109 protein-coding genes, 8 tRNA genes, 1 pseudogene and 1 riboswitch (2 of these 119 cut by a window edge) are annotated in these 109,031 nt (G+C 66.9%); of the genes and pseudogenes, 73 read left to right on the forward strand and 45 right to left on the reverse strand.

Annotated elements, in window-relative coordinates; translation table 11 throughout:
- Both AC5P99_RS06770 and AC5P99_RS06775 read left to right on the forward strand, forming a co-directional pair.
- A protein-coding gene (locus tag AC5P99_RS06770; RefSeq protein WP_024957875.1) for a CoA pyrophosphatase crosses the window boundary here: on the forward strand, positions 1-637 show its 3' portion. Its footprint begins 167 nt before the window's first position; 637 of the gene's 804 nt are visible here — the last part of the coding sequence; its start codon lies beyond the left edge, outside the window; it ends in the stop codon at positions 635-637.
- Positions 634-1,536, forward strand: coding sequence for a sulfurtransferase (locus AC5P99_RS06775; protein WP_049449715.1), 903 nt, complete (start codon positions 634-636; stop codon positions 1,534-1,536). The genes AC5P99_RS06770 and AC5P99_RS06775 overlap by 4 nt, the downstream gene beginning before the upstream one ends.
- 264 nt (positions 1,537-1,800) lie before the next feature.
- Here the strand turns inward: AC5P99_RS06775 and AC5P99_RS06780 are convergent, their stop codons facing one another.
- On the reverse strand, positions 1,801-2,367 hold the full coding sequence (locus AC5P99_RS06780; protein ID WP_108270476.1) for an N-acetylmuramoyl-L-alanine amidase: 567 nt from the start codon (positions 2,365-2,367) through the stop codon (positions 1,801-1,803).
- Between the two features lie 72 nt (positions 2,368-2,439).
- On the opposite strand from AC5P99_RS06780, the gene AC5P99_RS06785 reads away from it, so the two are divergent.
- Positions 2,440-2,967 carry an alpha/beta hydrolase gene (locus AC5P99_RS06785; RefSeq protein WP_024958728.1) on the forward strand — a complete coding sequence of 176 codons (528 nt, stop codon included), beginning with the start codon at positions 2,440-2,442 and terminating at the stop codon, positions 2,965-2,967.
- 145 nt (positions 2,968-3,112) lie between these two features.
- Positions 3,113-5,251 carry a bifunctional 23S rRNA (guanine(2069)-N(7))-methyltransferase RlmK/23S rRNA (guanine(2445)-N(2))-methyltransferase RlmL gene (gene rlmKL / locus AC5P99_RS06790; protein ID WP_187757060.1) on the forward strand — a complete coding sequence of 713 codons (2,139 nt, stop codon included), beginning with the start codon at positions 3,113-3,115 and terminating at the stop codon, positions 5,249-5,251.
- Between the two features lie 61 nt (positions 5,252-5,312).
- Here the strand turns inward: rlmKL and AC5P99_RS06795 are convergent, their stop codons facing one another.
- From AC5P99_RS06795 to aptA, 6 genes are all read right to left on the reverse strand, one after another.
- Complete coding sequence (locus tag AC5P99_RS06795; RefSeq protein WP_108270474.1) at positions 5,313-5,642, reverse strand: DUF3325 domain-containing protein; 330 nt, start codon at positions 5,640-5,642, stop codon at positions 5,313-5,315.
- Entirely contained in the window at positions 5,639-7,273 is a 1,635-nt protein-coding gene (locus tag AC5P99_RS06800; RefSeq protein ID WP_262091505.1) for a PepSY-associated TM helix domain-containing protein, read from the reverse strand. Before AC5P99_RS06800 ends, AC5P99_RS06795 begins: the two co-directional genes overlap by 4 nt.
- Complete coding sequence (locus AC5P99_RS06805; RefSeq protein WP_033834719.1) at positions 7,270-7,584, reverse strand: DUF3649 domain-containing protein; 315 nt, start codon at positions 7,582-7,584, stop codon at positions 7,270-7,272. Before AC5P99_RS06805 ends, AC5P99_RS06800 begins: the two co-directional genes overlap by 4 nt.
- Before the next feature lie 247 nt (positions 7,585-7,831).
- A complete protein-coding gene (locus tag AC5P99_RS06810; protein ID WP_024958724.1) occupies positions 7,832-9,118 on the reverse strand; it encodes a DUF445 domain-containing protein in 1,287 nt (428 codons plus the stop codon).
- Positions 9,119-9,236: 118 nt separating this feature from the next.
- Positions 9,237-10,115 (reverse strand): hypothetical protein, encoded by an 879-nt coding sequence (locus AC5P99_RS06815; RefSeq protein ID WP_049451320.1) that lies wholly within the window; start codon positions 10,113-10,115, stop codon positions 9,237-9,239.
- Positions 10,116-10,178: 63 nt separating this feature from the next.
- Positions 10,179-11,531, reverse strand: coding sequence for an omega-aminotransferase AptA (aptA, locus tag AC5P99_RS06820; RefSeq protein ID WP_049451321.1), 1,353 nt, complete (start codon positions 11,529-11,531; stop codon positions 10,179-10,181).
- Between the two features lie 103 nt (positions 11,532-11,634).
- Between aptA and AC5P99_RS06825 the strand changes: the two genes are divergently transcribed.
- On the forward strand, positions 11,635-13,131 hold the full coding sequence (locus AC5P99_RS06825; protein WP_495213004.1) for an aldehyde dehydrogenase: 1,497 nt from the start codon (positions 11,635-11,637) through the stop codon (positions 13,129-13,131).
- A gap of 115 nt (positions 13,132-13,246) precedes the next feature.
- Here the strand turns inward: AC5P99_RS06825 and AC5P99_RS06830 are convergent, their stop codons facing one another.
- Positions 13,247-13,888: a hypothetical protein gene (locus AC5P99_RS06830; RefSeq protein ID WP_049451323.1), complete on the reverse strand. Its 642-nt coding sequence runs from the start codon at positions 13,886-13,888 to the stop codon at positions 13,247-13,249.
- Positions 13,889-14,044: 156 nt separating this feature from the next.
- Here AC5P99_RS06830 and AC5P99_RS06835 point away from each other — a divergent pair, with 156 nt between their 5' ends.
- Positions 14,045-15,337: an MFS transporter gene (locus AC5P99_RS06835; RefSeq protein WP_174842179.1), complete on the forward strand. Its 1,293-nt coding sequence runs from the start codon at positions 14,045-14,047 to the stop codon at positions 15,335-15,337.
- Here AC5P99_RS06835 and AC5P99_RS06840 read toward each other — a convergent pair.
- From AC5P99_RS06840 to AC5P99_RS06860, 5 genes are all read right to left on the reverse strand, one after another.
- Positions 15,318-15,779 (reverse strand): bacteriohemerythrin, encoded by a 462-nt coding sequence (locus tag AC5P99_RS06840; protein WP_004151683.1) that lies wholly within the window; start codon positions 15,777-15,779, stop codon positions 15,318-15,320. The two genes, AC5P99_RS06835 and AC5P99_RS06840, sit on opposite strands and share 20 nt — an antisense overlap.
- 85 nt (positions 15,780-15,864) lie before the next feature.
- Positions 15,865-17,208 carry a diguanylate cyclase gene (locus AC5P99_RS06845; RefSeq protein WP_088436324.1) on the reverse strand — a complete coding sequence of 448 codons (1,344 nt, stop codon included), beginning with the start codon at positions 17,206-17,208 and terminating at the stop codon, positions 15,865-15,867.
- A 96-nt stretch (positions 17,209-17,304) separates the two neighbouring features.
- The gene (locus tag AC5P99_RS06850; RefSeq protein WP_495213030.1) at positions 17,305-18,858 is read right to left on the reverse strand and encodes an MASE1 domain-containing protein; all 1,554 of its coding nucleotides are present in this window, start codon (positions 18,856-18,858) and stop codon (positions 17,305-17,307) included.
- 197 nt (positions 18,859-19,055) lie between these two features.
- On the reverse strand, positions 19,056-20,660 hold the full coding sequence (locus AC5P99_RS06855) for an MASE1 domain-containing protein (RefSeq protein ID WP_495213005.1): 1,605 nt from the start codon (positions 20,658-20,660) through the stop codon (positions 19,056-19,058).
- A gap of 50 nt (positions 20,661-20,710) precedes the next feature.
- The gene (locus AC5P99_RS06860; protein WP_187757063.1) at positions 20,711-21,988 is read right to left on the reverse strand and encodes an NAD(P)/FAD-dependent oxidoreductase; all 1,278 of its coding nucleotides are present in this window, start codon (positions 21,986-21,988) and stop codon (positions 20,711-20,713) included.
- 161 nt (positions 21,989-22,149) lie between these two features.
- Between AC5P99_RS06860 and AC5P99_RS06865 the strand changes: the two genes are divergently transcribed.
- From AC5P99_RS06865 to AC5P99_RS06875, 3 genes are all read left to right on the forward strand, one after another.
- A complete protein-coding gene (locus tag AC5P99_RS06865; protein ID WP_033834726.1) occupies positions 22,150-22,911 on the forward strand; it encodes a gamma-glutamyl-gamma-aminobutyrate hydrolase family protein in 762 nt (253 codons plus the stop codon).
- Positions 22,908-24,305 carry a glutamine synthetase family protein gene (locus tag AC5P99_RS06870; protein WP_049402723.1) on the forward strand — a complete coding sequence of 466 codons (1,398 nt, stop codon included), beginning with the start codon at positions 22,908-22,910 and terminating at the stop codon, positions 24,303-24,305. The genes AC5P99_RS06865 and AC5P99_RS06870 overlap by 4 nt, the downstream gene beginning before the upstream one ends.
- A gap of 91 nt (positions 24,306-24,396) precedes the next feature.
- Entirely contained in the window at positions 24,397-25,506 is a 1,110-nt protein-coding gene (locus AC5P99_RS06875; protein ID WP_005408819.1) for a polyamine ABC transporter substrate-binding protein, read from the forward strand.
- 38 nt (positions 25,507-25,544) lie between these two features.
- Here AC5P99_RS06875 and AC5P99_RS06880 read toward each other — a convergent pair whose 3' ends face one another.
- Positions 25,545-26,945, reverse strand: a complete 1,401-nt coding sequence (locus AC5P99_RS06880; protein ID WP_149500896.1) for a flavin-containing monooxygenase — start codon at positions 26,943-26,945, stop codon at positions 25,545-25,547.
- 273 nt (positions 26,946-27,218) lie between these two features.
- Between AC5P99_RS06880 and AC5P99_RS06885 the strand changes: the two genes are divergently transcribed.
- The 4 genes from AC5P99_RS06885 to AC5P99_RS06900 all read left to right on the forward strand — a co-directional run bounded on the left by AC5P99_RS06885 (position 27,219) and on the right by AC5P99_RS06900 (position 31,571).
- Positions 27,219-28,355 (forward strand): ABC transporter ATP-binding protein, encoded by a 1,137-nt coding sequence (locus AC5P99_RS06885; protein ID WP_005408821.1) that lies wholly within the window; start codon positions 27,219-27,221, stop codon positions 28,353-28,355.
- Positions 28,352-29,284, forward strand: coding sequence for an ABC transporter permease subunit (locus tag AC5P99_RS06890; RefSeq protein WP_005408822.1), 933 nt, complete (start codon positions 28,352-28,354; stop codon positions 29,282-29,284). Before AC5P99_RS06885 ends, AC5P99_RS06890 begins: the two co-directional genes overlap by 4 nt.
- The gene (locus AC5P99_RS06895) at positions 29,281-30,123 is read left to right on the forward strand and encodes an ABC transporter permease subunit (protein ID WP_005408823.1); all 843 of its coding nucleotides are present in this window, start codon (positions 29,281-29,283) and stop codon (positions 30,121-30,123) included. The genes AC5P99_RS06890 and AC5P99_RS06895 overlap by 4 nt, the downstream gene beginning before the upstream one ends.
- An 83-nt stretch (positions 30,124-30,206) precedes the next feature.
- Complete coding sequence (locus tag AC5P99_RS06900; RefSeq protein ID WP_495213006.1) at positions 30,207-31,571, forward strand: NAD-dependent succinate-semialdehyde dehydrogenase; 1,365 nt, start codon at positions 30,207-30,209, stop codon at positions 31,569-31,571.
- 205 nt (positions 31,572-31,776) lie between these two features.
- Here the strand turns inward: AC5P99_RS06900 and AC5P99_RS06905 are convergent, their stop codons facing one another.
- From AC5P99_RS06905 to AC5P99_RS06940, 8 genes are all read right to left on the reverse strand, one after another.
- A complete protein-coding gene (locus AC5P99_RS06905) occupies positions 31,777-32,799 on the reverse strand; it encodes a magnesium and cobalt transport protein CorA (protein WP_049451328.1) in 1,023 nt (340 codons plus the stop codon).
- 6 nt (positions 32,800-32,805) lie between these two features.
- Positions 32,806-34,056: a lipoprotein N-acyltransferase Lnb domain-containing protein gene (locus tag AC5P99_RS06910; protein ID WP_164222300.1), complete on the reverse strand. Its 1,251-nt coding sequence runs from the start codon at positions 34,054-34,056 to the stop codon at positions 32,806-32,808.
- The gene (locus AC5P99_RS06915) at positions 34,053-34,934 is read right to left on the reverse strand and encodes a CorC family transporter (protein ID WP_005408827.1); all 882 of its coding nucleotides are present in this window, start codon (positions 34,932-34,934) and stop codon (positions 34,053-34,055) included. The genes AC5P99_RS06910 and AC5P99_RS06915 overlap by 4 nt, the downstream gene beginning before the upstream one ends.
- Before the next feature lie 64 nt (positions 34,935-34,998).
- Positions 34,999-35,586, reverse strand: coding sequence for a hypothetical protein (locus AC5P99_RS06920; protein WP_169448767.1), 588 nt, complete (start codon positions 35,584-35,586; stop codon positions 34,999-35,001).
- Complete coding sequence (locus AC5P99_RS06925; RefSeq protein ID WP_329753070.1) at positions 35,586-36,194, reverse strand: hypothetical protein; 609 nt, start codon at positions 36,192-36,194, stop codon at positions 35,586-35,588. The genes AC5P99_RS06920 and AC5P99_RS06925 overlap by 1 nt, the downstream gene beginning before the upstream one ends.
- Positions 36,195-36,268: 74 nt before the next feature.
- Positions 36,269-36,877, reverse strand: coding sequence for a hypothetical protein (locus AC5P99_RS06930; RefSeq protein ID WP_049451331.1), 609 nt, complete (start codon positions 36,875-36,877; stop codon positions 36,269-36,271).
- A gap of 48 nt (positions 36,878-36,925) precedes the next feature.
- Complete coding sequence (ybeY, locus tag AC5P99_RS06935; protein ID WP_049451332.1) at positions 36,926-37,411, reverse strand: rRNA maturation RNase YbeY; 486 nt, start codon at positions 37,409-37,411, stop codon at positions 36,926-36,928.
- Positions 37,408-38,394, reverse strand: coding sequence for a PhoH family protein (locus AC5P99_RS06940; RefSeq protein WP_033834734.1), 987 nt, complete (start codon positions 38,392-38,394; stop codon positions 37,408-37,410). The genes ybeY and AC5P99_RS06940 overlap by 4 nt, the downstream gene beginning before the upstream one ends.
- Before the next feature lie 481 nt (positions 38,395-38,875).
- Here AC5P99_RS06940 and AC5P99_RS06945 point away from each other — a divergent pair, with 481 nt between their 5' ends.
- Genes AC5P99_RS06945 through AC5P99_RS06955 form a run of 3 tightly spaced genes read left to right on the forward strand, consistent with a single transcriptional unit; the run spans position 38,876 to position 41,885 of the window.
- Positions 38,876-39,832 carry an HlyD family secretion protein gene (locus tag AC5P99_RS06945; protein WP_049451333.1) on the forward strand — a complete coding sequence of 319 codons (957 nt, stop codon included), beginning with the start codon at positions 38,876-38,878 and terminating at the stop codon, positions 39,830-39,832.
- Positions 39,833-39,852: 20 nt separating this feature from the next.
- A complete protein-coding gene (locus AC5P99_RS06950) occupies positions 39,853-40,776 on the forward strand; it encodes an ABC transporter ATP-binding protein (protein ID WP_012479664.1) in 924 nt (307 codons plus the stop codon).
- Entirely contained in the window at positions 40,773-41,885 is a 1,113-nt protein-coding gene (locus AC5P99_RS06955) for an ABC transporter permease (protein WP_111118096.1), read from the forward strand. Before AC5P99_RS06950 ends, AC5P99_RS06955 begins: the two co-directional genes overlap by 4 nt.
- Before the next feature lie 223 nt (positions 41,886-42,108).
- On the opposite strand, the gene miaB is transcribed toward AC5P99_RS06955, so the two are convergent.
- Both miaB and AC5P99_RS06965 read right to left on the reverse strand, forming a co-directional pair.
- Positions 42,109-43,527, reverse strand: a complete 1,419-nt coding sequence (gene miaB / locus AC5P99_RS06960; protein WP_005408836.1) for a tRNA (N6-isopentenyl adenosine(37)-C2)-methylthiotransferase MiaB — start codon at positions 43,525-43,527, stop codon at positions 42,109-42,111.
- A gap of 148 nt (positions 43,528-43,675) precedes the next feature.
- Entirely contained in the window at positions 43,676-44,296 is a 621-nt protein-coding gene (locus AC5P99_RS06965) for a glutathione S-transferase family protein (protein WP_005408837.1), read from the reverse strand.
- 80 nt (positions 44,297-44,376) lie between these two features.
- Between AC5P99_RS06965 and AC5P99_RS06970 the strand changes: the two genes are divergently transcribed.
- The 7 genes from AC5P99_RS06970 to AC5P99_RS07000 all read left to right on the forward strand — a co-directional run bounded on the left by AC5P99_RS06970 (position 44,377) and on the right by AC5P99_RS07000 (position 50,470).
- Positions 44,377-45,345: a helix-turn-helix transcriptional regulator gene (locus AC5P99_RS06970; protein WP_049451336.1), complete on the forward strand. Its 969-nt coding sequence runs from the start codon at positions 44,377-44,379 to the stop codon at positions 45,343-45,345.
- 46 nt (positions 45,346-45,391) lie between these two features.
- Positions 45,392-46,312, forward strand: a complete 921-nt coding sequence (locus tag AC5P99_RS06975) for a lytic transglycosylase domain-containing protein (RefSeq protein ID WP_005408839.1) — start codon at positions 45,392-45,394, stop codon at positions 46,310-46,312.
- 229 nt (positions 46,313-46,541) lie between these two features.
- Positions 46,542-47,162 carry a ubiquinol-cytochrome c reductase iron-sulfur subunit gene (gene petA / locus AC5P99_RS06980; protein ID WP_004151998.1) on the forward strand — a complete coding sequence of 207 codons (621 nt, stop codon included), beginning with the start codon at positions 46,542-46,544 and terminating at the stop codon, positions 47,160-47,162.
- Entirely contained in the window at positions 47,162-48,421 is a 1,260-nt protein-coding gene (locus AC5P99_RS06985; protein WP_049451337.1) for a cytochrome b, read from the forward strand. The genes petA and AC5P99_RS06985 overlap by 1 nt, the downstream gene beginning before the upstream one ends.
- On the forward strand, positions 48,414-49,163 hold the full coding sequence (locus AC5P99_RS06990; RefSeq protein ID WP_005408841.1) for a cytochrome c1: 750 nt from the start codon (positions 48,414-48,416) through the stop codon (positions 49,161-49,163). Before AC5P99_RS06985 ends, AC5P99_RS06990 begins: the two co-directional genes overlap by 8 nt.
- Before the next feature lie 134 nt (positions 49,164-49,297).
- The gene (locus AC5P99_RS06995; RefSeq protein WP_005408842.1) at positions 49,298-49,933 is read left to right on the forward strand and encodes a glutathione S-transferase N-terminal domain-containing protein; all 636 of its coding nucleotides are present in this window, start codon (positions 49,298-49,300) and stop codon (positions 49,931-49,933) included.
- 84 nt (positions 49,934-50,017) lie between these two features.
- Positions 50,018-50,470: a ClpXP protease specificity-enhancing factor gene (locus AC5P99_RS07000; protein ID WP_005412806.1), complete on the forward strand. Its 453-nt coding sequence runs from the start codon at positions 50,018-50,020 to the stop codon at positions 50,468-50,470.
- A gap of 46 nt (positions 50,471-50,516) precedes the next feature.
- Here the strand turns inward: AC5P99_RS07000 and AC5P99_RS07005 are convergent, their stop codons facing one another.
- From AC5P99_RS07005 to AC5P99_RS07020, 4 genes are all read right to left on the reverse strand, one after another.
- Positions 50,517-50,867, reverse strand: a complete 351-nt coding sequence (locus AC5P99_RS07005) for a DUF3301 domain-containing protein (RefSeq protein WP_005408844.1) — start codon at positions 50,865-50,867, stop codon at positions 50,517-50,519.
- Positions 50,868-50,934: 67 nt separating this feature from the next.
- Positions 50,935-51,936 carry a DUF2272 domain-containing protein gene (locus tag AC5P99_RS07010; RefSeq protein ID WP_049451340.1) on the reverse strand — a complete coding sequence of 334 codons (1,002 nt, stop codon included), beginning with the start codon at positions 51,934-51,936 and terminating at the stop codon, positions 50,935-50,937.
- A gap of 114 nt (positions 51,937-52,050) precedes the next feature.
- Complete coding sequence (gene nadC, locus AC5P99_RS07015; RefSeq protein WP_049451341.1) at positions 52,051-52,902, reverse strand: carboxylating nicotinate-nucleotide diphosphorylase; 852 nt, start codon at positions 52,900-52,902, stop codon at positions 52,051-52,053.
- Positions 52,899-53,168 carry a Trm112 family protein gene (locus tag AC5P99_RS07020; RefSeq protein WP_099605683.1) on the reverse strand — a complete coding sequence of 90 codons (270 nt, stop codon included), beginning with the start codon at positions 53,166-53,168 and terminating at the stop codon, positions 52,899-52,901. The genes nadC and AC5P99_RS07020 overlap by 4 nt, the downstream gene beginning before the upstream one ends.
- A gap of 58 nt (positions 53,169-53,226) precedes the next feature.
- Between AC5P99_RS07020 and purE the strand changes: the two genes are divergently transcribed.
- The 3 genes from purE to AC5P99_RS07035 all read left to right on the forward strand — a co-directional run bounded on the left by purE (position 53,227) and on the right by AC5P99_RS07035 (position 55,329).
- Positions 53,227-53,730, forward strand: a complete 504-nt coding sequence (purE, locus tag AC5P99_RS07025; protein WP_329768827.1) for a 5-(carboxyamino)imidazole ribonucleotide mutase — start codon at positions 53,227-53,229, stop codon at positions 53,728-53,730.
- Positions 53,727-54,875 carry a 5-(carboxyamino)imidazole ribonucleotide synthase gene (locus AC5P99_RS07030; RefSeq protein WP_088436336.1) on the forward strand — a complete coding sequence of 383 codons (1,149 nt, stop codon included), beginning with the start codon at positions 53,727-53,729 and terminating at the stop codon, positions 54,873-54,875. Before purE ends, AC5P99_RS07030 begins: the two co-directional genes overlap by 4 nt.
- Positions 54,876-54,987: 112 nt before the next feature.
- Positions 54,988-55,329, forward strand: a complete 342-nt coding sequence (locus AC5P99_RS07035; RefSeq protein ID WP_005408850.1) for a carboxymuconolactone decarboxylase family protein — start codon at positions 54,988-54,990, stop codon at positions 55,327-55,329.
- 114 nt (positions 55,330-55,443) lie between these two features.
- Here AC5P99_RS07035 and AC5P99_RS07040 read toward each other — a convergent pair whose 3' ends face one another.
- On the reverse strand, positions 55,444-56,022 hold the full coding sequence (locus tag AC5P99_RS07040) for a superoxide dismutase (RefSeq protein WP_088436364.1): 579 nt from the start codon (positions 56,020-56,022) through the stop codon (positions 55,444-55,446).
- Positions 56,023-56,143: 121 nt separating this feature from the next.
- Between AC5P99_RS07040 and grxD the strand changes: the two genes are divergently transcribed.
- From grxD to AC5P99_RS07095, 11 genes are all read left to right on the forward strand, one after another.
- The gene (grxD, locus tag AC5P99_RS07045) at positions 56,144-56,464 is read left to right on the forward strand and encodes a Grx4 family monothiol glutaredoxin (protein WP_005408852.1); all 321 of its coding nucleotides are present in this window, start codon (positions 56,144-56,146) and stop codon (positions 56,462-56,464) included.
- Positions 56,461-57,237: an SDR family NAD(P)-dependent oxidoreductase gene (locus AC5P99_RS07050; protein ID WP_005412811.1), complete on the forward strand. Its 777-nt coding sequence runs from the start codon at positions 56,461-56,463 to the stop codon at positions 57,235-57,237. The genes grxD and AC5P99_RS07050 overlap by 4 nt, the downstream gene beginning before the upstream one ends.
- Before the next feature lie 232 nt (positions 57,238-57,469).
- Complete coding sequence (locus tag AC5P99_RS07055; protein WP_088436337.1) at positions 57,470-60,718, forward strand: TonB-dependent receptor; 3,249 nt, start codon at positions 57,470-57,472, stop codon at positions 60,716-60,718.
- Positions 60,719-60,970: 252 nt separating this feature from the next.
- Positions 60,971-62,359, forward strand: coding sequence for a nucleotide 5'-monophosphate nucleosidase PpnN (ppnN, locus tag AC5P99_RS07060; protein ID WP_049451345.1), 1,389 nt, complete (start codon positions 60,971-60,973; stop codon positions 62,357-62,359).
- A gap of 161 nt (positions 62,360-62,520) precedes the next feature.
- Positions 62,521-63,036 carry a GspH/FimT family pseudopilin gene (locus AC5P99_RS07065; RefSeq protein ID WP_005408856.1) on the forward strand — a complete coding sequence of 172 codons (516 nt, stop codon included), beginning with the start codon at positions 62,521-62,523 and terminating at the stop codon, positions 63,034-63,036.
- Complete coding sequence (pilV, locus tag AC5P99_RS07070; RefSeq protein ID WP_329768828.1) at positions 63,033-63,533, forward strand: type IV pilus modification protein PilV; 501 nt, start codon at positions 63,033-63,035, stop codon at positions 63,531-63,533. Before AC5P99_RS07065 ends, pilV begins: the two co-directional genes overlap by 4 nt.
- Entirely contained in the window at positions 63,530-64,699 is a 1,170-nt protein-coding gene (locus AC5P99_RS07075; RefSeq protein WP_005408858.1) for a PilW family protein, read from the forward strand. Before pilV ends, AC5P99_RS07075 begins: the two co-directional genes overlap by 4 nt.
- Positions 64,700-64,702: 3 nt before the next feature.
- A complete protein-coding gene (locus AC5P99_RS07080; protein WP_005408859.1) occupies positions 64,703-65,224 on the forward strand; it encodes a pilus assembly PilX family protein in 522 nt (173 codons plus the stop codon).
- Between the two features lie 11 nt (positions 65,225-65,235).
- Positions 65,236-69,057 (forward strand): pilus assembly protein, encoded by a 3,822-nt coding sequence (locus tag AC5P99_RS07085; protein WP_049451346.1) that lies wholly within the window; start codon positions 65,236-65,238, stop codon positions 69,055-69,057.
- A gap of 13 nt (positions 69,058-69,070) precedes the next feature.
- Positions 69,071-69,496, forward strand: coding sequence for a type IV pilin protein (locus AC5P99_RS07090; RefSeq protein WP_005408861.1), 426 nt, complete (start codon positions 69,071-69,073; stop codon positions 69,494-69,496).
- 47 nt (positions 69,497-69,543) lie between these two features.
- A tRNA-Asn gene (locus tag AC5P99_RS07095) sits at positions 69,544-69,620 on the forward strand.
- Between the two features lie 48 nt (positions 69,621-69,668).
- On the opposite strand, the gene AC5P99_RS07100 is transcribed toward AC5P99_RS07095, so the two are convergent.
- Positions 69,669-70,205: a GspH/FimT family pseudopilin gene (locus tag AC5P99_RS07100; protein WP_262091504.1), complete on the reverse strand. Its 537-nt coding sequence runs from the start codon at positions 70,203-70,205 to the stop codon at positions 69,669-69,671.
- Positions 70,206-70,334: 129 nt separating this feature from the next.
- Here AC5P99_RS07100 and uvrB point away from each other — a divergent pair, with 129 nt between their 5' ends.
- From uvrB to AC5P99_RS07115, 3 genes are all read left to right on the forward strand, one after another.
- Positions 70,335-72,359, forward strand: a complete 2,025-nt coding sequence (gene uvrB / locus AC5P99_RS07105; protein ID WP_005408863.1) for an excinuclease ABC subunit UvrB — start codon at positions 70,335-70,337, stop codon at positions 72,357-72,359.
- A 107-nt stretch (positions 72,360-72,466) separates the two neighbouring features.
- Positions 72,467-72,541, forward strand: a tRNA-Val gene (locus AC5P99_RS07110).
- A gap of 98 nt (positions 72,542-72,639) precedes the next feature.
- Positions 72,640-72,714 (forward strand) — tRNA-Val (locus AC5P99_RS07115).
- 106 nt (positions 72,715-72,820) lie between these two features.
- On the opposite strand, the gene AC5P99_RS07120 is transcribed toward AC5P99_RS07115, so the two are convergent.
- The 3 genes from AC5P99_RS07120 to AC5P99_RS07130 form a co-directional block, all read right to left on the reverse strand.
- The gene (locus AC5P99_RS07120) at positions 72,821-73,153 is read right to left on the reverse strand and encodes a hypothetical protein (RefSeq protein WP_049451348.1); all 333 of its coding nucleotides are present in this window, start codon (positions 73,151-73,153) and stop codon (positions 72,821-72,823) included.
- 257 nt (positions 73,154-73,410) lie between these two features.
- The gene (locus AC5P99_RS07125) at positions 73,411-73,599 is read right to left on the reverse strand and encodes a hypothetical protein (protein WP_005408865.1); all 189 of its coding nucleotides are present in this window, start codon (positions 73,597-73,599) and stop codon (positions 73,411-73,413) included.
- Between the two features lie 112 nt (positions 73,600-73,711).
- Complete coding sequence (locus AC5P99_RS07130; RefSeq protein ID WP_088436338.1) at positions 73,712-74,281, reverse strand: TlpA family protein disulfide reductase; 570 nt, start codon at positions 74,279-74,281, stop codon at positions 73,712-73,714.
- A 162-nt stretch (positions 74,282-74,443) separates the two neighbouring features.
- Between AC5P99_RS07130 and AC5P99_RS07135 the strand changes: the two genes are divergently transcribed.
- Positions 74,444-74,584 (forward strand): hypothetical protein, encoded by a 141-nt coding sequence (locus AC5P99_RS07135; protein ID WP_005408867.1) that lies wholly within the window; start codon positions 74,444-74,446, stop codon positions 74,582-74,584.
- Positions 74,585-74,626: 42 nt separating this feature from the next.
- Here the strand turns inward: AC5P99_RS07135 and AC5P99_RS07140 are convergent, their stop codons facing one another.
- Both AC5P99_RS07140 and AC5P99_RS07145 read right to left on the reverse strand, forming a co-directional pair.
- Complete coding sequence (locus AC5P99_RS07140; RefSeq protein WP_005408868.1) at positions 74,627-74,911, reverse strand: hypothetical protein; 285 nt, start codon at positions 74,909-74,911, stop codon at positions 74,627-74,629.
- A gap of 30 nt (positions 74,912-74,941) precedes the next feature.
- Positions 74,942-75,709 (reverse strand): MipA/OmpV family protein, encoded by a 768-nt coding sequence (locus tag AC5P99_RS07145; RefSeq protein WP_495213007.1) that lies wholly within the window; start codon positions 75,707-75,709, stop codon positions 74,942-74,944.
- A gap of 145 nt (positions 75,710-75,854) precedes the next feature.
- On the opposite strand from AC5P99_RS07145, the gene AC5P99_RS07150 reads away from it, so the two are divergent.
- The 12 genes from AC5P99_RS07150 to pgsA all read left to right on the forward strand — a co-directional run bounded on the left by AC5P99_RS07150 (position 75,855) and on the right by pgsA (position 89,414).
- Positions 75,855-76,526: a response regulator transcription factor gene (locus AC5P99_RS07150; protein WP_099480980.1), complete on the forward strand. Its 672-nt coding sequence runs from the start codon at positions 75,855-75,857 to the stop codon at positions 76,524-76,526.
- Position 76,527: 1 nt separating this feature from the next.
- Positions 76,528-77,871 (forward strand): sensor histidine kinase, encoded by a 1,344-nt coding sequence (locus AC5P99_RS07155; RefSeq protein WP_005408871.1) that lies wholly within the window; start codon positions 76,528-76,530, stop codon positions 77,869-77,871.
- A 59-nt stretch (positions 77,872-77,930) separates the two neighbouring features.
- Positions 77,931-80,330: a DNA internalization-related competence protein ComEC/Rec2 gene (locus tag AC5P99_RS07160; RefSeq protein WP_329756580.1), complete on the forward strand. Its 2,400-nt coding sequence runs from the start codon at positions 77,931-77,933 to the stop codon at positions 80,328-80,330.
- A 3-nt stretch (positions 80,331-80,333) separates the two neighbouring features.
- On the forward strand, positions 80,334-80,996 hold the full coding sequence (locus AC5P99_RS07165) for a MotA/TolQ/ExbB proton channel family protein (RefSeq protein WP_005412819.1): 663 nt from the start codon (positions 80,334-80,336) through the stop codon (positions 80,994-80,996).
- Positions 80,997-80,999: 3 nt separating this feature from the next.
- Positions 81,000-81,422 (forward strand): ExbD/TolR family protein, encoded by a 423-nt coding sequence (locus AC5P99_RS07170; protein ID WP_004152323.1) that lies wholly within the window; start codon positions 81,000-81,002, stop codon positions 81,420-81,422.
- Entirely contained in the window at positions 81,419-83,167 is a 1,749-nt protein-coding gene (gene msbA / locus AC5P99_RS07175) for a lipid A export permease/ATP-binding protein MsbA (RefSeq protein WP_108270461.1), read from the forward strand. The genes AC5P99_RS07170 and msbA overlap by 4 nt, the downstream gene beginning before the upstream one ends.
- Entirely contained in the window at positions 83,167-84,186 is a 1,020-nt protein-coding gene (gene lpxK, locus AC5P99_RS07180) for a tetraacyldisaccharide 4'-kinase (protein ID WP_005408875.1), read from the forward strand. The genes msbA and lpxK overlap by 1 nt, the downstream gene beginning before the upstream one ends.
- 74 nt (positions 84,187-84,260) lie before the next feature.
- A complete protein-coding gene (gene kdsB, locus AC5P99_RS07185; protein ID WP_049451354.1) occupies positions 84,261-85,034 on the forward strand; it encodes a 3-deoxy-manno-octulosonate cytidylyltransferase in 774 nt (257 codons plus the stop codon).
- Positions 85,031-85,519 (forward strand): low molecular weight protein-tyrosine-phosphatase, encoded by a 489-nt coding sequence (locus AC5P99_RS07190; protein ID WP_108270460.1) that lies wholly within the window; start codon positions 85,031-85,033, stop codon positions 85,517-85,519. The genes kdsB and AC5P99_RS07190 overlap by 4 nt, the downstream gene beginning before the upstream one ends.
- Complete coding sequence (locus AC5P99_RS07195) at positions 85,516-86,928, forward strand: hypothetical protein (protein WP_005412824.1); 1,413 nt, start codon at positions 85,516-85,518, stop codon at positions 86,926-86,928. Before AC5P99_RS07190 ends, AC5P99_RS07195 begins: the two co-directional genes overlap by 4 nt.
- Positions 86,925-88,769, forward strand: a complete 1,845-nt coding sequence (uvrC, locus tag AC5P99_RS07200; RefSeq protein ID WP_164222323.1) for an excinuclease ABC subunit UvrC — start codon at positions 86,925-86,927, stop codon at positions 88,767-88,769. The genes AC5P99_RS07195 and uvrC overlap by 4 nt, the downstream gene beginning before the upstream one ends.
- Before the next feature lie 18 nt (positions 88,770-88,787).
- Positions 88,788-89,414 carry a CDP-diacylglycerol--glycerol-3-phosphate 3-phosphatidyltransferase gene (pgsA, locus tag AC5P99_RS07205; protein ID WP_012510614.1) on the forward strand — a complete coding sequence of 209 codons (627 nt, stop codon included), beginning with the start codon at positions 88,788-88,790 and terminating at the stop codon, positions 89,412-89,414.
- Between the two features lie 75 nt (positions 89,415-89,489).
- Here the strand turns inward: pgsA and AC5P99_RS07210 are convergent, their stop codons facing one another.
- Positions 89,490-89,813: a DUF7710 domain-containing protein gene (locus tag AC5P99_RS07210; RefSeq protein ID WP_425524691.1), complete on the reverse strand. Its 324-nt coding sequence runs from the start codon at positions 89,811-89,813 to the stop codon at positions 89,490-89,492.
- A 75-nt stretch (positions 89,814-89,888) separates the two neighbouring features.
- On the opposite strand from AC5P99_RS07210, the gene AC5P99_RS07215 reads away from it, so the two are divergent.
- The 7 genes and pseudogenes from AC5P99_RS07215 (at position 89,889) to AC5P99_RS07245 (ending at position 96,025) form a co-directional block, all read left to right on the forward strand.
- Positions 89,889-89,964, forward strand: a tRNA-Gly gene (locus AC5P99_RS07215).
- Between the two features lie 138 nt (positions 89,965-90,102).
- Entirely contained in the window at positions 90,103-91,209 is a 1,107-nt protein-coding gene (locus AC5P99_RS07220) for an NAD(P)/FAD-dependent oxidoreductase (RefSeq protein ID WP_108270459.1), read from the forward strand.
- 115 nt (positions 91,210-91,324) lie between these two features.
- A tRNA-Gly gene (locus tag AC5P99_RS07225) sits at positions 91,325-91,400 on the forward strand.
- Between the two features lie 369 nt (positions 91,401-91,769).
- Positions 91,770-93,233, forward strand: coding sequence for a TolC family protein (locus tag AC5P99_RS07230; protein ID WP_495213008.1), 1,464 nt, complete (start codon positions 91,770-91,772; stop codon positions 93,231-93,233).
- Complete coding sequence (locus AC5P99_RS07235) at positions 93,230-94,369, forward strand: ABC transporter permease (RefSeq protein ID WP_005412828.1); 1,140 nt, start codon at positions 93,230-93,232, stop codon at positions 94,367-94,369. The genes AC5P99_RS07230 and AC5P99_RS07235 overlap by 4 nt, the downstream gene beginning before the upstream one ends.
- A gap of 10 nt (positions 94,370-94,379) precedes the next feature.
- Positions 94,380-95,105, forward strand: a pseudogene (locus AC5P99_RS07240) (ABC transporter ATP-binding protein); the annotation flags it as partial.
- Positions 95,105-96,025: an HlyD family secretion protein gene (locus AC5P99_RS07245; RefSeq protein ID WP_088436350.1), complete on the forward strand. Its 921-nt coding sequence runs from the start codon at positions 95,105-95,107 to the stop codon at positions 96,023-96,025. The pseudogene AC5P99_RS07240 and the gene AC5P99_RS07245, both read left to right, overlap by 1 nt.
- Before the next feature lie 2 nt (positions 96,026-96,027).
- On the opposite strand, the gene AC5P99_RS07250 is transcribed toward AC5P99_RS07245, so the two are convergent.
- Both AC5P99_RS07250 and AC5P99_RS07255 read right to left on the reverse strand, forming a co-directional pair.
- Positions 96,028-96,477: a hypothetical protein gene (locus AC5P99_RS07250; RefSeq protein ID WP_005408902.1), complete on the reverse strand. Its 450-nt coding sequence runs from the start codon at positions 96,475-96,477 to the stop codon at positions 96,028-96,030.
- Positions 96,470-96,871, reverse strand: coding sequence for a hypothetical protein (locus AC5P99_RS07255; protein ID WP_088436351.1), 402 nt, complete (start codon positions 96,869-96,871; stop codon positions 96,470-96,472). Before AC5P99_RS07255 ends, AC5P99_RS07250 begins: the two co-directional genes overlap by 8 nt.
- A gap of 130 nt (positions 96,872-97,001) precedes the next feature.
- Here AC5P99_RS07255 and AC5P99_RS07260 point away from each other — a divergent pair.
- The 4 genes from AC5P99_RS07260 to AC5P99_RS07275 all read left to right on the forward strand — a co-directional run bounded on the left by AC5P99_RS07260 (position 97,002) and on the right by AC5P99_RS07275 (position 97,894).
- Positions 97,002-97,077 (forward strand) — tRNA-Gly (locus AC5P99_RS07260).
- Between the two features lie 142 nt (positions 97,078-97,219).
- Positions 97,220-97,295, forward strand: a tRNA-Gly gene (locus AC5P99_RS07265).
- A gap of 67 nt (positions 97,296-97,362) precedes the next feature.
- A tRNA-Cys gene (locus AC5P99_RS07270) sits at positions 97,363-97,436 on the forward strand.
- Positions 97,437-97,540: 104 nt separating this feature from the next.
- On the forward strand, positions 97,541-97,894 hold the full coding sequence (locus tag AC5P99_RS07275; protein WP_049449119.1) for a nuclear transport factor 2 family protein: 354 nt from the start codon (positions 97,541-97,543) through the stop codon (positions 97,892-97,894).
- Between the two features lie 49 nt (positions 97,895-97,943).
- On the opposite strand, the gene AC5P99_RS07280 is transcribed toward AC5P99_RS07275, so the two are convergent.
- On the reverse strand, positions 97,944-98,348 hold the full coding sequence (locus AC5P99_RS07280) for an NUDIX hydrolase (RefSeq protein ID WP_049449121.1): 405 nt from the start codon (positions 98,346-98,348) through the stop codon (positions 97,944-97,946).
- Between the two features lie 107 nt (positions 98,349-98,455).
- On the opposite strand from AC5P99_RS07280, the gene AC5P99_RS07285 reads away from it, so the two are divergent.
- From AC5P99_RS07285 to AC5P99_RS07295, 3 genes are all read left to right on the forward strand, one after another.
- The gene (locus AC5P99_RS07285) at positions 98,456-98,953 is read left to right on the forward strand and encodes a GNAT family N-acetyltransferase (protein WP_049449123.1); all 498 of its coding nucleotides are present in this window, start codon (positions 98,456-98,458) and stop codon (positions 98,951-98,953) included.
- Positions 98,954-98,996: 43 nt separating this feature from the next.
- On the forward strand, positions 98,997-99,545 hold the full coding sequence (locus AC5P99_RS07290) for a GNAT family N-acetyltransferase (RefSeq protein WP_049449125.1): 549 nt from the start codon (positions 98,997-98,999) through the stop codon (positions 99,543-99,545).
- A 74-nt stretch (positions 99,546-99,619) separates the two neighbouring features.
- On the forward strand, positions 99,620-100,165 hold the full coding sequence (locus AC5P99_RS07295; protein ID WP_049449127.1) for a DUF4124 domain-containing protein: 546 nt from the start codon (positions 99,620-99,622) through the stop codon (positions 100,163-100,165).
- Positions 100,166-100,175: 10 nt separating this feature from the next.
- On the opposite strand, the gene AC5P99_RS07300 is transcribed toward AC5P99_RS07295, so the two are convergent.
- Positions 100,176-100,817, reverse strand: coding sequence for a flavin reductase family protein (locus AC5P99_RS07300; RefSeq protein WP_164223025.1), 642 nt, complete (start codon positions 100,815-100,817; stop codon positions 100,176-100,178).
- A gap of 103 nt (positions 100,818-100,920) precedes the next feature.
- On the opposite strand from AC5P99_RS07300, the gene AC5P99_RS07305 reads away from it, so the two are divergent.
- Positions 100,921-101,625 carry an ArsR/SmtB family transcription factor gene (locus tag AC5P99_RS07305; protein WP_049449167.1) on the forward strand — a complete coding sequence of 235 codons (705 nt, stop codon included), beginning with the start codon at positions 100,921-100,923 and terminating at the stop codon, positions 101,623-101,625.
- A 124-nt stretch (positions 101,626-101,749) separates the two neighbouring features.
- Entirely contained in the window at positions 101,750-102,019 is a 270-nt protein-coding gene (locus AC5P99_RS07310; protein ID WP_005408911.1) for a hypothetical protein, read from the forward strand.
- A 259-nt stretch (positions 102,020-102,278) separates the two neighbouring features.
- Here AC5P99_RS07310 and AC5P99_RS07315 read toward each other — a convergent pair whose 3' ends face one another.
- On the reverse strand, positions 102,279-103,355 hold the full coding sequence (locus tag AC5P99_RS07315; protein WP_108270450.1) for an alpha/beta hydrolase family protein: 1,077 nt from the start codon (positions 103,353-103,355) through the stop codon (positions 102,279-102,281).
- A 261-nt stretch (positions 103,356-103,616) separates the two neighbouring features.
- Here AC5P99_RS07315 and AC5P99_RS07320 point away from each other — a divergent pair, with 261 nt between their 5' ends.
- Positions 103,617-104,135 carry a P-loop nucleotide/nucleoside kinase family protein gene (locus AC5P99_RS07320; protein ID WP_123958401.1) on the forward strand — a complete coding sequence of 173 codons (519 nt, stop codon included), beginning with the start codon at positions 103,617-103,619 and terminating at the stop codon, positions 104,133-104,135.
- 10 nt (positions 104,136-104,145) lie between these two features.
- On the opposite strand, the gene AC5P99_RS07325 is transcribed toward AC5P99_RS07320, so the two are convergent.
- Positions 104,146-105,063, reverse strand: a complete 918-nt coding sequence (locus tag AC5P99_RS07325) for a LysR family transcriptional regulator (protein ID WP_065183382.1) — start codon at positions 105,061-105,063, stop codon at positions 104,146-104,148.
- Between the two features lie 103 nt (positions 105,064-105,166).
- Here AC5P99_RS07325 and AC5P99_RS07330 point away from each other — a divergent pair, with 103 nt between their 5' ends.
- On the forward strand, positions 105,167-106,186 hold the full coding sequence (locus AC5P99_RS07330; protein WP_005412841.1) for an aldo/keto reductase: 1,020 nt from the start codon (positions 105,167-105,169) through the stop codon (positions 106,184-106,186).
- A gap of 20 nt (positions 106,187-106,206) precedes the next feature.
- A complete protein-coding gene (locus AC5P99_RS07335) occupies positions 106,207-106,617 on the forward strand; it encodes an SRPBCC family protein (protein ID WP_164223033.1) in 411 nt (136 codons plus the stop codon).
- Positions 106,618-106,675: 58 nt separating this feature from the next.
- Here AC5P99_RS07335 and AC5P99_RS07340 read toward each other — a convergent pair whose 3' ends face one another.
- Positions 106,676-107,170: a DUF6265 family protein gene (locus AC5P99_RS07340; protein ID WP_049396368.1), complete on the reverse strand. Its 495-nt coding sequence runs from the start codon at positions 107,168-107,170 to the stop codon at positions 106,676-106,678.
- A gap of 134 nt (positions 107,171-107,304) precedes the next feature.
- On the opposite strand from AC5P99_RS07340, the gene AC5P99_RS07345 reads away from it, so the two are divergent.
- On the forward strand, positions 107,305-108,138 hold the full coding sequence (locus AC5P99_RS07345) for an AraC family transcriptional regulator (RefSeq protein WP_024956612.1): 834 nt from the start codon (positions 107,305-107,307) through the stop codon (positions 108,136-108,138).
- A 3-nt stretch (positions 108,139-108,141) separates the two neighbouring features.
- Here AC5P99_RS07345 and crcB read toward each other — a convergent pair whose 3' ends face one another.
- Together crcB and AC5P99_RS07355 are read right to left on the reverse strand one after the other, a co-directional pair.
- Positions 108,142-108,534 (reverse strand): fluoride efflux transporter CrcB, encoded by a 393-nt coding sequence (gene crcB, locus AC5P99_RS07350; protein ID WP_005412844.1) that lies wholly within the window; start codon positions 108,532-108,534, stop codon positions 108,142-108,144.
- An 82-nt stretch (positions 108,535-108,616) separates the two neighbouring features.
- Positions 108,617-108,680, reverse strand: a riboswitch (Fluoride riboswitch).
- Positions 108,681-108,702: 22 nt separating this feature from the next.
- Positions 108,703-109,031, reverse strand: the 3' portion of a protein-coding gene (locus tag AC5P99_RS07355; RefSeq protein WP_005408921.1) for a transcriptional regulator. The gene runs 73 nt beyond the window's last position; the window shows 329 of its 402 coding nt (coding positions 74-402); its start codon lies off the right edge, out of view — the gene reads right to left on this strand; the stop codon is at positions 108,703-108,705.

Consider the following 109,031-nt stretch of genomic DNA (forward strand, 5'->3'; position numbering starts at 1 on the left):
GGCGCAGCTCCAGCAATCACTGCGCGGCTCGCTGGCCGACCACGAACGTTTGATGCGCGCGCTGCATCCGTTGGCCGATCCGCCGGCCGGCGATGGCTGGAACCGCAGCGAACTGATCGATCTGCTGCCGCCCGGGCCTCCGGTGGAAGCGGCCGTGCTCGCGGGAATCGTGCCGCGCGCCAGTGGCGCGCAGGTGATCCTCACCCGTCGCACCGAAACCCTGCGCACGCACGGTGGCCAGGTCGGATTCCCCGGCGGCCGCACCGAGCCCGACGACCGCGACGCACTGGCGGCAGCATTGCGTGAGAGCCAGGAAGAAATCGCCTTGGCTCCGGGCCAGGTGCAGGCGCTGGGCTATCTCGATCCCTTCGTGACGATCACCGGCTATCGGGTCACCCCGGTGGTGGCGGTGGTCGATCCGGACTTCGTGCCGGTGCCGCAGCCCAGCGAAGTGGCCGAGGTGTTCGAGGTGCCGCTGGACTACCTGATGGCGGCGGACAACCTGCGCCAGGTCGAAATCAACCATCGCGGCCGCATCCGTCACGTCCTTGAGTACAGCTGGCCCGGCCAGCGCATCTGGGGCGCCACCGCGGCCATTCTCTACAACCTGCGTCGCCGCCTGGAGCAAGTGCAATGAACCCGATCGATCCGCCGTGGACCACCCTGGTCGATGTCGCCACCCTGGCCGCTGCGCTGGGCGAGGGCATCCGCGTGGTCGACGCACGCGCCACCGCCAGCACCGCGGTGCGCGTGGTTGATGCGCGTTCCTCGCTGGCCGATCCGCAGGCGGGCAGCGGCCAGTACCTGGCAGGTCATATCCCGGGTGCGGTGTATGCCGATCTGAATCGTGACCTGTCCGATCTGTCGCGCGTCGGCCATGGTCGCCATCCGCTGCCGGACAGCGATGCCTTCGCCGCGAAGCTCGGGCAGTGGGGCATCGGCCCCGACACGCAGGTGGTGGTCTACGACGGCAGCGACGGCAGCATGGCCGCTTCGCGCCTGTGGTGGCTGCTGCGCCTGATCGGGCACAGCAAGGTGGCCGTGCTCGATGGTGGTATCGCCGCGTGGCAGGCCGCACGGCAACCTTTGGCGACGGGGCCGGATGAGGTGACCGCGCTGCCGGCTTACCCGGGCCGTTTCGACACCACCCAGATCGCCAATGCCGAGGAGATCAGCGCACGCCTGAAGCACGCGCCGGGCTGGCTGGTCGACGCACGCGCGGGCGAACGCTTCCGCGGCGAAGTCGAGCCGCTGGACCCGGTCGCCGGCCACGTACCCGGCGCGGTCAACCGTCCGTTTGCGTTGAACGTCGCTGACGGCCGGCTGCGCGATGCACAGGAACTGCGCGTCGAGCTGCAGGGTGTGATCGGCAACCGTGATCCGCAGCAGGTGGTGCTGATGTGCGGCTCCGGCGTGACCGCCTGCCACCTGCTGCTGGCGATGGAAAGCGCAGGCCTGAGCGGCGCACGCATCTACGCCGACTCCTGGAGCGGTTGGGTGAGCGACAGCAGCCGCCCGGTGGCGACCGGCGCCTGAGAAGCGCGGGGTCGGATCCGTTTTCCAACGGAAAACGGCTCTGACCCCGTGCCGACCAACGGTCGGCACCCACCAACAGCGGCAGAAATCTGTCGAAGGCGGGGTGGGTCCGGTTGCGGGGGTGTCCGCGGCATGGATGCCGCGGCCAAGCCCCCATGGACGGGTTTACGGCGTCCCCCGCAACCGGCCCCACCCCGCCATCCCTCGGAATGCGAGCTCTTGACGTTGACGTTGCTTCTGCGGGGCAGGGCGCAGCCCTGCCGCTTACCCAACCGGCTGCAGCGGCACCTTCGCCAGCACCCGCGCCCACGGGAACAACGGCCCCGGATCACGTTTGCGCGCCACCATCAGCGTCGGATCATCGCTGGCCGGCACCTGCTCCCGATCCAGCTGGTCATGCCCGGCAATCCGTTGCAGCGACGGATAGCGTGCCACCAGCGCCAGCAGCAGCCGCTCCAGCGCTTCCAGCTGCGCCTCGGTGTAGGCCTCGCCCATCGCCTGGTGACGGCTGTCGAACCAGTGCGGGTAGCGCCCGGTATTGACCAGCTCGATGCCCAGCGTATGCGCGTTCATGCCGCGCACGTGGTGGGCCACCCGTTCCGGTGCCACGTACTGCACCACGCTGCCATCGCGGTCGATGTAGAAATGCCCGCTGTTGCCGGCACCACTGTCGTACAGCACACGCTCGCCGTACTCGCGGGCCATCGCCAGATCCGGCAGCTCGGTGCAGTGGATCACCACCATCTCCAGCGTGGCCGGGTCGCGCAGTGGCAGGCGGTCTTCGTAGGGCAGGGGCTGCAGCTGCAGGCCGGGCAGGAGCGGGTTGGGCATCCGGCGATGCTAGCATTGCGGCATGAACCTGCCTTCCCTTTCCTTGTCGGCCCGTTCGTGCGGAGCGCACGCATGAGCCGCGGCCACTGCATCCTGTCCCACGGCTTCGAGAGCGGCCCGGAGGCGACCAAGGTCACCGCGCTGGCCGAGGTGGCACAGCGCCTGGGCTGGACCCACGAGCGCCCCGACTACACCGACCTGGACGCGATGAGCGAGGTCAGCCGGGTGGGCGACGTGCCGACCCGCCTGCGCCGCCTGGTCGAGCGCGCCGCCATCGCTGCCCGGCAGGGGCCGGTGGTGCTGGCCGGCTCCAGCCTGGGCGCCTACATCTCCGCCATCGCCTCGTTGCAGGTGCCGGTGGCCGGCCTGTTCCTGATGGTGCCGCCCACCACCATGGGCCCAATGCCGGCGCTGGATGCCGCCGCCGTGCCGACCACCGTGGTGCAGGCCTGGCATGACGATGTGGTCCCGGCCGCCGGGGTCATCGCCTGGGCGCAGGCGCGTTCGGCGCAGCTGCTGCTGGTCGACGACGGCCACCGCCTGGAACGCCACGTGGAGGCCTCCGCGCAGGCCTTCGAGCGCCTGTTGCGGCAACTGTGAAGCCCGGGCGCACGGCGCGCCCGCCCGCATTGACTACAATGGCAGCCCCGCCGCCCCTGGCGCGGGCCTGCCGGCCGTGCCTACGGCCCTCCTTTCCGACCGGCCCGGCCCCTGTGCCGCGCCCGACCACCTGCGAACCGATCCCGTGAAATTCTTCGTCTCCTGCGCCAAGGGCCTGGAATACCTGCTTGCCGATGAACTGTCGGCCCTGGGCCTTGGCAAGGCCACTGCCACCATTGCCGGCGTCAACGCCGAGGGCGAACTGGAGCAGGCGCTGCGGATCGTGATGTGGTCGCGCCTGGCCAGCCGCGTGCTGTGGCCGATCGACGAGTTCGAGTGCCCGGACGAGCAGGCCCTGTATGACGGCGTGCGTGCGCTGCCGTGGCATGAGCACATCAAGCCGGAGATGACCCTGGCGGTGGACGCACATGTGTCCGGCGACAAGATCACCCACGCCCGCTTTGCCGCCCAGCGGATCAAGGACGCCATCGTCGACCGCATGCGCGATGAGGGACTGGAACGCCCCTCGGTCAACACCGATCTGCCCGATGTGCGCGTCAACCTGTCGCTGCGCAAGGGCCGTGCCTCGCTGTCGATCGATCTCGGCGGCGGCCCGCTGCATCGCCGTGGCTGGCGTGGTGCCGCCCACGAGGCACCGCTGAAGGAAAACCTGGCCGCCGCGCTGCTGCTGCGCGCGCAGTGGCCGCGCCTGCACGCTGCCGGTGGTGGCCTGCTGGACCCGATGTGCGGCAGCGGCACCCTGCTGATCGAAGGCGCGCTGATGGCTGCCGACGTTGCCCCTGGCCTGATGCGCCATGGCAGCCTGCCGCCGAGCCGCTGGCTGGGCTTCGACAAGGCCGCCTGGAAGACCATCCAGAGCGAAGCGCGTGATCGTGAGGCCGCAGGCCTGGCCGCGCTGAAGCCGGTCATCCACGGCAGCGACATCGACCCGACCGCGATCCAGGCGGCACGCGAGAATGCCGAGGTCGCGGGCGTCGCCCACGCGATCCGCTTCACCCGCGCCGATGTGGCCGACCTGGCCGCGCCGGAACAGGAGATCGGTGCGGTGGTCTGCAACCCGCCCTACGACGAACGCCTGGCCGCCGATCCGGCGCTGTACCGTGCACTGGGCAATGCCCTGCAGAAGGCGGTGCCGCAGTGGCGCGCCAGCCTGCTGTGCGGCAACGACGAACTGGCCTTCGCCACCGGCCTGCGTGCCGGCAAGAAGTACCAGATGTTCAACGGTGCCTTGGAATGTGCGCTGATCGTCTGCGACCCGATCGCCGTGCCGGGCCGTGACCCGGCGCAGCCGCGCGAGTTGAGCGAAGGTGCGCAGATGGTGGCCAACCGCCTGCGCAAGAACCTGAAGAAGTTCAAGAGCTGGCGTGCCCGCGAAGACATCACCTGCTTCCGCGCCTATGACGCCGATCTGCCGGAGTACGCGGCCGCCATCGACGTCTACGAGGAAGACGGTGGCAAGCGCCGTACCTTCCTGCACGTGCAGGAATACGCTGCACCGGCTGCAATTCCCGAGAACGACGTGCGCCGTCGCCGCAACGAACTGCTGGCGGCCGCGCGTGAGGTGTTCGGCGTGCCGCCGGAGCAGGTCTCGATGAAGTCGCGCGAGCGCGGCAAGGGCGGCAGCAAGTACGGCCGCTTCGAGCAGCGCGATGAGTTCATCGTGGTGCGCGAGAACAACGCGCTGCTGCAGGTGAATCTGTTCGACTACCTGGACACCGGCCTGTTCCTCGACCACCGCCCGCTGCGCCGGATGATGGCCGAGCAGGCGCGTGGCAAGCGTTTCCTCAACCTGTTCTGCTACACCGGTGTGGCCAGCGTGCAGGCGGCCGTCGCTGGTGCCGCCAGCACCACCAGCGTCGACCTGTCGGCCACCTATCTGCAGTGGTGCTACGACAACCTGGCGTTGAACGGGCAGGGCGGTAACCAGCACCTTCTGGTGCAGGCCGATGCGATGGCCTGGCTGGAGGGTGACCGTGGCCAGTACGACGTGATCTTCTGCGATCCGCCGACGTTCTCCAACTCGGCGCGCGCCGATGACTTCGACGTGCAGCGCGAGCAGATCAAGCTGCTGCGTGCAGCCGTGGCGCGGCTGGCGCCCGGCGGCGTGCTGTACTTCTCCAACAACTTCCGCCGCTTCAAGCTGGAAGAAAACGCCATCGCCGAATTCGCCCAGTGCCGCGAGATCACCGCGCGCACCATCGGCCCGGACTTCGAGCGCAACGCGCGCATCCACCGCGCGTGGGAATTGAAGCGGTTGGGGTAAGTCGACGTCCGGCGTCGGATCTCCTGCGCGAATCGCAGGGGATCCGACCCCGATGGCTCTGCTACACCAACGCCACCAGCAGCCCGGCCACCGGCAGCGCGATCGCCAGTGGCGCGATCCATTTCGGTCGGTACGGGTACAGCCCGAACGACAGCACCACGCCGCCCACGGTCATCGCGCCCAGCCACAGCACCGGGCCCATCGCCCAGCCGTGGTCGGCCACGCACAGCGCGAACGCCACCGTCAGCAGGGCCCAGCCCAGCGCCCGCCACTGCGTGCGCCGTGCCGCGGGGGCTGCCGCCTTGCCGTGCAGATCGTGCTGGTGCTTTTCCATCGCCATCGACAGCGCGGTGAACGCGGAGAACGACAGGGTCAACGCCAGCAGCATCATGCGCTGGCCTCCGCTTCGGCAGCGTCCGCCGCTTCGACCGGTGCCTTGGGCGCCGCAGCCGCCGCACGCTTCTTCTTCTCGGCAGCAGACAGTGGTGGCGTCCAGTGCTGCATGCGCCAGCCGCACAACGCCAGCATCGCACCGAAGGCGATCATCGACAGATCGACGCCAGCCAACACCCAGTCACCACTGCGCAGGGTGATGCCCAGATGCGCGTGCGTGGTCAGGGCATTGACCACCGGCACCAGTGCGAACGCGGCTGCGCCCAGGTACAGCTGCCACGCCCACATCATCCGCTTGGGCCAGATGAAGGCGGCCAGCAGGGCCGTGCCCCAGGCATAGAAGAACACGTTGGCTTCCGCACTCGCGCGCTCGGCGATGTCCAGTGGCAGCAGGCGGTTGCCCCAGAAGTAGGCGGCAAAGGCAATCGGCAGGCCGGCCACGGTGCCGATGTTCAGCGCATCGACCAGGCGCAGGCCGAAGCCGGTGCGGCCGCTCTTGGCATGCTTCGGGCGTTCCTTCACCGCCCACAGCACCACACCGCTGGCGACCATCAGGCAGCCGACCAGGCCGGACAGGAAGAACAGTGCACGCAGGCCCCAGTCGGCGAAGCGGGCCAGGTGCAGGCCATACAGCACGCCACGGGTCGCGGTAGCTCCGCCCGACGGTGGCGTCTCTTCCAGCAGCGCACCGCTGACCATGTCGTAGCGCACGGCCGGGGTGTCGGTGGACAGGCGCTTGCCGTCACGCTGGCGGATGTCGATCACCGCATTGGCCGCGCCCGGGTTGGATACGGTGAAGCCGGCCACTTCCATGCCGTGCCAGTGTGCACGTGCGCTGTCCAACAGCTGTGCGATCGGCAGCGGCGCGGCGCGGCCTTCGGCCGGTGCGGTCACCTCCGGCATGCCACCGAAGGCCTCGAAGAAGAACTGGTCCTCGTCCTGCGGGTAGGCCACCTTTACCCCCCACGGCAGGTACATGATCATCAACGTCACAATGCCGGTGTAGGTGATCATCGCGTGGTAGGGCAGGGCCATCACCGCGCTGACGTTGTGGAAATCAAGCCAGGAACGCAGGCCCTTGTCCTTGCGGAAGGTGAAGAAGTCCTTGAAGATTTTCTTGTGGGTGATGACGCCGGTGATGATCGCCACCAGCATGAACATCGCGCAGAAGCCGACCAGATAGCGTGCCCACAGCACCGGGATGTAGTGCAGGTCGAAGTGCAGGCGGTAGAAGAAGTCGCCGCCGCGGGTCTCGCGCGCCTTCAATGCCTGGCCGGTGTTGGGGTCCAGCGTGGCGTCGCCGAAGCCACCGCGGCGGCCACGGCTGGGATCGGCCAGTTCCGGCGGCAACCGCCAGAACATCTGCATGGCCGGGTTGCGCGGCTGCGGCAGTGTGACGAACCAGTTTTCGGCCTGCGCGGCGTTGGCCTGCAGGTAGTCCACCGCGCGCTGTGCGGCGACGTCGATGCTGACGTTGCTGGACGGCAGTTCCGGACGCATCCAGCGGCTGATTTCCTCGCGGTAGTAGCTGGCCGTGCCAGCCATGAAGATCAGCAGCAGCAACCAGCCAACCAGCAGCCCGGTCCAGGTGTGCAGCCAGGCCATCGACTGGCGGAATCCGTTCTTCATGCCCAGGCCCCCATCAGGCGCGCAATGGCGGCCATCAGCAGCGCGGGCGCGAGGATGCCGACCCAGGCGCGCAGCGCGCTGCGGGTAGCGAATGCCCACAGTGCCGCACAGGCGGCGACCAGGATGGCCAGCAGCATGCCGGTCAGCACGGTCTGGCCACGTGCGCCGGGCAGGGCCACGGCGCAGAACACGCTGGTCACCGAAGCCAGCGCGTAACCGCCGAAGATCGCGGCCAACGAGCGTGACAGCACGCCCCAGCGCGGGTTGGAAAAGAAGGTGCGGGGGCTGGCGGTTGCGGGCGAGCGGTCCACGGCATTCCTGCAGGTAGGAGAGGGGATGGAACGCGTCCGCGGCCCCCTTGCGCCCTGCGCATGTCGCCCCAGCGTGTCCCATCGACAAAGCACGGCCCGCGCAGACGGGCAGTCCAGAGGTCGGGGATGTACACGGGCGATGGGTGCGTCTTCCGCACCCGATTGGCTAAGCGTACAACCGATCAGTAAATGATAGGCATTCGCATTTTATGAATCAAGCGTGATGACCCGAGGGGCGGGTTGAGGCCTAGAACCTGAACACCACTGTCGCCGCATGCAGCAGCAGGCCGATCAGGCCACCCACCAGGGTGCCGTTGAACCGGATGAACTGCAGGTCGCGGCCCACGCTCAGTTCCAGCTGTTCCACCAGATGGCGCTCGTCCCAGCCCTTCACGGTCTGCGCGATATGCGTGGTCACGCCTTCGCGCAGGCGGCCGGTCAGGCGTTGCGCGCCTTCCAGCAGGTGCTGGTTGAGGGCCTCGCGCAGCGCCGGGTCGGCCTGCAGGCTGGCACCGAGCGAACCCAGGCTGCGTTGCAGGTGGCCGACCAGCGCCGAGTCCTCGCGCTGCAGGTCCGCGCGCAGGCTGGCGTGGATGCGCGCCCACAACCCCTGCACGTAGTCCTGCAGGGCCGGATGGTCGATCATTTCCTGCTTGAGCTGTTCGATGCGCTCGGCCAGGGCCGGGTCCTCGCGCAGGCGCTGCACGTAATTCTGCAGCCAGCTCTCGTAGTCCTGGCGCAGCGGATGCTGCGGCTCGGCCAGTACCTGCTGCAGCTCTTCCAGTACCGCGCGGGCCAGGCGCTCGGCCAGGCTGTCGCCGATCTCGTCAATCGGCTTGACCCAGTTCACCGTGCTCGACAGCGTCGGCCATTCGCGCTGGATGTAACGCACGATCAGCTGCGAGGCGCGTTCTTTCACCTCGGGCTGCTCGAGCCAGCGGCCCAGCCGCTGCAGGCCTTCGTCCAGCACGCGTTGATGGCGACCATCGGCGGTCAGCAGGGCCAGCAGCTCACCGGCAGTGGCAGCGGCATTCCACTGCCGCAACTGCTGCACAACGAAGCCGTGCAGCTGCCGGCGCACGGCGGTTTCGTCGAAGAAATCCAGTGCCTGCAGCGCCCAGCCGCGGGCCATGTCGGCCAGCATGCGCGAGCGTGCCGGGTCGGCCAGCCAGCTGCCGAGGCGGCTGGCCGGATCGAACACCTGCAGCTTGGCCAGCAGCACGCCCGGCTCCAGGAACTGGTCGCGCACGAACAGCGCAAGGCTGTCGCCGATGCGTTCCTTGCTGCGCGGGATGATCGCGGTGTGCGGGATCGGCAGGCCCATCGGCCGCCGGAACAGCGCGACCACGGCGAACCAATCGGCCAGTGCGCCCACGGCTGCGGCCTCGCAGAACGCCGAAACCCAGGCCCAGATGCCGCGCTCGCCCTGCCAGTGGCTGACCGCGAAACCGGCCAGCATCAACAGCAGCAGGCCCAGCGCGAGGGCTTTCAGGCGCCGCAGCTGAGCGCGGCGCGGGTCGTTGGCAGACGTCATGCCGGAAGTCTAACCGGCACGGCATGAGCATCTGGTAGTGCCGGCCGCTGGCCGGCAACCTCAACGCACCCGATACGTTCATGGCGTTGCCGGCCAGCGGCCGGCACTACCCCTTGGTTCAGAGCGCTTCCAGTTGCTTGCGCAGCGCGGCCAGTTGCGCGCGCAGGGTGTCGTTCTCGCGGGTCAGCGCGACCACCCGACGGCGCAGCGCCGTTGCGTCCTCGCCCAGCTGCTCCAGCGCCGACAGCACCTCGGCATCGCGGCTGGCGATCTCGTCCTCATTTGCCTCCTCGAAATCCATCTCGGCTGCTTCCGGCTTCGGCGCACGCGGCTTGCGCTTGGACTCGCGCACGCGCTTGGCGGCCTGCTTCAGCTCGTCCTTGCCACCGGCGGCGGCGGCGCGCTGCTCTTCTTCCGGCAGGTCAGCCACGGCGGCGGCGGCGCTGATCGAGATCACGCCGGCCTTGACCGCTTCCACCACCTCGGCCGCGGCCTGGGCGTGGATGCGCTCGATCATGCCAACCTGGCTGGTGCTCAGCTTGGCTTCGCGGGCCAGCTCGGCTCGGCTGATCTTCGGCGCCGGTTCCCACGGCGGGCTGTCTTCACCGGCCTCATCGGTGACGTCGGCAGTGCCATCGCTCTCGCGCTGCAGCTGCGCCTGCTCGATCTGCTTGCGGGCGGCCAGGATGTCGCGCTTGCGCAGCGCCAGCACGCCGCGCTGGAAGTCGGACACGCTGCGACGGCCCAGGTGCTGCTCGATCATCCACAGGTGCACGTCTTCCATGCTCTGGAAGCGGGTGTTCTGTACGGTGTTGAAGGGCAGGCCATGCTTCTGGCAGATGCCGAAGCGATTGTGGCCGTCGACCAGTACGTTGCCCCACAGGACCAGCGCGTCACGACAGCCCTCGGCCAGGATGCTGCGCTCCAGCGCGTCATGTTCGTCCGCAGTCAGCGGGTCGATATAGGCCTTGAGTTCTTCTTTGACGACGATATCCATGGGCACGGCAGCGAGCAGGAGCGGAACCGCCCATTGTACCCGCTCGCCGCCGCCGGCCAGGGCTCAGGCAGTGGCCCGGATCATCTCGCCCAGCGTGCCGGTGATCTGGTCGATCTGCGCCTTGTCCACGATCAGCGGGGGCGACAGCGCGATGATGTCACCGGTACAGCGCACCAGCAGCCCGCCGTCGTGGAAGCAGCGCCGATAGACCTCGTAGCCCCGGCTGCCCGGCGCATCGCGGCGAGGCGCCAGCTCGACCGCGCCGACCAGGCCGAAGTTGCGGATGTCGATCACGTTGGGGAGGCCCTGCAGCGCATGCAGCCGTTCCTGCCAGTACTCGCCCAGCTCGATGGCGCGCTCGAAAAGGCGCTCCTCGGCGTAGACCTCCAGCGTGGCCAGTGCGGCCGCGCAGGCCAGCGGATGCCCCGAACAGGTATAGCCATGGAACAGCTCGATGGCCTGTGGCGGTGCCTGCATCAGGGTTGCATGCACGGCGTCGCTGGCCAGCACGCCGCCCAGCGGCACTGCGCCGTTGCTGACCGCCTTGGCGAAGGTCAGCAGGTCGGGGGTGACCCCGAAACGCTGTGCGGCGAATGGCATGCCGACCCTGCCGAAACCGGTGATGACCTCGTCGAACACCAGCAGGATGCCGTGGTGGTCGCACAGCTCGCGCAGGCGCTGCAGGTAGCCCGGCGCCGGCAGAATCACCCCGGCGGAACCGGCAATGGGTTCGACGAAGACCGCCGCGATGGTTGAGGCGTCATGCAGTGCGATCAGTCGTTCCAGGTCATCGGCCAGCTCGGCGCCCTGGCGCGGCAGGCCTTTGCTGAACGCATTGCGCTGCAGGTCCAGGGTGTGGCGCAGGTAGTCCACGCCGCCCAGCTGCAGGCCGAACGCCCTGCGGTTGTTGGGCAAGCCGCCCAGCGCCATGCCGCCGAAGCCCACGCCGTGGTAGGCCTTCTCGCGGCTGATGAAACGCGTGCGCTGGCCCTCGCCACGCTGGCGGTGGTAGGCCAGCACGATCTTCATCGCGGTATCCACCGCCTCCGAGCCGGAGCTGGTGAAGAACACATGGTTCAGTGGCGTCGGCGCCAATGCGGCCAGTCGCTGCGCCAGCGCGAAGGCCGGCGGTGAGCCCATCTGGAAGGCCGGCGAGTAGTCGAGCGTGCGTGCCTGCTCGACGATGGCCTCGACGATGCGTGGGCGGGCATGGCCCGCGTTGCAGCACCAGAGGCCGGCGGTGCCATCGAGGATCTGGCGACCGTCGACGTCCTCGTAGTGCATGCCTTCGGCGCGTACCAGCATGCGCGGCGCGGCCTTGAACTGGCGGTTGGCGGTGAACGGCATCCAGTACGCCTCCAATGACTCCGGGCGTTGGGTAGCCAGATCGTGCAGGTCGCTCGCGGAACGCTTCATGCCAGCTCCATCGGGTCCGATGGGGGAAATGTAGCGCAGCCACGTCACGGCGGAGTCGCGGCCGCGCCGGTATAACCGGGGAAACTGTTCCGAGGAGCCCGACATGGCCGACTTTCCCGACCGCAGCCACTGGCAGGTGCTGGCCCAGCAGCTTTCGATACCCGCACAGGCCTTCATTGATGGTCGTTACACCGACGCTGCCAGCGGCGCGCGCTTCGACTGCATCAGCCCGATTGATGGGCGCGTGCTGGGGGTGGTCGCCGACTGCGATGCAGAGGACGTGGAGCGCGCAGTGCGGTCGGCGCGGCGTGCCTTCGATGCGGGCCACTGGTCAGAGGCCAGCCCGGCCCATCGCAAGCGGGTGTTGCTGGCCTTGGCGGCATTGGTGGAAAAGCACGCTGATGAGTTGGCCCTGCTGGAAACCCTGGACATGGGCAAGCCGGTGCGCGACGCACGCCGTATCGACCTGCCCGGCGTGGTGCGCTGCCTGCGCTGGACCGCCGAAGCGGTGGACAAGCTGTACGGCGAAGTCGCACCGACTGGCCCACACGAGCTGGGCCTGGTCACGCGCGAGCCAGCCGGCGTGGTCGCAGCGATCGTGCCATGGAACTTTCCGTTGCTGATGGCCTGCTGGAAGATCGCGCCTGCGCTGGCCATGGGCAATTCGGTGGTGCTCAAGCCTTCCGAGCGGTCGCCCTTGAGTGCGTTGCGATTGGCCGCGCTGGCCGCTGAGGCGGGCCTGCCGGACGGCGTGCTGAACGTATTGCCAGGCCACGGTACGCGCGTCGGTGAACCGTTGGCGCTGCACATGGATGTGGACGTGCTGGCCTTCACCGGTTCCACCGCCACCGGCGCGAAGCTGCTGGAGCATGCGGGACAGTCCAACCTCAAGCGGGTCTGGCTGGAATGCGGTGGCAAAAGCCCGCACCTGGTGTTCGACGACGCACCGGACCTGGACGCAGCGGCCAAGGCCGTGGCGCAGGGCATCTTCTTCAACCAGGGCGAAGTCTGCACCGCCGGCTCGCGGCTGCTGGTGCAGCGCTCGATCCGTGAGGACTTCGTGCACCAGGTGATTGCCTACGGCCAGCATATGCAGCCGCAGCATCCACTGGAGGCCGATGCACCGATGGGCGCGCTGGTCGATGCCGAGCACGTGGACAAGGTGCTGGCCGATATCGCACGGGCCGAAGGCGAGGGCGCCCGCCTGCTGCTCGGCGGCCATCGGGCCGAGGTGGAGGCCGGCGGCTGCTATGTGCAGCCCACGGTGTTCGACCAGGTGCGTCCGGACCACGCGTTGGCACGCGAGGAGGTGTTCGGCCCGGTGCTGGCGGTACTTGGTTTCGAGGATGAAGCGGAGGCGGTGCGCGTGGCCAATGACAGCCGCTATGGGTTGGCGGCGGGCCTGTGGACACGCGACCTCGGCCGCGCCCATCGTGTCGCACGCCAGCTGCGCGCCGGCAGCGTGTGGGTGAACGGCTGGGATGGTGGCGACATGACCGCACCGTTCGGTGGCTACAAGCAGTCCGGCAATGGGCGCGACAAGTCACTGCATGCGTTCGACAAGTACAGCGAGATCAAGGCCACCTGGATCCAGCTGTAACGACGTGGCTGCTTGACCGCTGTTCGTTCTTTGTAGCGTCGAGCCCTGCTCGACTGCTTCTCGCGAAGAGCAGTCGAGCCTTGCTCGACTCTACAGAAAGCAGACAGCCGTCGAGCTACCGGCAGCGGGCACTCACCTGCAGCACTGCCGCACGCAGCATGTCGCGGTCGGCTTCTTCGACCGCGTTCTGGAAATAGTCCATGTCCTGTTTACCCAGTTCGCACGGGTCGACGATGTATCCCGGCGGCCAAAGCCCCAGCAGTTGCGCCACGCCATGCACGATCTGCTCGGGGCTCATCTGCCGACGGATCCGGAAGTAATTGCGGCGAGGCCCGAACGCAGGATGGACCTCGCGCCGACCGATCAGGCGCGGCGCCACGCCAGCTGCGCTGATGCCGTCACCACCGTCGATGCTGCCCGCAGGCAGGCTCAGGATCAGTGGCGCCACTGCAGCCACGTTCCCCGGGGCAGGCAGGGCGCTCTCTGCCTGTGCAACCGGAGCAGGGCGGGGCATCATCGATGCGGCCGGACGCGTCATCTTTGCGGAGGGCAAGGCGGGCTGTTGAGGTACCGGCGCCGGCGGTTCCGGTGGCAGCCAATGCAGCGAGATCCGCGGGCCCTCACCGCTGCGCAGTTCGATCCGGCCGCTGTCCAGCAGCCACAGAGCGAGCCCGCCATGCACCAGCAGTACCACCAGCCACGCCGCCATCCGCGGCAGCTTCGGCGAATCGGAGCATGACAACGCAACTGCAGCCATGGGCAAGGCATCCATGCAGGGACCGGTGGCGCAGCCTAGCCGGCGGCCGGAAAAATTCCGTTGGCATCGGTGTCGGCTGAAACCATCGTCCCGTGCGGCCATCGGCCCGTGGCAGAATCGGGCGATCCGCCGTTACCCGTGTTGCCGATGTCGACGATCACTGCTGCCGCGCCGCCCGTGAATTCCCCCCGTCGTGTCCTGCTGGCCAGCCTGATCGGCACCACCATCGAATTCTTCGATTTCTATATCTACGCCACGGCCGCCGTGCTGGTGTTCCCGCACCTGTTCTTTCCGGACAGCAGTGAGCAGGCGGCCCTGCTGCAGTCACTGGCGACCTTCGCGGTGGCGTTCATCGCGCGTCCGGTCGGCTCGGCGGTGTTCGGCCATTTCGGCGACCGCATCGGTCGCAAGGCCACCCTCGTCGCCGCGCTGCTGACCATGGGCCTGTCCACGGTGCTGATCGGCCTGCTGCCGACCCATGCGCAGATCGGGCTGTGGGCGCCGGCGCTGCTGGCGCTGTGCCGTTTCGGCCAGGGCCTGGGGTTGGGCGGCGAGTGGGGTGGGGCGGTGCTGCTGGCCACCGAGAATGCGCCGCCGGGCAAGCGCGCCTGGTACGGCATGTTCCCGCAGCTGGGCGCACCGCTCGGCTTCCTGCTGTCGGCCGGCATCTTCCTCGTGCTCGGCCGCTGCCTGAGCCAGAACGACTTCCTGCAGTGGGGCTGGCGCATTCCGTTCGTGGCCAGCGCACTGCTGGTCGGCCTTGGCCTGTGGGTGCGCCTGAACATCCACGAGACGCCGGACTTCAAGAAGGCGCTGGAGCGCAAGGCGCCGGTGCGGTTGCCGATGTGGACGGTACTGCGTGACCACCCGGTACCGATGCTGCTCGGCACGCTGGGCGCCTTCGCCACCTTCGTGCTGTTCTACCTGATGACGGTGTTCAGCCTTGGTCATGGCACCGCGGTGCTGGGCTACAGCCGCGAGCAGTTCCTGCTGATGCAGATGGCCGGCATGCTGTTCTTCGCGCTGGGCATCCCGCTGTCGGCGCGCTATGGCGACCGTTGGGGCACGCGGCGCACGATGATTGTCGCCAGCGTACTGATCGTCGGCTTCGGCGTACTGTTCGCACCGTTGTTCCAGCCGCACAGCCCGTGGCTGGTCACCGCCTTCCTGTGCCTGGGCCTGTTCCTGATGGGGCTGACCTACGGCCCCTGCGGCACCTTCCTGGCCGAGATCTACCCGGTGGAAGTGCGCTACACCGGTGCTTCGCTGTCATTCAACCTGGCCGGCATCCTTGGTGCGGCACCGGCGCCGTACCTGGCCACCTGGCTGGCCGAGCGCTTCGGCCTGGTTGCGGTGGGTTATTACCTGTGCCTGACCGCGGTGGCCACCCTGTGCGCGCTGGTGGCACTGCACCGGCGCGCGCTGCGGCTCAACCAAAGAAGCGCTTGAGCGTGCGACCCAGCCAGCCGCCGCCCTGGTGTTCGCGGGCGAACTGGTTCAGGTGCGCCTTGACCTGTTCGGCATAGGCCTGGTCGTCGCCACGGATGTGGTTGAACAGCCAGCGCGAGAGCATGGTGCGCAGCTCGTCACTGATGTCTTCGCCGGCCTGGAAGCGCATGCGGTACTCCGAGACACGCTTGATGAAGACCTCATGCACGCGTTTGTGCGCGGCACAGAACGGGTAGCCCGCTTCCTCCATCAGCTCTTCCTCGAACGCGAAGTGCGACATGGTGTAGTCCACCACCTCGTCGATCACTTCACCCACTGCGGCACGCTGCATGCTGGCCTGGGCCACGTGCAGGTGGTTGAGCATTTCGATGATGCGGCGGTGTTGTTGGTCGATCACATCGATGCCGATGTTCAGATCGTCCTGCCAGACCAGTAGTGCCATCCCCGGCTCCCCTTCATGCGTATGTCGGGGCCGACTGTAGAGCCGCCCGGCGCGGGCGGCGTTGATCTGGATCAAAGCGTACCGGTCAGGGCAGCGCCGGCTCGCGTGGGCGCAGCGGGCTGGCGACCGTGGTGCAGCTGACCCGGTTGCGGCCACCGGCCTTGGCCAGGTACAGCTGGCGGTCGGCTTCGGAGATCAGCCGGTGCAGTGCATCGCGCTGCGGGCGCAGGCAGCACAGCCCGATGCTGACCGTCATGCGCAGCGTGGCGGTGCCGATGTCCACCTCCAGCGCGGCGATGCGCTGGCGCAGCTCCTCGAAGTACAGCAGCGCCTCGTCCTGCTCCATGTCCGGCACCAGCAGGCAGAATTCCTCGCCGCCGAAGCGCGCGATCAGGTCGTGGCTGCGTGCATGCGTGGCCACCGCGCCGGCCACCGCGCGCAGCGCATCGTCGCCGGCTTCGTGGCCATGGGTGTCATTGATGTGCTTGAAGTGGTCGATGTCGATCATCGCCACCGCCACGCACTGGCCGTGCAGCTGCAGCTGCGGCAGCTGGCGCTGGCTCTGCTCCAGGAAGCAGCGGCGGTTGGGCAGGCCGGTGAGGAAATCGCGGGTGGCCAGGTCCTGCAGGGTGCCGATCAGCTCCAGTTGGTCCACATTCTGCGAGACCCGGCAGAAGAATTCCTCGCGCGAGAACGGCTTGCGCAGGAAATCGTTGGCGCCGTTCTTCAGGAAGCGCGGAATCAACGATGCATCGGTATTGCCGGAGATGCCGATCACCGCCACCTTGTCGCGCGAGCGCAGGGTGCGCAGGCGGCGGGTGAACTCCACGCCCTGCATGCCCGGCATTTCCTGGTCGACCACGGCGAGGCGGATCGCCGGATACGCCTCGATCGCGGCCAGGCCTTCGTTGCCATCGGCCGCTTCGTGCACCTCATGGCCGTACATGCGCAGCAAGGCTGCGGCGTAACCGCGCGCGGACGGTGAGTCGTCCACCACCAGCGCGGCGATGCGCCGGTTGCGCTCCAGTCGCTGCACCAGCCACACCAGGTAATCGATGCTGCCGGGAGTGTTCTTCAGCACGTAGTCGATGATCTGCTGCTGCAGCACGCGCTTGCGCAGGTCCTCGTCGTAGACGCCGCTGACCACCACGGTGGGCAGGTCGCGCTTGAGGAAGAACTCGACCACCGCGTCGCGGTCGCCATCGGCCAGGACCAGCCCGGTCAGTACCAGGAACCAGCCGCCACCTTCGCTCAGCAGGCGGTCGGCCTCGGCCAGGGTGGAGGCGATCACCACCGGCAGTTCCAGGCGCTGCTCGATGGCCTCGCGCAGCATGCCGGTGAAGGCGCGGGAGTTTTCGACCAGCAGGATCCGCTGCGGCAGCGGATCGGCCAGGTCGCCATCGACGGCGGCCTGCGGCAGGACGGGCATGATGCGGTGGCTCACGAGGGAGGGGCTCGGCACGGATAACGGCGGTTTCGAGTGTAACTTTAGCGGCGAACGTTGCGCGCCGGGCCAGATTCCGCGTCAGGCCGCCGCTGGCGACGCGTGGGTGATCGGTTCATGCAGGACCAGCCGCAGCCGATTGCCGCGGCAGTGGACCGTTCCGCCGTAGGCAAGCATCCGTCCGGCCAGGCGCTCGACGGCCTGTTGGGTGGTACGCGTGGAAAGCGGGCGACCACGGTCGAGCAGGCTCACCACGGCAACAATGCCGCGACGCTTGCCTGCCCGACCGCTTCGGGCGCGCACGCAGACCTGCCCGGTTTCCAGTTCCAGCAGAAGTGAAACCGCCTCGATCAGCGAGCGATAGATGGCCAGTTGCAGATCCACGGTCAGCAGGCAGGGATTGCCCGCCAGCCTGGGTGGAATGACGCGATGCGTGTTGTTCCAGATTTCGCATGCACCGCCGGCTTGCAGCGCGATGTAGAGCCCGACCTGCTCCAGTCCGGTGGGATAGACCAGGCTGGCCTGTTCGCGAAACAGCCGTGAATGTACCGACGACGCGTGCTGCAGGCTGTTTGCGACCGCATGGTGGCCTTGGGACTTCAGCCAGCTGACCATCTCGCTGAGCGAATTGTCCATGCCCTCGCCCAGGTGCTTCAGGTGGACGGCCCGTTCACGCAGCTCACGCTCGCTGGTCTGAAGCGAGCCGCGTGCCAGGCGCAGCGTGGTTGCCTCGGCCAGGCCGCGGGACCGGGCGCGCTGATGGTGATAGCTGATGCTGGAACCGAGTGCCAGCAGTGCGACACTCATCACCGCCATGTTCTGTTGGGTGGCGAACGTGCCCAGGTCGAACGAGGAAGGCAGGCCAGTGCTGGGCGTTGCGCCGTGCAGGGGGAGGTTCAACAACGGAATCGCGATGGCTGCGCCGCGCCACCCGTGCATGAAGGTCAGGGCGATGGCGGGCAGGGCGGCCAGCAGCACCATGTGTGTCCGCGTCGTGTGGGCGTCGGCGCGTGTCAATTGCATGCACAGGCCCAGCACCAGCATCACCAGGATCGCCGAGGCGGTAGGGGCGACGAAACGGTCTGTCCAACCGGGGTCGGCCTGCCGCTGCGACCAGAGGAATGCCAACGGTACCAGGGTGATGATGGCGGCGAAGTGGCCAAAGATCGTCCGGTCGACCGCGTCCAGCAGGTTGCTGGGTGGTGGGTTCGACCATAGGACATATGAAATGCCCAGGTTGAGGCCCGGCACGAACAACGCTGTGCAGAACGACAGCGACAGCAGCCACAGACCGGTGGCTGCTTCGGACGGCATTCTCATCCGATGCAGGTAGACCACCAGCATCGCCATCGGCATCAGCAGCGTCGAAGCCAGGATGACCCAATCCAGGCCATAGGTGTCGATCATGGGGATGCGCAGCGTTGCAAAGTACGCGTACTCGCCCAGCAGCAGGTAGGGCCACAGGCGGGTCGGGACGATCAGCAGTGCCGCTGCGCGGATGCCCGCCGGCAGGAAGAACTGATCCAGCGAGAACTGACGCGAGCCGAGGCAGCTCAGTGCATAGACGGCCGCGAGTGCGATGCCGGCTGGCCGGATACGGAAGCTCAGTTCAACTGCCTTCTTGAATCGGTCCAAACCCGAGCCTCCCTTGCTCGTGACATGGCAGCGGCCGTGCGGGTTGCTTGAACGCGCCATGACGCGCCATTGGATGACAGTATCGATGGAAGCAGGGGGGCGCAATTGCACGCCGGCGCCAGATCCGACGGGGTGGATTCGGCGCCGACCAAAGATCACTTTCGCGCAATGATCTGCAGCTCCTTTCACCGGGATAGTCAGATCGCGGCCCGGGGGGCGCCAGCGTCCATGGAGCGTGTGCTTTCCCTCAAGGCTTCAGCAGCGCCTGCCTGGCGGGGAGCGTCCCGTGCTTCGGTCAACACCATCCTGAGCCTGTTGCCACTCAGGTCCATGTGGCCAGCGTGTGCGAGCACTCGGCCCAGCAGCTGCTCGTTTGCCAGCGCCTTTGCACGGCTTCCCAGTGATGCGTGGCGGTCCAGAAGAGCCACGCAGATGAAGGCACCACGCTTCCGGATGGAGCTTCCGCAGCGGATACTGACCGAGATCTGTCCACACTCGCACTTCAATAGAAGCGAGACCGCATCGACCACGAGTCGATAGGCAGCAAGCTGCAGGCCGACCCCGAGTGCGCAGGGGTCACCCTTCAACCTCGGCTGGCCGATGCGATGCGTAGCATTCCATGCCTCGCGCACTCCGCCAGCCTGCAACGCCACGTACAGGCCCAGCTGTTCCAGGGCGGCGGGATAGATCATGCTGGCCTGGGCCCGGAACAGGCGCGAATGCACCTCCGAGGTATGCCGCAGGCTGTCGGCCACGGCGTGATGACCCTGCGCATGCAGCCAGTTCACCATTTCGTTCAGCGACAGGTCCATGCCATCGCCCAGCTGGCGCAGATGGGCCGCGCGCTCACGCAGGTCCATCTCGCTGGCCAGGTGTGAATTCCGAGCAAGCTGCAGGGCCGCTCTGCCATCTTCCTCGCGCAGCCGGTGCTGGTTCTGGAAGTGGGTGATGCGCGCACCCAGCAACAGCAGGGCGATGCTGGCGATGGCCATGGCCTGCTGGGTAGCGAAGGTAGCCGGGTCGAATGCCGTCGGATGGTCGGCGGGGGTGCTGAGGCCAAGAATCATGTTAACGGCGGCGACACCGATGGCCGCACCGCGCCATCCCAGCAGGCAGGTCAGGGCGATCGCGGGAATAGGCAGGATCAACAGCAGCTGCAGCGAGCCGGGGGCCGTGATCGAGGCCGGTACCGGCGTCGCCTGCAGGCCAATGACCAGCATGGCGCCGAGTGCTGCGACCGTGGCCGCGACAGACCCGGTTGTCCATTTTTCCTCGGCGCGGCGGATCCACAGCAATGCCAGGGGTGCCAGGATCAGGATGCCGGTGAAGTCGCCCAGCGCATAGCGCAATACGTTGGTGATGAATGACGCGTTCTGCAACGGCTCCCAGAGCAGGTACGAGATTCCCAGGTTGAGCAGACTGATGACCGTCGCGGCGCATACCGCAATGGAGATCATGCCGACGATCGTGGTGCGTGCCAGCAGTTTCCGGTGCAGGCGCACGATCAGCATCACGGCAGGCATCAGGAACACCGAGGCCAGGATTACCCAGGTCAGGTTGTATTTGCTGATCAGGGGGATGCGCAGATGCGCGAAGTAGGCGTATTCACCCATCAGCAGGTAGGGCCAAAGACGGGGCGGGCACAGCAACAGCGCGGCCACCCGCACGCCGGCAGGCAGGAAGAACTGGTCCAGTGACAGCTTGCGCGCACCCCAGCAGGCGAGGGCATAGAGCAGCGCCAGCGCCAGCCCTTCGGGGCTGACCCGTATCCTCACCAGCAGGCCGTCCTTCCACCACTGCATCCACGTGCTCCCCAGCTCCTGCGCCGATTATGTGGCTGGGAAGGGCCCCGCTACCACAACGCATCCCGCAGCTTGTACCACGACATCGCCGCCACCAGCAGGGGCGTGCGCAGCAGCCGGCCGCCGGGGAAGGGCGCATGCCGCAGGCGCTGGAACACGTCCAGACGCTCGCTCTGGCCGGCGATGGCGGCGGCGATCACCTCGCCGGCCAGTCCGGCGGCGGCCACCCCATGGCCGGAGAATCCCTGCGCGAAGTACAGGTTGCCGTCCAGCCGGCCCCAGTGCGGGGCGCGGTTGCGGGTGATGTCCACGTAGCCACCCCAGACCTGGTCCAGCACCACGTCGGCCAGCTGCGGGAAGACGTCGTGCATGCGTCGCTGCATCACCCCGCGCAGGCCGGGCGGGGGCAGTGCCGAGTAGCTGGCGCGGCCGCCGAACAGCAGGCGGTGGTCGTGGCTGAGGCGGAAGTAGTCCAGTGCCCAGGCGGTGTCGGCCACGGCCATGTTGTTGCCGATCAGGGCGCGGGCACGTTCTGCGCCCAGTGGCTCACTGGCACCGATATAGGTGCCCACCGGCATGATCCGCCGTTCCAGCTCGGGCAGCAGGCCCTGCAGCCAGGCATTGCCGGCCACCACCAGATGCGTGGCGCACACGCTGCCCTGGGCAGTGTGCAGGCTCGGCCGTGGCCCGCGCTGGATGCGCACGACGGGCGAATCCTCGTGGATGACCACACCTGCCGCGCGCGCTGCATCGGCCAGACCGCGTGCATACGCCAGCGGGTGCAGGTGTGCGCTGAGCGGGTCGAACATCGCGGCGCGGTAGCGCGGGCTGTCCAGCTGCGCGCGCAGAGCGTCACGGCCCCACCACTGCATGGGGTAGTCGTAGTGGCGTTGCAGGTGCTCGCAGTTGGCGTGCAGGTCACGCTCGTGGCGTTCACGGATGGCCACGCTGGCGTGGCCTTCAACCCAATGGCAGTCGATGCGGTGGCGATCGATGCGCGTGCGCATCGCCTGCACCGCGTCGCGCGACCAGTCGAACAGGTGGCGTGCATCATCACGACCCAGCTGACGCTCCAGTTCGTCCACCTCGCAGCCGTAGCCGACCAGCGCCTGGCCACCATTGCGGCCGGACGCGCCCCAACCGATCCGCTGCGCCTCCAGCACCACCACGCGCTGGCCACGTGAGGCCAGTTCCAGGGCCGCGGTCAGGCCGGTGTAGCCCGCACCAAGCACGGCGACATCGGCCTGAACCTCGCCCCGCAGCTGGGGCAGCGCGGGTGGTTCGGGCAGGCTGGCGGCATACCAGCTGGGCGGGAACGCGGCACTCACCGCAGGCCTCGCGGGCGCAGTGCGGTGGAGGAGAGCGGGGGAGGACGATCAGCATTCACCCGAGTAGTTTCGCCGATGCGTGACAGCCATGGTGTGACGGCGACGACTTGCCGCCTTCGCCGGACGGCGGGTAACGTGTCGGCACGCCAAGGAGTTTTCCCATGCGCCGCCTGCCCTGGGTGGGCCTGCCCACCGACAGCACCGTGCTCGGCCATCACCGTTTCGCGGTAGCCGGCGAGAAGTACGTGCGCGCGCTGGCCGAGGCCGCCGAGGTGACCCCGGTACTGTTGCCGAGCGTGCAGCCGCCGCTGCCGGCCGGCGACTGGCTGCAGGGGCTCGATGGCCTGCTGTTGACCGGTGCGGTCAGCAACATCGAACCGCAGCATTACGACGGCGGTCGCAGCTGGCCGGGCAATCCGCATGACCCGGCCCGTGACGCCAACGCGTTCGCGCTGCTGCACGAGGCGCTGGCGCTGGACCTGCCGGTGCTGGCGATCTGCCGCGGCCTGCAGGAGCTGAACGTTGCGCTGGGTGGCACGTTGCATCCGCAGGTGCACGCGGCGCCCGGTCTTTCGGATCATCGTGAAGACCCGAAGGCGCCGGTTGATGTGCAGTACGGGCCGGCCCATGCGGTCGCCCTGGCGGCGGATGGCTGGCTGGCGCAGTGGCAAGGCGGTGACCGCGCACAGGTCAATTCGGTTCACGGGCAGGGCATCGACCGACTGGCACACGGGCTGCAGGTCGAGGCCAGGGCCGATGATGGACTGGTCGAGGCAGCGCGCAGCCCACGCCATCGTTTCGTGCTCGGCGTACAGTGGCACCCGGAGTGGCGTGTCATGGACTCGCCGTTCTATCACGCTATTTTCCGTGCGTTCGGCCAAGCTTGCCGGCAGCACCAACAGAACCGACTGGATTCCCGATGAGTTCCCGAACGCGCCCGCGCAAGACGGCTACGCCCCCCGCACCGCAGGAAAGCAGCCTGCTGCGCTGGCTGAAGGAGCGGCGCATCACCGAGGTCGAATGCCTGGTCCCGGACATCACCGGCAACGCGCGCGGCAAGATCATTCCCGCCGACAAGTTCTCGCATGATTACGGTACGCGGCTGCCCGAAGGTATTTTCGCCACCACCGTCACCGGCGAGTTCCCTGATGACTACTACGAGCTGACCTCGCCGTCGGACTCGGACATGATGCTGCGTCCCGATCCGGACACGGTGCGCATGGTGCCGTGGGCGGCCGACGCCACCGCGCAGGTCATCCACGACTGTTACACCAAGAACGGTGAGCCGCACGAGCTGGCGCCACGCAACGTGCTGCGCCGCGTGCTGGCGGCCTACGCCGAGCTGGGCCTGCGGCCGGTGGTGGCGCCGGAGCTTGAGTTCTTCCTGGTGCAGAAGAACACCGACCCGGACTTCCCGCTGCTGCCACCGGCCGGCCGCTCCGGGCGCCCGGAAACCGCGCGGCAGTCGTACTCGATCGATGCGGTCAACGAATTCGACCCGATCCTCGACCTGATGTACGACTACGCCGATGCGATGAAGCTGGATGTGGACACGCTGATCCACGAATCCGGTGCGGCGCAGCTGGAGGTCAACTTCACCCATGCCGATGCGATGGACCTGGCCGACCAGGTGTTCCTGTTCAAGCGCACCATGCGCGAGGCGGCGATGCGCCACGGCGTGTATGCCACCTTCCTGGCCAAGCCGATGGAGAACGAGCCGGGCAGTGCCATGCACATCCACCAGAGCCTGGTGCGGGTGAGCGACGGCAGCAATGTGTTCGCTGGCGATACCGATACCGAAGGCGAGTTCAGCCCGGTGTTCGGCCACTATCTGGGCGGCCTGCAGAAGTACGCGCCGCAGGCGATGGCGTTCTTCGCGCCGAACGTGAATTCCTACCGCCGGCTGGTGTTCGGCGAAGTCTCGCCGAGCAACGTGCACTGGGGCTTCGACAACCGCACCTGTGGCCTGCGCGTGCCGCTGGACACGCCGGAAAACATGCGCGTGGAGAGCCGCTTCGCCGGTTCCGACGCCAACCCCTACCTGGCGATGGCGGCGACTCTGGCCTGCGGCCTGCTGGGCATCCGCGAGCGGTTGGCACCGGATGCGCCGGTGACCGGCAGCGCCAAGGAACTGGGCTACAACCTGCCGCGCTCGCTGGGCGAAGCGCTGGATGGGCTGGAGCAGTGCAGCGAACTGCAGGCCCTGCTGGGCGAGCGCTTCTGCCGGGCCTACATCTCGGTGAAGCGCAAGGAATACGAGACCTTTTTCCGTGTCATCAGCTCGTGGGAGCGCGAGTTCCTGCTGCTGAACGTCTGAGCATCCGGAATAGAAAAATCCGCCGCCGGGGGGTAGGCTGGCACCCGTCGCCGGCCCCGCCGGCCCCCCTCCCCGCATTCTGGAGCACCCGATGAAGCTGCGTATCCTCACGCTCGGCCTGGCCTCCGCCATGCTCGCCGCCTGTGGCGGTGGCAATGGCGGCGCGCAGGACAGCCAGGTCCTGAACGTCTACAACTACAGCGATTACATCGCCGAGGACACCATCCCGACCTTCGAGAAGGAGAGCGGCATCAAGGTGACCTACGATGTGTTCGACAGCGATGAGATGGTCGAGACCAAGCTGCTGGCCGGCAACAGCGGCTACGACGTGGTGGTGCCGACCCTGAACTTCTTCGGTCGCCAGATCCAGGCCGGTGTGTTCCTGCCGCTGGACAAGAGCAAGATCCCGAACCTGGCCAATCTCGATCCGGCGGTGATGAAGCGCATCGCCACCCAGGACCCGGGCAACCAGTACGGCGTGCCGTACATGATCGGCACCACCGGCATCGGCTACAACGTGGAGATGCTGAAGCAGCGTTTCGGTGGCAGCACCGACATCGCCAACAGCTGGGACCTGGTGTTCAAGCCGGAGAACATCAGCAAGATGAAGGACTGCGGCGTGACCATCCTGGACACGCCGGCCGACATGATCCCGATCGCGCTGCATTACCTGGGCCTGGACCCGCACAGCGGTGACCCGGCCGAGCTGCAGAAGGCGGCCGACCTGCTGAAGTCGATCCGACCGTACGTGCAGAATTTCCACTCCTCGCAGTACGTGGGTTCGCTGGCCAATGGCGGCACCTGCCTGGTGGTCGGCTGGTCGGGTGACATCATCCAGGCCCGCGACCGCGCCGAGGAAGCCAGCAATGGCGTGCACGTGGCCTATTCGATCCCGAAGGAAGGCGCCCCGCAGTGGTTCGACATGCTGGCGATCCCGAAGGACGCCAAGCATCCGGAGGCCGCTTACGCCTTCATCAATTACCTGCTGCAGCCGAAGGTTGCCGCGGCCAACACCAACTTCATCCACTACGCCAACCCGGTGCCGACTGCGACCCCGCTGGTGGATGAGGCGATCCGTACCGACCCGACCATCTACCCGCCGGCCGACGTGGCCGCGAAGATGTTCACGTACTCGATCAACACGCCGGAGACCGACAAGCTCTACACCCGGCTGTGGACCGAGGTGAAGACCGGCCGTTGAGCCGGCCTGGTGCCGCCGGGCGATGCCCGGCGGCTGCCTTACCCAGGGTCGATGCCGGTACTCCCGCATCGGCCCAGGTGCCGCAGGATGGCAGGCAGCAGGTCGCGCGCATCGCGACCACCGTTGCACAGGAACGATGAACTCATCCGCTGCAGGTTGTGCATGCCGATGAAGAACAGCCCCGGTTGCGGTGAAACACCGAAGTCGCCGAGCGGGTAGCCATGTGCATCCAGCGCGCCCGGTACGTCGAGCCAGGGCCATTCGGCGACGAAGCCGGTGGCCAGCACCACCGAGCGGATGCCTTCCGCCTGCAGATCCAGTTCACGCGGGGCGGCGTCCGGCTCCCAGTGCAGATAGACCTCCTCCGGAATGTAGCGGGCATCGTCGGTGCGTGGCTCGGGACGCGTGGCGTAGTACGCGCTGGCCAGCGAATCGAGATAGGCGTACTCGGCCTGCGTGGCCTCGATCGCGGTACGCAGCTGCGGGCGCACATCGGCGAAGCGGGCGACGTTTCCATCGAAGCCCTGCAACCGGCCCAGCAGCCTGATGCCCACGCGGTGCATCGCCAGCAGGCTGATCGAGCTGCCCAGGCCGGCACGCCCCTTGCCGGAAATCAGCGGGAATTCGGCGGTGCGGGCCTTGCGCAGGGCATCCGGTTCTCCGGCCAGGACGGCGGCCGCTTCACTCACGTGCTGGTGGATGCGCCCAGCCATGTCCCACCAGGTCATCGAGTCCTTGCCGCGCAGCCGGCGGGTATGCGAATGCCGCTGGGCCAGTGACCAGTACACGCTGCGACCGCTGTCGCGCAGGTCCTGGGCGATCTGCGCGCCGGACTGGCCGCCGCCGATGACCAGCACGGCGCCGTCGGGCAGTTGGCCGGCATTGCGGTAGTCGCCCGAGTGCAGCACGGTCAGGCCTGGCGCGGGCGCGAACCGGACCCGGGGCATCCGTGCGCGGCGGTATTCACCGGTGGCGACCACCACTGCGCGGGCATGGATCAGCCCCTGGCTGCTGTGGATGGCGTAGCCGCCGGGCCCAGGCCCAACCCGATGCACCCCGCATCCCTCGTTGATCGGCAGGGAACGCTCGTGGGCATAGTCGCGGAGGTGCCGGATCACCTCCGGGGCGCCCATGAAGCCATCCGGGTCATCGCCGGCATAGGCATGACCATGCAGGGCCATCGTCGCGTTGGCGGTGTTGGTCTGGAACGACTCCCAGCGCCGCTGCCAGCTGGCGCCCACGGTTTCGGCCTCCAGCACGCGATGCTCGACGCCGGTCTCCTGCAGGAGCGCGCTGAGCGACAACCCGGCCTGGCCGGCACCGATGATGACCAGCGGCAGCCTTGCAGGCAGGGAGCCCGGCAGGCGGGGCGGGAGAGGGGAGGGGCTGTCCGGGGAAATCACCAGAGTGGGTCCATGCAAGGCCTTGATCAGGGCCATTGCGCGGGGAATGCCCCGGGCCTTCAACAGATCCGGTTCTGAAAAACGTTGCAGATCGAGGCGTCGCCTGTGGTGTCTGGCCGGGACGGCCGCAGGGTCGTCCAGGGGAGCCCGGGCCTTTGCGCGGGCAGGCCACCATGGCGGGGGAAAACCGACACTCCTGGGGCCCCCGGAGCCGGCCAGCGGCCGCTTCCGCCTGCCGCCGTCATATCCCCTGGGCCCCCCGGCCGTTAGAATGGCGGCCGCTGTCCACCGCCCGCTCCCGGAGCCCCCATGCCCGTTGAAGCCCAGCCGGTAGCCACCGTCGTCGACACGACCGGTGCGCCCGGCTATCTCTCCATTCGTGACCTGCGCAAGGAATTCGACGGTTTCGTCGCCGTCGACGACGTCAACCTGGACGTGCGCAAGGGCGAGATCTTTGCCCTGCTCGGTGGCTCCGGCAGTGGCAAATCGACCCTGCTGCGGTGCCTGGGCGGCTTCGAGACGCCCACCAAGGGCAGCATCACCCTCGACGGCCAGCGCCTGGATGCGCTGCCGCCGTACCAGCGGCCGGTCAACATGATGTTCCAGTCCTATGCGCTGTTCCCGCACATGACGGTCGAGCAGAACATCGCTTTCGGCCTGAAGCAGGATGGCCTGGGCAAGGATGCGATCGGCAAGCGCGTGGGCGAGATGCTCGACCTGGTGCAGATGGGCCACCTGGGCAAGCGCAAGCCGCACCAGCTGTCCGGCGGCCAGCAGCAGCGCGTGGCGCTGGCGCGGTCGCTGGCCAAGGGGCCGAAGCTGCTGCTGCTGGACGAGCCGATGGGCGCGCTGGACAAGAAGCTGCGCTCGCAGATGCAGCTGGAACTGGTCAGCATCATCGAATCGTCGGGCGTGACCTGCGTGATGGTCACCCACGACCAGGAAGAAGCGATGACCATGGCCACCCGCATCGCGGTGATGGATGCCGGCTGGATCCAGCAGGTCGGCAAGCCGGACGAGGTCTACGAGCAGCCGGCCAACCGCTTCGTCGCCGAGTTCATCGGTTCGGTCAACCTGTTCGACGGGGTGATCGACGAGGACCTGCCGGAGTACGTGACCGTACGCTCGCCGCTGTTCCCGGCGCCGATCTACATCGCCCATGGCATCACCGGCTATGAAGGGCAGCCGGTCGCGTTCGCGCTGCGCCCGGAGAAGGTGATGATCGGCAAGGACGAACCGGAAGGGCACACCAACAAGGCCCAGGGTGTGATCGAGGACATCGCCTACTTCGGCAGCCATTCGGTCTACCACGTGCGCCTGCCCAGCGGCGCCAAGGTACTGGCCAACTTCGCCAATTCGCAGCGCTGGGCCAGTGATGGCCTCACCTGGGGCGACGAGGTGTGGGTGCACTGGCGCGACAACGACGGCGTGGTGCTCACCTCATGAGCACCGCCGGCCTGAAGCGCTGGCTGCCGGGGCTGCGTGCCACGGTGATCGGCATTCCGTACCTGTGGCTGCTGCTGTTCTTCGCAGTGCCGTTCCTGATCGTGCTGATGATCAGCTTCTCGCTCAGCCGGGTCGGCTCGCCGCCGTACACCTGGCTGCTGCAGTACGCCGACGGCGGTTTCTCGCTGAAGCTGAACCTGGAAAACTACCTGGCGCTGTTCCGCGATTCGATCTATGCGCAGGCGTTCCTGAGCTCGATCAGGATCGCGGCGATCTCGACCTTCCTGACCCTGCTGATCGGCTATCCGATGGCCTATGCCATCGCGCGCCTGTCGCCCGCCGCGCGCAACGTGGCGATGATGCTGGTGGTGCTGCCGTCGTGGACCTCGTTCCTGATCCGCGTGTATGCGTGGAAGGCGATCCTGGACCGCAATGGCCTGCTCGACCAGTTCCTGCAGTTCACCGGCCTGCAGACGCTGATGACGTCGATGGGCCTGCCGAAACTGCAGCTGATCGACACCCCGACCGCCGCCTACATCGGCATCGTCTACTGCTATCTGCCGTTCATGGTGCTCCCGCTGTACGCCAATCTGGTCAAGCATGACCACCGCCTGCTGGAGGCGGCCTACGACCTCGGTGCCAAGCCGTGGCAGGCGTTCCTGCGCATCACCCTGCCGTTGTCCAAAGCGGGCATCATCGCCGGCTGCATGCTGGTGATGATTCCGGCGATCGGTGAATTCGTGATCCCGGAAATGCTGGGTGGCTCGGAAACGCTGATGGTGGGCCGCCAGCTGTGGAACGAGTTCTTCAACAACCGCAACTGGCCGGGCGCCTCGGCGATGGCGGTGGCGATGATCCTGTTGCTGCTGGTGCCGATCCTGCTGTTCAACCGTTCCCAGCAGCGCCTGCTGGAAGGGAAGCAGGCATGAGCCCGCGTAGCGCAAAGGGCCTGGGGCTGGGCGTGCTGCTGCTCGGCTTCGCCTTCCTGTACCTGCCGATCCTGCTGTTGATGTTCTATTCGTTCAACAGCTCGCGGCTGGCGATGGTCTGGGCCGGGTTCTCCACCCGTGCCTACAGCGACCTGTTCGCCGACCGCGCGCTGATGGATGCGATGTGGACCAGCCTGGTGGTGGCGTTCTGGACCGCCTGTACCGCCACCGTGCTGGGTACGTTGGCGGCGATGGTGATGACGCGCTTCAAGCGATTCCGTGGCAAGCCGCTGTTCGGAGCGCTGGTGACCGCACCGCTGGTGATGCCGGATGTGATCCTGGGCTTCTCGCTGATGGCGCTGCTGGCCTCGATGGGCGCGATTCCCGGCTTCCCGGCACGCGGCCTGGCCACCATCTGGATCGCCCACGTCACCTTCACCCTGTGCTTCGTCACCGTGGTGGTGTCCTCGCGGCTGCAGGAAATGGACCTGTCGCTGGAAGAAGCGGCGATGGATCTGGGCGCCAGCCGGCTGACCGTGTTCGGCCGCATCACCCTGCCGATCATCGCGCCGGCGCTGGTGGCGGGCTGGCTGCTGGCGTTCACCCTGTCGCTGGATGACGTGGTGGTGGCCAGCTTTGTCGCCACGCCGGGCTCGACCACGCTGCCGATGAAGGTGTTCGCCTCGGTGCGGATGGGCATCAGCCCGAAGATCAACGCGTTGGCCACGCTGCTGGTGTCGGCGGTGTCGATCGCCGCGGTGATCGGCTGGTACATCAACGCCCGCGCCGAGAAGCGGCGCCAGCGCGACCTGCAGCTGGCGCGGCAGGACAACGGCTGAGCACACGGTCTGCCGACAACGCCGGCAACACCCGGCTCACAGCCGGCGGCGCACAATGGGGGTCTTCCAGATGGAGATCCCCCATGACCGTCGAGATCGTCGACCCGGCCACCGGACAGGTGACCTACCGCCATGAACTGATGGGCGCAGCCGACATCGAGCAGCGCCTGCAGGCCGCTGCCGATGCATTTCCGGGCTGGGCAGATCGCTCGCTGCAGGACCGCGGCGCCATCCTTCGCCAGATCGCCGCGCAGCTGCGCACGCGGCGCGACGACCTGCAGCAGGCGATGACCCACGAGATGGGCAAGCTCAAGGCCGAGGCGCTGGCCGAGGTCGACAAGTGCGCTGCCGCCTGCGAGTACTATGCCGATCACGCGGCCGACTATCTCAAGCCGCAGCTGATCGATACCGAAGCCCAGCGCAGCTACGTGCGCTACGAGCCGATCGGCTGCGTGTTCGCGGTGATGCCGTGGAATTTCCCGATCTGGCAGGTGTTCCGTTTCCTCGCCCCGGCGTTCATGGCTGGCAACGTCGCCCTGCTCAAGCACGCCAGCAACGTGCCGCAGTGCGCCGACCTGATCCTGGCGTTGTGCCGTGACGGCGGCCTGCCTGATGGCGTGTTCGACGTGCTGCACATCGACAACGACCAGGCCGCCGACGTGCTGCGCGACGCACGGGTGAAGGCGGTGACGCTGACCGGCAGCGAGCGGGCAGGGCGCTCGATCGCCTCCAATGCCGGCAGCCAGCTGAAGAAGTCGGTGATGGAGCTGGGTGGCAGCGATGCCTTCGTGGTGCTCGACGATGCCGACCTCGACAAGACCGTGGCCGCGGCAGTGAAGTCGCGCTTCGACAACAGCGGGCAGACCTGCATCGCGGCCAAGCGCTTCATCGTGGTCGAGGCGGTGGCCGATGAATTCGTCCGTCGCTTTGTGCAGGCGGCGGGCGAGCGCCAGTACGGCGATCCCGATGAGCGGGGCACCACGCTGGCGCCGATGGCTCGCGCCGACCTGCGTGACGAACTGCACAAGCAGGTGCAGGCCAGCGTGGCCAAGGGCGCGCGGGTGCTGATCGGTGGTGAGCCGATTGCCGGCACCCATGCCGGCTATCCGGCCACGGTGCTCGACCAGGTCGGCCCGGGCATGCCGGCGTATGACGAGGAGCTGTTCGGGCCGGTGGCCGCGGTGATCCGGGTCAAGGATGAGGCCGAGGCACTGCGCGTGGCCAACGACACCCGCTTCGGCCTGGGCGGCAGCGTGTGGACCGGCGATCCGGTACGCGGCGAGCGCTTCGCGCAGCGCATGGAATGCGGTGCGGCGTTCGTCAACGCCATCGTCAAGAGCGACGCGCGGCTGCCGTTCGGCGGCAGCAAGCAGTCAGGCTTTGGTCGGGAGCTGGCTGACCATGGCATCCATGAGTTCATGAACATCAAGACCGTCTACGTGGCTTGATCCCGAACGGTAGTGCCGGCCGTTGGCCGGCATTGCCGGGTTGCCGGGTTGCCGGGTTGCCGGGTTGCCGGGTTGCCGGGTTGCCGGCCAGCGGCCGGCACTACCAGAAGCGGGTCGCGTGCAACGACCAACGGTCGTGGCCTACCGGACTGCAGGGTATCGACGCCCATGTGCTTGGTGGGTATCGACCGTTGGTCGATACGCGCTACAACCACTTCGCGCGCTTGAACAACCGGTACAGCCCGACGCACACACCGCCCACGCCAACGATCATCAGCGGGTACGACCAGGGTTCGCTCAGCTCCGGCATGTGACTGAAGTTCATGCCGTACCAGCTGGTGATCAGCGTCGGCGCGGCGAGCAGCGCAGCCCAGGCGCCCAGCCGCTTGACCGTCTCGCCCTGCGCCAGTGTCACCAGCGAAAGGTTCACGCTCAGCGCGGTGCCCAGCATCTCGCGCAGGGTGTCGATCACATCGCTGATGCGCACCGCATGGTCATGCACGTCACGCACGTAGAGCTTCACTTCATCGGGAATCAGGTCGCCCTGGTAGCGGCGCAGCTGCGCCAGCACATCCTGCAGCGGCGCCACCGCCATCCGCATCTTGTTCAGCTCGCGCTTGAGCTCGTACAGCCGCACTACCGTGCTGCGCTTGTAGGTGTCGGCGAAGATGTCCTTTTCCAGCAGGTCCAGGGTGTCGCGGAAGCGGTGCACGATCGGCAGGTAGTTGTCGACCACGAAGTCGGTCACCGCGTACAGGCAGTACGACGGGCCCATCTTCAGCAGCTGCGGCTCGCGCTCGACGCGTGCGCGCACCGGCGCGTAGGACAGCGAGGCGCCGTGGCGGACCGTCACCAGGAAGCGCGGGCCGAGGAAGGCATGGGTTTCGCCATACTGGATGCGTTCGTCGACCATCTGCGCGGTGGTCACCACCACGAACAACGAGTTGCCATAGGTCTCGACCTTGGGCCGTTGGTGCGCGTTGCGCGCATCCTCGATGGCCAGGTCGTGCAGGCAGAATTCTTCCTGCAGTTTCAGCAGCACGTCTTCGTTGGGGTCGTACAGGCCGACCCAGACGAAGCCGTTGCCGCTGGCAATGACATCGCTGATGGCATCCAGGCTGATGTCGTGGCGCTTGCCCTCGTCATCGTAGTGGACGCAGTTGATGACGCAGGTAGGGTTGGCCGAAGCGGGGGCGGAAGCGGAGGCGGGCAATGACATGCCCGCCATCGTGCGTCAGGGCCGTGTTTCGGACAAGTGAGGACGACGCGCCAGCACCCACGCCAGTGCCACGTGCACCGGCAGCAGCAGCACGATCCACTGCACGTTGTACTGCGCCTGCAGGCTCAGCCAGTGCAGCACCAGCGCGGCCACCGCCTGTACCGCCAGCAGCCACAGCACGATCCTGAACATGAGTCCCGGCACGCGCCGGCGCAGCAGTGCGATCGCGCCCGGCAGCAGCAGCACGGCCAGTGGCGAAAGCAGCAGCAGGTTGCGGTTGGCCCATGCGGCGTAGTGGATGCTGAAGCCCCACAGGAACACCAGCACGCCACCGAACAGGGCGCACAGCAGCCAGAACGGCAGGGCCAGCCCGGCCAGCAGGCGCGGGCGGTTGCGCAGCGCCAGCACGCCAGCGGCGATCACCAGGCCACACAGCAGCCACGGCCACCAGCGGCGTGCGAACTCCTTCGGCTCCGGATCGATACGGTGCGGCAACAGTTCGTGTTCGGACTGCACCAGCGGCCGGCCATCGCTGTTGCGTGCCTGGCGCAGGGCATCGGCCAGGCGCATCGGCACGAACGCTTCCTGCCAGCGCGACAGCGGCTGGTCGGCGAACGGTCCGAGGCCTACATCGAAGCCCAGCCACATCCATGGTGCCGGCGAGGCCAGACGGACCGATTCACTGCGATAGGTGTTGCCACGCGAGCGCCCCGACAGCTGCGACTGCAGGCCGCCGCCGAGCGCCTTGTCCAGCGTGTCGCGCACCATCGTGGCGCAGTTGGCGGTGTAGTAATCGTAGTGGTAACGCGCGTTTTCCGGCTTGGCCCGCTCGGCCAGGCCGGCGGCCAGCGAGCGCGCCTGGTCCGGGCGCAGGTCCAGCCATTGCACGCTGGCGCCACGGCCGGTCTCGTCGTAGTACGACAGGTCCTGCTGCAGCGGCAGCGCCACCAGGTAGTACATCATGTCGCCGCGCGCGAAGCGGCTGATGAAATCGTCCTCGGACGGATCGAAGTAGCCGAAGTTGTACGAGGTCGCTTCACCGCTGAGCGGATCGACCACCACGATGGCGTCATGGCCGAAGCGTTCGAAGAACACCGTGCCCGGCTGCATGGTCACCACGCCGATGCGCGGAGCAGGGGCTTCAGCGCTGGCCGCGGGCACGGCAGGTATGGCCGGCGCCGGCTGCGCGAAGGCGGCCAGCGGCAGGGCCAAGGCCAGCACGTAGAGTGCCAGCCACACCATGAGGATCAGGCCGCGGCGCTTCAAGCGTCGTCCTGCGCGTCCGGCGGCAGCACGGTCACGTGGAAGGCCTGTACCCGGCGCGCATCGGCGCGGGCCACGCGGAACATGAAGCGGTCCAGCGCCAGCTCGTCACCGACTTCCGGCAGGTGGCCCACGGCCTCGGTGACCAGGCCGCCGATGGTGTCGTAGTCCTCGTCGGAGAACGTCGCGCCGAAACGCTCGTTGAAGTCGCCGATCGGGGTCAGCGCGTCGACCACGTACTGGCCGTCGGACTGGATCGCGATCTGCGCCGAGGGATCCTCGGCCTCGTCATGCTCATCGTCGATCTCGCCGACGATCTGTTCCAGCACGTCCTCGATGGTGACCAGGCCGGCGACACCGCCGTACTCGTCCACCACGATGGCCATGTGGTTGCGCGACAGGCGGAACTCCTTCAGCAGCACGTTGAGCTTCTTCGCTTCCGGGATCAGGACCGCCGGGCGCAGCAGCTCGCGCACGTTGGCCGGACCGTTGTCGGCGACCACGCCGCGCAGCAGGTCCTTGGCCAGCAGGATGCCAAGGATGTCGTCCTTGTTCTCGCCGTGCACCGGGAAGCGTGAATGGCCGGATTCGACCACCTGCTTCATCAGTTCCAGGAAGGGCGCTTCAACCGGCAGCGAGACCATCTGCGAGCGCGAGATCATCACGTCGCCCACGGTCAGCTCGGCCACCGAAATGGCGCCTTCCATCATCTTCAGGGTATCGGCGGCGATCAGACCCTCTTCCTGCGCGGTGTGCAGGACAGCGACCAGCTCGTCGCGGGTATGGGGTTCGCCGGAGAAGGCGGAGGTCAGGCGTTCAAGCCAGCCGCGCTTCTTTTCACTGTGCTCCGCAGGGGAGCTACTACTGTCGTCTTCTGACATCTCTGGAAAAAAGGCACCCGGCAGGCCGGGCGTTGACCCAAGTCTAGCAGGATGTGACGGCCTGTCAGTGACTGCCGGTGGCCGGGGCTGGGGCGGCCGCGGCCGGCTTCTCTTCGGGCAGGTCCAGGCTGTAGGTGCAGCCGGCCAGGGTCTTGCCCGGGTGGGAAGCCACGGTGGAGACGCTGAGGATGATCGACTCGATCTGGGCCTCGCCGGTCTTCGGGTCGGTCACGTCGCGGCTGACCAGCTCGCGGCCGGCCATGAACTTGCCGTCCTGGTCGTAGCCGGTCTCCAATTCCAGCCGTTTGGCCAGCGGGCGTGGGTCGGCCTGGTCGAGGACGGCCATGACGCTGGCGCCGGCCACCGCCACCCGATCGGTCTGTTGGCCGAAGACGGTGATCGGGCTGGCCAGCCGGAACTCGCTCATGAACTGGTTGCCCTGCGGCAGCGGCTGCAGGCCCTGGGCCACGGCCTTCAGCGGATCGGCCAGCAGCGGCGCCAGCGCGGCCTGCTCGGCCACGCCCTGGCGGCATTCGATCAGGGCCGGCAGGTCCAGGCGGGTGGCGAAGGCGGAGGGAGCGGCGAGGGCACAGAGCAGGGGCAGACAGCAGCGCAGTGACACGGTCGGTTTCCGCAGGCGAGGGGCCGCCATCATAGCCCCGGCGAGCGCCGGAACAGCCCGCTGAGAAGGCGCAGGAAACCGGTCATCGCCCGCCGTACAACCATCAGTGAGAGAGTCAGCACGACCGCAAGCATGGCGACCTGCATCGATTGCCCCGCGATGCGCGCCACCGCCGGCCACAGGCCCGGGCTGGTCAGCCAGGGCATCAGATCCGCCGCGGCTGTCCTGGCCACTTTCATGTAGATCACGGCCAGCACGAACAGCACCAGCAGCGAGGTGCGGCTGGCGTGGAAGAACGGGAGTGCATTGGCCGGCCTGCCAAGCCACTGCTGCAGCAGCGTTCGCCACAGCACTGGCAGGGTCAAGGCACCGACCAGTATCAGCACCATCGACGTTTCCCACAGCCCCGGCAGGTGGGCGGGTTCCGCTCTACCTGTGAGGTGCGGGCCGAACATGCCGATCGCCAGCCCGGCCAGCAGGCACACGGGCGACAGCAGGGCCAGGCTGCGCAGCAGCCAGTGCCTGCCGCCGGGGTCGCGGGCGCTGATGCGGCGCAAGGTGTAAGCGCCCAGCACCAGCAGGCCCGCGAGCAGGCCGGCGGCCATCGCAAACGTCGTGAAGCTGTTCCCTGGGTTCATCCTTTTTCCTTCCGCGTCCTGGCCGGTGTTGAACAGTAGCTCAGCGCATGGCGGGCACTCCAGCCGTGGCGCAGTCAGGGCGGATTCCAGCGCGTGGCCGCTGGGTACCAGCGCAGCCTGACCGGGTAGCCCAGTCGCGCCTGCAGGTGGTCACGCACGGCCGCCGCCGTCGCGCGGTTGGCTGGGGTATCCCGCAGCTCCACCTCCAGCTCCCCGGTCTTGACATCCAGGCCATGGCCGAACAGGTCGGGCAGCTGGGCCCGCAGCCAGTCCTGCTGTGCGTGCAGGCGGCGCGTCATCTCCGCTTCGGTCATCGCGGCGCCGGTGATGTAGCGCACACGTTGCGGGCCATCCGCCCCTGGATGTGTCTCATCGGCCTCGGGTGCGGCGCCTGTCAGTCGCACGACAACGTTCCAGCCCCTCGCATTGTCCACCCAGATGCCGGCCAGACGTGCCGCGTGCCGCGCTTCCAGGCGCTCGATCAGTGCCCGTTGCTGGGCAGTGGCGACGATGTTGCGGGTTTCGCCCTCGCTGCTGCCGAAGAACGCCCGTAATTCGGCGATCTTTGCGGCGATGTCGGCCTCGCTGTCGCTGGCGGGGAACGGTGAGGGACGGTCAGGATCGGGCATCAGGCCTGCCCCGGACTGCAGTAGCGCGGCAAGCACAAGTGCGGGCAGGGTCATGCTGCGCTCCTCTTCCGTGAGTGCGTGGGCTCGGAACAGGGCCCGGTGTCAGCGCTCGCCCGCGTAGGGGTCGTCGATGCCCAGCTCGGCCAGGATCTCCCGTTCCAGCTGTTCCATCGCTTCGGCTTCCTTGTCGTCCTCGTGGTCCCAGCCGAGCAGGTGCAGCACGCCGTGCACGGTCAGGTGCGCGTAGTGGGCGTTGAGCGCCTTGCCCTGTTCGTCGGCCTCCCGCGCTACGACAGGTGCACAGATCACCAGATCGCCGAGCAGCGGGAACTTGACGCCCTTGGGCAGGCCTTCGGGCACGTCGGCCGGGAAGCTGAGCACGTTGGTGGCGTAGTCCTTGCCACGGTAGTGGCGGTTCAACGACTGGCCTTCCTTGGCGTCGACCACGCGGATGGCCAGGTCGGCCTCGCGGATGCGGCCCTTCAGCGCGGCAGCCACCCACCTGCGGAAGCTCACTGCCGCCGGCAGACCGGCACGCGGCAGGGCATAACTGACGGCGACGTCCAGTCGCACGGGACCACGGGTCATGGAGTTGCTCCAGGTTGGATCTGATGCAGGTCGCGGCGGTCGTAGGCGCTGACGATACGCGCCACCAGCGGGTGGCGGACCACGTCGCGGGATTCGAAGAAGGTGAAGCTGACACCCTCCACGTCGCGCAGCACATCGATGGCGTCGCGCAGGCCCGACTTCACGTGCTTGGGCAGGTCGGTCTGGGTCAGGTCACCGGTGACCACCGCGGTGGAGCCGTAGCCGAGGCGGGTCAGGAACATCTTCATCTGCTCGATGGTGGTGTTCTGTGCTTCGTCCAGGATCACGAACGCATCGTTGAGCGTACGGCCGCGCATATAGGCCAGCGGCGCGATCTCGATGACGTTCCTTTCCAGCAGCTTGACCACCTTTTCCACGCCCATCATCTCGTACAGGGCGTCGTACAGCGGTCGCAGATAGGGATCGACCTTCTGGCTCAGGTCGCCGGGCAGGAAGCCCAGCTTCTCGCCGGCTTCCACCGCGGGGCGGACCAGGATCAGCCGCTGCACCCGCGATTCGTTCAGTGCTTCGACCGCGCTGGCCACGGCCAGGAAGGTCTTGCCGGTGCCGGCCGGCCCGATGCCGAAGTTGATGTCGTGGGTTGCGATCTGGTGCAGGTAGCGGGCCTGGTTGGCACCGCGCCCGCGTACCGTGCCGCGCTTGACCTTGATCGCCACCTCCTGCGCTTCGTAGGAGCGCTCGGCGATCTGCTCGACATTGGCCTGCGCCAGGCGCAGGTGGATGGCGTGGTTGTCGAAGGTCGTTTCGCCGGCTTCGGCGTACAGCGCTTCAACCAGCTTCTGCGCCTCGACGATGGCTTCGTTCGGCCCGCTGATGCGGAACACGAAGCCACGGTTGGCGATTTCCACGCCGAGTTTCAGTTCGATCTGCCGCAGGTGCCCGTCGAACGGGCCACACAGGTTGGCCAGCCGTTCGTTGTCTTCCGGCGACAGGGTGAAGTCTCGATGCTCGATGCTCTTCATTGCTTCGGGTGGGGCGGACGCCTTCCACCGCAGTGTATTCAGGGGAGACAAGGGTAGCGCGCGTGCGGGGCACACGGCCAGCAGACGGTCGATACAGCGTTTTCCACACCCGGTGTGGACGGGGGGCGCGAAAACCTGTGGATAGACCTTCGCAATGCTTGTGCCACAAGGCCCATGAGGTCCTGGTGAAAAAAACGTCATGGTCGCTCGTCGCTTCGGCAGCACTGCCACGGGGGCCTGCACGGGGGCATTCATCGTGACGACAGTGCAGGTTTCGTTGCCGGGCGAGCAACAAAGCCGCGCGCTGGCGGATTTCCACAACGGTTGTGGAATGATGCCGAATCAACCTGTGGATAGGTGGTGCGGAGCCTTGCAGCAAAAGGCGTGCCGGCGCGTGGCGAAAAAACCGTCAGGGCTGATTGGAATCATTGAGGGTGCACGGGGCACATGGCACCGTGTCGCCGTCGCAGGAGGGGATGGCATGGGCATCGGCAACGGGATGCGAGGAATCGGACTGGCGGGCATCGGCCTGCTGGCCGGGTGTGGGCAGTCAACACCGACTGCACTGGGCACGCTGGAGTGGGACCGGATCACGGTGCCGGCGCCGGCGGCCGAAGTGATCGCCACGGTGGAGGTGCGCGAGGGACAGCAGGTCAAGGCCGGCGCCGTGCTGATGCAGCTCGACCCGGCCCGCGGCGACGCGCAGTTCGCCGCAGCGCAGGCTGATACGGCGCGTGCGCAGGCGCAGCTGGAAGAACTGAAGATCGGCCCACGCCAGGAGCAGATCGCGCAGGCCCAGGCGCAACTGGCCGCGCTGCGCGCACAGGCTGCCGAAGCAAGTGCCTATTACCGACGGGTCCAGCCGTTGGCACAGCAGCGCTTGATTGCCGCCGCTGAGCTGGATCGTGCACGTGCCGCCGCCGGCAATGCCGAGGCCAGCGTTCGTGCTGCCGAGCAGGCCTGGCTGGAGCGGGTGCACGGCAGCCGTGTGCAGGATATCGCCCAGGGCCAGGCCGCCGCCGATGCCGCGCAGGCGCAACAGGCAGTGCAGGCCGTGAACCTGCAGAAGCTGCAATTGCGTGCGCCGCGCGACGGCGTGGTCGATGCCTTGCCTTACCGGCAGGGCGACCAGGCGCCGGTCGGCGCGCCGCTGGCGGTGATGCTGGTCGGCGAGCGCCCCTATGCGCGCGTCTACCTGCCGCAGCCATTGCGGTTGCAGGTCAAGGTCGGGCAGGTCGCGCAGGTGCACCTGGAAGGGCAAGGCACTGCGTTGAAGGGGCATGTGCGCTCGATCCGCAGCGAGCCTTCATTTACTCCGTACTACGCACTGACCGGTGACGACGTCGCGCGCCTGAGCTACCTCGCCGAGATCGAAGTGGACGCTCCTTCCGACATGCAGAAGCTGCCGGCGGGAATGCCGGTGCAGGTGAGCTTCTGAACACCGGCAACGACATCGCGGTGCATGCCCAGGGCCTGACCCGCCGCTTCGGCGATCTGCTGGCCGTGGACAATGTCGACCTGACCGTGCCGCGTGGCCAGGTCTATGGCTTCCTGGGCCCGAACGGGTCGGGCAAGTCGACCACCATCCGCATGCTGTGCGGCCTGCTGGAACCGAGTGCCGGCCAGATCGAGGTGCTCGGCCTGGCCGTGCCGGAGCAGGCCGAGGCACTGCGCCGGCGCATCGGCTACATGACCCAGCGCTTCTCGTTGTATGAAGACCTTTCGGTGCGCGAGAACCTGGAATTCCTCGCCGCCATCCAGGACCTGCCGCGTACGCAGGCCCGGCAGCGGGTCGACGAACTGCTGCAGCAGTACCGTCTCCTGGACCGGCAGCCGCAGCTGGCCGGCACCCTCAGTGGTGGCCAGAAGCAGCGCCTGGCGCTGGCCGGCGCCGTCGTGCACGCGCCCGAGCTGTTGTTCCTGGACGAGCCGACCAGCGCGGTTGACCCGGAGTCACGCCGCGATTTCTGGGAGGCCCTGTTTGAACTTGCCGACGCCGGTACCACCGTGCTGGTATCGACCCACTACATGGACGAAGCCGAGCGCTGCCACCGGCTGGCGATCCTCGATCGAGGCGCGCTGGTCGCCGATGGCACGCCGGCCGAACTGTGTGCACGGCTGGACGGCCGCACGCTGCAGGTCACGTCGGCGCAGCCGCGGCAGGCCAGCCGCGCATTGTCTGAGCTGCCCGGCGTGCTGAGCGTGGCACAGATCGGCACGCAGCTGCGCGTGCTGTGCAGCGAGGCGGCCGCCGATACGCCAGCGTTGCGGCGCGCGCTGGCCAGCGCCGACCCGCAGGCCCGCATCGAGGCGGTGGCGCCGAACCTGGAAGACGTCTTCGTCGCCGCCACCCGCGGCCGTGGCCGGGAGCCAGCGGCATGAACCTGCGCCGGCTGTGGGCGATCATGCTCAAGGAATTGCGCCAGCTGCGCCGCGACCGCATCACGCTGGCGATGATCGTCGGCATTCCGGTGATGCAGCTGCTGCTGTTCGGCTACGCGATCAATCTCAACCTGCGCCACCTCGACGCAGGTGTCGCCGACCAGGCCAACAGTGCGGCGTCACGCGCGCTGGTGCAGGACATGGTCGCCACCGGCGTGATCACGCCGCGCAGCGAAGCCTATACGCCCGACCAGTTGATGCAGGCGCTGCGGCGTGGCGAGATCAGTGTCGGCATCGTGGTGCCGGCCGACTTCGAGCGCCGTCGCTTCGATGGACGCGAGGCGGTGCAGGTGCTGGTTGATGGCAGCGACACCGTGGTGCAGAGCGCGGCGATCCAGCTGGCGCAGGTGCCGCTGGAGACGCGACCGACCAGCAACACGCGGCCGCTGCGCGAAGGCAGCATCGCCGGGGGTCCAATCAGCGTGACCAGCTTCTACAACCCGCAGCGGCGTTCGGCGGTGAACATCGTGCCAGGCCTGATCGGGGTGATCCTGACCATGACCCTGGTGATGTTCACGGCGGTGGCGGTGGTGCGTGAACGCGAGCGCGGCAACATGGAGCTGCTGATCGCCACGCCGGTGTCGCGCAGCGAACTGATGGTGGGCAAGGTGCTGCCCTATGCAGCCATCGGCCTGCTGCAGACCACGCTGGTGCTGGTGCTGGGCACCTGGCTGTTCCAGGTGCCGATCCGAGGCAGCCTGCTCGATATCTACCTGGCCGCGGTGCTGCTGGTGCTGGCCAACCTCGCACTGGGGCTGCTGATTTCCACGCGCGCGCGCTCGCAGTTCCAGGCGATGCAGATGACCCTGTTCCTGTTCCTGCCGTCGATCCTGCTGTCGGGCTTCATGTTCCCGTTCGCGGGCATGCCGCGGCCGGTGCAATGGCTGGCCGAAGTACTGCCGCTGACCCACTTCCTGCGCCTGGTGCGCGGCATCATGCTGCGCGGCGCCTCGCTGTGGGAGCTGTGGCACGACGCGCTGGCGCTGCTGGGCTTCATCGCGGTGATGATGACCCTGGCGATCCTGCGTTTCCGCAAGCGTTTGGATTGAGGCATGCCGACCAACGGTCGGCATCCACCCTGGTAGGTGCCGGCCGCCTGCCGGCATCAATTCCGGCAGGTGCCGGCCACTGGCCGGCATCAATTCGGTGGGTGCCGACCGTTGGCCGGCATCAATTCGGTGGGTGCCGACCGTTGGTCGGCATCAGCTCCGGTGGGTGCCGACCGTTGGTCGGCATCAACTCCGGTGGGTGCCGACCGTTGGTCGGCGCACCTTATTCCGCCACCACGCGCGCGCGCAGCGAATTGGTCAGCGCCTCGGTGATCACCACATCCACGAACTGGCCGATCAGCCGCGCCGGCGCCGGGAAGTTCACCGAACGCATGTTCTCGGTCTTGCCGGTCAGTTCGTTCGGGTTCTTGCGCGAAGGGCCTTCCACCAGCACGGTCTGCACGGTGCCGACCATCTTCTCGGAGATGCCGGCGGCGTGCGCATTGATGCGCTCCTGCAGGCGCGACAGGCGCGCGTGCTTCTCGGCATCGCTGATCGTGTCCTCCAGGTCGGCCGCCGGGGTCCCCGGGCGGCGCGAATAGATGAAGGAGAAGCTGTGGTCGAAGCCGATGTCCTCGATCAGCTTCATGGTCTTCTCGAAATCGGCATCGGTTTCGCCGGGGAAGCCGACGATGAAGTCCGAGCTGATCGAGATGTCCGGGCGCACCGCGCGCAGCTTGCGGATCTTCGACTTGAATTCCAGCGCGGTATAGCCGCGCTTCATCGCCGACAGTACGCGGTCGCTGCCGGCCTGCACCGGCAGGTGCAGGAAGTTGGCCAGCTGCGGCACGTCGCGGAACGCATCGATCAGCGAGTCGCTGAACTCCAGCGGGTGCGAGGTGGTGAAGCGGATGCGGCCGACGCCGTCGATCTCGGCGATGGTCCGGATCAGCAGGCCGAGATCGGCGAACTCGCCATCTCCATAGGGGCCGCGATAGGCATTGACGTTCTGCCCGAGCAGGTTGATTTCGCGCACGCCCTGCGCGGCCAGCTGCGCCACTTCCACCACCACGTCCTCGAACGGGCGGCTGACTTCGGTGCCGCGGGTGTAGGGCACCACGCAGAACGAGCAGTACTTCGAGCAGCCTTCCATGATCGACACGAACGCCGAAGCGCCTTCGGCACGCGGTTCCGGCAGGCGGTCGAACTTCTCGATCTCGGGGAAGCTGATGTCCACCTGCGGGCGCTTCTGCTCGCGGCGGGCGCGGATCAGCTCCGGCAGCCGGTGCAGGGTCTGCGGGCCGAACACAAGGTCCACGAACGGCGCACGCTTGATGATCGCCTCGCCTTCCTGCGAGGCAACGCAGCCGCCCACGCCGATGATGACCTCGCGGCCCTTGTTCTTCAGGCCCTTCCAGACGCCCAGCTGGCTGAAAACCTTCTCCTGCGCCTTCTCGCGGATGGAACAGGTGTTGACCAGGATGACGTCGGCGTCTTCCGGGGTATCGGTCAGTTCCAGGCCATCGCTGGCGGCGAGCACGTCGGCCATCTTGGCCGAGTCGTACTCGTTCATCTGGCAACCGTGGGTCTTGATGTACAGCTTGCCTTTCACCTGGTCGGGCTTGCGCGGACCGGCGGGCAGGGCAACGAGCGGGGCACCGCCCGGCGGGGCGGGCGGAAAGACGTCTGGCGTCCCGGTCATGGCGCTTAATCCATTCGGGTGGCGGGAAAGCCGGCAATTCTACCTGCATCCCGGCGCGTGCGCCGCGCTGTGCGCTCGCGGGGCACGGCCCCGCGCTACCCGCATCCCGCCGGCCCCGGTAGCGCCGGGCGGTGCCCGGCGGGCGCCCTTACGCCGCCGCCAGCTCCGCATCGATCTGCCGCGAACGGTCGAACGCGGTCATCGCGCTCATCCGTGCGATGTAGTCAGCCGTGGCCGGCGCCGGCTGTACCAGGCCAAAGGCCGTGGTCCACGCCAGCGCATTGCCCCACAGCACGTCGGCGGCGCTCATGACCTCGCCCAGCAGGTACGGGCCCTGCGCCAGCTGGGCCTCGACCACCTGCAGCACGGTCTCGGCATCGTTGTACGGCGACATCAGGCGCGGCGGCGGCTCGCGGTGCATCGCCTTGTCGATCATCGCCGGCTCGAAACAGGCGCCATAGAAGGCCATCCAGCGCAGATAGGGCCCGCGCAGGGCGTCACCGATCGGCGGCGCCAGCCCGGCTTCCGGATACAGGTCGGCCAAGTACAGGTAGATCGCCACCTGCTCGGTCACCAGTGCGCCGTTGTGGACGATGGCCGGCACCTTGCCCATCGGGTTGATGGCCAGGTAGGCCGGGGCCAGGTTGGCGCCGGCTTTCAGGTCCAGCACCTGCATGCGGTAGTCGGCACCCAGCGCTTCGAGCAGGGCCACGGCGCCGCTCGAGCGGGAACGGGCGGCGTGGTACAGGGTGATCTGGCGTGAATTCATGGCATTGCTCCTTGCGGTGGATGGTGAACTGGAGGCCATCCTGAGGCACTATTGCGGACGACTTCTGTCCTCGATCCTTCATGCGCCATACCGCCCATCGTCTGCTGCGCCTGATCGCCCTGCTGCAGGCCCGCCGTCAGTGGTCCGGGGCCGAGCTGGCCGAGCGCATGGGTGTGGACCGGCGCAGCATCCGCCGTGATATCGAGCGCCTGCGCGAGCTGGGCTATCCGGTGCAGGCCTCGTCCGGGGTCGGCGGCGGCTACCAGTTGGGGGCCGGGGCCCCGGTGCTGCCGATGCTGCTGGACGAGGAGGAGGCGACCACCCTGGCCATCGCCCTGCGCGCAGCCTCGGCCACCGTTGCCGGGATCGACGACACCGCGCGTGGCCTGTTGTCCAAGCTCGATCCGCTGGTGCCGACCCGTCGCCGCCAGCAGGCCGGCGAGGTGCATGCAGCGACGGCCACCCTGTCCGACCTTCCGTCCACCGACGCACGCCTGCTCGGGCGGCTGGCCCAGCACTGCCGACAGGCGTCACGGCTGGCCTTCGAATACCGCAGCGCGCAGGAAGCCGTCACCCAGCGCGAGGTCGAGGCCCAGCACCTGGTCAATTACGGGCGACGCTGGTATCTGCTTGCCTGGGACCTGGGGCGGCAGGACTGGCGCACCCTGCGCGTGGACCGCATGGGCGCCGTACGTGAGTGCGCCGGGCCGGGCCTGCACCGGCGCACCCCGGCGCCGCCCGATGTGATGGTGCGGCAGGCGGTCAGCCAGGCGCCGTTCGCGCTGCAGGCCATCCTCCGCCTGTCCGGCAGCCATTCCGAGCTGGAAGGCCGCATCCCGCCGTGGTGTGGAGTGCTGGAAGCGGATGGCCCCAACCACTGCCTGCTGCGCATGGGCGCCGAGAGCCGCGGCATGATGCTGGCGCAGATTCTCAGCCTGGACCGCCTGCCCGTGGCGCTTTGGACCACCCCGCCGGGCCTGCGCGACGAACTGGCACAGCGCCTGGCGGGCCTCGGCCAGCTGCTGGCTGTGCCGCCGGTCACAGGCTGAGCCACGTCGCTTGGCAAGCCCCGGCGAAGCTGGGACACTCGCCGCCATGAAGGGGATACTGGGGACAACGGCGATCATCATCGCTGCGCTGACCGCTGCGCCGGCCAGCGCTGGAACCCTGTACAAGTGCCAGGGCGCTGACGGCGTCACCAGTTATGTGAGCAAGCGGGTGGCCGGCGCGCGCTGCAGCACCATCAGCTACACCCGTGACACCCGCCCGGCACCTCGACCGGTGGTGGCCGCGCCCAGGCCGGCACCCACCACGGTGGCCAGCATCGAACGCAACCCGGTGGCCGTTGCTGCGAGTGCCGCAGCGCCGGCAACGGTCGCGCCTGCGTCCGTGCCGGCATCCGGTCCCGCACAGCCGGTCGCCTCGCGCAGCGGGCGCATGGTCAGTGGCCAGGTGTATTCCTTCATGAAGGATGGCGTGCGCCACTACACCAGTGCGCGCCCGACACAGGTGGCCAACCTCGGCCCGGTCCGGACCATCCGCTACAGCTTCATGGAGCGCTGCTATGCCTGCGGGGTCAATCCACGCGTGGACTTCGGCACCGTGCGACTGAACACCTCGGCCTTCCAGGCCGAGATCACCTCGGCCGCGCGCGAGTTCGGCGTGGAGGAGGCGGTGGTGCGCGCCATCATCCATGCCGAGTCGGCCTACAACCCGACCGCGCTCAGCCGTGCTGGCGCGCAGGGCCTGATGCAGCTGATGCCGCCGACCGCCGCGCGCTTCGGCGTAAGCGATTCCTATGACGCCGGGCAGAACATCCGCGGCGGCGTGCAGTATCTTGCGTGGTTGCTGAAACGCTTCAATGGCGACCTGACCCTTGCCGCAGCCGGCTACAACGCTGGCGAAGGCGCGGTCGACCGCCACGGTGGCGTGCCGCCCTACAGCGAAACCCAGTACTACGTGCGCCGGGTCGGGCAGCTGGCCGAGCGTTACCGCACCGCCCTGAGTCACCAGTAGGCGCCGACCGTTGATCGGCACTCCTTGAACGGTAGGTGCCGACCGTTGGTCGGCACTCCTTTGAAAGGTAGTGCCGGCCGCTGGCCGGCAACCCCGCAATCAATGTTGTTGCAATGCGTTGTGTGGCGCGCGACGGTTCCGCTACACTCGACCGTGATTCAATGCGGCTCTGGCCCCCACCGGATCCGCTGGCAGCCTTAAAGCTACCTAATCAATATCGGAGTGCCGGATGGCCAACGATGGGGTACACGATCCAGTCAACACCGGACGTCGGCGTTTTCTTTCTGCCACCACAGCCGTGGTGGGCGCCGTCGGCGTCGGATTCACCGCCGTTCCTTTCATCAAATCCTGGAACCCCAGTGCCCGTGCCAAGCTTGCCGGCGCACCGGTGGTGGCCGACATCAGCGCCCTGCAGGAAGGCCAACGCCTGATCGTGGAATGGCGTGGCCAGCCGATCTGGATCGTCAAGCGGTCCAAGGCGATCCTGGACGCGCTGCACGGGCTGGATGGCCGCCTCAAGGACCCCGAGTCCGGCGAGAAGGACCAGCAGCCGGACTACGTGCTGAAGCAGAACCCCGAGCTGCGCTCGATCAAGCCGGACATCTCCGTGCTGGTCGGCCTGTGCACGCACCTGGGCTGCTCGCCGGAAATGGTCGCCGAGATCCGGCCCGAGCCCTACGACCCGCAGTGGAAGGGCGGCTACTTCTGCCCGTGCCACAAGTCGCGCTTCGACATGTCCGGCCGCGTCTTCAAGGACGTGCCGGCGCCGATCAACCTGAAGGTGCCCGCGCACCACTACCAGGACGACAACACCATCATCATCGGTGTCGATCCGCAGGGGGCAGCCTGATGGCCAATATCCTCGCCCGTACCGCCAGCGGCGTCGCCGACTGGGTCAATGCCCGCGCGCCGGGCCTGATGCCGGTCTACCGCAAGCACGTCACCGAGTATTACGCGCCGAAGAACTTCAACATCTGGTACTACTTCGGTTCGCTGGCACTGCTGGTGCTGGTCAACCAGATCGTCACCGGCATCTTCCTGACGATGCACTACAAGACCAGCGCCGCCGAGGCGTTCGGCTCCATCGAATACATCATGCGCGATGTGGAGTGGGGCTGGCTGATCCGCTACATGCACTCCACCGGTGCCTCGCTGTTCTTCATCGTGGTCTACCTGCACATGTTCCGTGGCCTGCTGTACGGCAGTTACCAGAAGCCGCGCGAGCTGGTGTGGATCCTCGGCATGCTGATCTACCTGGTGTTGATGGCCGAAGCCTTCATGGGCTACGTGCTGCCGTGGGGCCAGATGTCGTTCTGGGGCGCCAAGGTGATCATCTCGCTGTTCGGCGCGATACCGGTGATCGGCAACGGCCTGACCGAATGGATCATGGGCGATTACCTGCCCAGTGACGCCACGCTCAACCGTTTCTTCGCGCTGCATGTCATCGCCCTGCCGCTGGTGCTGTTGCTGCTGGTGGTACTGCATCTGGGCGCGCTGCACGAAGTGGGTTCGAACAACCCCGATGGCGTGGAGATCAAGAAGGGGCCGAAGGGCAACCGCTGGTCGCCGAACGCACCGGCCGATGGCATTCCGTTCCACCCGTACTACACGCTCAAGGATGGCGTCGGCGCCGGTTTCCTGCTGATCATCGCCGCCTTCATCATCTTCTTCGCGCCCGGTTTCGGCGGCCTGTTCCTGGAGCACGACAACTTCACCGAGGCCAATCGCCTGGTGACCCCGGAACACATCAAGCCGGTCTGGTACTACACGCCTTACTACGCGATGTTGCGCGTGGTACCGAACAAGCTCGGTGGCGTGCTGGTGATGTTCTCGGCCATTGCGATCCTGTTCCTGGTGCCGTGGCTGGACAAGGCCAGGGTGAAGTCGGTGCGCTACCGTGGCTGGATCTCGAAGGTGATGCTGGGCGTGCTGGCGGTGTGCTTCGTGTGGCTGGGCGTGATTGGTTCCGGCCCGGGCACCGACGTGCACGAGACCTACATCGGGCGGGTGCTGACCTTCCTGTACTTCGCGTTCTTCATCACCATGCCGCTATGGACACGGTTGGACAAGACCAAGCCGGTACCGGAGAGGGTGACCACCCATGACTGATCGCTGGATGGTCCGGTTGGCCCTGACGGCCACCCTGATGCTGGGCAGTTTCCTGGCCTCCGCCGCCGAAGGTGGCACCAAGCTGCTGCAGGCCGGCAACGATCTGGGCGACCGCGCTTCGCTGCAGCGTGGCGCGCAGCTGTACATGAACTACTGTTCCGGCTGCCACGCGCTGAAGTACCTGCGCTATTCGCGGATGGCGCAGGACCTGGGCCTGACCGAGGAAGAGGTGATGAACAACCTCAACTTCACCGGCTCGGCGATCGGCGACCCGATCCCGGTGGCGATGCCCAAGGAGAACGCGGAGAAGTGGTTCGGCAAGATGCCGCCCGACCTCAGCCTGATCGCGCGCGTGCGGGGCAGTGACTGGGTCTACACCTACCTCAAGTCGTTCTATCTGGACAGCAGCCGGCCGCTGGGCTGGAACAACGCGCTGTTCGCCAATGCCTCCATGCCCAACCCGCTGTGGGAGATGCAGGGCCTGCAGCATGCGGTCCATGGCAAGGCGGAAGCGCCCGGCATGGACCCGCCGGTGACCGGCCTGAAGATCGAAACGCCGGGTTCGGTTGATGCCGGGCAGTACGACCAGGCGGTGCGGGACATCACCAACTTCCTCGAGTATGCCGGCGAACCGGCCGCGCTCAAGCGCCAGCAGCTGGGCGTGTGGGTGATCCTGTTCCTGGCCCTGCTCACCTTCCTGCTGTACCTGCTGAAGAAGGAATACTGGAAGGACGTTCACTGAATCTGCCGCCGGCCATCGCACGGGCCTATTGGCTTTTGTGATGGTCGGTTGCACACTCGGGGAGGAGTCGACCGCCGGCACGGTGCCGGCGGCGCCGATGCGGCAGGCGGTCTCCTGTCGTGGGAGAGCCTTTGATGGCGGCGAGCGTACGCATGCGCAATACACTGACGCTGTTTTCCTCAAACGACGATGTACTGTGCCACCGTGTACGCCTGGTCCTGGCGGCCAAGGGTGTGACCTTCGACTTCGTTCCGGTCGATCCACAGAACCCGCCTGAAGACCTGATCGACCTCAATCCGTATCACTCGGTGCCGACCCTGGTCGAACGCGAGCTGGTGCTGTACGCCGCATCAGTGGTCAGCGAGTACCTGGACGAACGTTATCCGCATCCGCCGCTGATGCCGGTCGATCCGCTCTCGCGTGCGCGCATCCGCCTGGCGATGCTGCGCATCGAGCACGACTGGGTGCCACAGGTGCAGGCCATCCAGCTCGGCAACAAGACCCAGGCCGAGGCTGGCCGCAAGCGCCTGAAGGAGCTGCTGACCGCCTCGCTGCCGCTGTTCAAGGCCAGCAAGTTCTTCCTCAACCCGGAAATGAGCCTGGCCGACTGCGCGATGGCGCCGATCATCTGGCGCCTGCAGTCGCTGGACGTACCGCTGCCGAAGGACGGCAAGGCGATCGAGGACTACGGCAACCGCATCTTCCGCCACCCCGGTTTCGTCCGCAGCCTGACCGATCAGGAAAAGAAGCTGCGCGATCTGCCGGTCTGATCCGGGCCTGCGTTACCCGTCTGCACGCCGACCGGCGTGCAGGTGATCCGCCCCGGCGGGGCGCCGGGCGCGTACACTTCACGCATGACCGAAGACTTCTTCCACATGACCAGCCACCGCCCGTACCTGCTGCGGGCGCTGGTGGAATGGATCAACGACAACCAGCTGACCCCGCACATCCTGGTCGACGCCGGCGTTCCCGGCGTGCAGGTCCCGCCTTCGGCGGTCAAGGATGGCCGGGTCGTGCTCAACATCGCCGAACGTGCTGTCGTGCGGCTGATGATCGACAACGAGATGGTGAGCTTCTCTGCGCGCTTCTCCGGTACCAGCTACCCGGTGCAGGTGCCGATCAGCGCCGTGCTGGCCGTCTACGCCCGCGAGACCGGGCAGGGCATGGCGCTACCGGATGACATCCCGGGCAACGAGACCGCTCCGACCAGCGATGAGCTGCTGCACGAGGAAGGCACGCCGCCGGACGATACGCCGCCAGCCAGCCCGCCGCCGAAGGGGCGCCCGAACCTGCGCGTGGTCAAGTAACCAGGTAACGGTGGGTGCCGACCGTTGGTCGGCACGCCTTCAGCCCTTACACATCCTCGGCATCGTCCACATCCGCGCGGATCTGGCTGATCCGCGCCGCGCCCGGACCAGTGAATGAGATCAGCTGGTCGCCGCGCAGCACCATGCGGCCCACGTGGCGATCGATGCCGTCGTAGGAATACTCGAACTTGAAGGTACGTTCGAAGCCGAGCCGGCCATCTTCGCCGCGCGACAGGCGCAGGCCGGTGGCGTGCACCGCCTGATCCAGCCATTGCACGTCGGCAGCACGGCAGGCATTGCGCCCCAGTTCGACCGCGCGCTCGGCGGCCGAACGCGCCGCGTTCCAGAAGAAATAGATGATTCCGCCGGCAATCAGCAACAGCAGCAGGGTGGGCATGGCGTCAGCCGTCAGGGGTTGATCCCGCAAAGATGGCGGCGAACGCGCGCGGGATCAAGCGCTGCACTCACCGCCGCGGCTGCGGTTCGCTGGACATCGGCTGCGTGGGCACGATGACCGGTTGCGGTGCCGGAGTGGGCTGCATCGGCGTCGCAGTGGGCGAGGGCATCACCAGCGGTGAGGTTGCAGTCAGCTGCAGCAGCGCTGCCCAGTCCTGCCGGTTGAAGCTGCATTCCTCCTCGCGACCTGGTGTGCAGCTGGGGTCGATGCCGGTGCTGTTGCGTTCGCGTGCCGGAGGCAGCTTGATCAGCCCCGTACGATCCAGCTGCAGCAACCGCATCGCCACGGTGTTCATCACGTTGCCACCGACCAGGTACAGGGTCTGGTCGCCGCCGAGGTTGGCCGCCACCACCACTTCGCAATGCGATTTCCAGTGGCCCACCGAGCCATTGCCCAGTGCCTGCACCAGCCCGCTGTAGCTGAGCGTGGTGCTGCGGTCGCGCAGGAAGCACAGCAGGTCGCCCGGTGCGGGTTTGGCCGTGGCCGGGTCGACCAGCCGGTACGGCACGCCCGAGGGGCCGCCCTGGTAGGCGGCACGGATGTAGTCGATGTGGCGTGGCGAAGTATTGAAGCCAGGAACGCCGGACTGCACCATCACCCAGGAAATGAACGCGGCCGACCACGGGTTGTCGATCAGGAAGGCGCGGCAGTCGCTGTCGGTGTAGCGCGTGCCCAACGGCGCCAGGCAGCTGCTGGCGCCCGCGATGCTGCCCATCGCATTGAGCGTGCCGCTGTTGCGCCAGTAGCCGGCCACGCGCTGCCAGGCGATCAGGCCATTGTCTGCCAGGTGATCGCTTTCGGCTTCGGTGACGCTGAGGCTGGCGGCACGGCCTTCACGATCGATGAAGGGCCGGTACCAGAGCCGGTGCTCATTGCAGGCGGTGTTGCGGATGGCCACCGCCAACGGACTCAGGCCGAAGCGGGGCGGAACATCGCAGGCCTCGGCGGCCGCTGCGGACAACGGTGCCGCGGCCAGCAGCAGGCAGGCGGGCAAGAGCATCCGGCGCATGCGCGGCTCCTGTGGGGGATACCTCAGCGTCGCAGCGCTGTCGTGAACGCCGGGTGTGAGAACGGGGTCAGATCCCTTTTCCCATGGACAACGGATCGACCCCCACGCCAGGCCTCAACCCGGCGGCGGGCCCAGCTTCAGCGACAGATCGATGGCCTGCACGTGCTTGGTCAGTCCACCGATGGAGATGCAGTCAACGCCGTCCTCGGCGATCGAACGCAGGCCGCCCAGGCCCACGCTGCCTGACACTTCCAGCGGAATGCGGCCGGCCGTGATGCGCACTGCCTCGCGGCGCAGGTCGGGGCTGAAGTCATCCAGCAGGATGCGCTCGCAACCGGCTTCCAGCGCCTGGCGCAGCTGGGCCAGGTCCTCGACCTCGACCACCAGCGGCAGCGCGGGCCATTGCCGGCGCGCGGCGGCCACCGCCGCGGCCAGCGAACCGGCGGCACGGATGTGGTTTTCCTTCAGCATCACCGTGTCATAGAGGCCGAAGCGGTGGTTGTCGCCGCCGCCACAGCGCACTGCGTACTTCTGCGCCAGGCGCAGGCCAGGCAGAGTCTTGCGGGTGTCGAGGATGCGCGTGCCGGTACCGGCCACCGCCGCCACGTAGCGGGCAGTGGTGGTGGCGGTGCCAGACAGCGTCTGCAGGAAGTTCAGCGAGGTGCGCTCGGCGCTGACCAGGCTGCGGCTGCGCCCGTGCAGCAGGGCCAGCACGGTGCCTGCGGTGACCGCGTCACCTTCGGAGACACGCCATTCGATGCGCACGTCCGGGTCGAGTGCGCGGTGGGTGGCGTCGAACCACGGACGGCCGGCAATCACCCCGTCCTGCTTGCACAGCAGGTAAGCGCTGTCGGCCTGGTCGGGCAGCAGGGCGGCGGTGACGTCGCCGCTGCCCAGGTCCTCGGCCAGCGCCCGCGCGACATCGGCGGCGACAGCGGCCGCATCCGGCGTCGGCAGCGCGCTCATGCGGCCGGGAAGTCGGCGATCTGGGCGGTCGGGATGGCTTCCTCGGCCAGCAGCACCGGGATGCCGTCGTCAACGCGGAACACCTGCTTGCGGTCGCGGGTGACCAGCGCTTCGCGCAGCGGCTGCGCCAGCGGGTTGCCATCGGCCTTGTTCACCGCGCCGGCGAAAATGGCCTTGTTGAGGGCTTCCAGGCCCTTGCCATCCAGCAGGGACAGGGGCTGGCGGGTGTCCGGCGACACCAGCAGGTCGAGCAGCTTGCGATCCATGGTTCTTCGTCTTGCGTGGAAGATGGCTAGAATACGTCTTTAAGGCAGGTGACGGCCAATGACCCCCAACCCGATCGCGCCGCTTGTCGGCATCGTCATGGGTTCCCGTTCCGACTGGGAAACCATGCAGCACGCCGCCCAGAAGCTTGAAGCCCTGGGTGTTCCGTTCGAAGTGAAGGTGGTGTCCGCGCATCGGACGCCGGATGTGTTGTTCAGTTACGCCGAGCAGGCGGGCCCGCGTGGCCTGCGCGCGATCATCGCCGGTGCCGGCGGGGCCGCCCACCTTCCGGGTATGATCGCCGCCAAGACCGCCGTGCCGGTGCTGGGCGTGCCGGTGCAGTCCAAGGCCCTCAACGGCATGGATTCGCTGCTGTCGATCGTGCAGATGCCGGCCGGCATCCCGGTCGCCACCTTCGCCATCGGCAATGCTGGCGCGTCCAACGCGGCGCTGTTCGCTGCTGCGATGCTGGCCAGCGACCAGCCGGCGATCGGCCAGGCGCTCGACGCCTTCCGTGCAAGCCAGACCGAAGACGTGATGGCCCACGACGATCCGCGCCAATGAGCCTGACCGTCGGCATCCTGGGCGGCGGCCAGCTCGCCCGCATGATGGTCCTGGCCGGTGCGCCGCTGGGACTGCGCTTCCAGCTGTACGACCCGGCGGCCGACGCCTGCAGTGGCCCGCTGGCGCCGCTCACCGTCGGTGCCTTCGATGACCGCCACGCGCTGGCGGAATTCGCCGCCAAGGTCGATGTGGTCACTTTCGATTTCGAGAACGTGCCCGCAGACAGCGCGCAGTTCCTGGCCGACCGCGTGCCGGTCTATCCGCCGCCGGCCGCGCTGGCGGTGGCCCAGGACCGGTTGAGCGAGAAGACCCTTTTCCAGCAGTTGGGCATCCCGCTGCCGGCCTTCGCTGATATCCGCAGCCGTGACGAGCTGGCTGCGAAGGCGGCTGAGTTCGGCCTGCCGTGCATCCTCAAGACCCGCCGCCTTGGTTATGACGGCAAGGGCCAGTTCCGCCTGCGCAGCGAGGCCGACATCGACGCCGCGTGGGATGCACTGGGCGCGCAGGTCGAGCGTACCGGCCTGATCCTGGAAGGCTTCGTAGCGTTCCAGCGCGAGGTCAGCGTGGTCGCCGTGCGTGGCCGCGATGGCAGCTTCGAAGCCTGGCCGGTCACCGGCAACTGGCATGTCGACGGCGTGCTGTCGGCCAGCGTGGCACCGGCTGTGCTGTCCGATGCCGAGCAGCAGGCCGCGATCGGCTATGCCCGCCGTGTCGCCGAGCACCTGCAGTACGTCGGCGTGTTCGCGCTGGAGCTGTTCTGTCGCGATGGCGAGCTGTTGGCCAACGAGATGGCGCCGCGCGTACACAACTCCGGCCACTGGACCATCGAGGGCAGCGAGACCTCGCAGTTCGAGAACCATCTGCGTGCCGTGCTGGGCTTGCCGCTGGGCAGCACCCGCATGCTCGGCCACGCCTGCATGCTGAACTGGCTGGGCGCGATGCCGGATGCGGCACCGGTGCTGGGCCAGGCCAGCGGCCATTGGCACGACTACGGCAAGGAGCCGCGCGAAGGCCGCAAGGTCGGCCACGCCACGTTGCGCGATGACGATGCTGCCGCGCTGGCCGATGCGCTGGAGCAGGTCGGCCTGGAGCTGGATCGCCAGGCCCAGGTGGCCCCGGCGGTGCACGCGCTGCGCAATCGCTGAGCCCGGTAGTGCCGGCCGCTGGCCGGCAGTGCAACGCTGTGAAGCGCCGGTGCAGGCATCGGCGCAACATTCCCGGTGGTAGCGTGGAGCTCCTTTCACAGGAGTCACCCCCATGCTCGACTGGAATGCCTACCGCAAGGAACTGAAGGGTCGTATCGGTGAGATCGGCAAGCTCTCACCGGATACGGTCAAGGGCTACGCCACCCTGGCCAACGCTGGCGCGCAGACCAACCATCTCGATGCGAAGACCCGGGAGCTGATCGCGCTGGCGGTGGCGGTCACCACCCGCTGCGACGGCTGCATCACCGTGCACGTGGATGCCGCGCTGAAGCACGGTGCCAACCGCGAGGAAATCGCCGAGGCGCTGGGTGTGGCGGTGTCGCTCAATGCCGGTGCGGCGCTGGTGTACTCGGCGCGGGTGATGGATGCGGTGGCCGCGCACGAGAACGCGTGAAGCCACGCTCTGCTTTCCGGTAGTGCCGGCCGCTGGCCGGCAGATTCGCCATCTCTGTACACCGATGGGGATGCCGGCCAGCGGCCGGCACCACCCCGGGGCGGAGCCGTTGCCTCAGCGTAGCTGGCTCTCAGCGAATTCCCAGTTGACCATCTGCCAGAACGCGTCCAGATAGCGCGCGCGATCATTCTGGTAGTCGGTGTAGTAGGCGTGCTCCCAGACATCGCAGCACAGCAGCGGTGTGCTTTCACCCGTCAGCGGCGTGCCGGCATTGCGGGTCGCCTGGATGCCCAGCTGTCCGCCCGGATGCTGCACCAGCCACACCCAGCCGGAGCCGAACAGGCCCAGCGCGGTGCGGTTGAATTCCTCGCGCAGGCGCTGCACGTCGCCGAACTGGCGCTTCACCAGCTCGCCCAGGCGGCCCTGCGGTTCGCCGCCACCACGGGGTCGCAGGCATTGCCAGTAGAAGCCGTGGTTCCACGCCTGGGCGGCCGCATCGAACAGCTTTCCCTGGGCCTGGCGGACGATCTCCTCCAGTGACGCTTCTTCCCACTCGGTGCCGAGGATGCCGGCATTGACTGCATCCACATAGGCGCGATGGTGGCGGCCGTGGTGCAGTTCCAGGGTCTGTGCGGACAGGTGCGGCTGCAGGGAGCCGGGAAGGTAGGGCAGGGCAGGCAATTCGACAGGCATGGACAGGTTCGTGGCCAGAGGGGCGGCGGCAGCCGGTTCCATCCGCTTACAATGGCGGCTACCGTGGGCAGTCTAGCCGACCACCGCGGTCGGTTTGTCCGGCGAAGCAAGGAGTGAGGTTGTGGCGGTAATGCAGCAAATCCAGGCCGAGGTCGATCGTTACCCGCTCGTGCTGTTCATGAAGGGCACCCCGCAATACCCGATGTGCGGTTTCTCCAGCCGCGCCGTACAGGCGTTGATGGCAGCCGGCGCGGTCACCCTGCGCACCGTCAACGTGCTGGAAGAACCCGAGATCCGCGCCAACCTGCCGCGGTTCTCCAACCTGCCGACCTTCCCGCAGCTGTTCATCAATGGAGAGCTGATCGGCGGCTGCGACATCGTCCTGGAACTGTTTGAAGCCGGCGAGCTCAAGCGCATCGTCGAAGAGGCGACCCAGGGATGAGTGCCTGGCCATCGACGTCACCGACCAACGGGGCGCTCGATGGCCGCCCGTTGCAGGATCGCGTGGTGCTGGTTGCCGGCGCCGGCGGTGGGCTGGGCAGTGCGGCGGCCGTTGCCGCCGCCGCCGCCGGGGCCACCGTGGTCCTGCTGGGCCGCAAGCCGCGCCGCCTGGACCGTGTCTACGCCCAGGTCCAGGCCGTCGGCCCGGAACCGCTGCTGTATCCGCTGGATCTGGAGGGTGCGGGCCCCGACGACTATGCCGAACTGGCCCAGGCCCTGCAGCGCGAGCTGGGGCGCCTGGATGGAGTGCTGGTCTGTGCCGCCCATTTCCCCGGATTGACCCCGTTCGAGCTGGCCGACCCGGCCAGTTTCGCCCGTGCGGTGCATGTCACCCTCACTGCCCCGGCGTGGCTGGCCCAGGCCTGCCTGCCGCTGCTGCGGCAGCGCGAGGACGCGGCCCTGGTGTTCGCGGTCGATGCCTCCGAACGGGTGGGGCAGGCCTATTGGGGGGGATACGGTGTGGCCCAGCATGGCCTGCGCGGGCTGATCACCAGCTTGCATGACGAACTCGGCCGCAGCCCGGTGCGGGTCAGCGGCCTGTATCCGGGCCCCCTGCGCACGGCGCTGCGCGCCAGGGCCTATTCCGTCGACCAGGACCCGGCCGCCCGGGGCCCGGAGGCCGCCGCTGCGGCGGCCGTGACCCTGCTGTCCAGCGCTGGGCTTGCCTGGCGGGGCCGGATTCTCGACGCCAGTGAGGCGCCCCTGCCGGAATGAGGCCGGGGGAAAGGCGGAGTGAAGATCCCGTCACGATTGCGTTGCGATCCGGTGCCGTTTGTCGCACAACCGTCACATTGATGGCGTAGCGTGTTAATCTAGTGTTAACCGTTGTGGCTGCCTTCAGCCAAGCGGTAGGGAACCCCAGATAAATCTCCGACCAGCCACCCGCAGGGCTGTTTGGATGCGCTTTTTTTCCGCCATCGCCAACTCGCATCGAGGCTACCGAAAAATGACCCACCCACTCCGGATGTCCAAGCTCACCCTTGGTCTCGTGGCTGCGCTCGCCGCCGCTCCCGCCTTCGCCCAGAGCACCTCTGCCGGTGTCGGCGGCCAGGTGATGTCCGCCGCAGGCCAGCCTGTCGCCGGCGCTGAAGTCACCATCACCCACACCGAGTCGGGCACCGTTTCGCGTGCCACTACCGATGCGTCGGGTCGATACAACGCGCGCGGCCTGCGCGTGGGTGGTCCGTACACCATCACCATCACCAAGTCCGGTGAAGGCACCAAGACCGAAGAGGGTGTCTTCCTGAACCTGAATCAGGTCAACACCGTCAACGCCAGCCTCGGCGGTGACCTGGCTGCGACCAACCTGGACGCGGTGAACGTCGTCGCCACCGCAGGTGGCCTGGACCTGTTCAGCGCCACCAAGATGGGCAGCGGCAGCAACGTGACCCGCGAAACGATGGATGCGCTGCCGTCGGCCAACCGCAACATCCAGGACTACATCCGCCTGGATCCGCGCATCTCGCAGGTCAGCAAGGCTGACGGCGCGATCTCGGCCGGTGGCCAGAACACCCGCTACAACGCCATCCGCATCGACGGCATCAGCGCATCCGATCCGTTCGGCCTGGGCTCCAACAACCTGCCGACCGAGCGTCAGCCGGTGTCGATGGACGCCATCCAGGAAATCAACATCGACCTGGCCAACTACGACACCACCATCGCCGGTGGTACCGGTGCGGTGATCAACGCCGTGACCAAGTCGGGTACCAATGAGTTCCACGGCACCGTGTACGGTTCGTACCGCGACAAGGACATGGTCCGTTCGCGCCTGGAAGGCGACAAGTCGGACTTCAATGGCTTCAAGGACGAGAAGACCTATGGCATGACCTTCGGCGGCCCGATCGTCAAGGACAAGCTGTTCTTCTTCACCAACTATGAAAAGTACGAGCGTAGTGGTGGCGGTGTCAGCCTGAGCGACAGCCCGTACAACAAGGATCCGTCCAAGGGCGGTATCAGTGATGCCGACATTTCGGCTGTGCAGAAGCGCATGGCGGAATTGGGCCACCCGGTGGGCGGCGTCAGTGACTTGAACAACAAGACCGAGATCGAAGAGTACGCCGTCAAGCTGGACTGGAACATCAACGAGAACCACCGTGCGGCCCTGCGCTACAACAAGATGAAGCAGGACGTCGTCCGCTTCCCGCAGGTCAGTAGCAGCGCACTCTCGCTGAGTGACTTCTGGTACACCCAGCCGACCCAGTACGAAACCTGGATGGGTGAACTGTTCAGCGACTGGTCCGAAAACTTCTCGACCGAGTTCAAGGTCTCGCACAAGGACTACTCGTCCAACCGTGTCGCAGCCTCGCACCTGCCGCAGATGCGCGTCCGCTTCGGCAACAACTCGCTGTACCTGGGTACCGAGCAGAACACCCACACCAATCTGGTCGAGTCGAAGGAACTGAGCGCCTTCGGTGCCGGTACCTGGTACATCGGTGACCACACCGTCAAGTTCGGTTTCGATTACACCGACAATGACCTGATGAACTTCTACGGCCGTAACCTGTACGGCGCATATGACTTCCGTGACCTGGCCTCCTTCCTGACGGGCACCGCGAACGGCTACCAGCTGCGCGTTCCGCGCCCGGGCGGCAGCCTGGATGACATTCCTGCCAAGTTCCACCTGAAGAACACCGGTCTGTTCATCCAGGATACCTGGGCGGTCAACTACAACCTGAGCCTGATGTTCGGCGTCCGCGTGGACATTCCGGACTTCACCAGCCAGACCAAGTACAACGCCGACATCCAGGCTCGTTACGGCTACGACAACACCAAGCTGGTCGACAAGAGCCTGATCCAGCCGCGCGTTGGCTTCAACTACACCTTCGACAGCGATCGCCCGACCCAGCTGCGCGGTGGCGTGGGCCTGTTCGGCGGTGCTGCGCCCAATGTGTGGCTGGCAGGTGCTTACCAGAACACCGGCCTGAACTACGTCGAGTACAACGTTCCGGGTAATCCGGGTGGCTTCAGCGTCGATGCCGATAATCCGTTCATTCCGGACCCGTCGCGTATCGTTGCGCGCCAGAACGTCGACATCATCAACCCGGGCACCCGCCTGCCGTCGGTGTGGAAGGCGAACCTGGCCTTCGATCATGAACTGCCGTGGTACGGCATCGTGGCGTCGGCCGAACTGCTGTTCACCAAGGTCAAGGATGGCCTGTACTTCGAGCGCCTGGACCTGACCAATGGCAAGGGCAATGGCCCGACCTTCGTGTCTGCACAGGACGGTCGTGAGATCTACTGGAACGACAAGGGTCTGAACCAGGCCAACAGCAAGATCGACACCCGCACCGGCGACAACCTGGGCATGGAGAACGGCACCAACGGCGTGCTGAATCGCAACTACCGCCCGAACAACATCGGCGACGTGCTGCTCCTGCGCAACACCGACAAGGGTCGTGGCAGCCAGGCTACCTTCTCGCTGGCCAAGCCGCTGACCGAGAACTGGGGCTGGTCGCTGGGTTACACCTACACCCAGTCGAAGGAAGTGAGCCCGCTGACCAGCTCGCAGAACACCTCGAACTGGAACAACACCCAGATCCTGAACGCCAACGAGAACATCGCGTACAACTCGCGCTATGCGATCAAGGACCGTATCACCGGCACCCTGGAGTGGAAGCACAACTTCTTCGGTGACAATGCTACCCGTATCGGCCTGTTCTACGAAGGTCGCTCGGGCCGTCCGTACAGCTACGTGTTCTACAACGATGCCAACGGCGACAGCGCCATCGGCAACGATCTGTTCTACGTGCCGAAGGGTGTGGGCGACGTGCTGTTCACTGGCGGCGCAACGATGGAGAAGAAGTTCTTCGATTGGCTGGCGCAGAACCCGGAACTGGAGGCCTACCGTGGCAGCGTGGTCCCGGCCAACTCGCACCGCGCCAAGTGGGTCAACAGCTTCGACGTTCGTATCAGCCAGGAATTCCCGGGCTTCGTGAAGGGTCACAAGGGTGAAGTCGCCCTGGACATCATGAATGTCGGCAACCTGCTGAACAAGAAGTGGGGCCTCATTGACGACTACGGCTTCTATGCAACCCGCCGCGTGGGCAACTTCGCAGGTATCGATCCGGCCACCGGGAAGTATGTGTACTCGTTCACCGGTGCGGATGATTCCTCGATCCAGGAAAACAACAATGACAAGGGCAACACTGCCGTGTCGCGTTGGTCCATGCAGCTGACTGTGAAGTACAAGTTCTGATCCGTCAGAGCTTGATGATGTAAACGGAAACGGCCGGGGAAACCCGGCCGTTTTCCGTTCAGGCGAAAGTCCTTGCAGGCCACTCCGCATCGGCGTAGCATCCAGAAATGTGCGCGGTGCCAACGCCGCCGATGCGGTCCCGGAAAGGCGAACGCGGGGAGCACACATCCAACGGTCGGGCTTCCCGGCCGTTTTGCTTTTTAAGGGGGCGGCAGTACAGTCGGAAACCTTGAAGGAAGCAAAAAATTGGACATGACCACGAACGAAAAATCAGCCCGCGCACTGCCGGTGCAGGACGCACGGATCTACCCGCGCGGTGGGCTGGATGTGCTGTCGCGGGCCGAAGTGGCCCGCCTGCGCGATGCCTCTGCCGGCGGCATGCACGAGCTGCTGCGCCGCTGCGCGCTGGCCGTGCTGACCAGCGGCAGTGCCTCTGACGATCCGCGCGCGGCGCGCGATCTGTATCCCGATTTCGACATCCAGGTGGCGCAGCAGGATCGCGGCGTGCGCATCGACCTGGTCAACGCACCGGCCATGGCCTTCGTCGATGGCGAGATCATCCGCGGTGTTGCCGAACTGCTGTTCGCCGTGGTGCGTGACCTGGCCTACATGGCCATCGAGATGGGCCCTGCCTACGCGGCCGAGCTGGAGTCGTCCGAGGGCATCACCAACGCGGTGTTCGGCCTGCTGCGCAATGCGCGCATCCTCAACCCGGGTGACCCGAACCTGGTGGTGTGCTGGGGCGGCCACTCGATCTCGCGCGACGAGTATCTGTACACCAAGCAGGTGGGCTATGAACTGGGCCTGCGCGGCCTGGACATCTGCACCGGCTGCGGCCCGGGCGCGATGAAGGGCCCGATGAAGGGGGCCACGATCGCCCATGCCAAGCAGCGCCGTACCGTGACGCGCTACATCGGCCTGACCGAGCCGGGCATCATCGCCGCCGAGTCGCCGAACCCGATCGTCAACCACCTGGTGATCATGCCGGACATCGAGAAGCGCCTGGAGGCCTTCGTCCGCATCGGCCACGGCATCATCGTGTTCGCCGGTGGCGTCGGTACCGCCGAGGAGATCCTGTACCTGCTCGGCATCCTGCTGCGCGAGGAAAACAAGGACCTGCCGTTCCCGCTGATCCTGACCGGACCGACCGTGGCGGCGCCGTACTTCGAGCAGATCGACCGCTTCATCCGCCTGACCCTGGGTGACGCGGCCGCCGAGCGCTACGAGATCATCATCGGCGACCCGGTGGCGGTGGCGAAGAAGATGGCCAACGGCATCAAGCGCGTGCGCGAGCACCGCCTGGCGCAGAAGGACTCGTTCTTCTTCAACTGGTCGATCGAGATTCCGTGGGAGTACCAGCAGCCGTTCGTGCCCACCCACGAGGCGATGGCCGCATTGGACCTGCACCACGGGCGTGCCCCGCACGCGCTGGCGGCCGACCTGCGCCGGGCGTTCTCGGGCATCGTCGCCGGCAACGTGAAGGAAGACGGCATGCATCGCATCGAACAGTTCGGGCCGTTCCAGATCCATGGCGACCCGGACATGATGCAGGCGCTGGACGCGTTGCTGCGCGCTTTCGTCGAGCAGCGCCGGATGAAGATCTCCGGCGAATACCAGCCCTGCTACCAGGTGCTGGCCTGAGCCCGGGCCGGTGCGATGGGGATCGCGCCGGCCGGGGTGGGAGGGTGCGGGTCGTCAAGGCTTTGACGCCCGTCGCCCTGGATTGACCGTTCATCCTGCCGCCGCTTGCCGGTGGCGGGACGATGGCCCATCGTGGCCATCAACACGCTGGGGAGCGTCCGATGTCTTTGCGCCGGCAAAACGGCTTCACGCTGGTCGAGTTGATGATCACGCTGGTCATCCTGGTCATTCTGGCCAGCATCTCCTATCCCAGCTTCCGCACCGCGATGCGCTCGAACCGGCTGACCACCACCAACAACGAGGTGATCGGTCTGTTGTCGCTCGCTCGCAGCGAGGCCATCCGCAACCGCCATGGTGGCGGGGTGTGCGGCAGCAGCAACGGCACGTCCTGCGATGGTGAGTGGAGCAAGGGCATGCTGGCCTGGGGCGACGCCGATGGCGATGGCTCCGTCAGCGGCAGCGAAAGCGTGCTGCGCTTCTCCAAGGGCAGCAGCAGCCTGGCGGTCGAGGCTCCCAGCCCAACCGTCATCACCTTCGATTCCCAGGGACGCCGCCGCGCGTCCGCCGACCAGGTCGTGAGCCTGGTGCCGCAAGGCTGCAAGACGGGTGACCCCATGCGGACCCTGACCGTCCTGTTCTCCGGCCAGGTCCGCTCCACCGCAGGAACCTGCAAATGAAACGTCGTCGTTCCGGCATGGGCGGGCCTGCCCGCAGTCGTGGCTTCAGCCTGATCGAGGTGCTGATCGCGCTGCTGGTGCTGGCGTTCGGCCTGCTTGGCTTTGCGCTGCTGCAGACCATGAACGTGCGGTTCGTGCAGAGCGCCAGCCAGCGCACCCAGGCCACCAGCCTGGCCTACGATCTGATCGAGCTGATGCGCGTGCAGCGCAGCGAAACCCTCAACGGTGGCGAATACACCAAGGCCTCCTTCACTGCCGGCTCGGTCACCGCGCCGGCTGGCCCCTGCACCTGGCCCAACAGTGCCGACGTGACAGCCTCCAAGGCGAACGTGGCGCGCTGGCAATGCCAGGTCGTCAAGGTGCTGGGAGGCAACGCCAGCGCCAACGTGACCGTCAATGATGGTCTGGTCACGGTGGGCATCGGCTGGGGAGACGAGCGATGGAACGCAGCCAATCCCGACAGCATCACCACGTTCACCCTGGTTACCCGTCTATGAAGCGCGCGCCTTCCGCTGCCAGCCATGCGGCTGGCCTCTCGCTGGTTGAACTGCTGATCTCGCTGGTCATCGGCCTGGTGCTGATGCTGGGCGTGACCCAGATCTTCATGGCTTCGCGGGCGGCCTCGCAGCTGTCCGAAGGTGTCGCGCGCACCCAGGAGAACGCCCGATTCGCATTGGAGTTCCTCGAGCGCGACATCCGGATGGCCGGGCACATGGGCTGCGTGAATGACCAGGCGCACCTGGTGCGCGCCCAGGACAGTGTCAAGGTCAACATTGCCGGCGTGAAGTCGGGTGATGGCAGCCCGATGGACTTCTCGGTGCCGATCCAGGGTTACGAGGCGCAGGGCACCGCGCCTGGCAACAAGCTGACCCTCGGCGCAAGCTGGGGGGCTGCCGGCAGCACGCCGTCGGCGATCACCAATCTGAAGCCCAAACCGCTTGGCGGCAGCGACATCATCGTGATGCGCTACCTGGCGCCGGAAGGCTCGCCGGTGCTGTCCATCGGCTCCGGCACTTCGCCGGACATCACGATCGCCAGTGACGCGGCGGCCCGCCTGTCGGCCGGTGCCGTCACCACGCCCTCGGCGTTTGCCGTGGCCGATTGCAGCAAGGTGGACGTGTTTGCGGGAAAAATCGCCGGCAGCACGATCACGGCCAGCAAAGCCGATCTCTCGGCGTATTCGGCCAACAACGCGGTGACCATGGTCTATCGGGTGGAATCGATGGCGTACTACGTGGCAACCAATACCGCCGGCGAACCCGCGCTGTACCGCGCGCGTGGCGCTGGCGACAATACGTTCGCCACCGGTGAGGAGCTGGTGGAGGGCATTGAGAGCCTGCAGTTCCTCTACGGCCAGGATACCGAGACGGCGATCAGCAGCACCGCGCCGCCGACCGGGGTAATCGCCTTCCAGAAGACTGCCAGCGGGGTCAGTACCGGTACCGATGCCGCCGCTGTCGCTGCGTGGCGACGGGTTGGCCTGGTGCAGTTTGGACTGCTGGTGCGCAGCCCGCAGCGCGCCGCGGCGGAGCAGGCCAATACGGCCGTGGCCCAGCTGGGCGTGCTCGGCGTTGGCTTCAATCCGCCCACGACCTACGACGATCGTTACCGTGCCTCCTACGAGGTGTCCGTGGCACTGCGCAACCGACTGTTCGGGAACTGACCCATGAAGCCCTCCGTCTCGCGTCGATTCCAGGGGCGTACGCAGCAGCGCGGTGCGGTGCTGTACGTGGCTCTGATGCTGTTGATCCTGCTGTCGCTGATCGGCGTGGTCGGCATGCAGGTGGCGAGCATGCAGGAGCGCATGTCCTCCAACTACCGGGCCGCCAACGTGGCGTTCCAGGCCAGCGAGCGGGCGGTCCGTGACGCCGAGCGGTCGATCGAGGAGATCGACAACAATACCGGCGACGGCGGCTCGTTGAAGGCTGACGCCATCAAGCGCATCTGCGATGACGGCTTCGATCCCACCCGCTGGGTGGGAGAGCAGAAACTGTCGGCGGCGCCGGTGGTCAGCGTGCGCCGCATCGACGCCTGCATCCAGGGCGAATCGACGCTGGGCATGGGCACGCCGGAAAGCGAAGAGCCCACCCGCGTCTACCAGATCACCGCTTTCGGCTCCGATCGCGATGCCGCCACCAGCAACGAGGGTACTTCCTCGGCGGCTGTCGACACTGTTTTCAAGCTTTGAGGAACCCGGTCATGGCGACCCGAAAGATCAAGATCCTGGCCGGCTCCGGGCTGTTGCTGGCGGTGGCTGGCGGCACCTGGCTTGCGATGAACCTGTTCGCCGCGCAGGCGCAGGGCACATTGTCGCAGCACCCGATGAACCTGAAGGTCTCCGCGCCGCCGTCATTCATCATGGCGGTGGATGATTCGGGTTCGATGACCTTCCAGACCCAGTTCCCAGGGCAGGATGGAACGGCGTGCTGGAACTATGCCCGGCAGAGCTTCTTCAGATCCAAGGGTGTACTGAACACCGTTGACGACATCATCAGTGGCTACGATCGCTATGGAAATCCCATCTATGGCGCGGGTGAGTGCGACTACTTCTATGTACTGCCAGGTGCCCGAATCAACGACAACAGCGGCATTCCCGCGCTGGACGTATTCGGGTTCGCGCGATCGGCCGCCTACAATCCGGCGTACTACGATCCGAACATCAAGTACGAGCCTTGGCTGAACATCGTCAAGGAAGAGGTCGTGTCCTATCCTCAGGCCAATACGACAGCCACCCTCATTGATCCGCGTGACACGGGTAATTCGCTGTCGCTTGCTGCGAGCTACCTGGGTAAATCCAGTTGGGATGTCCAACGGATGCAGAAGGGCATGGTTGCGCCGCAGGGGCAGGCCTATGCGAATGTGACCCGATACGAGGATCGCTCGGGGAACGTAACGTATACATTCGGTAGCGAAAACAGCAATGGCAATAGCGCTGGCCGAAGCTGGACTTCGGCGGATTACGCATCTCTCAGGTACGTTCCGGCAACATTCTTCATGCCCTACAGCAGTGATGCGGACCCCCGTCCCCAGCTGCCGGGGACGACCAATGCATATGCGGGCGTGAAGCGCACCAGAATTGCGGGTGCCTGTGGCCCAGGGTGTGACATGTGGAAGTATGTCATCGCATCCGGTGATGCCGCCGCGCTCCAGAATTTCGCCAACTGGTACTCCTACTACGGTAACCGAAACCGCGCGATGATCGCCGGCATGACGCATGCGTTGAACGTCAACGACATGTATGTCGGCTACTTCAAGATCAACGACTTCCTGAAGTACAACAGCTCGTCGGATGATGCGAAGCGTCTCGCGATCCAGGACATGAGCCTGATCTCGCAAAAGGCGAAACTGTACAGCGACATGATTGCGCTGACCGCCAATGGCGGTACGCCCAACCGAAATGCGGTCAATGCGGCCGGCCTGCAGTTCATGCGAACCGACGATGCGGCCCCCATCAAGCTTTCCTGCCAGAAAAACGCGGTGATGCTGTTCACCGATGGCTACAGCAACAACGGCAACGGGTTCCCATCGAGTTCGATTCCCACCCCAGGGAACATTGACGGTGCCATGGGTGCCCCGTTCAAGGACAGCAACTCGGATACGATGGCTGATATCGCGGCGTATTATTACGTCAATCCGTTGCGCACCGATACCGCGATGCCCAAGGGCAATGTGCCGGTGCCGGAGCAGTGCGCGACCAGTACCGACAAGTCGCTGGACTGCAACAAGAACCTGCATATCAACTTCTACGGGATCACCCTGGGTGCGCGTGGCAACCTGTTCGATCCGGACAAACAGCAGAATCCGTATACCGATTCGGCCATCTACAACAACTGGCCGCCACGTCAGAACAACAACCCCAGCACCGTGGATGACATCTGGCACGCCGCGACCAATACCCGCGGTGAGTACATCAACGCGCGTACTCCGGCAGACATCACCACGGCCATGCGCCGGGTGCTCTCGTCGGTCACCTCCGGGCCAGCGCCTTCGGGCAGCCAGGGCCTGACCGGCGCGCGTATCGGTACCGGGTCGCTGGCGGTCACGCCCCAGTTCGAAGTGGCCAACGAGGAAACCGATTGGTTCAGTCGCCTGAAGGCATCCAAGCTTGCGGTGAACGACAAGACGCAGCAGACCGAGTACACGCAGGTGTGGGAAGCGGCGGAGAAACTGGGGGCGCAGCGTTCGCGCACCATCGTTGCCACCAAGGGCAATGCTGCAGTTGACTTCAGCAGCACCAATATCGCCTTCACCGACCTCTGCAACAAGGATGAGAAGCAGTATCCGGGCATTGCGCGCTGTTCCGCGACCGAGGCTGAAAAGCTGGGCGGCGACATCGCCACGGCCATGGCTTATCTGCGCGGCGACGCATCGCGCGAAGTACGCAACTCGGGGGGCATCTATCGCACCCGTACCACCGTGCTGGGCGACATTGTCAATTCCAGCCCGGTGATCAGTTCGCCCCGCGACGACTATGGCTACCAGCGCATCAGCACCGCGATGGCGACCTCGTATGCGACGTACCTGACCCGCAAGCGCAACAATGGCCGCTACATGGTCTATGTCGGTGCCAACGACGGCATGCTGCATGCCTTCGACGGTGGCATGAACGGCAATGGCGTAAGTGACGGTGCCGGAGGCAGCGAGACCTTCGCCTACATCCCTGGAACCGCGCTGGGCCACATGGCCAACCTGCTGTATCCCTACGTGGCGGCCAACAAGTCCGACCAGCGCTTCCGTCATCGCTACTACGTGGATGGACCGATCGCGGTGGCGGATGCACAGATCGGTGGCAACTGGGCCACGGCGCTCGTCGGTACGGCGGGCGCCGGTGGGCGCTCGGTGTTCGCGCTGGATGTAACCACGCCGTCCAGCTTCGGCACCGGCAATCGCCTGTGGGAAATCAGTGACGTGGCGCCGGGGCTCGACAGCACCATCAAGGCGAACATCGGCCATGTCCTTGGAAAGCCGGTGATCGTCCCGGTGAAGGAAGGGACCGGGGTGGCGTGGAAAGCGATCTTCGGCAACGGTTACAACAGCCTCAGCCGCAAGGCCGTGCTGTTCGTGGTCGACCTGGGATCGGGCGCGGTGCGGATGATCACTGCTACCGAGGCCGCAGCAACCGCACCCGCCGGTGACAATGGCCTGGGCAACATCGTGGCTGTCGACCGTTGGCGCGCCGACAGCGCCGGTGGGACGGGGCGTGTACGTGGCCGTGACGGCCTGGCGGACACGATCTATGCGGCCGACCAGCGCGGCGCGCTGTGGAAGTTCGACCTGGAAAGCACGGCGACCTCGGTCACCACGCCGGTGTTCACCACGGCGCGCCAGACCAACAACAACAACCAGGTGTATCGCCAGCCGATTACCGGTGGCATGACCGCCGTGACCGGACCCGGTGGTGGCGTGATGCTGGTGCTGGGTACCGGCAGCTTCTCCTTCGACAATGACCCCCAGGATCTCACCGCGCAGTCGCTGTACGGTGTCAACGACACCAGCAAGGACCAGCCGGAGGCCACGATCGTGCCCGCCAATCTGGTGGCCTATACGGTGACCACCACCAACAAGTTGCGCACGGTCACGGCCACGCCCTTCTCCGGGGCGGCGCGCGGATGGAGCATTGCACTGCCCGGCGCAGGTGAACGCTTTGTTGGTAATCCTGCCGTGGCGTCGGGAACGGTGTTCATGCCGACCTACATGCCCACCGCGGGTGGCCGTGGCTGTTCGACCGAGGGAAGCAACTGGCTGTTTGGCCTCAATCCGATCTCGGGCGTTGCATCGCTGGAGCAGGCGCGGGTCGGGTCCATTACCGGCACGCCCTACGGAGCGGGCACGGCTGGCGTCAGTCTCGACACCGGCGGCACCGCACCGGTGAAGGACGTCAATGTCTCGGTGATGCCGCGCCTGGCAAAGGGTGCTGATCGAGGCGGACGTGCCTGCTGGATGGCGGTCAACGTGGCGGGTGCTCCGACGATGTACGTGCCTTATCCCTGCGGTCGCCAATCCTGGCGCCAGATCCAGTAACGAAGACATGCCCATGAGCCTGAACACTCTTTCCCGTACCCTGCGTCGTCCCGGCAAACAGCACGGTTTCTCCCTCATCGAACTGATGATCGTGGTGATCGTGCTCGGCATCCTGGCCGCGATTGTCGTTCCGTCGTACCAGCAGTACATCCGCCAGTCGCACCGGGGCGTGGCCAAGGCGGACCTGGTGGAATACGCGCAGCGTGCTGAGCGCTACTACTCGGTGAACAACACCTACTCGGGCTTCGCGCTGCCCAGCAAGGTGTCGCCGCGCGAGGGCGGGACCACACGGTACGCGATCACGTTCGATGGCAAGGCGTCCTCGTTCACGCTGACCGCGACGCCCCAGGGCAACCAGACCAAGGACAGCTGCGGGACGCTGAGCGTGGACCAGGCCAACCGCAAAACGGCCAGCGGCACGGTTTCCGATTGCTGGTAAATCAGGTGTTGATCTTCCTCTGAACGCCCAGTACAATGCGCCTCCCCGCCCGAATAGCTCAGCCGGTTAGAGCACTTGACTGTTAATCAGGGGGTCGTTGGTTCGAGTCCAACTTCGGGCGCCAGATACTGCAAAAGCCGCGAGAAATCGCGGCTTTTGTCGTTTTGGCCCGTCAGCAGGGAAGGGTGCGGTCGACACGCTCGCTGCGGATGCGGCCGCCGTTGTTGATGACCAACCTGCCATGCAGCCGGTCTCCTGCACAGATGCGCAGCGTCAGATTGGCACCGGGACTGCGCCCGTCAGGCTGGAAGAACAGCAGCGGCCGTCCACCGCTGGCCTGGGCGACGATGGCGATGTCGGTCCGGCCTTGATGGTGGATCAGGATGTCCTGGGCGGATGCTGGTGTCCCCCGGTGCCTGCCGCTGCGATAGATGATCCACCCTGCGCTCCAGTCGCGGGAGCACTGCTCACCGTCGTCGCTGGCGCACAGCCCGATCAGTTCGCGGCGCTTCAGGGCCTCGCTTCTGGCGCTGGAAAGACTGGCATGCAGGGTCAGCTGCAGGGCGTCGGCGCGTTGCCGCAACAGCACCGGGCGCAGGGCCGGCCAGCTCACGGCCAGCAGAACGGAAAGGATGGCGATCACCACCAGCATCTCGACCAGATGCATGCCGCGTGATGCTGAACGACAGTGGGCGGGAGTGCGATGCATGGCATCAAGCCTCGCGCCGCAGCGGGGCGGCCGCCATCAGGCACTGCCGCGCCCGCCTGCCCGGAAAGCCCTCAGCCGGCCGTCACCCCTTGCCCCGTATACTTGTCCTTCCCGGGAACTGGCAACACCATGAGCGACCGTTTCGAACTCGTCTCGCCGTATTCGCCGGCAGGCGACCAGCCTGATGCCATCGCGAAGCTGACCAGCAACTTCGAGGCGGGCATCGCCAAGCAGACCCTGCTGGGCGTCACCGGCTCGGGCAAGACTTACACCATCGCCAACGTCATCCAGAACGTGCAGAAACCGACGCTGATCATGGCGCCGAACAAGACGCTGGCGGCGCAGCTGTATGGTGAGTTCAAGGCGTTCTTCCCGCACAACGCGGTCGAGTATTTCGTCAGCTACTACGACTACTACCAGCCGGAGGCCTACGTGCCTTCGTCGGACACCTTCATCGAGAAGGACAGTTCGATCAACGAGCACATCGAGCAGATGCGGCTGGCCGCGACCAAGACCCTGCTGTCGCGCCCGGATGCGATCGTGGTGGCCACGGTGTCGGCGATCTATGGCCTGGGTGCGCCGGAGGACTACCTGTCGCTGCGCCTGATCCTGTCCAAGGGCGAGCGCATCGACCAGCGCGACCTGATCAATCACCTGACCCAGCTGCAGTACACGCGCAACGAGTACGAGCTGCAGCGCGGCACGTTCCGCGTGCGTGGCGAAGTGATCGACGTGTTCCCGGCCGAGTCGGACAGCGAAGCGCTGCGCATCGAGCTGTTCGACGGCGAGGTCGAGAAGATCACCCTGTTCGACCCGCTCACCGGTGAGACGATGCGCAACATGCAGCGTTTCACCGTCTACCCCAAGACCCACTACGCCACTACCCGCGAACGCGTGCTGGCCGCGGTGGAAACGATCAAGGTGGAGTTGAAGGAGCGGCTTGAGCAGCTGTACGCGGAAAACAAGCTGGTGGAGGCGCAGCGCCTGGCACAGCGCACGCAGTTCGACATCGAGATGATGGCCGAGGTCGGGTTCTGCAACGGTATCGAGAACTACTCGCGGCACCTGACCGGCAAGAACGCCGGCGAGCCGCCACCGACGCTGTTCGACTACCTGCCGCCGGACGCGCTGCTGGTCATCGACGAATCGCACGTGACCATTCCGCAGATCGGCGCCATGTTCAAGGGCGATCGCTCGCGCAAGGAGACCCTGGTCGAGTTCGGATTCCGCCTGCCGTCGGCACTGGACAACCGACCGCTGCGTTTCGAGGAATGGGAGGCGCGTTGCCCGCGCGCGATCTACGTGTCCGCCACGCCGGGCCCGTATGAGTACCGCGAGGCCGGCGACGAGATCACCGAGCTGGTGGTGCGCCCGACAGGCCTGATCGATCCGGTGGTGGAGATCCGCCCGGTGGGCACCCAGGTCGACGACCTGATGAGCGAGGCCAACGCGCGCATCAAGGCCGGTGACCGAGTGCTGGTCACCACGCTGACCAAGCGCATGGCCGAGAACCTCACCGAATACCTGACCGAACACGGTATCCGCGTGCGTTACCTGCACTCGGACGTGGATACGGTCGAGCGCGTGGAGATCATCCGCGACCTGCGCCTGGGCAAGTTCGATGTGCTGGTGGGCATCAACCTGCTGCGCGAAGGCCTGGACATGCCCGAGGTGTCGCTGGTGGCGATCCTCGACGCCGACAAGGAAGGCTTCCTGCGCTCCACCGGTTCGCTGATCCAGACCATCGGCCGCGCCGCCCGCAATGTGCGCGGCAAGGCGATCCTGTATGCGGACAAGGTGACCCGCTCGATGCAGGCAGCGATCGACGAGACCGACCGCCGCCGCGCCAAGCAGGTCGAGTACAACGAAGAACATGGCATCGTGCCGCGCTCGGTGGCGCGCCCGATCGTCGACGTCCTCGAAGGTGCGCGTTCGGATGCGGCGGAGAAGGAAGCCAAGAAGGGCAAGGGCAAGGGCAGGGCGGGTGTTGCCGAGGACGGAGCCGATTACCGTTCGCTCGGTCCGGCCCAGCTGGCGGCGCGTCTCAAGGCGCTCGAACAGCAGATGTACCAGCACGCCAAGGACCTGGAATTCGAGGATGCCGCACGGGTGCGTGACCAGATCCGGCAGCTGAAGGAAGCGAGTCTGGGCTGAACGCGGCGGTGCAGCATCTTCTTCACAAAAGTGTTGCGCTTCACGGCCGGCATCCGTAATATACGCGGCCTGCACCGACGCAATCGCGGACGTTCAGAAGCAAAAACGGGCGGTTAGCTCAGCGGTAGAGCACTACCTTGACATGGTAGGGGTCACAGGTTCGAACCCTGTACCGCCCACCACGAAGTCTCCGGAAGGAGGCTGTCGTGAATTGAAGAGCCCGGCCCTGGCGCCGGGTTTTTACGTAGCAAGGCCAGCTTTCGGGCGGCAGAAACAAGATGGGCGGTTAGCTCAGCGGTAGAGCACTACCTTGACATGGTAGGGGTCACAGGTTCGAACCCTGTACCGCCCACCACCTGGCTCCCGGCATTGCCGGTGCAGCGGTGGATCACGATGAAAGCCGGCCCTGGGCCGGCTTTTTCGTTTACGACGGTTGCCGGTGCCGGTGCCGGTGCCGAGCGTCAGCGCTGGGCAACCCATTCGTCGATGCTGATCATGCGCTGCAGCCGCCAGTGCCCGTCCACGCGTTCCCAGACCTGCGCGAAACGTGCTGAACCGGCCTGATGCTGCTGGCCGCCTGCAGGCAGGCGCTGGTTGCCCACGCGCAGCACGCGGTCCTGGCGTAGCCGGTACAACTGCAGGGCCGTCGGCTCCGGTGTCTGGTCATGTGCCGGGGGCACGCCCGCATGCCCGGTGTCGGCCTGCAGGATCTGGCTGCGCAGGGAGGCATCCCCGGCGTCGGCATCGCGGCCGAACAGGCCAGCGCACAACAGCAGCAGGGCAAGCATCGGCATGGCACGGTGCTCCGGAGAAGGGAGTCCAGCGTGGCACTGCCCCCTGCGCTGTGAAACCGGTATGCGACGAAAGCCGGAAAAGCGCCCGCCAAGTCGCTGCGGGAAGGATGAATCCGGGCCAGGAAGTGCCGGGCCGCGCTTCAAGGCGGCCCGGCGTGGTGGGCCACTGCGGCGTGGCCCGGTCATGGCCGCGGCGCTGGCTCAGCTCCGCGGCGGGTGTGGCAGGTCAGCGATGCCGACCCCATGCACGGATCCGGTTACAACGGATCGCAGCACAGCAGCTGGCCGTGCTTGCCCGCGTTGCCGAACGGGCACTGCGGGTGTGGTTCGCAGCCCGGTGCATATCCGGTCTTGGGCGAGACGGCGAAGGCCTGGCTGGCGCCGAAGGCCATGGCCGCGACAACGACGATACCGGCGACGGACGAAAGCACTTTCTTTCCGATCATGTGTATCTCCTTGGTTGGCGTTGTGGAGTTGCAGTTGCCGAAGGCACGGGAGTGCCGGTTGTGGCGCGAATGCGGTAACAGGGGGCCGCGACGCAATGCGCGGCACGCGGGATCAGGGCAGCGCCGGCTTCGGTGCGAGCGACGCGACGGCAGCCTGCACGACCTGGGCGTCGAGCTGGCCGACATGCTTGTAGGCAACGCGGCCATCGGCAGCCAGTACCATCAGCATCGGCGTGACGGTGGCGCGATAGCGCGTGGACGCGGCGGCTTCGTTGTCGATGACGATCGGGAAGCGCAGTGCATGTTTGCCGGCGTAGTCCGCCAGCTGGTCGTATGGCGGCATGCCGACACCGACCAGTTCGCTGTTGCCGCGGGCCGCAGCGATCTGTTGCAGCTGCGGTACCGAGGCCAGGCAGTAGCGGCATGCGGTGGAGAAGAAATAGAGGATCTGCGGAACCTCGCGGGCACCGCCGATATCGACGAAGGTCTGCTGCGTGGTGCGCAGCGCCAGCGCATCCGGGCGACTACCCAGTTCGAGGCCATGTGCTGCAAGACGCATGTCCTGCAGCTGCGTGGCCATCTGCTCATTGATCTGCCGCAGCTGGCGGTTCTGCCATCCGAGCGCGATGACCAGCACGGACAGCAGCAGGGCGACAACGGGGAACAGGACGCGCTTGAGCATCGATCATCCTTGAACACAGCGTTGGGTCGAACATACCCGAACTGGCGCGCAGGTTGTTAAGCGGATGTTCCCGGCACATCCTCCGACGGAGCGCATGCACTAGAGTTGTGCCCGCGCAGGCATGCGTGCATGCCCTCCACCCATCCCCAGGATCTTTCAACGATGAGCGATCATGTGCCGGTTTCCAGGCCCAATCCGTTCTTTGAACTGCTGTTCGGCGGCAACATGCTGGAAGGTACGTTCAAGGCAGTGATCTGGGTCGCCCTGTTGTCCGCTGTGCTGGCCTGGACCACGTTCCGCTGAGCGGGGGCGCGGCACTGCCGCCGCGTTGCGGCAGGCCGGTGCTCAGGCGCTGAAGGCCTGGCGCAGGCTGCGCAGGGTGGCCTGCCGGTGCTCTTTCGCGCTGGCCTCGCCCATCTCCAGTTCCTGCAGGCGCAGCCCGACCAGGGTCATCGAAAGCGCGTATCCCCGGGCTGCGTCGGCAACGCGCGACTGGCCGAGCGCGCGACGTGCAAGCGCGCTTACGTGCTCAAGGTCGGGCATCAGGCCAAGGTAGACGCGTTCGGCGCTGTCCAGATCGGGGGCTCGCAGGATCGCGTGTGCTTCGGAGGTGGGGGAGACGGAGGCCATGGGGAGTCCTTGTCCGTAGCGGGTGCTCGTTCAGAACGAGCGCATCAGGGAAATGAAGGCCGATGACTGAGTGCCGCGTCGTGCCATCGGGCTGTCCTTTACTGCATCGCCGAACCACTGGTTGGCGACCACGCCGGTCGCGCGCCACTTCGTGCCCAGGGGCGTGCTGACCGCGATCTGCAGGCTCGGTGATGTCGCGCTGCCCGGGTTGTAGACGGCAAGTCCCGAGCGCAGCGCTTCCTCATCGCTGATGCCGTAGTAGTAGTCGAGCAGGCGCGCACCGGAGTGCACCACGCCGACCTTGGGCACCCAGGTGAAGCGACCAGCCTGGATCGGACAGCTGTAGTGCAGGCGCGACTCCATGCCACCTCCGTGCCCGGTGACCTCGCGCATCACGCTGGCCTCGACGATGCCCCAGTCGGCGCTGTATTCACTATTGATGCCGGCCATGGCGGACATCTGCCGGCTGTGCAGCCGGCGCAGCTGCGGATCGTTCACGTCGTCGGTCTTGAAGCGCAGCGTGTAGGGCGTGACCGCCGCCGACAGGCGCAGGCCCTCGCGCTTGTACAGGTACATGCCCAGCGAGCCCGGGCTGGCGAAGAAGCGCTGGCCCTGCCAGGCAATGGACGGGACCACCAGTGGCTTGACGTCGTAGTGCGCATACGCGCCCGAGGTCGCGCCAGCACTGATGCCGGCCTGTACGCCCGGGTTGCTGTCGGCGGCCTGCGCGAACACCGGCAGGCCAAAGGCAGCGGAGAACAGCAGCGGGCCCAGCAGGGTCGAGGGCAGTGGCGGCATCGGTCAACGACGTTGCGGAGGATGGCTGCGCATGATGGGGGAGCAACATTGTCAGAACATTGCGTCGGCGCATCCGCCAGGCCGAAGCGGAAAAAGTGGGCGCCAGGCACTATGATCGGCACCGTTTCCGGTAGCCGAGCCCCCGATGCGCATCCTCCTGGTCGAAGACGATCCTGACCTGTCCCGTGCCCTGCAATCGGGGCTGGAGCGGCAGGGCGTGGTCGCCGATGTGGTTGGTTGCCTGGCCGAAGCGGCCGTCGCGCTGCGCGAACCGGTGCACCAGTTGATGCTGCTCGACCGCCAGTTGCCTGATGGCGATGGCGCTGGCTTCGTTGCCGTTGCGCGGGCCCTGCGTCCGAACCTGGCGGTGATCATGCTGACGGCCAAGGGCACGCTGTCGGACAAGGTCGAGGGCCTGGATGTCGGCGCCGATGACTATCTGGTCAAGCCGGTGGCGATCGAGGAACTGATGGCGCGCATCCGTGCGGTCTCGCGACGGCCCTCGGCAATGGTGACACCACGCTTGCGACTGGGCCGGCTGGAGTTCGATTTCGAATCGCTGCAGGCGCAGGTCGATGGCCAGCTGCTGGCGCTGCCCCGGCGCCAGGTGCTGGTGCTGCAGGCGCTGGCGATGCGGCAGGGGCGCACCGTCACCCGCAGTGCACTGGAGGCGGCGGTGTACGGCTTCGATGACGAGATCCAGTCCAATGCACTGGACGCGCACATCTCCAAGCTGCGCAAGGCGCTGCAACAGGCCGGGGCCGGCGTGGAGATCCATGTGATCCGCGGCGTCGGCTACCTGCTGGCGGAGGCCTGAGATGGCACGCCCGATCCGTTCCATCACCCTGGGCCTGGCCTGGCGCCTGTTCCTTGCGCAGGCGTTCACCGTGCTGTTCGCGGTGGTCGCGCTGATCCTGACCTGGGGTGACAAGGACTCCTGGGGCATGGACATGTTCACGGCCGAGGCGGTGGCCAAAGCCGTGCACAGCGAAGGCGGCCGGCTGGAACTGGACCAGGCGCGCTGGGACAAGCTCAATGCCGGGGCCGGCGGCAACCTCTGGTTCGCGGCGGTTGATGACAGGGGCACGTGGCTGGAGCGCGGCACGATTCCTGCGGTCCACGCGCCATTGCTGGCACGCTTGCCGACAGTGGGTGCCACCGAACTGGGTTCACTGGTGCCACCCTATCTGGACGTGGCGCGGGTGATGATCCGCAACGAGGATGGACGCCGCATCACGGTGATGGTCGGTGGTGCTCCAAAGGGTGGGTTGCTGGATGGCGCGCTGATGGTGCTGCGCCTGATCGGCCTGTGGTTCTTCCTGCCGTTGATCGTGGTCACGCTGCTGGTGATGCCGACGGTGATCCATCGCGCGATGCGCGGCGTGCGCCGCTCCGCGCAGCAGGCCAAGGAACTGGACATCGGCCAGCCGGGCGCGCGCCTGGATGCGCAGCTGGTGTCCACCGAGGTCGCACCACTGGTGGAAGCGTTCAACGATGCGATCGACAAGGTGCAGCAGGGCTATGCAGCGCGCGACAAGTTCCTCGCCGATGCCGCGCATGAGCTGCGCGTACCGATCGCGGTGGTGCAGGCGCGCCTGTCGCAGCTGCCGCAGGGTGAACTGAAATCGCAGTTGCTGACCGACGTCGCCCGCCTCGGCAACGTGGCTGAGCACCTGCTCGACCTGCAGCGTCTCGATCGCAATGTCGGCGCGCTGCAGCGGCTGGACCTGGCGTTGCTGGTGCGCGAGGCGGCCGCCGATCTGGCGCCGCTGGTGGTCGGCGCCGGTTATGGCTTCGAGGTGGATGCGCCGGAGTCGCCCGTGTGGATCCATGGCGACAGCCTGGCGCTGGGGCGGGTGATCGCCAACCTGGTGCACAACGCCATCGTCCATGGCGGCGGGCGCGGCACGATCTGCGTGCGCCTCGATGCACGCGGCCTGCTGGAGGTCAGCGACCAGGGCGCCGGCATTCCGGTCGGCGACCGCGAAGCGATCTTCGAGCCCTTCCACCGCCTGCGTGCAGCCGGCAGCGGCAGTGGCCTGGGCCTGCACCTGGTGAAGGAAATCGTGCAGCACCACGGTGGCTCGGTCAGCGTTGGCGAAGCGGCTGGCGGCGGCGCCAGCTTCAGAGTCAATTTCCACCGCGGTACCGTACGGCGCTGACAGGCGCACGGGGAAAGGCCCGATAGGCAGCCTGCGGCCTCCAGCGGCAGGCTGGGGAAATGGTTCCCGATCGATCCGCCCCAGCCCTGTTTGGCTTTGGCTGCGCTGCAGGCCTGGTGCTGGGGGCGCTGGCCTGCGTGCAGATGCCGATGTTGCTGCCGCTGTGGCTGAGTGTGCCGATGGCGATCGCCGGCGCCGGCGGCTGGCTGTTGCCCTGGCGCGGCCGTGCCTGGGCCGCGGCCCTGCTCGGCCTGGCCTGGGCAACGGTGCACGGGCACTGGGTTTTGCATGGCCAGCTGCCACCCGGCGCGCCACCGCAGGATGTGCAGGTGCGGGGCCGGGTTGCCGACCTTCCCCAGCAGGGGCCCGGCTACACGCGTTTCGTACTGCATGTCGAAGATGCCGGCGCGCTGCCATCGCTGCGTGGCAAGCGCCTGCAGGTGACCTGGAGCGACCCGTGGCGCGGATCGCCAGCGCACGAGGCGGAGGGCGGGCGCCATGCGGTTCGCGCAGGATCGCATTGGCAGTTGTCGTTGCGCGTGCGCGCGCCACGCTCGCGGATCAATCCCGGCGGCTTCGATGGCGAGCGCCACGCCGTGCTGCGGGGCATCTCCGGCAATGCCTCGGTGCGTGATCCGGCCCGTGCGCGGGAGTGGCTGCCGGCGCAGGGCCTGCAGGCCTGGCGGGAACGCAGCAGTGCGGCGATCGCCGTGCAGGTGGCACATCCTGCCGCGCGGTTCGTGCAGGCGCTGGCACTGGGCGATACCCGTGGCCTGTCCGATGCCGACTGGGAACACCTGCGCGCGCTGGGCCTGACCCATCTGGTCGCCATCTCCGGTTTCCACGTGGGCGTGGTGGCTGGCTTCGGTGTACTGCTGTGCCGCTTGTGGTGGTGGCTGTGCCCGCTGCTGGGACGGTACTGGCCACGGCCGCAGGCCGCCGCATGGGGAGCGGCGCTGGCCGCAGCCACCTATGCCGTGGCGGCGGGTGGTGCGCTGCCGACGGTGCGCGCGGCGCTGATGATCGGGCTGGTTGCACTGGCCAGGGCCGGGCGTCGCCCGGTGGGCGCAGGGCAGGGGCTGGCGTTGGCTGCGATGGTGATGCTGTTGCCTGCGCCGCTGTCGGTGCTCTCGGCTGGATTCTGGCTGAGCTTCGGTGGCGTGCTGTGGCTGCTCTGGTGCCTGCCGAGGACGGGGCCGGAGGGAATCGGTGGCGGGCTGCGCGGGTTCCTTGCCGCGCAGGGTGTTGCCAGCCTTGGGCTGCTGCCGCTGTGCATCGCCTTGTTCGGCGGGACCGCGCGGCTGGGGCCGCTGGTCAACCTGCCGGTCATCCCGTGGTGGACAATGCTGGTTGTTCCGCTGTCGCTGCTCGGTACCGGCCTGCACGTGCTGCATGACGGCGCGGGGCGTTGGGCCTGGCGTGCCGCGGCCTGGCTGTTCGAGCTCAGCTGGGAGGCCCTGCAGCCGTTGGCACTGCATCCGCAGGCGATGTGGTGGCTGGCCGATGCGCCGCGCTGGGCGCTACCCGTGGCCTTGCTGGGCGTGTTCTGGTGGCTGCTGCCGCGCGGCGCCGGCGGTGGCCTGGCGGGCCTGCTGCTGTGCCTGCCGCTGCTGTGGCCCGCCCGGCATGCACCGGCCGAAGGAGAACTGGAGCTGCTGGTGCATGACGTAGGGCAGGGCACTGCGGTGCTGGTGCGTACGGCGCGGCACGCGCTCTGGTACGACGTGGGGCCGCCGACCGGCGGCGAGGGCAACGAACGCATCCTGGTCCCGGCCCTGCGCGCGCTCGGCCAGGGGCCGCCCCGGCAGGTGATGCTCAGCCATGACCATCTTGATCACACCGGCAGCCTGTCCAGCCTGCGACGGCAGCTGCCCGGACTGCAGCTGCTGGCGCCACCGGGCAGCACCATCGCTGGCGCCACGCCCTGCCAGCAGGGGCTGCGCTGGCAGTGGGACGGGGTAGATTTCCAGGTCCTGCACCCGGCGCCGGGCAGCCGTCAGGCCGAGAATGAAGACAGCTGCGTGCTGCGCATCGCCAGCCGCCACGGCGTGGTCCTGCTGCCGGGTGACATCGGCCGGCCGGCCGAGCGGACGCTGCTGGAGGCGTCTCCGGCAGCGCTGAAGGCGGATGTGGTGCTGGTGCCGCACCATGGCAGCGGCGGCAGCTCCAGCGCGCCGTGGGTCGAGGCTGTGGCGCCACGGCTGGCGGTGGTCTCGGCCGGGCACCGCAACCGCTTCGGGCACCCTCGCCAGGACGTGGTCCAGCGCTGGCAGGCGCAAGGGGCCGAGGTACTGGCCACGGCCGATTCCGGGGCGATCCGCATATGGCTTGGCGCACAAGGGCTGCAGCTGCGTGAACAGCGCATCCACGCATTCCGCTGGTGGGATGCCGCTGGGCGGGCGCGGTCGGCTGCTATCCTATCGCCGATCGAACAAGCGGCCGTTGGGCCGGAGGGTTGAAACGTGTGGGAACTGGTCAAGGCCGGTGGCTGGCCGATGGTGCCGCTGCTGCTGTTGGGCGTACTGGCTTTGGCGATCATCCTGGAGCGTTTCTGGTCCCTGCGGCGTACTGAAGTGCTGCCGCCCGGCCTCGGCCAGGAAGTGCGCAACTGGGCGGCACGCGGCAAGCTTGACCCGGCCCACCTGCAGACCCTGCGGGCGAACTCGCCGCTGGGCGCGCTGCTGGCTGCCGCACTGGAAGCCCGCAACCGCCCGCGCGACCAGATCCGCGAGCGCATCGAAGACACCGGCCGCCACCTGGTGCACCGCATGGAGCGATTCCTGAACGCACTGGGCACCATTGCCTCGGCGGGCCCGCTGCTGGGCCTGCTCGGCACGGTGATCGGCATGATCCAGATGTTCCTGGGCATCCTCGACCACGGCGTGGGCGACGTGAACCAGCTGGCCGGCGGCATCGGCAAGGCGCTGGTGTGCACCGCCACCGGCATGATCGTGGCGATCCCGGCGCTGATGTTCCATCGCTACTTCAAGGGCCGCATCCACGGCTACGTGGTTGAGATGGAGCAGGAAGCCAGCGCCCTGCTGGATACGCTCGACGGCCGCCCCGGGGTGATGAACCCGGCCCCGGCCGCGCGCCAGTCCGGCGCCGCCACGGCGAAGGCCTGATCGATGCGTATCGGCAACGACCGATCCCAGGATGAGCCGCATATCGACCTGGTGCCGCTGATCGACGTCATCCTGGTGCTGATCATCTTCTTCGTGGTCACCACCACCTTCGACGCGCGTTCGACGCTGCAGGTGCAGTTGCCGACCGCCAGCCAGCAGCAGACCAACGAGCCACCGCGCTCGCTCAGCGTGCTGATCAACGCCGAAGGCCGTTACTTCATCAACGACCAGGAAGTGCTGCGCAGCGACGTGGAGTCGGTCAAGCAGACCATCGCCGCCGTGGCCGGCAGCGATCGCGAGCAGACCGTGCTGCTGCGTGCCGACGCACGCACTCCCTACCAGGCCGTGGTGACCGCGCAGGACGCGCTGGGTCAGCTCGGCTTCCGCCGTATTGCCATTGCAACAGCACCCGAGGTGCGTCCATGAGTTCCAAACACGCGCCGGTGTGGCCGATCTACAAACGTCTGCTGGGATACACCCGTGCCTACTGGGGCATGATGGTCGCCGCCGTCATTGCCATGGCGGTGGAGTCGGTGGCCGGCTACCACTTCACCAAGCTGATGGAGCCGCTCGTCAACCGCGGTTTCGTCAACCCGGAACCGCGCATGGCGGTGATCCTGCCGCTGACCATCCTCGGCCTGTTCCTGATGCGCAGCGCTGCCACCTGGGTGAGCGACTACGCGCTGGCCAAGACCGGCCGCAGCGTGGTGCGCGACCTGCGTGAGCAGGTGCTGGCCAAGTACCTGCACCTGCCGTCCTCGCATTTTGATACCGAATCGACGCCGGTGATGGTCAGCCGCCTCAACTTCGATACCGAGCAGGTCACCCAGGCCAGTGCCGATGCGCTCAAGACCGTGGTTGCCGACACCCTGACCATCATCGCCATGCTGGCGGTGATGCTGCAGATGAGTGTCAAGGTGACCGTGGCGATGCTGGTGGTGGTGCCGATGATCGGCGTGATCGTGTCCTATGTTGGCAAGCGCTACCGCCGTATCAGCCGCGGCATCCAGGACGGCATGGGCACGATGGCGCAGACCGCCGAACAGTCGCTGGCGGCCCAGCAGGAAGTGAAGGTGCACGGCACCCAGCAACACGAAATGTCGCGCTATTCGCGCCTGGCCAACCGCATGCTGGCGCTGAACATGAAGGTGGAAATCACCCGTGCCGGTGCATCCAGCGTGGTCCAGTTCCTGGCCGCGCTGGCGCTGGCGGTGATCGTCTGGGTATCGACCCGTGAAGCACTGGCAGGCCGCCTCAATGCCGGCCAGTTCATGGGCCTGATGATCTCCATGACAGCGATCATCCCGTCGCTGCGCCGCCTGACCAGCGTGCAGTCCTCGATCTCCCGCGGTGTGTCCGCCGCCGAACGCCTGTTCGGCATCCTCGACATGCAGGTCGAGCGTGACGAGGGCCGCAACAACGTGCAGCGCGTGCGCGGCGAGCTGGCCTTCGACCACGTCATGCTGCGCTACCGCGAGGACAGCGGCATTGCCTTGGACGACATCAGTTTCGTGGCGAAGCCGGGTACGGTCACCGCCATCGTGGGTCGTTCCGGCAGTGGCAAGACCAGCCTGATCCGGCTGGTGCCGCGCTTCTATGAGCCCAGCGGTGGTGTGATCACCCTCGATGGCGTCGCGCTGGATGACTATCCGTTGGCCGACCTGCGTCGGCAGGTGGCGATGGTCGGGCAGAAGGTCATGCTGTTCGATGACACCATCGCGGCCAACATCGCCTATGGCATGGAAGCGAGCGAGGAGCAGATCCGTGCGGCGGCCGAAGCGGCCAATGCGTGGGAGTTCATCGCGCGCATGCCGCAGCAGCTGCAGACCCCGGTCGGCGAGAACGGCGCGCTGCTGTCCGGCGGCCAGCGCCAGCGCCTGGCGATCGCCCGCGCGATCCTGCGTGACGCGCCGATCCTGATCCTCGACGAAGCCACTGCCGCGCTGGACAACGAATCCGAGCGACTGGTGCAGGATGCGCTGCAGCGCCTGATGCCCGAACGCACCACGCTGGTCATCGCGCACCGCCTGTCGACCATCGAGCATGCCGATCAGGTGCTGGTGATGGACCACGGCCGCATCGTTGAACGGGGTACCCACAAGGAGCTGCTTGCCATGGGTGGCCTGTACCAGCATCTGCACAGCATGCAGTTCCGCGAAAGGCAGGACTGATGGCTGGCAAGGGTACCCAGACCCCGCCGTACTGGTACGACGGCAGCCCGGTTCCGTGGGCGATGCGCCTGCTGGCGCCGCTGTATGCCGGCGTCACCGCGCTGCGCCGCCGTGCCTACCGGCGTGGATGGCGCAAGCGCTACGCGCTGCCGGTGCCGGTCATCGTGGTTGGCAACATCACCGCCGGCGGCACCGGCAAGACGCCGCTGACCATCGCCCTGGTCGAGCGCCTGCGTGCGGCCGGCTGGAAGCCGGGCGTCGCCAGCCGTGGCTATGGCCGTGAAGACGCTGACAAGCCGCTGTGGGTGCAGGCCGACACGCCGACCGCCAAGGGCGGTGACGAACCGGTGCTGATCGCCTGGAAGACCGGCGTGCCGGTGCGCGTGGACGCTGACCGCGTGGCCGCAGGCAGGGCACTGATCCAGGCCGGCTGCGATGTGATCGTCTGCGATGACGGCCTGCAGCATTACCGGCTGGCGCGCGACATCGAGATCGAAGTGGTCGATGCCCAGCGGCGCTACGGCAACGGCCGGATGATTCCCGCCGGACCGCTGCGCGAGCCGGTCAGCCGTGCCGGCGAATGCGATTTCCGCGTGGTCAACCTGGGCCAGGCCGATGAGGAAAGCGCGGCACAGGCCTGCGGTTTCGGCCAGTGGCCGATGGCCCTGCACATCGACAGTGCGCAGCCGCTGGCCGGTGGCCGCGCGCGCCCGTTGTCGTACTTCAAGGGCCAGCGTGTTCATGCGGTGGCCGGCATCGCCCATCCGCAGCGCTTCTTCGACATGCTGCGCGCGCGTGGCATCGGCGTGGTGCCGCACGCCTTTGCCGACCACCAGGCCTACCAGCCGCAGGACCTGTCCTTCGGCAGCCAGCTGCCGGTGCTGATGACCGAGAAGGATGCGGTGAAATGCCGCGCGTTCGGCAACGATTGGCATTACGCGGTGCCGTTGCGTGCCGAGCTGCCTGCCGCGTTCTGGGTGGCGCTGACCGACCGCCTGGACAAGCTGCGACCGAACTGAGCGGCGCGGCGGCGCTTGCATTCACGCGTCGCCGGCCGCATCCCCGTTGTAACGAGCCTGCCGAGTATTGCTCCATGACCGAATTCGTCGTCGCCATTCCGGCCCGCTATGCCGCCTCGCGGCTGCCGGGCAAGCCGCTGCGCCTGCTGGGCGGTGAGCCGCTGGTGCTGCACGTGGCGCGCCGCGCGCTGCAGGCCGGCGCTGGCGAGGTCTGGGTCGCTACCGACGATCAACGCATCGCCGACGCGCTGTCCGGGCTGGCCGAGGTGAAGGTGGCCATGACCGCCACCTCGCATGCCTCCGGTACCGACCGCCTGGCCGAGTGCGCGCGCATCGCCGGCTGGGCCGACGACACCGTAGTGGTCAACCTGCAGGGTGATGAACCGTTCGCGCCGGCTGCGGGAATCCGTGCGGTGGCCCAGGCGCTGGTTGAAGGCAATGCGCCGATGTCGACCCTGGCGACCGCCGTGGAGGATGCAGAAACCCTGTTCGATCCGAACGTGGTCAAGCTGGTGCGCAACGTGCGCGACGAGGCGATGTACTTCAGCCGCGCGCCGATTGCCTGGCACCGAGATGGTTTCGCGCGCAGCCGCGACACGCTGCCGGAAGGGCATGCCTGGCTGCGCCACATCGGCATCTATGGCTACCGCGCCGGTTTCCTGCAGCAGTTCGCGGCGATGCTCCCGGGCCAGCTGGAGCGGGTCGAATCGCTTGAGCAGCTGCGCGTGCTCGAGGCCGGCTACCCGATCAGCGTGGCGATCTCGCCTGAACCATTCCCGGCGGGCATCGACACGCCCGAGGACCTGGAGCGCGCCGAAGCACTGCTGCAGACGTTGGCTGCCCGATGAAGCTGCTGGTCGTCTGCCTCGGCAACATCTGCCGTTCGCCGATGGCCGAAGGCGCGCTCCGCGCCCGCCTGGACGCTTCGCCACTGGCGGGGCGCGTGCAGGTGGATTCGGCCGGCACCGGTGACTGGCATGTGGGCGAGCCGCCGGACCGGCGTGCGATCGCCTGCGCGGCCGGGCACGGCGTGGACATCGGCGGCCTGCGTGCGCGCCAGCTGCACGCCGCTGATTTCGACCGCTTCGATTGGATCCTGTGCGCCGACGAGGCGAACCTGCGGGACGCGGGACGCTTGGTGGCACCCGCCCACCGTGAGCGGCTGGCGCTGTACCTGCCCTGGTCGGGCGGGGAGGGGCAGGCGGCCATCCCGGATCCCTACACCGGCGGCAGCGATCACTTCGAACAGGTCTGGACGCTGGTCGACAATGCTGCAAAACGTGCAGTGGCACGACTGTTGCATGACGCCGACTCCGGCATAATCGGGCCATGAACGTCCAGCCCGTCCCGGACCTGCCCGAGTTCGCCACCTGGCTCAATGCCGCCCCCTGTACCCTGACCGAACTGCGCGGTCGGCCGGTGGCCCTGTTGTTCGTCAACGCCGCTTCTGCCTGGAGCGCGCAGCGCCTGGCCGAATTCAGTCAATGGCTGTCGCGTCACCCTGGCATGCTGCAGCCGCTGGTCCTGCAGGTACCCCGCTTCGATTTCGAGCGTGACGCCGGCGCCGCACTCAAACTGCTGCGCCGCCAGGGGCTGTCAATGCCGGTCCTGCTCGATGCCGACTGGGATGGCTGGCGTCGCTTCGGCATCACATCGTGGCCGACCGTGGTGCTGTTGGACGCGCAGGGTCGCGAGCAGCAACGGCTGGTCGGGCTGGGGGCTCCGGGAGAGCTTGAGCGTGCGTTGAATGCGCTGTGCCACGGTGCGCCGTCGGCACCGCCGCGCGGCGGTACCGAGCTGCATCCGGAGCCGCGGCAGGCCCTGCGTTTTCCGCTGGGCCTGGCGGTCAGCACCGAACGCCTGTACATCGCCGACAGTGGCCATCACCGCATCCTCGAATGCAGCCACGGCGGCCGCATCCTGCGCCAGTTCGGGCTGGGGACGGCCGATTTCATGGATGGCAACCTCGCCGAAGCGGCGTTCCATCGCCCACAGGCGCTGGTGCTGGAGCGCGACGCGCTGTACGTGGCCGACACCGGCAACCATGCCGTGCGCCGCATCAACCTGCTGACCGGCATCGTCGACACGCTGTGCGGCAATGGCCGCCCCGGTGCGCCGGTGGAGGGCCCGGTAGCACAGGCGCGGCAGGTCTCGCTGGACCACCCGGTCGGCCTCGCCATCGCCGATAACCAGCTGCACATCGCCATGGCCGGCGACAACCGCATCTGGAGCTACCACCTGGGTCAGCGCAGCCTGCAGTGGCGCGCCGGCAGCGGTGCCATCGACGAGCGTGACGGCAGCGGCCACCTGGCTGCCTTTGCCCAACCGACTGCGCTGGCCGTGGTGCAGCAGGTGCTGTACGTGGCCGATGCGCTGGGCTCCTCGATCCGTGCACTGCAGCTGCGCGGGGATCTGGTGCAGACGCTGGTCGGGCAGGGCCCCTGGCGTTTCGGTGACGAAGATGGCCCGCGCGCGCAGGCCAGCCTGCAGTTCCCACAGGCGATCGCGCTGAGTCCGGATGCGCCGCTGCTGTGGATTGCCGATACTGGCAATGGTCGCCTGCGCACGCTGCGGCTGGGCGGTGGCGAACTGACCACCCAGCCGCTGCCGCGCCGCCTGCACGGCCCGGCCGGGTTGGCCGTGGGTGCCGGTGCGGTGTGGATCGCCGAGACCGATGCCCACGCCGTGCTGCGATTCGACCCCGAAAGCGGCGTGCTCAGCGAAGTGCCGATCAGCGAATGACCGACGTTCCCGCCCCGGCCTTCGACGGCAAGGCCTTCGCGGCCCAGCTCAGTACCGCCCCCGGTGTGTACCGCATGTACGCGGCCGACGACACCCTGCTGTATGTCGGCAAGGCACGTGCGCTGCGTAACCGAGTCGGCAGCTATTTCAACGGCAGCCCGAAGAATGCGCGGATCATGTCGATGATCTCGCAGATCGTGCGCATGGACGTGACGGTGACGCGCTCGGAAGCCGAGGCGCTGCTGCTGGAGAACCAGCTGATCAAGTCGCTGTCGCCGCGTTACAACGTCTCGCTGCGCGACGACAAGACCTATCCGCATGTGCTGCTGACCCGCGAGGACTGGCCGCGCATCGCGCTGCATCGCGGCCCGCGCGCCATTCCCGGCCGCTATTTCGGGCCGTATCCCGGCGTCACTGCGGTGCGCGAAACGCTGAACCTGATGCACAAGCTGTTCAAGCTGCGCAGCTGCGAGGACAGCGTGTTCCGCAACCGTTCGCGACCGTGCCTGCAGTACCAGATCGGGCGTTGCAGCGCGCCCTGCGTGGAGCTGGTGGCGCCTGCCGAGTACGCCGAATCGGTGCGTCGCGCCGCGCTGTTCCTGGAAGGCAAGAGCGACGAACTGACCCGCGAGCTGGGCGAGCAGATGCAGGCCGCCAGCGAGGCACTGGAATTCGAGCAGGCCGCGCGCCTGCGTGACCTGATTTCCTCGCTGCGCAGCATGCAGACCCGCCAGTACGTGGATGGCCGTGCTGCCGATCTGGATGTGCTGTCGGTGGCCATGCAGGGCTCGCAGGCCTGCGTGCTGCTGCTGGCCTTCCGTGATGGCCGCAATCTCGGCACCCGCCCATTCTTCCCTCGCACCAATGGCGAGGAGAGCCCGGAGGAAGTGCTGGCCGCGTTCGTCTCGCAGTACTACATCGAATTCGAGCCGCCGCGCGAGATCCTGCTGGACCGCGAGATTCCCGACGCCGACCTGCTGGTTGCCGCGCTGTCGGCCTCGGCCGAGCGCAAGGTGCAGCTGAAGTGGAACGTGCGCGGCGAGCGTGCCGGCTACGTGGAACTGGCCAGCCGCAACGCGCAGCTGACCCTGGCCACTGAACTCAACAGCCGCAACGCGCAGCACGCGCGCAGTGATGCACTGCGCGACATGCTGGGCCTGGCCGAGCCGGTCAAGCGTGTCGAGTGTTTCGACATCAGCCACACCCTGGGCGAGGCCACCGTGGCCTCATGCGTGGTGTTCGACGCCGCCGGTCCGGTGCGCGCGCAGTACCGCCGTTTCAACATCAGCGGCATCGAGCCGGGCGACGACTATGCCGCCATGCGCCAGGCCATCGACCGCCGTTTCCGCCGCGCGGTGGAAGAGCAGGGCGTGCTGCCGGATGTGCTGCTGATCGACGGCGGCGCCGGCCAGCTGGCACAGGCGCAGGCCGCACTGGCCGACCTGGGCGTGGAGGGCGTACTGCTGGTGGGCGTGGCCAAGGGCGTGGAGCGCCGCGCCGGCCACGAGGCGCTGGTGATGCCCGACGGCCGCGAGCTGCGCCCGGGCGCGGCCAACCCGGCGCTGCAGTTCATCCAGCAGGTGCGCGACGAGGCGCACCGTTTCGCCATCACCGGCCATCGCGGCCGCCGGCAGAAGGCGCGGATGACCAGCAAGCTGGAGGACATCCCCGGTATCGGGCCGCGCCGCCGCGCCAGCCTGCTCAAGCATTTCGGCGGCCTGGTGGGCCTGAAAGCCGCTGGCGAAGCGGAAATCGCCAAGGTGGAAGGCATCAATGACGCCCTCGCGGCACGTATCTACGCTAACCTGCACGGGTTGGCCACGCCTGATGCGGCCGAGTAGAGAGAGAAGCACGCAAGCATGAAGTTGACCCTGCCCACCTGGCTGACGTTGTTGCGGATCGTGATGATCCCGGTGCTGGTGCTGGTGTTCTACCTGCCCTACACCTGGACCAACTTCGCTTCGGCGGCGATCTTCGGCCTGGCCGCGATCACCGACTGGCTCGATGGCTGGATCGCACGCCGTTACCAGCTGGAGTCGGCCTTCGGCGCCTTCCTCGACCCGGTCGCGGACAAGCTGATGGTGGCAGTGGCACTGTTCCTGATCGTGCAGGGCCATCCGACGCCGTGGATGGCGTTCTGGGCGGCGGTCATCGTCGGCCGTGAGATCGCGGTATCGGCGCTGCGCGAATGGATGGCCGAGCTGGGCCAGCGTGCGAAGGTGCGCGTGGCGATGATCGGCAAGGTCAAGACCACCGCGCAGATGGTCGCGCTGCTGTGCCTGCTGTACTCGGTGGCCCCGAACGTGCCGGTGGAAGACATCTGGATGGGCTGGCCGGTGTTCCATATCGGCGACTGGACCCTGGCCATTGCCGCGGTGCTGACCCTGTGGTCGGGCCTGCAGTACCTGCACGCCGCCTGGCCGAGCCTGCGCGATGACGAGCGCGCCGCGCGTGAGCGTGCGCGGCAGAAGAAGCTGGGCAACTGAGCGCCGGGGTCGGATCCCTTTCCGCAGGAAAGGGCGCTGACCCCACGGCCGCCGCCATTCACGCATGGCCTGGATCTACTGGGGTATGCCGTCTTCGACGTGCACATGGTCCATTGATGCGGATGTAAATCCGCCAATGAAATGCGCTTCGCGATGCTCTGGGCGCTTGGGTGCAAAGGCGCCTGATCGGAGCGCCCAGTCGTACGCCCCTTCATTCAACGGATAGCAGGTGAGCACACCCGTCAGCGCGTGTTTGGCTGCCCATGACAAGCCTGCCTCACGATTGCCGAAGACGCCCCCGGCGAAGCGCGCGCCTGCGCCGTGGAAGACCCAGATCTCAGTTGGTTTGGTGTTGATGTTCGAGCCTCGGCTGGATGTACACCGACATGGATACAACATGTCGGTCGCTTCGCGAAGCCCCCTGAAAAAACCGCTTGACGCCCTTTCCAGAATAGGTAGAATTTCGCCTCCCAAGCGGGAATAGCTCAGTTGGTAGAGCGCAACCTTGCCAAGGTTGAGGTCGCGAGTTCGAGTCTCGTTTCCCGCTCCAGATTCAAGAAAAACGCTCCCGCAAGGGGGCGTTTTTCGTTTGCGTGTTCCACGCTTCATCCTCACTTCACCGCCACTCCTTCGCCTCACCACGCGGCAGTTCGAAGCTGCATCTCCGACTCTCCACGGCGATGTCGCAATGTCCCAAACTCCTTCCGCCTACGACCACGAGGTGGTCATCGTCGGCGCCAGCTTCGCCGGTGCCGCCTGTGCACTGGCCGCTGCCCAATATGGCCTGCGCGTCTGCGTACTGGAACGCAAGGCCGACCCCGGTGAGCGCCTGCACACCACCGGCATCGTGGTGAAGGAAGCGATGGAGCAGACCTGGCTGGGGCGCATGCCCGAGCACCTCGTGCAGCGCGTTGCCAACGTGCGCCTGTATGCGCCGAACCTGCGCAGCGTGTTGCTGGCCGCGCCGGGCTATTACTTCCTCACAACCGATACGCCGAACGTGATGCGTTGGCTGGCCAGCGAACTGCGCGCGAACGGTGTCGACCTGCGCCTGCAGCAGTCCTTCACCGACGCTCGTCGCTGTGGTGACGGCTGGCAGGTGGAAGGGGCAGGGCGCTGCGCCTATCTGGTCGGCGCCGACGGCGCACGCTCACGCGTGGCACAACGCACCGGGCTTGGCCAGGTGCGCGACACCCTCTACGGCGTCGAGCGTGAGTTCGCCGGCCTGCAGGTGTCGCAGGGCGACGCGCTGCATTGCTTCGTCAGCAAGCACTACGCACCGGGCTACATCGGCTGGGTCGCGCAGAATCCGACCGGGCTGCAGGTGGGATTGGCGCTGCGTCATGACCCGCAACAGGCACGGCCGCCGGATATCGATGGCTTCCTCGACCACGTGCGCGATGTGGTCGGCATTCCGCCTTCGGCGCGTCCCTCGGCCACCCGCGCCGGCTTGGTCCCGTGCGGCCGGCCGGATGGGCCGTTCACCGGCCAACGCGTGATCCTGACCGGCGACGCGGCAGGCATCGTCTCGCCGCTGTCCGCCGGGGGCATCCACTCCTCGTGGCGGCACGGCTGGGCGGTCGGCGAGGCGATTGCCCGCCATCTGCGTGGGCAAGGGCCGGAAGCGGAACGGGTGGCGCGGCGGGTGGCGCCGGCATTCCATGGCAAGCGCCTGCTGCGCTGGGCGATGGACCATCTGCAGGCGGACTGGCCGCTCAATGCACTGCTGCACACGGCGGCCACGCGGCGCATCGCCGAGCAGGTCTACTTCCACCGCCGTGGCCTGCGAACCTGAGGTATCGGTCCTGGGGGCCTGAACGCCTCCCCGCAATGCAGGCGAAAATTCCTGTTGACGCCGTGCAGCAATATCGACACAATAGCGCTCCTTCGACGCAGGTCGAACGAAATCTGCGGGAATAGCTCAGTTGGTAGAGCGCAACCTTGCCAAGGTTGAGGTCGCGAGTTCGAGTCTCGTTTCCCGCTCCAGATTCAAGAAGAACGCTCCCGAAAGGGGGCGTTTTTCGTTTGTCATGACGTTGGCGGCACGGGGCGCTACAGTCGCGCCATGGCATCGTCATGGCGGGCGTGATATCGACGGCCTGGCGGGACGATTCCAGCGTTAGTGTCGCAATCGGAATGGCGGGGCGTATCGGTCGTGGGGATGACCGCAGGCGCGGGGCTCGGGGAAGGTGGCAACAAGACGCAATGACCCGGATGTCGCACCAGCGTTCCGTGCGTCGCATGCAGTGAAAGGCTGGCGAAAGGCCAACGCCATCGTTGCCTGAACCGCATGCGTGCTGTGACCTTTTTCGGACCATTTCTCCATGTTCGCTCCACAATCGCACGGTAGCCTTCATGCTCCTTCTACACGTTGGCGGGCTGGTGGTCAGGCGTATCACTTCAGTGGCAGTGCCCAGGACAGGGCGCGGACTCTCCCTGCAGGCAGTGCTGCGCCCCGGTGCGTTGTTGGCAACCCTTGCCCTGGCCGGCTGCATGTCGGTGCCCGTCCCGGGCCTGCCTGATCGCACACCCAGCGCCTGGACCCAGGTACCGCAGGGCCAGGGCGTGGCGGTGGACGCCAGGCAGTGGTGGAAGGTGCTGGCCGACCCGGCGCTGGATGGCCTGGTCGATCAGGCGGTCGCCGGCAATCTCGACCTGCAGCAGGCCACCTTGCGCCTGCAGGCCGTTCGGATCGTCTCTGGCACGTCCGACTCGCGTTTCCTGCCGGAAATCTCCGCCAGCGCCAAGCAGGTGCAGGACGCCGCTGCGGTCGATACCTACTTCCATGCCGGCATTGAAGCGATCTGGGACCTGGGCCTGTTCGGCGCCGCCGAGAGTGCGCAGCTGAGCGCGCAGGCCTCGGCCGGCAATGCCGAGGCGCTGCGCAATGCCGCGCAGGTCGCGGTGATTGCCGACGTGGTGCGCAGCTATCTGGACCTGACCATGGCGCAGGCCCAGCAGGATCTGCTGATGCGCCAGCAGGCCGTGGATGACCGCGGCGAACAGTTGGCCCTGGTCCGCCAGCGTCTGCGCCTGGATGAGCCGGGCGAGCTGGAACGCCTGCGTGCGCGCCAGGCGGCGACCCGCGCCGCCACGGCACAGGCCCGGGAAAACGCCGACAACGCGGCCCGCGCCCTGGCATTGCTGCTGGGCCGCGATGGCCCGGATCCGGCCTGGCGTGCGTACCGAACGCCGCCGACGCTGGGCACGTTCTCGTTGCAGCAGGTCCCAGCGGACCTGTTGCGCCATCGTCCGCAGATCCTGCTGGCCGAATCGGAGGTGATGCAGGCCGCCGCCAGCAAGGGCTCGGCGCGCGCCGCGATGTACCCGCGGATCAGCCTCGGCGGCTCCATTCTGTATGCCTACAACCTCACCCAGAACGCGCGCTCCAATTCCGACTCCAGTCCGTCGATCGGTCCATACGTCGATATTCCGCTGTGGGACTGGGGCCAACGCCGTGCGCGTTTCCATGCCGATGAGAAGCAACTGGACGCCGCGCTGCTCGGGTATCGCAAGGCCGTGCTGGAAGGCGTGAGCGAAGTGGAAGGCGCGCTGGGCAGCCTGGCGCGCCAGGACAGCAGCATCCAATCGCTCCGTGCGGCCAATGATGCCGCCAACCAGCAGGTCAAGCGCCAGGTGCGGCAGGTGCAGCTGGGCCTGTCCAGCGAGTTCGATGGGCTGGACACGCAACGTGCCGCGCTCGCTTCGCAGGCGGATCTGATCGGTGCGCAGGGCGCGCGCGTGCTGGCGTTTGCGTCGCTGTACCGCGCCCTTGGTGGCGCACCGCTGCCGGTCGAGGCTGAGGGCGAACCGCAATGATCGCGCTGGCCCGCAAGACCCTGGCCTATGAGTGGCGCCGGTTCCTGCCGGTGGTGCTGGCGATGTGCTTCGCCGGCGTGCTGTTGATCGTGCAGGCGGCGCTGGTGCTGGGCATCTTCGGTACCGCCGCGATCTATGTGAAGGCATCTTCGGCCGATATCTGGGCCGGTTTCCCCGGTACCCAGAGCGTCAACTACGGCCATGCGATCAGCGCCGATGTGGAAAGCCACCTGCGCATGGATCCGGATGTCACCCGCGTCGAGCCCTACGAATGGGTCGATGGCGAATGGCGCTCAGGCGCGCAGGGCACCGGCAACGTGTCGGTGTACCTGTCCGGCATCTCCACCCAGGACGACGCGATGATGTTCGCGCGCATCCTGCCCGCCGACCTGCGCGCGCAGTTGCGCGAGCCGGGTGCGGTGATCGTCGACAGTGCCGATCTGGATACGCTCGGCGTGGACCTGCAGAACAACCGTGCCTGGATCAATGGCAAGGCGGTGCGCGTGGTCGCCGCGCAGCCAGGCCTGCGTGGCCTTGGTGGTGTCAACGTACTGGCTTCGCTGGATACCGCGCGCGCCATCGCCGGTACCGACCCACATGAGGGCAGTACCTACTTCGTGGCGGGCCTGCGCTCGCCGGACCTGGCCGACCGCGTGCGCGATCGCCTGGCCGCGTCAATGGGCCAAGCTACGCCGGTCGAGTTCTGGACCGCGCCGGAGTTCGCCAGCCGCTCGCAGCAGTACTGGCTGTTCGACACCGGTGCCGGCATCGCGGTGTTGTTCATGGCCGTCATCGTCTGCTTCGTCGGCGCGGTGATCACCAACCAGTCGTTCGCGTCGGTGGTGGCTGGCTCGGTTCGCGAGTACGCCACGCTCAATGCACTCGGTGCAGGCCGCTATGCGCTGGCACGGGTGGTGTTCGAGCAGGCGTTGCTGATCGGTGGCGTGGGCATGTTGCTGGCGGCGGCCTTCAGCACGGTGGTGCTGTTGATCGCGCAGACCCAGCGCGTGCCGGTGCAGCTGACGCCGATGGTGATCCTCGGTTGCGTGGCGCTGGTTGCGGTGATGGCCATGCTGTCGAGCATCATGGCAGTGCGCAGCGTGGTCCGTTCCGATCCATCGTTGCTGCTGCGTTGAGGACCGGCCGATGACCTCCAAACATGCCGTCGCCCCCACGTTGCAGGCCGACGCACTGGAAAAGGGCTTCATGTCCGGCGATGTGCAGGTGCCGGTGCTGCGTGGCCTGTCGCTGGACATCTATCCCGGCGAGCTGACCCTGGTATCCGGCCCATCCGGCTGCGGCAAGAGCACGCTGTTGTCGCTGCTGTCCGGCCTGTCCGCGCCCGATGGTGGTCGGGTACACGCACTTGGCCAGGATGTGGGGCACATGACCCGCAGCGAGGTGGAGCGCTTCCGCCTGCACCATGTCGGTTTCGTGTTCCAAGGCTTCAACCTGTTCCCGGCACTGACTGCGCTGGAACAGGTGCAGCTGCCGCTGGGCTACCGCGGCATGCGCAATCGCGAAAGCGAACCGCTGGCGCGCAAGGCACTGGAAGAAGTGGGCCTCAGCCACCGCAGCCACATGCGCCCGGCGCAGCTGTCCGGCGGCGAGAAGCAGCGTGTGGCCGTTGCCCGCGCCTTCGCCAAGTCGCCGACGCTGATCTTCGCCGACGAACCCACCAGCGCGCTGGACGCCGAGAACGGCCAGCGCGTGATCGACATCCTGCATCGCTACGCACGTGCGCATGGCGCCACCGTGCTGTGCGTGAGCCACGATCCGCGCCTGATCCGGCATGCCGATCGGGTGATCGCCATGGAAGACGGCATGGTCCGTGACGACCGCCGCCAGAACGAAACTGTAGAGTCCGCCCCATTACCAAGACGTCGCACCTGCTTCCCCTCAGCCTGGCCCTGTCCGCGGCACTGCTGCTCGGCGCCTGTTCCAGGGACGCGCCTGCGCCTGCACAGTCGCCTTCGGGCAAGGCCGGTGCAACCGCCGTCGGCAAGGTCGCGGTGGCGCGCGGCATCATCGACGTCGAGGGTGGCCTGATCGCGCTGGCACCGCCGGTGGATGGCTCGATCACCGCCGCACCGGTGAAGGAAGGCGCCACGGTGAAGAAGGGGCAGCTGCTGCTGTCGCTGGATGGTGCCTTGCTGCAGCAGGAGGTGGCGATGGCCAGCGCCGATCTCGCCCTGGCCAATGACCGCCTGAAGGGCAGTCAGGCGCAGCTGCGCGAACTGGAGCGCAACGCTACTCGCCTGTCCACGGGGGCCAGCGAAGGCGTGTCGTCCAATCAGCAGGCCGATGCGGCCAAGCAGCAGCTGGCGGGTGTGCGCGCCGATGTCGACGTGGCCAGTGCGCAGGTCGACATGGCCCAGCACAAGTTGGAACACGCCAGGCTGAAACTGCAGCAGATGTCGCTGAGCGCGCCGGAAGCCGGCACCGTGGTCGGCCAGGTGCCGGGCGTTGGCGCGTTCGTGCAGGCCGGCAAGCCGGCAATCTCCCTGCTGCCCGCGCGCCCGCTGCAGGTACGTGCCGAACTCAGCGCGGCCTACGCCGATGCCGTGCAGGTTGGCATGCAGGCCACCGTGGTGCCGGACAGCGACGGTGCCGAAAACACCAGCACGCTGCCGCCTGCACGCGTCGTACGCATCAGCCCGGTGTTCGCGCAGGCGCGCCTGCCTGAAGATGCAGGGCGTGGCGTGGCCAAGGTGGTGGAGTGTGTACTGGAGTTCGATGGCGAGGCCAAGGCGCGCTTCGGCCAGCATGTGCGGGTGGAGTTCCGGAAGTAAGCCTAGTGCTGCGGCGGGGGCGCATCCGCGCGCCCTCGACGCCTGAGCACCCGCCATGCGCTAACCGCCGACACCATGCATAGCGCCAGCAGCAGTCCCACGTCCAGCAGCAACAACCACAGCAGATGCATGCCGTGTACCGGCGGCTGGTGCATGGCTGACAGCATCCACGGCACCGACCATGCCAGCAGCAGGGCGAAGGCGATCAGCAGGCGCAGCCACAGTCGTTTCAGTCGCCACGGCCGCACGATCAAGGCGGCCACCACCAGTTCGACGGTGCCCAGCAACGCGAACACGATGACAGTGCTGGTCGGGTAGGGCAGTTCGGCGCCCTCCAGGTGATGCAGCAGCCAGTAGTCCGGGGTGAAGCCGGCATTGACCAGTGCGGCGATCAGCGCCAGCCAGGTCAACGCAACCAGCAACCAGAACAGGCGGACGTAGCGTCTAGGCATCGGCGGTGTCCGTGGCGGCAGGCAGGCGCTTGCGTGATGCATACCACGCGGAAATGGCGATCGCGGCCAGTGCCAGCAGGCCGGGCCCGAGGGTGAAGTACAGCAGGCGCAGCGGATGGTTGTGCATCAGTGTCCAGCTCGCGAACGCCAGGGGAATCGCCAGCACCAGCAGCTTGGCAAACAGTGGCCGCAGCACCGCGATCAGCGGCTGGGCGCCAATGAACATCCAGAACAGATAGAACTGGGCGATGCCCAGGCCGATGTCACGATGTGAAGCAAAGCCGAAATGGTCGCGATACCAGTTCATTCCTATCGGCATCAGCGCCCAGTACAGCAGGGCCACCAGCAAATGCAGCAGCAGGGCGATCAACAGAGGCGTGCCGCGAAGGAGCATGGGCGAACGGGGCCGGGCGGGGCAGCGTACCCCACTGCGGACGCCCGTGACCGCATGATGTGAAGACTGTTGACGGCGTGAAGGAATTTGGACACAATAGCGCTCCTTCGACGCAGGTCGAACGGAATCTGCGGGAATAGCTCAGTTGGTAGAGCGCAACCTTGCCAAGGTTGAGGTCGCGAGTTCGAGTCTCGTTTCCCGCTCCAGATTCTACAGGGCCCCGGCAGGGGCCTTGTTTTTCTCCCGCCATGGCAAGGCGGGGCACGTTGGGCCACAAGGCTTTGCGCGCAGTCAGAAAGGTGAAATCGCTGGTGTGTTTTCCGGATTTCCGGTAGCATGTCGGCTTACGCGGGAATAGCTCAGTTGGTAGAGCGCAACCTTGCCAAGGTTGAGGTCGCGAGTTCGAGTCTCGTTTCCCGCTCCATGTTCCGACAGGCCCCATCTTGGGGTTTTGTCTTGTCAGGGCGCCAGTTCCTGGCGCGCAGTACGTTGGCCTCATGGCAGAGTGGCTATGCACCGGATTGCAAATCCGTTTACAGCGGTTCGATTCCGCTTGAGGCCTCCAATTGAAAAGCCCTGACTCCGGTCAGGGCTTTTTGTTTTTCTGCGATCTGGAATGTGCTGTACGAGCGCTATGATCGGGTCTGGGCCTTAGCGGACTTCATGCGGATGACTCCCCGACGCATCGTGGAAACCTGGATCGAGCGCTTCAACGCAGGCGATGCTGCTGGCCTGGCGGAGCTGTATCACCCCGACGCGATCAATCACCAGGTCACCCAGGACCCGATCAAGGGCCGCGATGCGATCCGTGCCACCTTCGAGCGTGAATTCAGCACTGCTGAAATGGTCTGCATTCCCGAAGTCATCCATGAGGCCGGCAATGTCGCTGCGCTGGAATGGCGCGACCCTCTTGGCCTGCGTGGATGCGGCTTCTTCACGGTTGACGGAGGATTGATCACGTTCCAGCGCGGCTACTGGGACAAACTCTCGTTCCTGAAGATGCACGGTCTTCCGATCGAGTGAGCCGCAAGGCCGGGCGGCATCCGTGCCGCCTTGGTCGTGGCCTGATGGGCTACAGCCTGGCCAGCGCCTGCACCGTGGCCTGCGTGAGCGGCTGGGGCAGGGCATCCAGCGTGAACCAGTCCAGGCCAGTCTGCACACCCGGCTCCTGGATGGAAGCCTCGGCACCCGCAGGTGCCCGTGCCTCGAAGATCGGCGCGACCCAGTGCTGCGCAAGCGCCGGCTCGAAATGATCGGCAACGCACAGCAGGCGCAACAGCGTCACTTCCAACGCCGTCTCCTCGCGGACTTCGCGGACCACGGCAGCCTCCACCGTTTCCATCCAGTCGACTTTGCCGCCAGGCAGGCCCCAATACCCGCGCTCCGGATCGCGTCCGCGCTGGATCAGCAGGATGCGGCCGCCGGCATCACGGACGACGGCGCCGCATCCAAGGCGGGGAATCTGCAGTTCAGTCATGGCGGTGAATGAAGAAGGGGTTGTCTTCATTCTTGCATGCACGCCGTGTCAAGCGAACCCGCGCTAGGCTGGGCACCTGCGCATCAACAACTTCACGGGTGTGTCGCATGCTTATCCGGCAACTCAGCGCTGACGACGCCGATATTCTCTGGCAAGCACGGTTGCAGGCGCTTCGCGAGTCGCCCGCTGCGTTCCTGTCCACGCTGGCCGAAGCGCAGAATGACTCGGCGGACGTGATGCGCGCCCAGCTTGCTGATCCTGGTACGCGCTACTTCGGCACGTTCGTTGACGGCATGCTGGTGGGTTTCCTGCGTTTCGTGCGCCCGGTGCGAATGGCGCGACGGCATACGGCGGAAGTGCACAGTGTCCACGTGGGCACCGGCCACCGTGGCCAGGGTATCGCCCGCCAGCTTCTTCTTGCTGCGTTTGCATTTGCGCGCGCCGAGGGCATTGAATCGCTCACCCTCACGGTGCTGGAGGACAATGCTGCTGCGCGCGGGCTGTATGAATCGCTGGGTTTCAGCGTACTCGGCAGGGAGCCGCGCGCAGTCAAGCGCGAGGGCATCTACACGGATATCGTCTCGTACTGGATCACATTGCACTGACAGTGAAACGTTACTGCGAGCCCGGTCATGTTTCCTTGGCACGATGGGCCTGGACACACATTCATTCGACGAAGATAGGGCAATGCACGTTCAGGTATGCCGCTGGCAAAGCGTAGGGCCGCAACACCGTCAGCAGGCGGTGGATCTGCTTCGCCAGGCTTTCCCGGACATGCAGGGCGAGGGCTACGCCATCCCGGGGCCGGTCGCTCTGGTCCTGGCGATGGGAGGTGATCACGTTGTCGCACATCTCGCGCTGTACGAACGCAACGTACTGCTGGACGGCGAGCCGGAACGCATGGGCTTGATTGGCGGCGTGGTGGTGCGTGCCGACGTTCGCCGGCAGGGCATTGCCTCGCGGTTGATCGAAGCGGCCCATGCAGAGCTGCGCCGGCACGGTATCGATTTCGCCGTGCTGTTCGCCCTGGATCATCGGCACTATGCCTCTGCGGGCTATGTACCGATGCAGAACGAGACCTGCTTCATTGAAGACGGCCACGTACGCAGGTTCGTCTACCGCGGCGGCATGGTGGCCACGCTGGGAGCGCGCCGCTGGACCACGGCCTTGCTCGATCTGCAGGGCGAAACGGTCTGAACGGCGCCAGCGTGCAGTCGCCACCAAACCACCGTATCGTGGCGGTTGTCCAATGAACCAGGGAGCGGTGCAGGATGAAGGGGAAGGTAGTGATGGCGATGATGCTGCTGGGGTGTTTCCCGCTGGCATCGGCCCAGGTCTACAAGTGCAAGGGCGCTTCCGGTGAAACGGTATACAGCCAGAATCCCTGTGCTGCCGGCGCTGAACCCATGAAGCTGCGTTCCAGCCGTTCCTCCATGGAAACGGCGGGGGAGGCATCGAACCGCGCGGCGGTGTACCAGAACACCGAACTGGCCGACGCTGGTATCGCCGAGCGCAACTGCGTGCAGGGCGAGCGCTCGCGCATCTACGGTCCGCTGGAGTCGCGCAGCCAGCAGATCGGTCGGCAGATCGCCGAGTTGAACCGGCAGATGGCCGCGTCGAGCAACAACCTGGCCGGCGCAACCCGTGACTCGGGCATCCGTACGCAGATTGCCAGCCTGCAGCAATCGTTGAGTGCCGAGCGGATGGCGGCGGATACACAGATGGCGAGTGCGCGCGAACAGTGCGCCTCGACCCGGCGTGAACGCGAGCGCTCGGTGCGCGACAAGTTCAGCAACGTACCCGCGGGTACGCCATGAGTCGTTCCCGCTAGGCGGGAAGGCGCATGGGTGTCTCCGCACGGAAGTTGCGCCCGACCGGCGCGCTCACGCCCAGGTAGTGCCGGAACAGGTAGATCAGCGGTTTCCAGCGCGCCACATCGATGTGCTGGGTGCCGTCCACGGTGATGTCTTCGTGCGCATGCACGCAGCGGATGCGGCCTTCGACGATCACGAAGCCCTGGCCATCATCCTCGCCGGCTGAATGCATCGCCATGACGGTGGCCTCCACCTGCAGCGGGCACTCGGCAATGGCCATCGGAGCAACATGCGTCGACACGACGGCAGTGAATCCGCCCAGTGCGAACTTGTCGCGCACGTGCACGTAGCCCATCGCCTGCTTGGCGGTCGGCACCGGGTTACAGCCGGTTGCCCGCGCGATTGCCTCGACCTGTGCGGCCTGCGCGGATGAGGGGAAGTTCAGCACGCACTCGTTGCGCAGTTGCAGGTTGCGATAGCCCTGGCCCTGCGTACCGAGACCCAGCACTACCCGGTTGCCCAGCGCCCAGAACGAAGAAAGCGGGCTGATGTTGCTGCTACCATCGTCATTCAACGTGGTCATCAGCAGCACGGGCGTGCCTGGGTACAGGACCGAAGGGGTGATGCGGCGGCGATGGATCGAAGCGGTCTTCATGGCAGGTCTCGCGGTTGCGGGCGAGCACTGTGCCGCGCAGTCGGCTGCTGACGCTTCGGCCTGCATCGAACTGTTGGCAGATGACGGCATGCCACAATGGGGCATGGTCCACACCTCCGGTTCCCTTGTCAGTGTCGGTGCCCTGGTCGGGGACCAGGCGCGTGCCGCCATGCTGCTGCAGTTGATGGATGGACGGGCCTACACCGCGATGGAGCTGGCGCGCGTGGCCGGGGTAACGCCGCAGACGGCGAGCACGCACCTGCGCAGGCTGGTCGAGGGCGACCTGCTGGTGGCGGTGGCGCAGGGGCGTCATCGCTACCACCGGCTGGCATCAAACGAGGTGGCAGAGATGCTCGAAGGCATCCTGCGCGTGGCCGACCGTACCCCTTCCTGTACCGCTGCGGCCGCGCGCAGCATGCCTGCACTGCGCGAGGCGCGTTCCTGCTATCGGCACCTGGCCGGCGTGCACGCGGTCGCCATCACCGATCGCCTGCTGCAGGCGGGGCATGTACTGCCATGCGAAGGGCATTGGCAGATCAGCGCTGGAGGCGCCGCATTCCTTGCCGGACTGGGCCTGCCGTTGCGCGAGCTCCTGCAGCAGCCGGTGGCGGCCAACCCGGCGCGCTACTGCCGTGGCTGCCTGGACTGCACCGAACGGCGGCCACACCTGGCAGGGCTGGTCGGTGAGGCGATGCTGGACAGTTTCGTGAACAACGATTGGCTGCGGCGCGTCGAGGGCCGGCGCGAACTGCGGCTGACGCCACCCGGGCGCGAGGCGTTGTGGCGGCTCTTCAACCTGGCGACCTGAGCGGCGCGGCCAGTCTCAGCCACCCGCGACATGGCAAGGCGTTATGGTCGAGTTCCACGTCTCAGGGAGCTGCAATGGCGAGCAAGGACATCACGGGTCGCTTCGGGCACGGAGCGAATCGGAAATGAGCAAAATCATGGCAGATGTGCGTTGGCTGACCTTTCGGTTGAAGAACGGGCAATCCATCGGGCCGGAGCGGCTGAAGGACGGATGGGTGATTGCCTCGGAAACCGCCCGCTGCGAGGTCCGCCGCGAACATATCGAGGGATCGGGCCTGGTGTACGCCCTGTATGCGCCGGCCAACCTGGCCTCACCGCGGCGCGCGGAAATGCGCATGCGCGAATTCCTGATGAGCTCGGGCTACACCTTCACGATGGGCACGCTGGGCGGCTGATCCCCGCCTGCTGCGGCTGCGGGCGCACGGCCAAGACCTGGCCGATCGCGCCGATCTGACCGCGCGCATCGAACGGCACTGTGCTGGTCGGCCGACACCCGGGTGGCCAAACGGCACCGACATGTCGAAGCCCAGCCACTCGCCTTCGGACATGCCGAACAGGTGCGCGGTCAGATCGAGGGGAGGCGGCACATGCTGCGCGGGTCCCTGCACCGTAAGCGTTGCCAGCGTGGCGGACGCGTTTCGCTATGCGATGGACTCAGTGTTGCACTGTCTTCAAGGCATCGACAACCTGTGCCTCAGAGAAGCCACAATGTCCTTCGCCCACCGATGGCAGTACCCGTGGCGCTGGCCGCGCACCGGCGTGTGCGGCCAACTGCGGATACACCGTCTGCATGTGCGGCACGATGGTCGGGTCGTTGTGGTTGAACTGGATCACCAGCGGGCGCTGCAGTGCGCCGGTCAGCGCCAGCGTCGCGCGCACCCTGGCCTGCGCGGCAGGTACAGCATCGATGCGCCGCACCCCGGCGTTGAATGCGGCGTCATCGCCGAAGCCGCTGTAGACCATGCCCCTGTTGCCGACCGGCATGCCACCGCTGCGTGTGGCCAGCTCGTGCAGGACCAGGGCGTGCAGGCTGATCGTGCCGGCCACTTCATCGGGGGAAACCTGCAGCCGCTGCGCCAGCAACGCGGCATGCGCCGGGTCGCGTTGCAGCGCGGTGGCGATGCCCTGGTAAAGCTCACTCTGGGGCAGCGTGGCTGCTTCGCGCGACGCCAACCCGGTGACCGGCAGCCCCTCAGCCTTGGGGAAGAAATAATCGAACGCGACCAGTGTGGTCAGCAGGTCGGCCGCGATCTGTTCGCCACTGAGATTGGCGCCGCACAGCGACACACCACCGGCATAGTGCTGCGGGAAACGCTCGAGGCTGCCAATGGTTACGGCACCACCCATCGAGAAGCCCAGCATCCAGGTGTGTCGCACGCGCTTGAGTTCACCCAGGGCATGCTGTCGCAGGTGTTCCATGTCGGTGATCGCCTCGGCCACCGCCCAGCCTTGGCTGGAATACGCGCTCTGCGCGACGGCGTAGCCCGCGCCCAGCAGTGCTGCGGTGCTGTCACCGGCGGCCATCGGCGTGGTGCGTGGCACGCCCACGGGCTCATAGCCATGGGCCAGCATCACCAGGTCGCCGTTCCAGTCTGCCGGTACATCCAGCCGCCAGGGGGCGCCCTGCAGCTCGCCGCTGAGCGTGCGTGGTGCCGAGGTTGGTGCTGCCAGCGATGCCGTCGAAGCATGCAGCAGGCCAAGGGCGAGGGCACATCGAAGCAAGGGGCGCATCGTGGTCATTCCATGCGGGAATGGCGCAGAGCATAGATGCCAGCGGAATGTTGCGCGCGCTGCACTGCCGCAGGGGATTGCGGGCCGTACAGGCGGCGCTCTACGCTGGTGGCATGGCTCCGCACGTCACCGCGTCGATTATCCGCATTCCCCAAGGGAAGGCGGGGTAGCGCGCGGTCGTCACGGCCCTGCAACCCGCCCGGGAAGGCGGATTGCATGCAGCGCTCTCCCGGGAACTGGAATCCACCGAGGAGATCGCAGATGCAACACCCTTCATCCGCCGATGGCGGCGCAACCCTGCACCTGCTGTGCGGCAAGATCGGCGCAGGCAAATCGACGTTGTCGCAACAGCTGGCGGCCAAGCCTCGCCACGTATTGATCAGCGAAGATGCCTGGTTGGCCACGCTGCACCCGGGCGAAATCCACTCCGTCGCCGATTATCTGCAGCGCGCAGCCACGCTGCGCAGCGTGCTGACCGATCATCTGCGTGCGCTGCTGCAGGCCGGCGTCTCGGTGGTGCTCGATTTCCCCTTCAACACGCCCGCCACCCGCGGGTGGGCACGTGCGGTGTTCTCGCCAGTGGGCGCCGCGCATCAACTGCACTTCCTCGATATCGCCGACGAGGTCTGCAAGGCGCGGCTGCGTGCACGCAATGCATGCGGCGAGCATCCCTTCCAGGCCAGCGATGAGGAATTCGAGCAGATCACCCGCCACTTCGTTGCACCGGCAGCAGAAGAGGGTTTCATGGTGATGCGCTACACCGAGGCAGGCTCGGCATAGCGCGGTCGGCTCAGTCGCCGAATGCCGGCTTGCCTTCGGTGGCGGTGCGCACGAGCGTCCTGCGGAAGGTCTCGACCAGGGGGCGCAGGTTGATGCGGTGCCAGGCCGCCCACAGCGGTGTGCGGTAGCTGAACCACGGCAGCTCGCGCAGCACCACGCCGTCCGGCGCCTGGTGATCCAGGCTCTGCTGGACGGTGGTCAGGCCCAGGCCGGCGGCAACCAGGCCAAGCGCGGCCAGTGGCTCGGTCGCTTCCATGGCGATGGTCGGGGTGAACCCGGCTTTCGCACACGCGGCGATGAAGGTGTCGTGGCGCAGTGCGTTTTCCCTGTGCATCACGCCGATCCACTGCTGGCTGGCCAGATCCTCTGGCGTGATGGTCTCTGCACTGGCCAGTGGGTGGTCGGCCGGCACGGCCAGCAGCATCGGGTCGTTCAGCACCTGCGTGGCCTCCAGGTCCGGATCGTCGAATGCCGGTGGTTCGCAGACCAGGGCGATGTCCAGGCTGCGTTGCCGCAGGCCTTCCAGCTGCACGTCCGACTGCTGGTTGTAGAGCGCGATATGCACCGCCGGGCGATCGCCGCGCAGTTCGCGCAGGGCGGTGGGCAATACGCCGGAGTGCATCGCGTACTCCAGATAGCCGATGCACAGGCCGCCTTCGTCGCCGCGGCCGAGCCGGCGCGCCAGCGATTCCAGCCGGTTGGCATGGGTCAGCAGGGCCCGCGCCTCGGCGAGGAAGGTACGGCCATCGGCGGTCAGCCGGATGCGCTGCTGGGAGCGTTCGAACAGCTGCAGTTCCAGCCGTTCCTCCAGCTGGGCGATCTGCCGGCTGAGCGGGGATTGGGAGATGTGAAGGCGCTCGGCAGCGCGGCCGACGTGTTCATCTTCGGCGACGGCCACGAAGTAGCGCAGTTGGCGGAGGTCGAGCATAAGACCTTGTGGGACTTAAGATAATTAAATTATGTCTTGGACAGTCTTATCGGGCAAGCCTAGCCTGTGCCTCAACTTCAACAACCTCCCCAAGGGGGAATCCATGAGCATCAACACGCTGCTGGCTGGCAAGACCCTCGGCTTCGGTACCGCGCCGCTGGGCAACATGTTCCGTGACATCCCGGAAGCCGAGGCCCAGGCCACGGTGGACGCGGCCTGGGAACAGGGCACCCGCTACTTCGATACCGCCCCGTTCTATGGCGCAGGCCTGGCCGAGATCCGCCTTGGCGACGCGCTGGCCAAGCGCAACCGCGATGACTTCGTGCTCAGCACCAAGGTCGGCCGCCTGATCCTGGACGAAGTGGAAGACACCAGCGCCCGCGACCTTGGCGAGAAGGGCGGCCTGTTCGTCGCCGGCCGCCCCAACAAGCTGGTCAACGATTACTCGGCCGATGCCACCCTGCGTTCGATCGACGACAGCCTCAAGCGCCTGAAGACCGATCGCCTGGATATCGTCTGGGTGCACGACATCGCACAGGACTTCTACGGCGATGAGTGGCTGTCGTACTTCGAGACCGCACGCCGCGGCGCCTTCAAGGTGCTGACCCGCCTGCGCGAGGAGGGCGTGATCAAGGCCTGGGGCCTGGGCGTCAACCGTGTCGAGCCGATCGAGCTGACCCTGGACCTGGACGAAGCCCGTCCGGATGGCTTCCTGCTGGCAGGCCGCTACTCGCTGCTCGACCACGAGCGTGCGCTGCAGCGGGTGATGCCCAAGGCGGCCGAGCGCAACACCGGCGTCGTGGTCGGCGGTCCGTACAGCTCCGGCGTGCTGGCCGGTGGCAGCCACTTCGAGTACCAGAAGGCGTCGCCGGAGATCCTGGCCAAGGTCGAGCGCATCAAGGCCATCGCGGCCGAGTACGGCATCAGCATCAAGGCGGCCGCGTTGCAGTTCTCGCTGGCCAACCCGGCAGTGGCTGCGGTGATCCCGGGCGCCAGCCGTCCCGAGCGCATCGCCGAAGACTACGCCGCACTGAAGGAAATCATCCCGGCCGGGTTCTGGCAGGCGCTGCGCGCCCAGGGCCTGGTCGCGGCCAACGCCCCGCTGCCGATCGACAACATCTGAGTCCCGAAGGAGACATTCCCATGGCAACTGCTTTTGTATCCATCACCGTGCCGACCCCGGCCGACCAGGTCTGGAACCTCATCGGCGGCTTCGATTCATTGCCCGACTGGCTTCCGTACATTCCCCAGAGCACGCTCAGCGAAGGCGGTCGCGTGCGCCATCTGGCCAATCCCGATGGCGATGCCATCGTCGAGCGCCTGGAAGCCTTCGACCAGGCCGATCGCAGCTACACCTACTCGATCCTGCAGGCCCCGTTCCCGGTCAGCGGCTATCGATCCACCCTGCGTGTGGTCGAGCAGGGCGACGGTTCGCGGATCGACTGGTCCGGTGACTTCACTCCGGTGGGCGTCAGCAACGAAGAAGCGTCCGCGCTGTTCGAGGGCATCTATCGCGATGGCCTGAAGGCCCTGGAAACCACGCTGGCCGGGTGAATGCCCGTGTGGCGTTGACCGCATGCAGGCGCCCCGGCCGGCCCGGGGCGTCTGCGTGTCAGGGTGCGGGCGTCGGTCCACCGCAGGCGACGCGATGCATGGGAAAGTCCATTGCCTGCTTCGGATTGTCCTGCGCGATCTCGATGCGCGCATGTGCGCGCTGGTTGTCGAGGCGCCGGTAGTGGATACGCTGTGGGAAGTCGTTGGCAGGATTCTCGAAGACCGCCTCGTTGGCATCGACCCGGGTGGCGTTGAAGTCCGTGGCGTTCTGGCCAGAGGGCAGGGCAGTCAGCACCAGGCGCCCATCATCGTGCTGGCGCAGTTGCATGAACTCGAAGCCGACGGTTCGCCCGTCACGCAGGCTGCGGCTGCTGCCGAACAGAGTGTTTCCAGCCAGGCTGGTCCATTGCTCGCCGGCACCGGGTGGCTGCCCATCAAGCTGCCAGCAACCGGCCAGCCAGGCCAGGTGTTCGATCTTCGAGGGTGAGGCGGATAGCGCGTGCGGGGCCGCGAGCAGCAGCGGCAACAGGGCCAGGGCGATGCGGAGTGACATCGGTGCCTCCATGCGCGGGAACGTGCGGCCTGTATAGCGCCCGCCAGATCACGCGGCCAGTGCCGTCCTTTCCAGTGCTGATTCCGATACGATCTGTCACATTGAGCTTGTCTCGCTTGACCCGGAGTCCCGTCATGGTCGACCGTCTCGCCATTCTGCTTGAACGCTTCGCGGTCACCGCCTCGGTGTTCCATGCCGGTGCGCTGTGCGGCATCAACACGCTGGAGGGTGAGGATGAAGCCGGGCAGCTGCACCTGGTGCGACGTGGCCCGCTGCAGGTCAGTCATGCCCAGCAGACCGTACAGGTGGATGTGCCCAGCCTGCTGCTGTATCCGCGGCCGATGCCGCACCGCTTCAGTACCGACCCACAGCAGGGCGCCGACATGGCCTGCGCGAACCTGCATTTCGAAGGCGGCCGGCTCAATCCGATCAGCGCCGCGTTGCCGGATTTCATCTGCCTGCCGCTGGCTGGGCTGTATGGCGGCAACGCAGCGCTGGAGTTGTTGTTCGAAGAAGCGTTCGAGCAGCGTTGCGGGCGCGCGGCGATGGTCAACCGCCTGTTCGAGGTGGTGATGATCCAGGTGCTGCGCCAGCTGATGGAAGGTGGCGAAATGCGCGGCGGTCTGTTCGCTGGGCTTGGCCACCCGCGATTGCGGCTGGCGCTGGTGGCGATGCACGAAGCCCCGGCGCAGGGGTGGACGCTGGAAGATCTGGCCGAGGTGGCCGGCATGTCACGCAGCGTGTTCGCCGCCAGCTTCCGCGAAGCGATGGGGACCACCCCGGGCCAGTACCTGCAAGGCTGGCGGGTCGGGCTGGCACAGCAGGCGCTGCGCCAGGGCCGGCCGCTGAAGCGGATTGCCGACGAGGTGGGCTATGGCAGCGAGGCGGCACTCTCGCGCGCGTTCAAGGCGCACACGGGGCAGTCACCACGCGAATGGCGCGGACAGGCGCGTGCTGGCACGGCCTGAGCCTCAGCCCAGCACCAGCCGGGCCAGCTTCATGCCACCGAACAGGCCGGCCAGGCCCAGCGCCACCGAGCCACCGGCATACAGCGCGGCCAGTCCGTGCTGCCCGCGCTGCAGCAGCAGGCCGATCTCCAGCGCATAGGTAGAGAACGTGGTGTAGCCGCCAAGGATGCCGGTGGCGAGCAACAGGCGAAGCTGCGGCGAGGCACCATTGCGCATCGCGAAGACCTCGACCACCACGCCCATCAGCAGGGCGCCGCTGATGTTGATCAGGAAGGTCGACCACGGCCAGGGGCTGCCGACGGCCACTCGGGCGCCGATCAGGTTGCAGGCGTGGCGCAGGCAGGCACCGATACCGCCGCCGACGAAGACCAGGAAATAGTTGTTCAATGCTTGCATGGCGTGCCTCGAATGCGGGTTCGCAGGGTCAATGGCGAACGCCGAGGGCAGGCACGACCTGCCGTCGACGAACACCGGGTTCGTCCTGGCAGGAGCCATCAGCCTTCTCAGGCGGTTATCGGGGGAGCCCCATCCCCATCGCGGTCCATGCTACCAGCGGCGGTGCATTCACGTCATCGAGGTCGTCAGCACGCGGGCCACCTTGCTGCGGCTGAAGCCATCCATCAGCAGTTCGAACGCGAGCAGGTCCAGCGCCGCGTGGCGGCGGTGGTCGATCTCCAGGCCATTCTCGGCCACCAGGTGACTGACCAGCTCATAGGCGTCCTGCCAGACGTCAAGGTGGGCCTGGCTGGGAATGTAGGCGTTACCCGGCTCCCCGACGCCACGCCCGTTCACTCCATACAGCAGCTCGCGTGCGTCCAGCTTGGCCGCATCGGCGATGCGGAACAGCTGCTCGGCTTTCACATGGGACGCACTGACATGGTCGTTGAGCCAGT

The sequence above is a fragment of the Stenotrophomonas sp. YJH_SMC_80 genome (assembly GCF_059372495.1).

What these genes read in the sequence shown, in the direction of transcription:
- AC5P99_RS06775 (WP_049449715.1), top strand. Translation starts at nt 634, where the DNA reads ATGAACCCGATCGATCCGCCGTGGACCACCCTGGTCGATGTCGCCACC.
- AC5P99_RS06780 (WP_108270476.1), bottom strand. Translation starts at nt 2,367, where the DNA reads ATGCCCAACCCGCTCCTGCCCGGCCTGCAGCTGCAGCCCCTGCCCTAC.
- AC5P99_RS06785 (WP_024958728.1), top strand. Translation starts at nt 2,440, where the DNA reads ATGAGCCGCGGCCACTGCATCCTGTCCCACGGCTTCGAGAGCGGCCCG.
- AC5P99_RS06795 (WP_108270474.1), bottom strand. Translation starts at nt 5,642, where the DNA reads ATGATGCTGCTGGCGTTGACCCTGTCGTTCTCCGCGTTCACCGCGCTG.
- AC5P99_RS06800 (WP_262091505.1), bottom strand. Translation starts at nt 7,273, where the DNA reads ATGAAGAACGGATTCCGCCAGTCGATGGCCTGGCTGCACACCTGGACC.
- AC5P99_RS06810 (WP_024958724.1), bottom strand. Translation starts at nt 9,118, where the DNA reads ATGACGTCTGCCAACGACCCGCGCCGCGCTCAGCTGCGGCGCCTGAAA.
- AC5P99_RS06815 (WP_049451320.1), bottom strand. Translation starts at nt 10,115, where the DNA reads ATGGATATCGTCGTCAAAGAAGAACTCAAGGCCTATATCGACCCGCTG.
- aptA (WP_049451321.1), bottom strand. Translation starts at nt 11,531, where the DNA reads ATGAAGCGTTCCGCGAGCGACCTGCACGATCTGGCTACCCAACGCCCG.
- AC5P99_RS06825 (WP_495213004.1), top strand. Translation starts at nt 11,635, where the DNA reads ATGGCCGACTTTCCCGACCGCAGCCACTGGCAGGTGCTGGCCCAGCAG.
- AC5P99_RS06830 (WP_049451323.1), bottom strand. Translation starts at nt 13,888, where the DNA reads ATGGCTGCAGTTGCGTTGTCATGCTCCGATTCGCCGAAGCTGCCGCGG.
- AC5P99_RS06840 (WP_004151683.1), bottom strand. Translation starts at nt 15,779, where the DNA reads ATGGCACTACTGGTCTGGCAGGACGATCTGAACATCGGCATCGATGTG.
- AC5P99_RS06845 (WP_088436324.1), bottom strand. Translation starts at nt 17,208, where the DNA reads ATGCCCGTCCTGCCGCAGGCCGCCGTCGATGGCGACCTGGCCGATCCG.
- AC5P99_RS06855 (WP_495213005.1), bottom strand. Translation starts at nt 20,660, where the DNA reads ATGCAGTGGTGGAAGGACGGCCTGCTGGTGAGGATACGGGTCAGCCCC.
- AC5P99_RS06865 (WP_033834726.1), top strand. Translation starts at nt 22,150, where the DNA reads ATGCGCCGCCTGCCCTGGGTGGGCCTGCCCACCGACAGCACCGTGCTC.
- AC5P99_RS06870 (WP_049402723.1), top strand. Translation starts at nt 22,908, where the DNA reads ATGAGTTCCCGAACGCGCCCGCGCAAGACGGCTACGCCCCCCGCACCG.
- AC5P99_RS06875 (WP_005408819.1), top strand. Translation starts at nt 24,397, where the DNA reads ATGAAGCTGCGTATCCTCACGCTCGGCCTGGCCTCCGCCATGCTCGCC.
- AC5P99_RS06880 (WP_149500896.1), bottom strand. Translation starts at nt 26,945, where the DNA reads ATGGCCCTGATCAAGGCCTTGCATGGACCCACTCTGGTGATTTCCCCG.
- AC5P99_RS06885 (WP_005408821.1), top strand. Translation starts at nt 27,219, where the DNA reads ATGCCCGTTGAAGCCCAGCCGGTAGCCACCGTCGTCGACACGACCGGT.
- AC5P99_RS06890 (WP_005408822.1), top strand. Translation starts at nt 28,352, where the DNA reads ATGAGCACCGCCGGCCTGAAGCGCTGGCTGCCGGGGCTGCGTGCCACG.
- AC5P99_RS06895 (WP_005408823.1), top strand. Translation starts at nt 29,281, where the DNA reads ATGAGCCCGCGTAGCGCAAAGGGCCTGGGGCTGGGCGTGCTGCTGCTC.
- AC5P99_RS06900 (WP_495213006.1), top strand. Translation starts at nt 30,207, where the DNA reads ATGACCGTCGAGATCGTCGACCCGGCCACCGGACAGGTGACCTACCGC.
- AC5P99_RS06905 (WP_049451328.1), bottom strand. Translation starts at nt 32,799, where the DNA reads ATGGCGGGCATGTCATTGCCCGCCTCCGCTTCCGCCCCCGCTTCGGCC.
- AC5P99_RS06915 (WP_005408827.1), bottom strand. Translation starts at nt 34,934, where the DNA reads ATGTCAGAAGACGACAGTAGTAGCTCCCCTGCGGAGCACAGTGAAAAG.
- AC5P99_RS06920 (WP_169448767.1), bottom strand. Translation starts at nt 35,586, where the DNA reads ATGGCGGCCCCTCGCCTGCGGAAACCGACCGTGTCACTGCGCTGCTGT.
- AC5P99_RS06925 (WP_329753070.1), bottom strand. Translation starts at nt 36,194, where the DNA reads ATGAACCCAGGGAACAGCTTCACGACGTTTGCGATGGCCGCCGGCCTG.
- AC5P99_RS06930 (WP_049451331.1), bottom strand. Translation starts at nt 36,877, where the DNA reads ATGACCCTGCCCGCACTTGTGCTTGCCGCGCTACTGCAGTCCGGGGCA.
- ybeY (WP_049451332.1), bottom strand. Translation starts at nt 37,411, where the DNA reads ATGACCCGTGGTCCCGTGCGACTGGACGTCGCCGTCAGTTATGCCCTG.
- AC5P99_RS06940 (WP_033834734.1), bottom strand. Translation starts at nt 38,394, where the DNA reads ATGAAGAGCATCGAGCATCGAGACTTCACCCTGTCGCCGGAAGACAAC.
- AC5P99_RS06945 (WP_049451333.1), top strand. Translation starts at nt 38,876, where the DNA reads ATGGGCATCGGCAACGGGATGCGAGGAATCGGACTGGCGGGCATCGGC.
- AC5P99_RS06955 (WP_111118096.1), top strand. Translation starts at nt 40,773, where the DNA reads ATGAACCTGCGCCGGCTGTGGGCGATCATGCTCAAGGAATTGCGCCAG.
- miaB (WP_005408836.1), bottom strand. Translation starts at nt 43,527, where the DNA reads ATGACCGGGACGCCAGACGTCTTTCCGCCCGCCCCGCCGGGCGGTGCC.
- AC5P99_RS06965 (WP_005408837.1), bottom strand. Translation starts at nt 44,296, where the DNA reads ATGAATTCACGCCAGATCACCCTGTACCACGCCGCCCGTTCCCGCTCG.
- AC5P99_RS06970 (WP_049451336.1), top strand. Translation starts at nt 44,377, where the DNA reads ATGCGCCATACCGCCCATCGTCTGCTGCGCCTGATCGCCCTGCTGCAG.
- AC5P99_RS06975 (WP_005408839.1), top strand. Translation starts at nt 45,392, where the DNA reads ATGAAGGGGATACTGGGGACAACGGCGATCATCATCGCTGCGCTGACC.
- petA (WP_004151998.1), top strand. Translation starts at nt 46,542, where the DNA reads ATGGCCAACGATGGGGTACACGATCCAGTCAACACCGGACGTCGGCGT.
- AC5P99_RS06985 (WP_049451337.1), top strand. Translation starts at nt 47,162, where the DNA reads ATGGCCAATATCCTCGCCCGTACCGCCAGCGGCGTCGCCGACTGGGTC.
- AC5P99_RS06990 (WP_005408841.1), top strand. Translation starts at nt 48,414, where the DNA reads ATGACTGATCGCTGGATGGTCCGGTTGGCCCTGACGGCCACCCTGATG.
- AC5P99_RS06995 (WP_005408842.1), top strand. Translation starts at nt 49,298, where the DNA reads ATGGCGGCGAGCGTACGCATGCGCAATACACTGACGCTGTTTTCCTCA.
- AC5P99_RS07000 (WP_005412806.1), top strand. Translation starts at nt 50,018, where the DNA reads ATGACCGAAGACTTCTTCCACATGACCAGCCACCGCCCGTACCTGCTG.
- AC5P99_RS07005 (WP_005408844.1), bottom strand. Translation starts at nt 50,867, where the DNA reads ATGCCCACCCTGCTGCTGTTGCTGATTGCCGGCGGAATCATCTATTTC.
- AC5P99_RS07010 (WP_049451340.1), bottom strand. Translation starts at nt 51,936, where the DNA reads ATGCGCCGGATGCTCTTGCCCGCCTGCCTGCTGCTGGCCGCGGCACCG.
- nadC (WP_049451341.1), bottom strand. Translation starts at nt 52,902, where the DNA reads ATGAGCGCGCTGCCGACGCCGGATGCGGCCGCTGTCGCCGCCGATGTC.
- AC5P99_RS07020 (WP_099605683.1), bottom strand. Translation starts at nt 53,168, where the DNA reads ATGGATCGCAAGCTGCTCGACCTGCTGGTGTCGCCGGACACCCGCCAG.
- purE (WP_329768827.1), top strand. Translation starts at nt 53,227, where the DNA reads ATGACCCCCAACCCGATCGCGCCGCTTGTCGGCATCGTCATGGGTTCC.
- AC5P99_RS07030 (WP_088436336.1), top strand. Translation starts at nt 53,727, where the DNA reads ATGAGCCTGACCGTCGGCATCCTGGGCGGCGGCCAGCTCGCCCGCATG.
- AC5P99_RS07035 (WP_005408850.1), top strand. Translation starts at nt 54,988, where the DNA reads ATGCTCGACTGGAATGCCTACCGCAAGGAACTGAAGGGTCGTATCGGT.
- AC5P99_RS07040 (WP_088436364.1), bottom strand. Translation starts at nt 56,022, where the DNA reads ATGCCTGTCGAATTGCCTGCCCTGCCCTACCTTCCCGGCTCCCTGCAG.
- AC5P99_RS07050 (WP_005412811.1), top strand. Translation starts at nt 56,461, where the DNA reads ATGAGTGCCTGGCCATCGACGTCACCGACCAACGGGGCGCTCGATGGC.
- AC5P99_RS07055 (WP_088436337.1), top strand. Translation starts at nt 57,470, where the DNA reads ATGACCCACCCACTCCGGATGTCCAAGCTCACCCTTGGTCTCGTGGCT.
- ppnN (WP_049451345.1), top strand. Translation starts at nt 60,971, where the DNA reads ATGACCACGAACGAAAAATCAGCCCGCGCACTGCCGGTGCAGGACGCA.
- AC5P99_RS07065 (WP_005408856.1), top strand. Translation starts at nt 62,521, where the DNA reads ATGTCTTTGCGCCGGCAAAACGGCTTCACGCTGGTCGAGTTGATGATC.
- pilV (WP_329768828.1), top strand. Translation starts at nt 63,033, where the DNA reads ATGAAACGTCGTCGTTCCGGCATGGGCGGGCCTGCCCGCAGTCGTGGC.
- AC5P99_RS07075 (WP_005408858.1), top strand. Translation starts at nt 63,530, where the DNA reads ATGAAGCGCGCGCCTTCCGCTGCCAGCCATGCGGCTGGCCTCTCGCTG.
- AC5P99_RS07080 (WP_005408859.1), top strand. Translation starts at nt 64,703, where the DNA reads ATGAAGCCCTCCGTCTCGCGTCGATTCCAGGGGCGTACGCAGCAGCGC.
- AC5P99_RS07085 (WP_049451346.1), top strand. Translation starts at nt 65,236, where the DNA reads ATGGCGACCCGAAAGATCAAGATCCTGGCCGGCTCCGGGCTGTTGCTG.
- AC5P99_RS07090 (WP_005408861.1), top strand. Translation starts at nt 69,071, where the DNA reads ATGAGCCTGAACACTCTTTCCCGTACCCTGCGTCGTCCCGGCAAACAG.
- AC5P99_RS07100 (WP_262091504.1), bottom strand. Translation starts at nt 70,205, where the DNA reads ATGCATCGCACTCCCGCCCACTGTCGTTCAGCATCACGCGGCATGCAT.
- uvrB (WP_005408863.1), top strand. Translation starts at nt 70,335, where the DNA reads ATGAGCGACCGTTTCGAACTCGTCTCGCCGTATTCGCCGGCAGGCGAC.
- AC5P99_RS07120 (WP_049451348.1), bottom strand. Translation starts at nt 73,153, where the DNA reads ATGCCGATGCTTGCCCTGCTGCTGTTGTGCGCTGGCCTGTTCGGCCGC.
- AC5P99_RS07125 (WP_005408865.1), bottom strand. Translation starts at nt 73,599, where the DNA reads ATGATCGGAAAGAAAGTGCTTTCGTCCGTCGCCGGTATCGTCGTTGTC.
- AC5P99_RS07130 (WP_088436338.1), bottom strand. Translation starts at nt 74,281, where the DNA reads ATGCTCAAGCGCGTCCTGTTCCCCGTTGTCGCCCTGCTGCTGTCCGTG.
- AC5P99_RS07135 (WP_005408867.1), top strand. Translation starts at nt 74,444, where the DNA reads ATGAGCGATCATGTGCCGGTTTCCAGGCCCAATCCGTTCTTTGAACTG.
- AC5P99_RS07140 (WP_005408868.1), bottom strand. Translation starts at nt 74,911, where the DNA reads ATGGCCTCCGTCTCCCCCACCTCCGAAGCACACGCGATCCTGCGAGCC.
- AC5P99_RS07145 (WP_495213007.1), bottom strand. Translation starts at nt 75,709, where the DNA reads ATGCCGCCACTGCCCTCGACCCTGCTGGGCCCGCTGCTGTTCTCCGCT.
- AC5P99_RS07150 (WP_099480980.1), top strand. Translation starts at nt 75,855, where the DNA reads ATGCGCATCCTCCTGGTCGAAGACGATCCTGACCTGTCCCGTGCCCTG.
- AC5P99_RS07155 (WP_005408871.1), top strand. Translation starts at nt 76,528, where the DNA reads ATGGCACGCCCGATCCGTTCCATCACCCTGGGCCTGGCCTGGCGCCTG.
- AC5P99_RS07160 (WP_329756580.1), top strand. Translation starts at nt 77,931, where the DNA reads ATGGTTCCCGATCGATCCGCCCCAGCCCTGTTTGGCTTTGGCTGCGCT.
- AC5P99_RS07170 (WP_004152323.1), top strand. Translation starts at nt 81,000, where the DNA reads ATGCGTATCGGCAACGACCGATCCCAGGATGAGCCGCATATCGACCTG.
- msbA (WP_108270461.1), top strand. Translation starts at nt 81,419, where the DNA reads ATGAGTTCCAAACACGCGCCGGTGTGGCCGATCTACAAACGTCTGCTG.
- lpxK (WP_005408875.1), top strand. Translation starts at nt 83,167, where the DNA reads ATGGCTGGCAAGGGTACCCAGACCCCGCCGTACTGGTACGACGGCAGC.
- kdsB (WP_049451354.1), top strand. Translation starts at nt 84,261, where the DNA reads ATGACCGAATTCGTCGTCGCCATTCCGGCCCGCTATGCCGCCTCGCGG.
- AC5P99_RS07190 (WP_108270460.1), top strand. Translation starts at nt 85,031, where the DNA reads ATGAAGCTGCTGGTCGTCTGCCTCGGCAACATCTGCCGTTCGCCGATG.
- AC5P99_RS07195 (WP_005412824.1), top strand. Translation starts at nt 85,516, where the DNA reads ATGAACGTCCAGCCCGTCCCGGACCTGCCCGAGTTCGCCACCTGGCTC.
- uvrC (WP_164222323.1), top strand. Translation starts at nt 86,925, where the DNA reads ATGACCGACGTTCCCGCCCCGGCCTTCGACGGCAAGGCCTTCGCGGCC.
- pgsA (WP_012510614.1), top strand. Translation starts at nt 88,788, where the DNA reads ATGAAGTTGACCCTGCCCACCTGGCTGACGTTGTTGCGGATCGTGATG.
- AC5P99_RS07210 (WP_425524691.1), bottom strand. Translation starts at nt 89,813, where the DNA reads ATGTTGTATCCATGTCGGTGTACATCCAGCCGAGGCTCGAACATCAAC.
- AC5P99_RS07220 (WP_108270459.1), top strand. Translation starts at nt 90,103, where the DNA reads ATGTCCCAAACTCCTTCCGCCTACGACCACGAGGTGGTCATCGTCGGC.
- AC5P99_RS07230 (WP_495213008.1), top strand. Translation starts at nt 91,770, where the DNA reads ATGCTCCTTCTACACGTTGGCGGGCTGGTGGTCAGGCGTATCACTTCA.
- AC5P99_RS07235 (WP_005412828.1), top strand. Translation starts at nt 93,230, where the DNA reads ATGATCGCGCTGGCCCGCAAGACCCTGGCCTATGAGTGGCGCCGGTTC.
- AC5P99_RS07250 (WP_005408902.1), bottom strand. Translation starts at nt 96,477, where the DNA reads ATGCCTAGACGCTACGTCCGCCTGTTCTGGTTGCTGGTTGCGTTGACC.
- AC5P99_RS07255 (WP_088436351.1), bottom strand. Translation starts at nt 96,871, where the DNA reads ATGCTCCTTCGCGGCACGCCTCTGTTGATCGCCCTGCTGCTGCATTTG.
- AC5P99_RS07275 (WP_049449119.1), top strand. Translation starts at nt 97,541, where the DNA reads ATGACTCCCCGACGCATCGTGGAAACCTGGATCGAGCGCTTCAACGCA.
- AC5P99_RS07280 (WP_049449121.1), bottom strand. Translation starts at nt 98,348, where the DNA reads ATGACTGAACTGCAGATTCCCCGCCTTGGATGCGGCGCCGTCGTCCGT.
- AC5P99_RS07285 (WP_049449123.1), top strand. Translation starts at nt 98,456, where the DNA reads ATGCTTATCCGGCAACTCAGCGCTGACGACGCCGATATTCTCTGGCAA.
- AC5P99_RS07290 (WP_049449125.1), top strand. Translation starts at nt 98,997, where the DNA reads ATGGGCCTGGACACACATTCATTCGACGAAGATAGGGCAATGCACGTT.
- AC5P99_RS07295 (WP_049449127.1), top strand. Translation starts at nt 99,620, where the DNA reads ATGAAGGGGAAGGTAGTGATGGCGATGATGCTGCTGGGGTGTTTCCCG.
- AC5P99_RS07300 (WP_164223025.1), bottom strand. Translation starts at nt 100,817, where the DNA reads ATGAAGACCGCTTCGATCCATCGCCGCCGCATCACCCCTTCGGTCCTG.
- AC5P99_RS07305 (WP_049449167.1), top strand. Translation starts at nt 100,921, where the DNA reads ATGGTCCACACCTCCGGTTCCCTTGTCAGTGTCGGTGCCCTGGTCGGG.
- AC5P99_RS07310 (WP_005408911.1), top strand. Translation starts at nt 101,750, where the DNA reads ATGAGCAAAATCATGGCAGATGTGCGTTGGCTGACCTTTCGGTTGAAG.
- AC5P99_RS07315 (WP_108270450.1), bottom strand. Translation starts at nt 103,355, where the DNA reads ATGCGCCCCTTGCTTCGATGTGCCCTCGCCCTTGGCCTGCTGCATGCT.
- AC5P99_RS07320 (WP_123958401.1), top strand. Translation starts at nt 103,617, where the DNA reads ATGCAACACCCTTCATCCGCCGATGGCGGCGCAACCCTGCACCTGCTG.
- AC5P99_RS07325 (WP_065183382.1), bottom strand. Translation starts at nt 105,063, where the DNA reads ATGCTCGACCTCCGCCAACTGCGCTACTTCGTGGCCGTCGCCGAAGAT.
- AC5P99_RS07330 (WP_005412841.1), top strand. Translation starts at nt 105,167, where the DNA reads ATGAGCATCAACACGCTGCTGGCTGGCAAGACCCTCGGCTTCGGTACC.
- AC5P99_RS07335 (WP_164223033.1), top strand. Translation starts at nt 106,207, where the DNA reads ATGGCAACTGCTTTTGTATCCATCACCGTGCCGACCCCGGCCGACCAG.
- AC5P99_RS07340 (WP_049396368.1), bottom strand. Translation starts at nt 107,170, where the DNA reads ATGTCACTCCGCATCGCCCTGGCCCTGTTGCCGCTGCTGCTCGCGGCC.
- AC5P99_RS07345 (WP_024956612.1), top strand. Translation starts at nt 107,305, where the DNA reads ATGGTCGACCGTCTCGCCATTCTGCTTGAACGCTTCGCGGTCACCGCC.
- crcB (WP_005412844.1), bottom strand. Translation starts at nt 108,534, where the DNA reads ATGCAAGCATTGAACAACTATTTCCTGGTCTTCGTCGGCGGCGGTATC.